Here is a 103545-nt window from a genome sequence, read left to right as displayed (position 1 = left end):
GATAATAAAGAGTTTGGTTTAAACTCAAGTTAATGTCATACTTTAATAGAGAACAGAAAGTAAAAAAGGTTGCGTGAGAAACAGAAAACTTTAAAATTATTTAATAAAAAACCCGCTAGTATTTGAAAACTAACGGATTTTTGTAGAACAAACAACCAAATTTATTCTGAAAAAAGTTCGAATGTTATTATGGCATAATAGCAATCAAAGCTTATGTCTGTTTATTAGATGGACATATCGTAAAATGGTTGCGTCGTTTTTTGATATTTTTTTTAATAAAAAACCCGACAGGTTTAAAAAACGTGTCGGGTCGGTATAAAGTATTATATATTAAATCTTTAAGAATATTAAGCGTTAGCCAATTCTTTGATATGTTCTTTAATTTTTACTTCTAATTCGTCAGCTAATTCTGGATTATCTTTGATTAAAGATTTTACAGCATCACGACCTTGTCCTAATTTTGTATCTCCGTAACTAAACCATGATCCTGCTTTTTTAACGATCTCAAATTCAACCGCTAAGTCAAGAATTTCACCTGTTTTAGAAACTCCTTCTCCGTACATAATGTCGAATTCGGCAGTTTTAAAAGGTGGAGCCACTTTATTTTTTACGATTTTTACCTTAGTTCTGTTTCCGATAACATTTTCACCATCTTTAATTTGAGATGAACGACGAATATCTAAACGTACCGAAGCGTAAAACTTTAATGCGTTACCTCCCGTTGTAGTTTCAGGATTACCAAACATAACACCAATTTTCTCTCTCAACTGGTTGATGAAGAAAACAGTACAGTTTGTTTTACTAATTGTTCCTGTTAATTTTCTCAAAGCCTGAGACATCAAACGTGCATGAAGACCCATTTTAGAATCTCCCATTTCACCTTCAATTTCACTTTTTGGAGTCAGGGCAGCAACAGAGTCAATTACCACAATATCAATTGCTCCTGAACGAATTAAGTTCTCAGCAATTTCTAAAGCTTGTTCACCATTGTCTGGTTGTGAAATGATCAGGTTTTCGATATCTACGCCTAATTTCTCAGCATAATTTCTATCAAAAGCATGTTCAGCATCTATAAAAGCAGCAATTCCGCCCGCTTTTTGAGCTTCTGCAATTGCGTGTAACGTTAAAGTTGTTTTTCCAGAAGATTCCGGACCGTAAATCTCTATAATTCTTCCTCTAGGGTAACCATTAACTCCAAGAGCTAAATCAACTCCAAGTGAACCTGAAGAAATAGTTTCTACTTCTACAATGGCTTTATCGCCCATTTTCATTACGGTTCCTTTTCCGTAAGTTTTATCTAGTTTGTCAAGCGTAAGTTGTAGCGCTTTTAATTTGGCATCTTTCTCTGAACTCATCTCTTTTTTTTCTTTTTCTTTCATCTAAATTTTTATCTTTTTTTCTCTTTCATAAACAAATCAGAAAGAAATAATTTCCTGATTCAGATTTGTATGGACTTACATTTTGTAAAATTAGTTCTTTTTTTGAAGATTGATTTCCCAAAATTGTTCCAAATTGTACCAAATTTATACTACAAAAATAAAGCCTTTAATTCTGTAGCGTCAGAAGGTTTTATTTTTCCTGCTAGCAATAAACTCAATTGTTTACGACGTAAAGCGGCGTCAAAACGCTGTATTTCAAGTTCGGTTTCAGGCACAATTGGCGGAACTTCAACTGGTCTTCCGGTATCATCAACGGCCACAAAAGTATAAATAGCTTCGTTTGCTTTTGTTCTGCTTCCTGATTCACGATCTTCTACCCAAACATCGATAAAAACTTCCATAGAACTTTTAAAAGATCTTGACACTTTTGCTTCAACAGTTACCACACTTCCTAACGAAATGGCTCTGTTGAAAGCAACGTGATTTACAGATGCTGTTACTACAATTCGGCGAGAATGTCTGCGGGCTGCAATACTTGCTGCACGATCCATACGGGCCAATAATTCACCTCCAAAAAGGTTGTTTAAAGGATTTGTTTCGCTCGGTAAAACTAAATCGGTTAAAATGGTTAAGGATTCTGAAGGGTGTTTTGAGTTCATTTTTTTAATGTAAAATTTTATTTTTCATGTCCGTTCTGCGAACTTTTTTGCCACAGATTAAAAGAATTTAAATGATTTTTATAATCTTTTTAATCTGTGGCCTATTTTTAATTCAACCAATAAACAGCCATAACGGCCGGAATAAAATAAATCACGATGGTTCTCGCGCCGTCGTAATCTTTGGCTAATCTTTGCCCAAAAAGCATCATTAGCAAACAAATACAAGAGAAAATAGCTCCGTAGAAACCAAATTCACGACCACTATTTGTAAGTAATTGTATAGCTCCAACGACACATAAAATTCCAGAAATTAATTCAAGAATTAAAAGGTGAAGTAAGGCGAGAGGTACCTGGTTTTTTAGTGGTGTTTTGGCAAAATGCCCTTTAAGCCATTCGACATTATCTTTCCAATAAAATATTTTTTCATATCCTGATTGTAAGAAGGTTAAGGCTAAAAATGCTAATAGTAAAATGGAGGCAACATTGTTATTCATTTGAAACTATTTTTTATGAATTAAACGAGTCAGTTTTATAGATAAATCGGTCAGAATTATTTTTGCATTTCCGTTTCTTTCAATGTGATACATCGCATCTGAAAGTTCTTTGAAAATTTCGTGAATGTTGTTTCCGTTTACAAATGGTGCAAAATTTTCGAGTTTGAATTTTTCGACTTTAGGTTCAATGTAAACCAAAGTTGGAGCTTCATAATTAAGCAAAAGTGCCTGACGAAACATTTCAATACAAAACTGAATAAATTTTTTCTGGCTTTCACGTCCAAGAGCTGCAATTTCCTCGCTCCAGGAAATTAAATCCTGAATAGCGGCAGCATTTCCTTTGGCCCTAAATGCGGCACGAACCCAGTTGACAAACCATTGCTCAAAAGGATATTCTGAGTCATCTTCTTTTAAAAGATGTAAGGCTTTGCTAAAATTTCCCTGAGCCTGATGTGCAATTTTTTTAGCTAAATTAGAATCTATATTTTCTTGAGCAACCAAAGCTTCAGCAATTACTTTTTCCGGAAGTCCGTTAAAGTGAATTACCTGACAACGAGAACGTATGGTTTGAATAATATCTTCTTCATTTTCAGAAATCAGAATAAAAATGGTTTTATCTGATGGCTCTTCTAATAATTTTAAAAGCTTATTTGAGGCTGCGATATTCATTTTATCGGCCATCCAGATGATCATGATTTTATAACCGCCTTCGTAAGATTTTAACGAAAGTGATTTTAAAACTTCTGTTGCATCTTCGACACGAATTTCTCCCTGTTTGTTCTGAACGCCCAGAATTTTATACCAGTCAAATAATCCGCCATAAGGCATTTCCTGAATAAAAGTGCGCCAGTCCTGAATAAAATCTAAGCTTTTTGGTTTTGTTTTAACATCCTCGGTAGTAACCGTTGGATAAATAAAATGCAGATCTGGATGCGAAATGTTTTGAAACTTCAAATTGCAGGAATCATTTCCGTTAGAATTTTCGTTTCCTGTATTGCTGCACAAAATATATTGCGCATAAGCGATGGCCGTTGATAGTGTGCCACTTCCTTCTGGCCCAATGAATAATTGTGCGTGCGGAATTCGTCCGGAAGCTGCACTTTTTATCAAGTGACTTTTAATGTAATCTTGACCTAAAATTTGAGAAAATTGCATGAAGCAAAGATAGAAGAAAATGATGTAGTCAAAAATTTTCGTTCAAAAGTTTCTATCTGGTATTTTATTTATTTTGTTATAAAGCTTTTTTCTCGAATTTTTTGAAGTTTGTTAACCAACTTTTGTTAATAACGAGGATAAATCGAGTAGATATCAGCAGTTTTTTGTTAATAGTTTTTTCGAAAAAATGATAAACGTAAGGTTTTTTTGGTTATAATTTTAAATGATTTTGTTTTTTTTATGTGTAATATCTTACGGTTTTGATTTTAACAAATTTAACAAAAAGCCCGTTAAAACGCACATTTTCCCGACATAAGACTGATTTTTAAGGTTTTTTTAAGGTTTTTTTTTGAAAAAAGAAATCAATAAAGTTGCAATTTAAGTTAATTTACATATTTTTGTTTGCATCAACAACCCATTATAATAAGAATCTATGAAAGGGAAAATTATTTTATTTAGTACACTTTTTTTAATGACAACTGGTGCTATTTCAGCACAGGCTAAAAATGCTCCAAGAAGTATCATTAGTACAACAGCTCTTATTCGCAAATACCATGATCAAAAAGAATTGAGCGGTATGCAAAAAGGAGAACTTTTGGAACTGTACATTGAGCGTATTAAAGTTTTAGTAAAAACTCTCCCTTACATTGCTTTGGTTACAAAACCAGGTGTTACGATGGCAGACTTAGGTATTCCGGACGATAACGAGCACAAAAAAGTTTTAGATGCTCAGGCTGTTGGTACAACTACTTTCTTAGATACTACAGTAGAATTTCAAAGAAAAATGATGCCGTATTCTGACAAAGGAAACCTTATTGCAGCAATTTTATTTTACGAAAGCACATTGAAATCTTTACATGAGTTCAACGAATTGAACGAAATGTAATATTATAAAATATTTTTTAAAACCTTTTTTGAAGTGTTTGCGTAGATGAGTTAAATTTTTTACGCCATGAAAAAAAGAAATAAAAATAACAACTCGTTCTCGTGGGTTCTGACTACTATCAGAAAACTCGGGATGAGTTTTTATCATTTAAGCATACGCATACCCAAATTTATTATTAACCGTAATACCCCCTTATCATGAAAAAAATTACTCAAATGATCTGCGTTCTTTTGACAGTTACTAGTATGAGTGCTCAACAAGAAAAAGGAATTATGGGCTACAACAATTGGTTGAACAACTGGACCGAATTTAAGCCTCACAAAGTAGAGTATGGAGAAGCAAATCAAATCTTAGCAGGAAACATTTCTGTTAATACAAAATTGCTGAAGAGGAATATTTATGTTTTGCAAGGCAATGTTTATGTAACAAATAACGCTGTTTTAACGATTGAACCGGGAACTTTGATTATTGGTGATTTCGAAACAAAAGGAACATTGGTAGTTACAAAAGGTGCTCAACTTGTTGCAGATGGTTTAGAAACAGATCCAATCGTATTTACTTCAAACCGCAGCCAGAAAAAAGCTGGAGACTGGGGTGGAGTTGTAATTCTTGGTGATGCTCCAATTAATAAATTTGGAAACGTAGGGTCTTATAACTTAGATCTTGATCCAACTCTTACTACTTACGGAGGAGATAATGCAGCTTCAAATTCTGGAATTTTAAGATTCGTGAGAATCGAATTTGCAGGAAAAAAAGTAAAAGGTGTTGATACTTTCAACGGTTTAACTTTAGCTGGTGTTGGTAGCAAAACTATACTAGAAAACATTATGGTAAGCTACGCCGGAGGAGATTCTTTTGGTATCCTTGGCGGAGATATAAATGCCACAAAATTTGTTTCTTATAAATCAATCAACGACGATTTTAAATTTTCTCAAGGTGTACAATGTCGTTTCTATAACTCATTGGCAGTTAGATCTTCTTACTTCTCAAGTACTAAAGACGGATCTCGTTGTATGGAAGTAAAATCTTACGAAAAGAAAAGCGAAACAGATTTTACTAAAAAACAAACTTTAGTAGTTGCAACTAATATTACAATGCTTAATGACAGCGACAATATCAAAGCTGATATTCAGGCAGGTTTAGTAAAAGAGGCTGTTTATGTAGCTGAAAATGCTTCTCTTGAAATGAAAAGAAGTGTGATCTCAGGATTTAATCCGGCAGTATTATTAGACAGCAAAACAGAAATCAATGACGCCAACCTTAAAAAAATCAAATTTGAGGAAATGTACTTCAACCTATGTAACGGAAATATCTTTACAGAGTACAATTCTAACAACGAAGATTTAGAGAGCTGGTACGGAAATAGTGTGTTCTTTAACGTTTACTCTCAAAGTGATAACAAAGAAACATTCATTGATATTTCTAACGCTAAAAAACCAGATTTTAGATTACAATTAGGAAAAATTACAGCTTCAAGCGGCAATAGATAATAGACTTAGATTTTTATTTCAAAGCGTAAATTTTATTAATAAAGTCCCCAGACACAATTTATGTATTCGTCTTAAACAGGACCAAATAAAGATCAAAACATAATGGCTCAATCTAGAAAAAAATATTTTTTAAATATAATATTTTTGGTTTCACCTATTACGTTAAGTCTATATGCACAAAGTTCAATAGAAAAGCCTACAACTTCTATTGCTACGGTTTGCCATATGACTACGTCAAATAACCAAAATAACGATACGGCTGATACTAAAATTATCAGCAAATTAGAGAATTCTAATCAGTTTATAGCAGGGCTATCCATCCCCAAGGATAGCCTTCCTATTGCAGTTGATTCGAACGATCAGACTACTTTAAAATGTGAAGATAATTCATCATTAGCAGCTTCTTATTCACTTCTTGCAAAAGATATTATTGAGAACTACCGATATGATTTTTCTGAAACATTTATAGACATCTTGTTTTTTGAGAATATAGATCTGGCCCGAAAACGCACTATATGATTCGAAAAATTACTTTAAGTTTTACTAAAATTCTCATTTTATTTGGCTTTTTATTCTTAGCTAAATCGAATATGTATGCCCAAACAATAGTTCCTCAGCCATTTGATGGTTTAGAGAAACTTTGTGCTGGTCCTGCTTTCAATGAATTTAACGCTACATTTAGTTATGTTGATTTTCCTCCGGGAACAACATTTGCAGTAGAACTTTTAGACAATGCAAATAACCCTATTGCTACTATTATAAAGGGAGCTCCAATAGATGTTTCTCCAACAAAACAAACCATAAAATTTTCGCTGCCAGTTACTTTGGTAGGTTCAGAAACTTATGGTATAAGAATAAAAAGTTCTACCGGAGTTACAAGTGTGCGATATAAAAATGCAATCACAAGTGCTACAGATTTCCCTGCCTACTATAAGTCATATGAGGGATCATTTTCCGTTAATGGAAAATCTGGTAATGCTACTATTTGTTCAGGTGGTAATTTAACTCTTTCAGTTGATAATGATACTCCAGGCGTAATAGGATCTTCTCCTGCTACTTACCCAAATCTTAAATACAGATGGTTTAAGGACGGTGCTCTTATTGCAGGACAAAGTGATAAAACGTTAGTTGTAAATTCAGCCGGAGAATATTATGCTGTTATTGAATATGGTGCATGTACCGATCCAAATACGAGTTCTAATCGTGTAAACGTTGCAAGTTCATCATCCGGATCTGCTGTAGTTATTAGTTCTAGTTTAGGTAATCCGTTTTGTGCAAGTGCAGATGGAACCGTTTTAACTGCAAGTAGTGGTAATAAATATACCTGGAAAAAAGATGGCGCTCCATTTGGAGGTAATACCCGTACCGTAAAAGCAACTGAATCCGGTATCTATACGGTAGAAGTTGACTTTGGAGGATGTAATGCTACAGGATCAATCGACCTGAAAAGTAACGGTTTTAATTCCAGTATTGATGTTGCTGATGAGTTTCAACTTGAAGAAGGAGAAACTTTAAACGTTACGGTTACAACAGATGCTACAAGCCCAACTTATGAATGGTATCTAAACAACAATCTTATTTCGGGAGCTACTTCAAGTAGTTATCTGGTGGCGGCTATTGGTATTTACAAAGTACGTATATCGCAATCTTCAGGATGTATTTCTTCTAAAGAATTTACTTTTAAAGCCAAAGGAAAAGCAGGTCCTTCATCAGTGATTCCAAACATAATAAGTTTAAGTGGTTTAAGCCCTTATTGGAATATCCCCGATGAATACAAAAATGCCAATACCAAGGTTATGATTATAAGTTCTAATGGCGATATGGTTCTTGATGTTACCAATTATCAGGGAGATTGGCCTCAGACTTCAATCGATTTTAAAAATGTAAATCCAGTATATTACTATGTCATTAAAGGCGACGCAGGTGAGAAAAAAGGATCAATAACTGTGATAAGATAATATGAAGAAAATTTTACTATTCATCACTTTATTTTACGGTTTTTCAAATACACTCTATTCCCAGGACAAACCTGAGAATGGAGTTGTTTCGTTTTCATTACCTATCAGAAATTCTTTAAAGTTTAATAGATATTTAATCAACCCAACATTTAGTTTTGTTCGCGAAACAAATGCATACGCAAGTTTTTATAATAAAAGACAATGGGTGCAGTTTGAAGATGCGCCAAATACTTATTTAGCCAATTATTCAGGACGTTTTAGAGAAAATGAAGCTTTTGCTTTTGGCTTATTTCAACAAAATTATGGTCTAATGACCGTCTTTGGCGGAATAGGAAATTTTGCGCACAATATTGTTTTAGAGCAAGATAGTAACTTAACTTTTGGTATGAACGTTGGCGTATATCAAAGTGGTTTAAATAAAGGGAAAATCATATCTGATGATCCAAATCTTTTAAATTTAGATTATCCTTCAAATACATTACTTACCGTTAATCCTGGTATTAACTACGGAACCGCATTTCTTGATTTTGGAGTTTCTGTAAACAATTTAATTCTTTACAATTTTGGTTCAGGTATCGTGAAAGATGATCCGGAAAGAGCAATTGAATTGCATGCTATGTATACAGGATATCTGGATAGCTATGGTTTTTTTGATCGTAGTAAATTCTCAGGAATTGTAAAAACAGAAATCAAACAAGATAAAACGATCATTTCAGGACTTGCCATGATTGCCATTCCACAAGGAGTTTGGGCACAGGCAGGTTATAATACTTTATACGGAATTTCAGCAGGTTTAGGAATTAATATTTCTCCGAGTATTGCCATTGAGTACAACTACGAAAGAGGAATGGGGAATTTTACAAATCTGGGAGGCTCTCATGAATTTGCTATTGCTTATAAATTCAAAAATAGAAACTATTACTATGGTGATGATGAAGAGGGGTCTTTAATAGATCCTTCGAAACCAAAAGCAGTAATGGCTAAACCAAAAGCTGCACCGGTAACTAGAGTAAGTGGGGCCGAAACAGCAAGATTAGCTGCAGAAGCTAAGGCTAAAGCCGATGCTGAAGCACTTAAAATAAGACTGGCTGCTGCAGAAAAAGTGAAGGCTGATGCCGAAGCCGCTGCAAAAGCAAAACTTGAAGCCGATAATAAAGCGAAGGCCGATGCCGAAGCATTAAAAATAAAATTAGCTGCTGATGCGAAGGCTAAAGCCGATGCAACAAGAGCACAAACTGCAACAACAAACAGAGCAGTTGCTACAGAGCAAAAAACACAAGCACAACTGACTGCAGACAAAGCGAGAGCTGATGCTGAAGCGCGCAGAATAAAATTAGCTGCAGACAATAAAGCGAGAGTAGATGCTGCTGCTGCTGCGAGAGCGCAAGCAATTGCAAATAAACCTACTGCTACAGCAACTCAAAAAACTCAAGCACAATTGGCGGCTGATAAGGCCAAAGCAGATGCTGAAGCATTGAGAACTAAGTTAGCTGCAGATAAAGCTAAAGCCGATGCCGCAGCAGCTGCAAAAGCAAAAGCTGCAACGACTGCAACACCACAAAAAACACAAGCTGAATTAGCTGCTGATAAAGCAAAAGCGGATGCAGAAGCGCTAAAAGTTAAACTAGCTGCAGATGCAAAAGCTAAAGCCGATGCTGAAGCTGCTGCCAAAGCAAAACTAGAAGCCGATAATAAAGCTAAGGCCGATGCCGAAGCCCTAAAAATAAAATTAGCTGCAGATGCTAAAGCAAAAGCAGATGCTGCGGAAGCAAAACGTAAAGCTGACGCTAAAGCAAAAGCTGAAGCGGCAGATTTACAATCAATCTTAGCTGCTGATGCTAAAGCAAAAGCAGATTCAGATGCTTATCAGGCAAGATTAGCCGCTGAAGCCAAAGCTGCTGCCGCTGCTGCTGCAAAAACAAAAGTAAGCATTGATGCCGCGAACAAAGCTAAGTTAGCTGCAGATGCTAAAGCAAAAGCTGCTGAAGATGCTGCATTAAAAGAAAAATTAGCTGCCGATGCCAAAGCGAAAGCTGATGCTGAAGCAAGAGCAGCAAGAATAGCTGCTGACGCAAAAGCTAAGGCTGATGCTGAAGCTGCTGCAAAAGCAAAAATAGAAGCAGATGCTAAAGCGAAAGCGGATGCAGAAGCATTACAAGCAAAACTAGTTGCAGATGCTAAAGCTAAGGCTGATGCAGAAGCATTACAAGCAAAACTAGTTGCAGATGCTAAAGCTAAGGCTGATGCAGAAGCACTACAAGCAAAATTAGCTGCTGATGCTAAAGCAAAAGCGGATGCAGAAGCACTACAGGCAAAATTAGCTGCTGATGCTAAAGCTAAGGCTGATGCAGAAGCACTACAAGCAAAACTAGCTGCTGATGCTAAAGCAAAAGCGGATGCAGAAGCACTACAGGCAAAATTAGCTGCTGATGCTAAAGCAAAAGCGGATGCAGAAGCATTACAGGCAAAACTTGCTGCTGACGCCAAAGCAAAAGCTGATATGGAAGCATTACAGGCAAAATTAATTGCCGATGCAAGAGTTAAAGCTGATGCAGAAGCAACTGCTAAAGCGAAAGCTGATGCCGAAGCGAAAAAATTACAAGAAGCAGAAGAAGCACGTCTGGCAAAATTAGCTGCTGATGCCAAAGCAAAAGCAGATGCAGAAGCATTACAGGCAAAACTTGCTGCAGATGCAAAAGCCAAAGCAGATGCTCAAGCACTACAAGCAAAATTAGCTGCTGACGCTAAAGCAAAAGCGGATGCAGAAGCATTACAGGCAAAATTAGCTGCTGACGCTAAAGCGAAAGCCGATGCAGAAGCATTACAGGCAAAACTTGCTGCTGACGCAAAAGCTAAAGCAGATGCAGAAGCATTACAAGCAAAACTAGCTGCTGACGCTAAAGCCAAAGCAGATGCAGAAGCACTTCAGGCAAAACTTGCCGCTGACGCTAAAGCCAAAGCAGATGCTCAAGCACTACAAGCAAAATTAGCTGCTGATGCTAAAGCAAAAGCGGATGCAGAAGCATTACAGGCAAAACTAGCTGCTGATGCAAAAGCGAAAGCGGATGCAGAAGCATTACAAGCAAAACTAGCTGCAGATGCAAAAGCGAAAGCAGATGCCCAAGCATTACAAGCAAAATTAGCTGCAGATGCTAAAGCAAAAGCGGATGCAGAAGCATTACAAGCAAAACTAGCTGCTGATGCAAAAGCAAAAGCAGATGCAGAAGCATAACAAGCAAAATTAGCTGCTGATGCAAAAGCGAAAGCTGATATGCAGGCTGCACAAGCGAAGTTACTGGCAGATCAAAAAGCAAAAGCGGATGCAGAAGCTACTGAAAAATTACAGGCTGAGGAAGAAACAAGACAATTGCGATTAGCAGAAGAGGCACTTGAAGCAAAATTATTGGCCGATGCCAAAGCGAAAGCCGATGCAGAAGCATTGCAAGCTAAATTAGCAGCAGATGCACTTGCAAAAGCAGCTTCAGCTCCAAAAGATGATACAGCAAAAGCAATAGATGATTTAACACAATCTATCGAAAATTCGGTTAAAAATCAAAAAGACTTATTGTCTCAGTTTAATACTACTGTGGCTAATAAACAAAGAGATCTTAATGACTTAAAAGAAGAGAATGATTTAAGTGAAAAAGGAATTTATAAAGAGCCAAAACCTTTTAAAAGTGTAGCGGCTGAAAATAGTCAGTTAGAGGCCTTAAAAGCACAACTTGCGGATGCGAATAGAATTCAAAAAGATGAAATCGCTAAGTTGACTAATTTATATAACGAAAGGCTTAAAAAATTCCCGAATAAAAATGATGCTTTAAACAAGGCGTATCTGGATAAGATCAATCAGTTGAAAGCAGCACAATTAAAAATGGAATCAGACAGTGCTGTTTTACTTTCGAATTTAGAACGTATTAAAGCTGAAACTGAAATTGAGAAAAAACGTAGAATCAAACGTGCAGCTTACGAGAACGATCAGGGAAGATATGCACAGGACGTTGCCGCTCTAAAACGTATAAAAGAAACAACTAAAATAAGCAGTACGCCATTAACCGCAAGTGACTTTGATTTTGGTGAAGACCAGTCGAATATGCAAATTATCAAGAATATTAAAAATTCTGATAGTGGTTATTATTTAATTATTGCCGTTCACAACAGTGTAGAAAAACGTGATCAGTTCCTGACTAAAGCAGTCGCGGCAGGACGTTCAGATGTTAATTTCTTTTACAACGTAACAACAAGTAAGTATTATATCTATTACGAGAAATTCGAAGGTTTATCTGAAGCAACTAAAGCATTAGAAGCAAAAGGAACAAAACCATATAACGGAAAAATGGCTATCGTAAAAGTCGAGAATTAATACAGAATAAGAGTAATGTCGGTCCTCCTTAACCTATGCTAAGGAGGGCATAATAATAAATGTTATAGAATACTAATTGTTTTATTCACTAATGCCCCTTAGAGGATAAAATGTAAGTAAACAAAAAAATGATTATGAGAAAACCTACTATTTTAAGAACGCTGATTTTTGTTTTAGCCATGTTATTCAATTTTGCATCCTACTCGCAAAATGGAATCGCTTATAACTCCAAGTTTCCCAAAAACTTGAATGAGAATATATTCTTAAAAACAAATAATCAGTTTGAAAATCCTTTTAGTTTAGATACTAACACGGATCCAAATAATGCAAAAGTAGCAGTTCCGGCTATTGAAAATCCCGTTATTAAATATGCTCAGGGAGAGTACGCAGGAGTTGTTTCTGAATGTCCTAATGATGGTAAAAAATTACCAAAGTTATTTTTATGCGGAAAAAATGATTCCAGACTTATCAAAACTGGTATTACAGATGCAATTTCAATTCAATGGGAGCGTCGTACAGGAGGTTGTACGCCAAACTTAAATGGTAATTGTGCTAATGATGCAGATAATTGTACGTGGGCAGATGTTGCCAGCGGACCTGACTATAATGCTAGTGCTGCTGGTGAGTTTAGAGTAAAAATTAGATATGCTGATAAAACAGAGTTTATTTTTTACTTTAATGTTTATACAAATGAAGTAGACCCTACAGGAATTATAAAAAGTGATATCGTAAAAGACGGCACAGGTTGTGTAATTCCGGGTAAGATTATTGCAGGTGGTTTTGGTGCTGCATATGAATACAGTTTTACTACAAATCCTGATGCAAATACCTGGCAGGATAGTAATACTTATCAGGTAACAAAAGCAGATAAGTATAATGTCTTTATTCGATTGAGAGGAATAACAGGAAGTTGTATTTTTAATGTTAAAGGTATTGTGGTTAGTGAAATTAATTTTGCTTCTACAGTAGTCGAAACTCAGCCGGCATGTAATGGTGAAAAAGGTAGTGTGATTGTGAGACCTAATACACTAAACAATCAATTTGTATATCAAATTTTTAAAGACACTGATTTAAAAAATGCAATTGCCACTGGGGGACCTAAATCTATTGCGGAGCACGAATTTACAGGTTTAGCTGATGGAAACTATGTAATTGTAACTACTATAGAAGGTACTTGTGCAACAGATACACAAAAAATTACTATTAAATCAAAAACTAAACTGCTAAATAATTCATCTATTACTGCTGTAATGAATAATTGTACTACCGGAATTATTACTGGTGGTGCGGCTGAAGGAACTCCTCCATATAATTATTATGTTAATATAGATAATGCCGGTTTTGTTCTTGTTCCTAACGGTAAAGTTATTGTTAGTAAAGGAGGAACTTATGAAATGCGAGTTAAAGATTTGAACGGCTGTACAGCTGATAAAAAATTTGTAATTGATGATGTTACTAAACCAGAGTATAAAATAACCACAGCAACAAGTGGAAACTGTAATCCAACGGGAACTATTAATATTACTGTAACAAATAAAAATGGCAACAATGTCATTGAGGTCAGTAAAGATTTTGGGGTTTCTTGGCAAACAATATCACTAAATAATTATACTTATCCAAATTTAGTTGCAGGTGAATATAATATAGGTGTTAGATATAAAGCTAGTAGTAGTACGAAAACTTATTGTACAGATGCATTTACTATAGTTAATATTGGTACAACAACAGGCTTAACTGCTTCTGCGGGAGTTGCTGCATTAGCCGGTTGTGCTCCTGATGGAGTAAAAGGAATTGTAAGAATTACAAACCCTCAGGGAGGAACTGCTCCTTATGAATATTGGTTTAATAAGGACGACGGTTGGCAGAAAACAAATGAAGGATATTTGCCTGAAGGAGGTCCATATACAGTAGTTATCAGAGATAAATCACTGTGTACTTACGATATGGGAAATATTTATATGGATGCTAAACCAACTGCTCCTGATATTAAACGTGGTCCTTTGGTTTTTAATTGTGATGGTACAGCTAATCAATCCGTTATTATCAACGGTGGTGCTGGAGATCCAAGATATACTTTTCAATATTACATTGATGGTTATCCTAATCCTAATACGGCGCAGCCTAACGTGTTCTTAAATATTCCACAAGGTCAGCACTTTATTACAGTTGATTATAATGTGAAGTCAGCTACTACATCCAGTAATTTATTAACAGAAACTTTTGGAAGTGGCGAGAATACTACTTCACCTGGTATTAATACCTTTTATTATTGTTTTGAAAGACAAATACAGGATAATAGTCAAAGTGCAACCTGGTGTAATGGTAGTCCGGCGATAAACGATGGTGATTATTCTGTAACGAGTTATATTAATCAAACAGCAACTTCTGGCTGGAATTGGAGATATCCAAGAGATAATACTAGCGCCGGAAAAGATCCTAAGGGTAGATTCCTAGCAGTTAATATTGGAGATAAAATACCAGTAACGACGATATTGTATGAAAAACAAATTAATGATGTGATCCCAAATCAGCCTATTAATTTTGAGTTTTATGCGATGAATTTAATGATGCCGGGAGCTGGTAAAGCAGATGCTAATTTAAGGATAGCACTTGTAGATGATAGCGGTACCGAAATATCATGGTTTGCGACAGGACCTATTACCAGATCAAATAATGATCTTGACTGGCAAAAGTTTCCAAAAACAGCCATCACTCTTGACCCTGGAGCACATACTTCGTTACGATTTATTGTTCGTTCTAATGTTAGAGATGATAATGGAAATGACGTTGCAATAGACGACATTAAAGTGTATCAGGTTCCAAGAGTTTGTGGAGCACAATTTAAATGGGATTTTACTATCAATGCACCACCTAAGTTTATAGGAACGGTTGAAGGAATAACTCCTGTTTCATGTTTTGGAAGCAAAGATGGATCTTTTACAATAAAAGCAGAAAACTTTGATACTACAAATGGATATGAATATTCTATAGATGGAGGAGTTAAATGGTATACATCAAAAGTTGCTGAAGTTAAATTTCCAAATGCTACTTTTCCTGATATCGTTGCTAAAACTTATGACATCAGAATTAGATATAATAAAACAGCAACAGATTGTAGCTATACAATTCCAACTATAATTAAATCACCTGATTTATTTAAATTAAATGTTAGCGCAACTGATGCAACTTGTAGCACAAAAGCTATCGTTACAGCTAAAATAGAAGGAGGTACAGGACCAACTTATGCGATTACATTAACCAATACGGCAGATGGAACAAAACAACCTTTTGTTGTTGATCCGGTAGATGGGGAGTATAAAGTAAGAGATGTTCTTCCGGGTAATTATACAGTTTCAGGAGTAGATGGAAAAAATTGTCCTGCAAGTCAAATCACAAATTTAAAAGTAAATGGCCCGGTTGCAATAAAAGCAGAAATTGATGCAAGTTCAAATTTATGTTTTAATGCTACTACAGGAGCGTCAATTGTGGTTAAAATTATAGGTGGTAAAGGAAAATTTCAATACAAAGTAAGATTCAACGGAGGTAATTACAGTGACTTGAGTGATCTTTTTGATGGTCCAACTTTTACATATCCGGTTTCTAAAGAAGGAATTTATGATTTTATTATTGTAGATGCAAATGGTTGTTCTGCCGATGCGGTAAGTCAGACTATTAGTCCGGTATTTGGTGCAAAACCATCTATCAAAGCAGCATTAAGCTGTAAAGCTGGTGCAGCTGCTGCGGCTACTATTTTAGTTACAATTGAAGGGGGTGCAGCTCCGTTTAATTATATCGTTAAAAATAGTTTAGGAACCAAAGTAGATGAAGGAACTACTACAACATCAACATTTGAGTTTACTACTACAATTTCAGATACTTATACTTTTGAGATTGTTGATTTTAATAAATGCCCGATAAAAATATTACAAAAAATTAGTGATAAAATACAAGTTACTGCAGAAGCTAAGCCTAATAATGCAACTTGTTTTGGAACTAAAAATGGTTATGTTGATTTAAAAGGATTAACAGGAGTAGCTCCTTATACTTTTGAATTTAATGGTACAGGAGGTTTCAGTAATAAAACACATTACGACGGTTTAGAAGGTTCTGTTGCAGGAATTGACTACACTTTTATTGTTAAAGATGCCAATGAGTGTACTAAATCATATTCATTCAAAATTTATCAGCCTGAAGATATTTCAGGAAAAGCAGAGATAAGCACAGCATATACTTGTGATCATGCGGCTACAATTACCGTTTCAGAAGTTAAGGGAGGAACACCTCAATATAAATACACATTATTATTAGATAATGTAGTGGTTGCAGGACCACAAGATGGTTTAACTTTTAGTAATTTAAGTATTGCAGGCGAATACAAAGTTGTTATTTCAGATGCTAATTCTTGTTCAAAAACTATAACAGTAGGTACGATTACTGCCTTGAACAAACCGGCTTCAATGAAAATTGATCATTCGCCAGTTACATGCCCAACAAATCGTTCAACAATAACTATTACAGATGTAAAAAATGCTGCAGGTACTATTTTAACTACTGGTTTAGAGTACAGAATGGTTTCACCAACTGCAGGAACATTTAGTACAAATAATACATTTACAAATCTTGCTGCTGATGTAGAGTATACTTTTGAAGTAAGAGATGCAAATAATTGTAAAGTTCAGGACAAACATTTTATACCATTACCTAAAAGCTTTACAGTAGGTAGTAAGTCTACTCCTGTATCTTGTTTTACAGGAAGTACAGATGGTACAGCAACGTTTACAATTACCGGAATTGATGCTGGTACTGGTTATACTTATCAAGTTGACGCACTACCTTTAGAAACTAAAACATCAACAGGCAGCCCATTTGATATTGTAATTACGGGGTTAGCAGCAGGTGATCATAAAATTGTAGTAACAAACTCTACAACAAATTGCCCGATTACAGAAATTGTAAAAGTTCAGGGGCCAACAGCTGCTCTGGCTTTAAATGCTCCGGATCTTACTCATGTTACTTGTAAAGATCAGGGTACGGCTACTATAAATGCTGTAGATGGTTGGGGTACATATACATACACCATAACTCGTACATTACCATTACCGGCAGGTGCAGCAAAAGTTCAGGTTAATAATAACAAATTTATTAATCTGGCGCCTGGTACTTATAGTGTTTCTGTAAGCGATTTGAGAGGTTGTATAGTTGCAGGTCAAACTTTTGTAATTAATGATTTCGTTAAACCATCAGCTCAAATTAGTGTAAACACTATTTATTGTGCAGGAGGTTTAGGTGCAACTTTAATTGCAGAACCAACTTCGGCACCAAATCCAAACCCTAATTACGAATACAAACTTAACAGCGGTAGTTATCAGCCTTCAGGAACTTTTAAGGGGTTAACACCTGGTGATTATACCATTACAGTTAGAGATATTGTTACTGGTTGTACAGATGTTTTAGCAAAACAAACAATTGCTCAGCCTTTGTCAGCAACTCCAAGAATAGAAGCAGATTTAACTTGTGATCCTACTAGTCCTGAAGCAAAAATTGAAGTTTCAATTTTTAACGGATATCCAGATTATAAATATAGAGTAAATACTACAGGTGTTTTTTCATCAGAGGCATATACTAATGTTTCTTCTGGTCAAACTAAATTTAGTCATTCAGTTTTAGAGGGAACATATTATTTTGAGATTACAGATAGCAAAGGTTGTACTGTAATAGTTTCTCAAAAAGTAGATGCGACAGTAAAACCAGATTTTACAACAGACAAAGTTGATGTAAAATGTAAAGGAGATAATACAGGAACGATAACAGTTAATGCTACACCTGCTCTAGGAACTTACACATATGTTTTAAATACTGTTCCGGCTACCGTAGAAGTAACACAAACAACTAATATATTTAAGAATTTAAAGGCAGGAAAATATAGCATTTATGTTATAGATGCTAAAAAATGTAAATCAGATGCTAAAACAGTTGATATTAACGAACCATCTATTGGTTTAACGGTAGATGCTAAGGTTACTACTGAATTATTGTGCGATGCCTCAAATAATGCAAAACCAGCTAAAATTACAGTTACTGTAACAGGCGGAACACCATTTCCAGGTATTAATCCATACAGATACAGCTATAATGGAGTTATGCCTCCGGTAGTATCAAATGTTTATACTACAACTGACTCAGGTACTGTAACCGTACAAGTATTTGATGCGAATAACTGTTCTTTATCAACTCCTATAGATGTTGAAATTAAAGGTTTAAAATCGCCTACAGCTTTGTCTTTTTCACAAGATCCTATTATTAGCTGTAAGTCATCAGAAAAAACGACAGATTTAAAAGTTACTGTAACAAATGGTGTAGCACCATTTAAATTCGAGATAACAAGTACAGATGCAGCTATTGCTCCTGCAAATCCTGTAGTGACAGGAATTGCAACTCAGGATCATACATTTTTAGGATTATATCCTGGAAATTATCACTTTAAAATAACAGATAACAACGGTTGTACAGTTGTTGATGAGTATTATGTTAAACCTGTTGATCCTATTAACGCAGTTGGTAGTATTGTAACCAATGTAACTTGTAATGGATTAAGCGATGGAGTAATTAAATTTACAATTTCAGGAAATACCGCAGGAGGATATACTTTTGGTTTAGTAAGTAGTGCATCACCAACTAACATTGTTGGAAATGATGTAGCAGGTGTTGTTACTTATACAGGATTAAAAGGTGGTTTAACTTATACATTTACAGTAACAAATACAGCAACAGGTTGTACAGCTACAGATGATGTAATACTGGGCGATCCGGATGCTATTACTATTGTTAAAGCAGATGGAACTAAGGTATTTTGTGACAAACGAAAAACAAATATTACGATAATTGCAAGTGGTGGAACTGGTACATTGAATTATGCTGTAGTAAAACAGGGTGTAACTCCAGTTGCTGGTGATTATAACACAACAGGACTTTTTGAAAAAGATACTCGTCCGGCTCCAGTTGGAGAAGGTTTACTGTATGATGTTTATATAACAGATGGTAAAGGCTGTCCTAAACAAGTTCCTTTAGTTATAAAGGAAAATGTATCCCCAACAATCGATCCACTAACACCACAATGTTTTACAGGTGTAGCATTTGATATTACTATAACAGGAACCGTTTATACAGGATCTACAACTAAGTTGTACGGTATAAATGGTGTTTATGACACAAACCCTGTTAAAAATATTACTAAAGAAGGAACATATAAATTAAGTATAAAAGATGATAACGGATGTATATCTGATATTGTTGATTATATCGTTACGAAACAATTAACTGCTAATCCTATTTTAGATAAAGATCTAACATGTACTGCAGTTGCTCCTTTCACACCTAGTGCTCAGGTTACTATAACACCTAATGGTGGTACAGGTACATATACTTATCAGTATAAAGTAGATACAGGTTCTGGATACGGAAGTTATATAGGTTTTTCAGGTCCGGTATTTACTACTCCAACGGCTGGTAAATATATTTTTGAGGTTACGTCAGGAGGTTGTAAAGTAGAAACTTCTGTGATTGAAATAACTACTCCGGTTCAACCAGTTATTAATGATTTTACAGCATCGGCAATTAATTGTTTTGGAGAAGAAAATGCTTCTATAACAATTGACTACGATAATACAAAAGGAGAAAAGCCATACGTTTTTAATGTATTTAACAATACAACTGGACATGATTATAAGTCACAAACCTCAGGTTTGGCTGCAGGTAATTATACAGTTACAATTACAGATGCAAAAGGATGTTCTGCTTCTGTAACTAAAAATATTGTTGGTCCAACACCAATTCTAATTGAGCACCATGAAGTGCCAATTACTTGTGTAGATGATGGAACAGGTACTGGAGTAAATATGTCTAAAGGATCAATTATCATTGATAAAATTACAGATGGTATAAATACTGTAGGTGGTACTGGAGGAACAAAACCTTACAACTACTATGTTACAGGAGTAAATGGTTATAGTGAAAAAGAAGAAAATAATGACGGAACAACTTCTGTAAAATTCAACGTAGTTGATTTTGGTTTATATCAAATTAGAGTTGTAGACGCAAAAGGTTGTACGCAATTAGTACAAAATGTTTTGGTAGCTTCTGATGTAAAAGATTTAGATATTGTTATTAACAGTACTGTTAATTGCGCATCGGCAACAAAAGGAACTGCAGATATTACAATACCTGATCCAGCTGGATTGATTGGTCCTGGACCATTCTTTTTTGCTCTTTACACAGGACCAGGAATGGTTTATGATCCTCTATCTCCATTATGGGTCCCAGAAGATGGATTAGGTAGTAAACACGCAATAATTTCAGGTTTAATACCAGGAGTTTTATATACGTTTATAGTGTATGATAGTAAAACAGGCTGTTATTACTATGAGACTTCGGAAACTCCGGTACCAACAAATTCTAAGATTGTAATTGATAAAGAAGTTGCACACAATATTACTTGTAAAGGTAATCATGATGGTACTTTTAGCTTTGAATTATCAACACCTTACGGTGTTGCTACACCAGTTACCTATCAATTATTAGATTCTCAGTCATTAGCACCTGTTGGGCCTGCTGTACCAGTTACTATTCCGGCGACAGGAACATTGCCTGTTGGGCCAATAACTGGTTTGTATTTTGGTAATTATTTTGTTTTGGTTAAAGAAGTGGGTGCAGCTACAAATGCAGGTTGTAGTGTGGTTTCTGATCCATTCAATATTACAGAATCTCAAATTGCTTTAGGACTAGATGCTTCAAGCACACATAATGCTAATACATGTGTTGCAAATGCAGGAATTATTACTGCAGTTGCCAATAATGGGACAGCATCTGTATCCAACCCTTATTTATACCAAATTTTCCCGGATGATGGCGTAGTTGGTGTAATAGATGGAAGTGATCCAGTATTAACTGATCCAGTTTTTTCGGCTACATTTAGTAACCCATTACATAAACTAAGTACTTTCTATAAAGAAAAAGGAGATTATATCGTATATGTAAGAGATGCTAATGGTTGTATTAAGGCAGCCTTTGTTACTGTACTTGAAGATGACGCTCCTCAGATAACTCCACCGGCAGCAATATGTTTTGCCGATTTACCAAAAACAGTAACAATTAGCGGAACTGTATTTACTGGTTCTTCGATTTCATATAGTATCGGAAACGGTCTTCCGGCAACTGCAGTTGCGGGAGCTTACAGAACGACTCCATCATTCTTAATAACAGCTCCTGGCAATTATACATTCTTTGTAAAAGATGATAATAATTGCGTTGCAAAAGTAGGATATGTTGTAAGCGATAAAATTACTGTCGACTTAAATGTAAAAACACCACTTAGTTGTAAAGCAGTTAAAGATGCTACGATTCATGGTGAAGTTGCAGGAGGATTAGGAACAGGTTACTCTTATAGAGTAAAATTCGGAACAGGTGGAACATATAGTTCAGCATTTCCTATAACAGGTACTACATTTGATTATACAAGTGCTAGTGCTCCGGGTAATTATATTTTTGAAATTACTGACGGAAATTGTATAATCGAAAATACAGTTACTGTAAATCCTCTTATACCAACGGTTTTTGATGTTGATATTATCGATGTAAAATGTAAATCTGAGTCTACAGGAACTATTATTGTAAATGTAACTTCAGCAGATTTTGATGTAGAATATAAATTAGATAAAACAGATGCTCCAACGGCATCGTATCCATATCAATTAACAAACAGATTTGATAATCTGCCGGCAGGAACATATACTATCACAGTTAGAGATAGTAAATTATGTGAAGCTGTAAAAACAGGCGAAATTGTTGGTGAACCAACAGATCCGTTAATTGCAAAAGCTGATGTAACACAATTTACATGTGGCGCAGGAAATGCAGCTCAACCTGCAAAAGTAGAATTATCAGCTACAGGTGGTACAGGGATATATGAATATAGTTTTGACGGAAGTGATTTCAGCACTACTAAAAAAGTTTATACCGTTAATGAAGCAGATGCCGATAGAAATATTCCTTATGTAGTTAGAGATGCTAATGGTTGTACAGATGCAACAGGTACAGTGTTAATTCCTAAATTGGTTAAGCCATCTGATTTTGATATTAATCTATCAGGACCAATTACATGTAGTACTTTATTTATTACAGCAACTATCACAAATGTAATTGGAAGAACGGGAGCAGCATATACTTATGCAACTATAGCACCATCTCCAATTGTAACTACTAGTGCAACGGGAGTGTTTAATGGTTTAACCCCTGGTAATTATGTATTTTTAGTTACTGATGTAGATACAGGATGTACTAAACAGTTATCTAAAGAAATTAAAGACGTTATTAAAATTAATATTGAAGAACAATCTTTAACAGATATTACTTGTTTCGGTGCAGATAACGGAAAGGCTAGTTTCTTAGTTACTGGTTTTGGTACGGCTACCTATACTTATCAACTTGATACTGATCCTGCCGTAGCAGGGCCTGCAGATGGTAAGATTGATTTAATAAATCTGATTCCTGGTGATCATAGAATTACTGTTCTTGATAACGCAACGAATTGTTCTAAGTTTATTGATTTCAAAATTGAAAGCCCAGCTGAGCTTTTAGTTATTGATAAAACAGTTACACCACTAGGTTGTACAACAGATGGAAAAGTTGTTATTACAGCTGATAAAGGATGGGGAAGTTATTTGTTTACATTGACAGAACCAGATGGTACAGTTTTACCTGTTCAGACTGATGGTGATTTCGGAGGACTTAAAAAAGTAGGTGTATACAATTTCTCAGTACAAGATGCAAAAGGTTGTATATTAACAGACACGTTCGAATTATTTACTCCAATAGAACCAGTAGCAACAATAGATGTTTCATCTGTTTATTGTTATACAGGTACGGGTGTTGGTGAAGGTGCAACTATAGTAGTTAATGCAACTACTCCGGGTACTCCTGCATACACACCAAGCTATCAGTATAGTATTGATAATGGTAAAACATGGCAAGGAAATACTTTTACAGATGTAGCTCCTGGTGATTATAAGGTTACTGTAAGAGATCAATTTGGTTGTAAAGCAGTTACACCAGTGTCAGTTAAAATTAACAGTCAGTTACTTGCTTCGGCAACAAAAGAGAAAGAGCTTTATTGTACAGGTACAACTGATGGTATAATTAAATTAGAAGCAGTAGGAGGTTATCCAGCTTATAGCTATACTGTTACTAAAGATTTAACGACAACAACAGGTCCGTTTACATTTGATAATCCTGGTACAACAAATTACATTGTTACAGCTTCAGGAAGTTATAAATTTACAGTTACAGATACAGAAGGATGTTCGTTTGATATTCCTGCGGTAGAAATGGTTCCTCCAAGTTCAATTAATTTTGATGCAGTACCAACTTCACCAAATTGTATCGAAGTACCGGCTCAAGGTGATGCTTCTAATGGTCAGATATTAGTAACATTAACTGGAGTTACAGAAAATACTCCATATACCTATACATTAACCAGAACCGCGCCTACAACAGGAACTCCTGTAGTGCAGACTGGCTCAGGTTTATTTACGGGATTAATTGCGGGTATGTATGAAGTAACAGTAGAATCAGAGAAAGATTGTCCTCTAACAAAATCTAATATTGAGATAACAGCTCCAATTCCTGTAGAAGCGAAAGCATTAGCAGCTAAATTTGAATGTACACAACCTGCTAATGCAATCAAAAGAACTATTGTTACCGTAACAGGTGATGGTGGAACAGGTTCAGGTACAGGCGCAGTTAGTGATTATACCTATAGCGACGGAACAGGTTGGTATCTTAGCAATGAGTTTACGGTTGATGCTCCAAAAACACCTCAGACATATACTTACTATGTTAAGGATAAAAACGGTTGTGTTGATGATGTACAGATTATAATCAACCCATTCCCGGTATTGGATTCTGCTAAAGCTGAATTATTTATTGCTGCAGATTGTCCAAATTTAGGAGTTGAAACTATTAAAGTTGATATTGCTGGCGGAACTGGTGCTTTTGAATATCAGGTTTCTATCGATGGTGCAGCATATAGCACACCGGCAACGGCAATAACTACCGGATCAACATTTAATTATTTAGCGCCGGCAGGACATAGTTATCAATTTAAAATTACAGATGTAAACACATTGTGTACAATACTTACTAATGTTCATGATGTTCCTTTGTATAATACCATGAAAGTATTTGCTACAGCATCTTCACAGGTGACTTGTAACGGATTAAGTGATGGTGCAATTACAATTAACATCGAAAACTATACTAAGAACTATAATTATGATGTTCTTCTTGGCGGAGTTTCCGTAGCAAACGGAACAGGCATAAATGCAACAACAAACAATCCATTTACGATTACAGGATTAGCTGCAGGAGTAAATTATATTGTAAAAGTTACTCAAACAGATTATCCATCATGTGATGTTGATTCAAATCCGGTTACTATTACACAACCAGATTTATTAGATATTACAGGAATTGATATTAAAGTTGAAAATCAAAATTGTAATGAAGACGGTACTATTACTGTAGATCCAAATTCTATTGTTGGAGGAACGCGTAATTATAAATTTGCAATTTTACCTATAACGCAGGCAGTTACAGATGCTGATTATTCAGAAGTAGCAACTAAATCAGTTAAGACTTTAAAAGTAGGACCAGCAGATTTTGATACTTGGGTAGTGTATGTAAAAGATGCTAACGGCTGTCCACAATCTAAGCAAGTGAACATTTCGTTAGATCCTTTGCCAACCATTACAAATGTAAAAGTGTTGAATCAATGTCCTACTACTGACAAGTATGAAATTGAAGTTACAGCTGATGGATTATTGAAACTACAATATAGTTTAGATGGTGTAATCTATCAAGACAGTAATATTCTTGAGGTTAATGCTCCTGGAGATTATAAAGTATGGGTTTGGGATAAAAACCAATGCCCGGTTACAGCCCCTGTATCTGTTACTGTTTTAAAACCATTAACATTATATGCAGAAGTTAAATTACCAATCTGTAAAAATTCTGATGGTGTAATTACTTTATTCGCAGATGGAGGAACAGTTTCTACTCCTAGCAGTTATGTTTATACTAAGAATGGTGGTGCTCCACAGCCAAGTAATCAGTTTGCTGGTTTAGGTGCAGGAATTTATGTATTTAGGGTAACTGATATCGTTACAGGATGTTATAAAGAAATTAAAGAAGAAATCACATTAGCAGCAGATATTATAGATGCGGTGGCAACACCAAGAAAAACTTCATGTAAAGGAACTGCTGATGGTGGTATTTCTGTAAGTCTTTCAGCGGCCAATATCAATCCGCAATACGTATATAGTATCTCAGGTATGGGTATTACACCTATAGTAGATCAAACTTCTCCGGAATTTAATAATTTGCGTTCTGGTAATTATACTATAACAGTAAAATCAGGAAGAGGTTGTGAATTGCAATTAGTAGATGTTTTTGTTCCAGAACCTGATGCTATTATTGTAACAGCAAGTAATACTGATTTTGAATGTACACCAAATACCAACACTAATAACAATGCTATTATTACAGTAGATAATGTTACAGGTGGTTCTGGTAAGTATGTTACATATCAGTTTATGAGAGATGGTGTTGAAGTTCAGATTGGTGATTCAAAAACATACACTCAAACCGATCACTTAGTTGGGAATTATGTTGTGAATGTATATGATAGTAATGGCTGTTTAGGTTCTTCTACAGCACCTATTAGTGTTGCGCCTTTTGCTACTTTATTAGATATTACTTTTGATGTAACGCCAATTACATGTGTTACACCAGAAACTATTCAGGCAATTGTGGCTACAAAAGGAACTTTAACGGCACCTTTACAATATACATTAACAGGTACAGATGTTAATGGAACGGCTATTGCGCCAGTCGTAAATAATGACGGAAAGTTCACAGTAGGAATTGGTAACTATTTAGTAACAGTTTTAAATACTGCAACTCATTGTACTATTTCACAAAATCATCAGGTACTTGATCCAAATACGTTTGGATTCCAGGTTAATGCAATAAGAGCAGATATTTGTTATGGTGAATCAACAGGAAATGTTGAGTTAACTCTTGTAGATAATCGCCCTTATCCTGCTGATGAAGCTGGTGCGTTTAGATATACAATTACAGGTCCAATGCCTCTTCCTATTACAGGAAAAACAACGAATGCGGGACCACTTCAATTAACAGGCTTAATGGCCGGTAGATACGAAGTTGTAGCTACATTAGAAAATAGCCCTGGATGTGATGTTCGTACAACTTTTGATATTGGTCAGCCATCAACTCCATTAAAGAGTACAGTAACACATACACGTATTACTTGTGCATCTGCAAATAGCGATGACGGTACGATTAATGTATTTGCTGAAGGCGGATGGGAAGGTACTTATCAATACGAATTGGTTGGTCCGGTAAGTTATGATTATTCAGAGTTTGGTTATTTCCAAAAATTAACTCCTGGAGATTATACTGTTAATGCAAGAGATAGTAAAGGTTGTATTGTTTCAGAGGTTGTACACTTAGTTATTCCAGATGCAATAACATTCAATGCCGCTGCAACAAGTACAGTATTAACTTGCTACGGAGATAATAGTGGTGTAATTACAGTTACTAATCCACAAGGAGGTGAAGGTGCTAACTATGTTTATAGTTTATCTTATACAATGGAAAACGGTGAGATTGAGGTATTAGGACCACAAGAACTTAATGTCTTTACAGGATTAAGCGCAGGAACATATACCGTAAGCGTAAGTGATAGTTTTAGTTGTGAAACCATCATGCCTACAACAATTACACTTGTAAATCCTGCAAAAGTTGAAGCAGAATTATCATTAAAAGACAATATTACTTGTCTTACTGATGCTACACTTACATTAACTGCAACAGGTGGTACAGGTCCTTATACATATAGTGAAGATGGAACTACATATAGTGTACCTTTCAATAATTCCACTACTTTCTCTGTAGCTGTAGGAACACACCGTTATTTTGTAAAAGATAATTTAGGTTGTGTGAGCGTTATCTCTAATGATGTGAAAATTGAGCCAGTTGTGCCATTAGCAATAGAATTAGATTTAAGAAATGCAACAGTTAATTGTACAGGAGAATTTATAGCAATGATTGTTGCAAAAGCAACAGGAGGTTTAGGTAACTATCAATATTCATTATTGAATGGTGCCGGTGTAGAAATAAGACCAGCGCAAGCGGATGGTATTTTTGCCGCTCTTAATGCAGCTGATGGCCCATATACAGTACATGTAGTAAGTGGTGATTGTACGCAGAATTCAACTGCTACAACAGTAACAGAGCCGGTTAATCCGCTTACGTCAAGTTATGATGTAGTACCTGTTAAATGTTTTGGTGAAAAGAATGGTGCAATCAAAATTACTGCTTCTGGTGGTACAGGTGTTATCAAATATGCTATTTCACCATACTTAGATCAGTTTGTTGAAAGTGGAGATTTCCAATTTTTAGAGGCAGGATTCTACACTGTAATTGTTCAGGATATATTAGGTTGTAACGTGATATATAAAGACATTGAGATAAAAGAACCAACTGTTTTAATAGCTTCTGAAATTCCTAATTCAATGATCCCTGAGATTTGTAAGGACGATAAAGACGGTGCATTCTTTATTCAAATAAAAGGTGGAACAGCTCCATACTTTGAAAGTCTTGATAATGAAAAAGGACCATACTTACCAGTAACTGGCCTTACTAAAGACTATTTAAATCAAGTTGGTGGTACACATAATGTTTACATTAAAGATAGTAATGGATGTACAAGTAAAGTAGAAATCAGAATGCCGGAACCAGTAATCCTTAACCCAACTTTCGATATCAATTACGATTGTGTAAACAATTCACAATCTAATATGGTAACCGTTACAGTTGATAAGAGTAATACTGATCTTTCTCAGGTAGATTATGCACTTGATAGTGATGTGGGACCTTTCCAACCAAGTAACATCTTTACAAATGTTGCTCCTGGAAAACACTACATTGTAGCAAGACATACTAACGGATGTAAAGTACCAACGGCAAGTTTCGATATCAAAGCATACGATCCGTTAACACTTATAAAAACTCCTGGTAAGGAAGAAATGAATATCCTTTCGGTTACTGCTGCTGGTGGAGCGCCTGGATATGAGTACAGTTTCAACGGAGAGCCATTTACATCTTCAAACAAATACAAAATCTACAAAACTGCAGATTATATTGTAATTGTAAGAGATAGAAACGGATGTACTGCGACAATAACTCTTCCTGGAATTTACACAGACATTTGTCTTGATAATTACTTTACTCCTGGTGGTGCTACAAACACAACATGGGGTCCTGGTTGTACTAATATTTACAACAACCTTGAGTTCTCAATCTTCGACAGATACGGTCGTGTAATTGCTAAGTACCACTACGGTCAAAAATGGGATGGTAGATACAACGGTGCAGATTTACCTTCAGGAGATTACTGGTATGTTCTTAAATTGAATGATGCGAAGGATGACAGAGAGTTTGTAGGACATTTCACTTTATACAGATAACAAAATAAGAGCCCCTAATGATGTTGTCTAAAAAATTAATTACAATGAAAAAGTTTATTTTATCTTTAGTACTCTTGGCTGTAACAACAAGTTACAGCCAAGAGTTAAACCTACCAGTATTTACACAATATTTAGCAGACAACCCTTTTGTTATTTCACCTGCCTTTGCCGGTATTGGGGATAACCTTAGAGTTAGAGCCAACGGTCTTACACAATGGGTGGGTATTAAAGATGCACCACAAAACCAGTCACTTTATGCTGATTTTAGAGTTCTGGATCGTTCCGGAGTTGGTATCTCGCTTTATAATGACAGAAACGGTTATACGCGTCAGACAGGAGCTAAAGTTTCCTTTGCGCACCACATCATTTTAGATTATTATTCAAAGCAGTATTTGTCATTTGGACTTTCGTATAACTTCAATACATTTCGTATCGATACAGACGAATTCAATACTACAATCGAGCATCCTGTGATAGATCCTTCTGTAACAGATAATCGTTATAACGCCAATAACAACTTTGATATTAGTGCCTTATATCGTAATAAAAGTTTCTACTTAAGTTTTAATGCCAATAACGTTTTAAAGAAAAATACCGATAAATACCGTGGAGTAGAACCTAATTTACTTTCCAACTATCAGGTATATACCGGTTATGTTTTTAAAGACGGAGAAAACAGCCGTATCGAATACGAACCATCTGTTTACTATCAATACTTTGCGAGTGACGGACGTTCAACAACCGATTTTAACTTCAAGTACAGACGTTACAATCGTTACGAAGATTACTATTGGATAGGAGTTTCATACCGTTTCTTAAACGACCAATTCCCAAAACCATTATCAGTTGGGCCAATGGTAGGTTTCATGAAATCTAAATTTTACTTCGGATATTCGTATCAGGTAATGTTCAACGATTTAGGGAACTACAATACAGGAACGCACTCGGTAACCATAGGTTTCGATTTCTTACAATCAATCAGTAACTGTCCTTGTACGCAAAGTCCGGTTCACGATTAAGGTACAATTTCATCATTTTAAGCGCTAATTTGTTTTTTTTCTTAACTTATAACGTTTTCGCTGTTATAGATCGGTTATTTTTATATTTATGATACTTTAAAAGTTCTATATTTGTTTTTCTTTCAAAAAAAACTAAAAAAACTATAAAATGAAGACTTTAAACGATTTCGACTTTAAAAATAAGAAAGCAATTATCCGTGTAGATTTTAATGTACCATTGGATGAAAATTTTAATGTAACAGATGCTACACGTATCGAAGCTGCAAAACCAACAATTGATGCTATTTTGGCACAAGGAGGAAGTGTAATTTTGATGTCGCATTTAGGAAGACCAAAAGGAGCAGAAGAAAAATATTCATTAAAACATATTTTAAAAACAGCTTCAGAAATTTTAGGAGTTCAGGTGAAGTTTGCTGAAAACTGTGTTGGAGAAGTAGCTCAAACTGCTGCCAAAGATTTAAAACCAGGCGAAGTTTTATTACTTGAAAATTTACGTTTTCATGCAGAAGAAGAAGCCGGAGATGTTGCTTTTGCAAAAGAATTAGCATCATTAGGAGACATCTATGTAAACGATGCTTTTGGTACAGCTCACAGAGCGCATGCTTCAACAACTATTATTGCTCAGTTTTTCCCAACAGAAAAATGTTTCGGAACATTGTTAGCAAAAGAAATAGAAAGCTTAAACAAAGTACTTAAAAATAGCGAAAAACCGGTAACAGCAGTTCTTGGAGGATCTAAAGTATCATCAAAAATTACCGTTATCGAAAATATCTTAGACAAAGTAGATCACATGATCATTGGAGGCGGAATGACCTTTACGTTCATTAAAGCACAAGGTGGTAAAATTGGAGATTCTATTTGCGAAGATGACAAACAAGAATTAGCACTTGAAATTTTAAGATTAGCTAAAGAAAAAGGAGTTCAGATTCATATTCCGGTTGATGTAATTGCTGCTGATGATTTCTCAAACACTGCAAACACACAAGTTGTAGATGTAACAGCAATTCCTGACGGATGGCAAGGTCTTGATGCAGGTCCTAAATCTTTAGAGAATTTCAAAAAAGTAATTTTAGAATCAAAAACTATATTATGGAATGGTCCTTTAGGAGTTTTCGAAATGGAATCATTCGCAAAAGGAACAATTGCATTAGGTGATTATATCGCCGAAGCTACAGAAAATGGAGCGTTTTCATTAGTAGGTGGTGGAGATTCAGTTGCTGCTGTAAAACAATTCGGATTCGAAGATAAAATGAGTTATGTATCTACCGGTGGTGGGGCTATGCTTGAAATGTTAGAAGGAAAAGTTTTACCTGGAATCGCTGCGATTTTAGACTAAAAAATCACAATTAACATTTTTTTAGATAGTTTACATGCATAAACTGGTTAAGTTTGCAAAAGTAAGGTTTCTGTAATTGTTTGAATTATAGAATTTTAAAAAAATGTTATATGATTGTAAAAAAAATATCAATAGTGGTCACGGCATTTTTCTCTATGTCGATGTTTGCGCAAGATATTGCGAAGACAGAAGTAGAAATTAAGCCAGTTGTAAAGATATCGTATTTAGATTCTGTTAAAAATACTTTCAAAAGAGATGAAATGGCAACACGCGTTGACAGTCTCTGGATGAACGAATTAGTAAGTTTAGATATTTACGATGATCTTACAAAAGACATTCAAACCATCAACACAGATGTTACTGTAGATGAAGAACTGCCAACAGAATTGCTTAAACAGCGTCTTCAGGCAATGAATGAAAAATCACCTTTTGATATTGAATACAATCAAGGATTAGAAAATATAATAAAGTCATTTCTTAAGAATCGTAAAAAATCGTTTTCTCGATTAATGGCTTTATCAGAATATTATTTCCCAATTTTCGAAGACGCTTTTGCCAGACAAAATGTGCCTTTAGAAATTAAATATTTAGCCGTTGTAGAATCTGCTTTAAATCCTAAAGCAGTTTCTAAAATGGGCGCCACAGGACTTTGGCAATTCATGTACGGAACAGGAAAACAATACGCCCTGAAAATAGATTCGTATGTAGACGAACGTAGCGATCCACTTAAAGCTACAGCCGCTGCCTCAGAATACATGAGTAAAATGTTCAACATTTTTGGCGATTGGGAGTTAGTTTTAGCTTCATACAATTCAGGACCTGGAAATGTTACTAAAGCCATTCGTCGCTCTGGCGGAAAAACAAAATACTGGGACATTCGTAACCATCTTCCAAAAGAAACTCAAGGTTATGTTCCCGCTTTCTTAGCTACAATGTATCTTTTTGAATATCATAAAGAACACGGAATTAATCCGCAAAGAGCTGTAGTTAAAAACTTTGAAACAGATACAGTTCAGATTAAAAATCAAATGTCATTCAAGCAAATCGCAGATTTGTTAGACATGCCACAATCTCAAATACAACTTTTAAACCCTTCGTATAAATTAAACGTAGTACCTTTTTATCAAAACGAAGCACATTACCTGCGCTTACCAAAAGATAAAATTGCTACTTTCGTTTCAAACGAAGATAAAATTTACGACTACGTAGCGTACCAGTCACAAAATAAAACAATGCCTGCTCAGTTGGCTTTAAAAGTTACGCCTAAAGCAAAAGCAAAACTGGATAAAATAATAGAGCCAACAGATACTGATGTTAAATGGTATAAAGTTCAAAAAGGAGACAACTTAGGAACCATAGCAGCTAAATATAATGTGACTGTTCCTGAACTGAAAAAATGGAATAATCTTAAATCAAATGCAGTTGCGTTAGGAAGAAATCTAAAACTTAAAACAGATTACGATCCGGTTACTAAAAGCTTTAAAGAGTTAAAATCAACTATTGCTGTTGAGAAAAAATCAGAAGAAGCCATTGCTTCAGCGGATGATAAAGATAAGAACAATGCGCATCCGCAGGAATATGTTGTAGCAGCCGGAGACAATTTAGGAAGTATTGCTAAAAAATTCGGTACGACTATTGCGGAGTTAAAAGAACTAAATAGTCTGACATCAAATAACATTGGATTAGGTAAAACATTAGTAGTAGCAAAAGCAGTTCCTGAAATTATCGAGGAAAATGTAACTACAGCTATAGCTTCAAATTCGTCAATTGATTCATTCAGGAAAAAAGCTACTTCAACCAAAAATCTTGGAGAAGACTATTACGTTAAAAAAGGAGATTCGTTGTATAGTATTTCTAAAAAGTATCCTGGAGTTACCATTTCGGATATTAAAAAGTGGAATAACATTAAAGACGGAGAAATTAAACCAGGAATGAAACTTAAAATAAACGGATAGTTAAAAAATCTTACATAAATTTGGGTTTTATTTCATAAATTAAGAAAATGAATAAAACCCATTTTTTATTGCTGTTAATTCCGTTTCTCTTGATTTCTTGTTTTAAAAGCGAGAAACCTGAGCCTGTATCCGGCAAAACCAATTCGATTTCTATTATTATAGACGATCAGTTGTGGTACGGAGAAGTAGGAGATAGTATCCGAAATAAATTTGCTTCACCCGTTTTGGGCCTCACTCAAGAGGAACCCTTATTTACCATAAATCAATATCCCGCCCGTTTGCTTGAAGGTTTTGTGACCGATAGCCGAAGCATTATTGTAGTGAAAAAAGCAACTACAGAAAAATTCGAAATTACCCATAGCAAATCTTTACCCCACAATACATTTCGTATTTACGGAAAATCTGTCGATGATATTATTTGCAGTATTGAACTCAATTCGGCACAAATTATCAAAATCATTCGCGATACCGAAATTGAAAAAGTACAGGAAGACAATAGCAAATCATTGTTAAATCCTACTGTGATAAAAAACAAGTTCCACATCGATTTGCAAATCCCGACCGGTTACGAATACATGTTGCACAAAAAGAATTTCATTTGGCTTAAAAAAGATATTATAAGCGGGAATACCAGTTTGCTTATCTACCAGATTCCCATTCGTAGCTTTAAGAAAAGTTCAGACCTAGTTGGAAATATTATCAAAATGCGCGATTCAGTTGGTTTCTATATCAAAGGCCGCGAACCCAATACGAGAATGATAACCGGCGAAGCCTATGCACCTTATTTTTCGAATACAACATTAGACGGAAAAAAAGCCTATGAAACCAAAGGAACCTGGGAACTGAAAAACGATTTTATGTCCGGACCATTTATCAATTATGCTATTGTAGACGAAATGTACAATCGTATTTTGGTTATTGAAGGATTTTGTTATTCACCTTCAAATCAGGAAAGAGATTTAATGTTCGATTTAGAAGCCATTATTAAATCTGTTAAAATAGACAAACGCTAAGATTTTGTTTTTAAGTTTAAAAACTTCCATGTTGAGGTTTACTCAAGAAATCAATACAAAAACAACAAACAATATTAAATGGAATTAAAATGGAAAATAAAGCCGTTTGAGACACTAACGGTTCATGAGTTATACGATTTGCTCAAACTAAGAAGTGAGATCTTTGTAGTAGAGCAAAATTGCGTCTATTTAGATCTTGACGGAAAAGATAAGAAAGCATTACACCTAATTGGTGAATATGATGGCAAAACAGTTGCTTATGTACGATTGTTCGATGCCGGAATTAGTTTTGATAATGCATCAATAGGCAGAGTTGTTGTTGATGCCAATTACCGCGACAGAAAATGGGGACATGACTTAATGCGTGAAGCCATTGCCGCAATAAAAATCCACTTTGATAAAGATAAAATTACAATAGGCGCGCAATTGTATTTAAAGAAATTCTACGAAAGCCACGGATTTGTGCAAAGCAGCGAAATGTATCTTGAAGATGATATTCCGCATATCGAGATGATTCGTGGTTAATTTCTAAAAAAGATAAAATCAGGTTTTTAACATTCTAAAACCTTTTCATTTTTCAATTAAGCCTTCATTTGTTTACACAACAAATGAAGGCTTTCTTGTTTTTTACACATTTATGATTACAATAACATTTTCTAAAAGACACTTTCTTTATTTTAGTTTTTATTAATTTTTAAGAAAAAGTCTAATAAATGGGTAAATTAAAATGGGTTTTTGTGTTTTGTATTTGTGGTTTTGTGACTTCTGGTCAGAATCATTCGGTTACTAAAGTAGACGATAAAAAAAGCGAAAATCTGGCGAGTCTGGCAAAAGTCTGGGGATTTCTAAAATATTATCATCCCAATGTAGCAAAAGGAAATTTTAATTGGGATGAACAATTAATTCAAATGATTCCAAAAGTTGAGCAAGCCCAAAACAAAGACGATTTATCCAGAATATATTTAGAATGGATTGCTGCTTTGGGCGTTGTAAAAGAATGTAAATCCTGTAAAGAAACTTCAAAAGAAAAATCTTTCGATAAAAATTTTGATCTCTCCTGGACACAAAATGCTGCTATTTTCACCAATGAACTTTCTCAAAAACTCAAATACATTCAGGAAAACAGATTTCAGATAATTATTATGTTACTGCTACCTCAAAAGACAATATAAAAGTTAGAAATGAAATTACCTATAGTGATTTTGAATACCCTGACGAAAGCCATAGATTATTGAGCTTATTTCGATATTGGAACACGGTTGAATATTTCTTTCCCTACAAATACATAACAGATCAAAATTGGGATGCGGTTTTAATCGAAATGATTCCAAGGTATAAAAGCGCAAAAAATGCATTAGAATATCAGTTACTAATGCAGGAAACCGTTGTTAAACTTGACGATACACATGCAAGCTTTTATTCTGATAAGAATTTTGATTTCTTTGGACGAAAGTATATTCCCGCATTCATCAATCTCGTTGAAGACAAAGTTGTAGTGGTAGGATACTACAATGATTCTTTGGCAAAATTGAATGATATAAAAATAGGAGATATTATCGAAGAAGTAAACGGAAAGAATGCTTTAGCAATAATGTCAGACCGTAAAAAATATGTAAACGGTTCAAACAATAATACCAAAGCTAAAAATTACGATTATCTAATGTTTAATGGCGCAACAGATTCTGTAAAAATTAAAATAAGAAGAGATAATCAGATTTTAGATAAAATAGTTAAACGATATTATGGGATTGATTTTCAGCCAAGAGTATCCCACAATAAAGACAAATTTACTGTAGACGAAAATAACATTGCTTATATTAATTTGGATAATTTAGAAATGAAGGATCAAGATGTAATCATGCAAAAGATAAATAAAACGAAAGGTTTAATTATTGATGTTAGAAATTATCCTGCTTTTATGCCCTATTTAATAGCGAGAAGATTAATTAAACAAGACAAAGCATACAACAAACTTATAAAACCTGATTTGACGTATCCGGGAAAGTATATTTGGAAAAAAACAAATACTATTGATCCGGTGAAAAATGAATACTATAACGGCAAAGTGGTGGTGTTGGTAAATGAGCAAACCCAAAGTATGGCAGAGTATTCGACAATGATTTTGCAAATAGGAGATAATGTAGTAACTATTGGAAGTCAGACGGCAGGAGCGGATGGCGATATATCCAGAATTGAATTTCTAACTTTTAAATCTGCCATTAGCGGTTTGGGAGTTTTTTATCCTGACGAAACCCCGACACAAAGAGTAGGAGTTAAGGTTGATATTAAAGTGTGCCCTACAATAAAAGGAATTCAGGAAGGTAGAGACGAAGTCCTGGAAAAAGCAAAAGAGTATCTTGCACAATAAAATAAAAGCCTTTGTTAGCGATAAACGTTAACAAAGGCTTTTATTTTTATAAGGTCTTTAAAATTACATTTTCAAAATTGATTTATATTCCGTTTGATTATTCAAAACAGTAACCGCTTTCTTAATCTCAGAGTTATTTTTGATATAATATTGATACAAACCTTCCTGATATTGATATCTTTTAATTAGTTCTTCCTGAATAAGGTTTCGAATCTCTTTTTGGTTTTTATCCAGCAAAGTCGTTTCGCTTTTTTCAAGAGCGGCCAATAACTGCTGATATTCCGGCGCTATTGTTTCATCGATTTTTTCATTTTTGGCTGCAGCCAAAGTATTCTTCAATGCAACCTCCGTTTCAGTATCAAAACTAATTTTGTTGGCTTTCAGGTATTGTTTAAAACTTGCATAGTCAGCATCTGAAATTGTGGGGATTTTATCTCCCAAATTTGGATTTTTGTAATAATACGTTGTCGCGTAATCAAAAATTCCGTCATTTTTTAATAAGGCTGTCGTAATTGGGCTCATTTTAGATTCGTCTAATTCAATGTCTGGCAAAACTCCACCACCATCATAAACCGTTCTTCCTTTACGGGTTTTAAAAGCATTAAAGTTTTTAGCATCCGTTTTTTGAGCTACACCATTTTTATCCTTATGCGCATAATCTAATGCCTGAATGCAACGACCAGAAGGCGTGTAATAACGAGAAATAGTTACTTTTAATTGAGTTCCGTAAGTCAAATCAACAGAACGTTGTACCAGACCTTTACCAAAACTACGCGTTCCTAAAATCACGGCACGATCTAAATCCTGCAAAGCACCGGAAACAATTTCAGACGCAGAAGCACTTCTTCCGTTTACTAAAATAGCCAGCGGAATTTGTGTATCTACAGGTTCTTTCGTCGTTTTATACGTATTGTTATGTTTTTCAATTCTTGATTTTGTCGTTACAATTACTTCATTTTTAGGTACAAATAAATTACAAATATCAATGGCCTCATTTAGTAAACCACCTGGATTGCCTCTTAAATCAAGAACAATTTGTGTGGCTCCATCTGCTTTTAGTTTTTCAAGAGCATCTTTTACTTCATTTGATGCCTTACGGCTAAAGTGTGCCAAAACAATATAACCCGTTTTGTCATCAATTTTTCCATAAAACGGAACCGATTTAATGTCCACTTCATCCAAAACCAATTCGGTAGAAAAGGTTTTTCCCTGACGCAGGTATTTAATCTGAATTTTAGTGTTTTTCGTTCCTTTCAATAATTGCGAAGCATCATCTTTAAAATCAGCAATCAAAACATCACCAATCTGAATAATTTCGTCACCTGCTTTTAGTCCGGCTTTATCAGCAGGATAATTTTTATAAGGTTCGCGAACAATCAATCGGTCTTTTTTGCGCGCGATCAAAGCGCCAATTCCGGTATATTCTCCTGTATTGTTGATTTTAAAATTTACAACATCCTGTTCGTTAAAGTAAACCGTGTACGGATCTAAACTTCCCAACATGCTTTTAATGGCTTTATCCATCAAATCACCCGGATTCGTTTCGTCGACATAATTAGTGTTTACAGCTTTAAACAACGTTGTGAAGATTTCGATTTGTTTGGCAATCTCAAAAAAATCGTCTTTGAAACTGGTTCCAATAAATAAAAATCCTGCCGCAACAGTAGGTATGATGAATTTCTTTTTGAGATAAGGATACATGACTATGTTTTTTTTCTTTTAAATCTTTTTCTAATAAAATAGGCGAATACGCAAAATAGTATAATAAATGGCCAAAGGCTAATAATGGATATTAAAAAATCTGAAAGGCTATAAAATCCGGATTGAATTGCCGTCCAGATTTTAGATCCGTACGAAGTTTTAACACCTTCTTTTTGAGCAATGGTTTTGTAAAATTCAATGGTTACAGTACTTTCTGATACGCGATTTTCGAGATATTTCAATTGTCCTTCTTTCGCCTCAATTTCTTCACGAATAGCCGAAATTTGTTTTTCGATTTCTAAAATCTCACTAATTTTTGTCGCTTTTTGCAATATCTCTAAGTAACGAGCTTCGAGTTTACGCTTGGTATTTAGTCTTGTAGTTAGATCAATGTATTCTTCAGTAACATTTTGAGCAGAAATATCTTTTCTTTCAAAATAAGAAACTCCTTTTGAAATGGCACTTATAAAAGAATCAAAATTTTGGCTGGGAACACGAACGGTTAAATTTCTATAAACGTTGTCGTAATCCTTTCCTTCAGAATCATTTTGAATCGAAGCCTTATTTGCAGTAATTGCAACTTGAATTCTATTAAAAGTATCTTCAAGATCATCAGTTTCAAATCGAAGAGAAGCTTCTTTGATAATTTTTTGAGGAATTTGAGGAGATGCAGGATCAGCAAGATCAGATTCTGCATCTGCAGCAGATTCATTTTTTGGAGGAAGTTTAACTGCACTCACCATCATATTAGCAGAAGGTTCTTCGTGTTTACCACAAGCCGAAAACGTCAAAAGGACAAAGAATAAAAAGAAAATATATTTCATATCTATTTCAAATTAAATCTAAAACTACAATTTTTTTATAATTCTTAGTCTAATTTGATCAATAAAGTTGTCATCGAAGGATTACAAATCAGTTTTACTTTCAGAATCGCTGGTTTTGTTTACCTGAAGAAGGAATTTTTCGAAAAGTTGAATCGTTTTGGTATTGATTTCTTCGTAAGATAATTTGTCTTTGGTTTGGTAAAAAAACATCAAAGAATAAGGTTCCTGAATATTATCTAAAAGCAAATGTTTATTCAATCGATACGTTTCTCTTAAAACGCGTTTGAAATAATTACGATCAACCGCTTTTTTAAAATATTTCTTAGAAACCGAAACACCAATTTTAATTTTTTCTGCGGCATCAACTTCCGCTTGACGGTAAACCAAACGCAACGGATATTTAGAAACTGATTTTCCTTCCGAAAATAGTAAACCTATTGTTGTTTTGCTCTTTAAGCGTTCATTTTTAGGGTAAGTGAAGTTCATTTAATTCAGAAAAAAATTGCAATTTAAGACAAAGGTACAATTGTATTGCAAATGCCAGCGATTTTAGGCAATTACTTTGTATTCAAATTTGTGCTGAGGTCTTAAATTTCTGTGATATTGATGTGGTTTTTATAAATTAAACCTGATTTTCTGTAAGCATTCACGATCTTATCTTGGTTATATTTGTAAAATTCAATTTATAAAGCCAATATAATGAGTCTAAATTTGTACGATTTGTAATAGGTTTATTTTGGTAAACACCATATTTGTTGGTAGTTATATAATTTTTATAGAGCTAAAAATTTATTTATTACTTTTGGGCATTAATTTTTTAAGCATGCAAAAAATAATTTCCTATCCAATATCAGTAATATACTATCTAGTTTTTAGTTTGTGTTTGCTTGTATTTCATCCAATACAATGGATTTGCCTAAATGTTTTTGGCTATCAGGCTCATAAAAAAAGTGTAGATTATTTAAATTTTTGCCTGTTAAGATGTACCAATCTTGTGGGAACAACTTATAAGATCGAAAATAGAGAAAACATCCCAACGGGAGTTCCTATTATTTTTGTTTCTAATCATCAAAGTATGTACGATATCATTGCAATGATTTGGTACTTTAGACGTTTTCATTGTAAATTTGTAAGCAAGAAAGAGTTAGGTAGCGGAATCCCGAGTGTGTCTTATAATTTAAAACATGGGGGATCTGTGCTAATTGACCGTAAAGACCCAAAACAGGCAATACCGGCAATAAAAGGTTTGTCTGAATATATTGAAAAATATAAGAGATCTGCAGTAATTTTTCCTGAAGGAACACGTAGTAAAACAGGAAAACCGAAAGAATTTGCTCAAAATGGTGTAAAAATTCTATGCAAATACGCACCTTCTGCGTATATAGTACCAGTGAGTATCAACAATTCATGGAAAATGGTAAAATATGGTTTTTTTCCTGTAGGTTTAGGAAATCGCCTTACCTTTACCGCTCATAAGGCTTTAGCCGTAAAAGACTATAATTTTGCCGAATTAATGGAGATGACAGAGAAGGCAGTTGTAGAAGGAGTAAACGAGTATAAATAGATTTTTGATTTCAGCAATTAAACTGAAACAGAAATCCCAATCTTAAATAAGTAATGTCTATAAAAAACATTAGATTAGAAGTAATGCAGTTTTTGGAAAAAAACGTGGATAGCTTCGTTGAACAGTATTTAATTCCGGTGGAAAAAATTTGGCAGCCGTCAGACTTTTTGCCTAATTCTGAAGGAGAAAATTTCTTTGAGGAGGTAAAAGAGTTACGTGAAATTGCCAAAGAATTACCATATGATTTCTGGGTAACGCTTGTAGGTGACACTATCACTGAGGAAGCTTTACCAACTTACGAATCATGGTTAATGGATGTAGAAGGAATTGATCAAATCGAAAATGGTGGAAACGGCTGGTCTAAATGGATCAGACAATGGACCGGAGAAGAAAACCGTCACGGAGATTTGCTAAATAAATACTTGTATTTGTCTGGTCGTGTAAACATGCGTGAAATCGAAATGACAACACAGCACTTAATCAACGACGGATTTGATATTGGAACCGGAACTGACCCGTACAAAAACTTTGTATACACTAGTTTCCAGGAATTAGCAACTTATGTGTCGCACAACAGAGTAGCACAAATCGCGAAGAAATTTGGCGATAACAAATTGTCTAAAATGTGTAAAATGATTGCTGGTGACGAAATGCGTCATCACCATGCATACAGCGAATTTGTTACGCGTATTTTTGCAGTAGATCCTAGCGAAATGATGTTGGCGTTTCAATACATGATGAAACAAAAAATCGTTATGCCGGCACATTTCTTAAGAGAATCAGGTCAAAAGATCAGTTCTGCTTTCGAACAATTCTCTGATTCTGCACAACGTATTGGAGTATATACAGCCAACGATTATGTAGATATCATGCAAAAATTAATTGATAAATGGGAAATCGATAAGGTTACCAATTTAACTGATGAAGCGGAAAAAGCGCGTGATTACTTAATGAAATTACCAGCTCGTATGGCAAGAATCTCAGAAAGATTAGTAATTCCGCAAGAAGGACATATCTTCAAATGGGTTGAGCCAGCTAGATTATAAAAAATTTTAGATTGCAGATTTCTGATTTTAGATTTAAAATTGATTTCGCAATTAATATTTGATATTGACATTTAAAACATATTGTTGATTGTTAAGGTTGAAAAACTTTAGCAATCAACATTTTTTATTCAATAAGGATTTTCGAAAGAGAAGATTAATAGTAATCTGTGTCAATCCGTTTAATCCGCAAGATCTGTGTGCTATAAATCACCCAGATAAATACATAACAAATTATGAGTACAACTGAATTAATAAACAAAACAATTGCTTTTGTAAAAGAAAAATTAAACGATGCCGAAGGAGGACACGATTGGTTTCATATCGAACGCGTTTATAAAAATGCGCTTTTAATTGCAAAAGATACTGATTGTGATCTCATAGTTGTTCAGTTAGGAGCTTTGCTTCATGACATTGCTGATAGTAAATTTCATAACGGAGATGAAACTATCGGACCAAAAACAGCCCGTTTGTTTCTGGAAAGTGAAGGTGTTTCAGAAGATATTATTCAGCATGTGGTAAACATCATCGAAAACATCTCTTATAAGGGCGGAAATTTCGAAAAGAAGTTCAAGTCTATAGAATTGGATATCGTGCAGGACGCGGATCGTTTAGACGCAATAGGCGCGATTGGAGTAGCAAGAGCGTTTAATTATGGAGGTTTTAAAAACAGAACCCTTCATGATCCCGAAATTGCACCAATAACCAATATGACCAAAGAAGAATATAAAAAGAATAATGCGCCAACGATAAATCATTTTTACGAAAAGCTTTTACTCTTAAAAGATAAAATGAATACCAAAACCGGAAAACAAATCGCTGCCGAAAGACATCGTTTTATGGAATTGTTCCTTGCTCAGTTTTATGCAGAGTGGGAGGGGATTAAGTAGTTTTCAGTCACAGTCATAGTTTTCAGTCTCAGTCTCGGTCTCAGTCTCAGTCTCAGTCTCAGTCTCAGTCTCGGTTTTCAGTAATAAAAAATGGCTTCATAATGAAGCCATTTTTTTATGATTTAGTTTTAGATATAGCTTTGCGGACTTTGACTTCGCTCAGTCTGACTCATCAATATTTGTTTGACCCTTATTTTATACGATAAACCCAGTCTATTTGAGTTATTGTTGTCATCACAAAAAGGAAATAAATTAGAAAATCTTTTTTTACTAAGATATATATGCTTTTATTAAAATGATTGAAAGCGTTTTTTTTAGTCTCCATTTGTTTTAAAAAAAAGGAATTCAGGTAAAACCAAAATATCAGAGCAATACTAAAAAAGCATAATTTTCTAAAAGCAGATGGATTTATTTGATATCCCAAGAGATTCAATTGGTGTATTAAATATACAATTATAAAAAAGGCTATAATGCTTAAATTGATGTATCGATTTAAAAGGACTTTTTTAGAAAGTATTAAAAATAGAGATAGATTTAAGAATATGAAAAATAAACAATAAATGAAATTTGGCATTTTTTAAATTGGATTTTTTAAAATATCATTCAAAGATTTAGTCAAGACAAAGTCGCTCAAAACCTTAGTATCTCAACCTCTCAGTACCTTAGAACCTTTCTCTAAGAACACCCACAATTCCCGTCACCGCAATCTTTTTTCTTCTTAGATTTCCAAAAGAATTTTCTAATCAAAAAACCAATAGCGATAAATAAAATGACAAAGGCAATAATTTCCTGTACCATGATCGTTTATTTTAAAAGTTGATACGCAAAAAGCGCTACAAAATAAGCAAGTCCACTCATTAGGAAAAGCTGCATTGCAGGCCATTTCCATGAATTTGTTTCTTTTTTAGTAATAGCAAGCGTACTTGCGCATTGCATGGCAAAAGCGTAAAATAAAAGTAAAGAAATTCCAGAAGCAAAATTAAAGATTTTCTTACCCGTTTCCGGATTAATCTCTTCCTGCATTTTGCTTTTTATAGTAGATTCGTTATCAGTATCTCCAACACTATAAATGGTGGCAAGCGTTCCTACGAAAACTTCACGTGCAGCAAATGAACTAATTAATGCAATTCCGATTTTCCAGTCGTAACCCAAAGGAGAAATAACAGGCTCAATCGCTCTTCCCATAAGTCCGATATAAGAATTCTCTAATTTTTGAGACGCTACTTCATTTTCAAATTGAACTTCGTCAAGAGGCGTGTCAACAAATCTTTCTTTTACGATAGTTTCTGCTTCGTTAAAATCTTTTCCAGGACCATACGATGCTAAAAACCATAAAATAACAGATATCGCTAAGATAATTTTACCTGCTCCAACTACGAAAGCCTTTGTTTTTTCGACAACATTTATCGCAACATTCTTGAAAAGTGGCAATTTATAACTTGGCATTTCGACAACGAAATACGTTTTGGTACTTATTTTTAATATTTTATTTAAGATATAAGCCGATAGAATTGCCGTTCCAAAACCTATTAAATATAATAACATCAAGGCCAAACCTTGTACGTTTAAGAAACCAAACAAACGTTCGTCAGGAATAACCAATGAAATAATGATCGTATAAACCGGTAATCTCGCAGAACAAGTAGTAAATGGCGTTACCAGAATGGTAATTAAACGTTCTTTCCAGTTTTCGATATTTCTAGTCGCCATAATTGCCGGAATTGCACAAGCAGTTCCTGAAATTAAAGGCACCACACTTTTTCCGGAAAGACCAAACTTGCGCATGATTTTATCCATCAAAAACACAACACGACTCATATAACCACTTTCTTCGAGAATAGAAATAAACAAGAATAAAAAGGCAATTTGCGGAATAAAAATAATAACACCGCCAATTCCCGGCACAATTCCCTGCGAAAGTAAATCAGTTAAAATTCCGCTTGGTAATTCCTGAGCCACCCAGGTACTTAAAGAAGCAAAAGTGCTGTCAATGAAATCCATCGGGATAGTTGACCAGCTGAAAATCGATTGGAAAATCAAAAATAAAATAGCTAAGAAAATCACGTAACCCCAAACTTTGTGGGTTAAAACACGATCAAGTTTAGCTCTAAAGTCTTTTGCCATCGAGGCATCAACTTTTAAACCTTCTTTTAAAACATCATTTATAAATTGATAACGTTTTATCGTTTCTTTTTGCTGTAGACGCTTTAATTCAGAATGCGATTTCGTAAAAGTACTTCTGATTTCATTTCGGTCTAAATTCAAAAAGTTCACATCCTGCGTAATCACCAACCATAATTTGTATAATAATTGGTTAGGAAAAGCATGTTGTAATTTTTGAAAATATTCCTCATCAATAACCGAAGCATTCATGCAAGGTTCATTTGGGATCGTTTTATAAGAAACAATAAGTTCCTTTAATTCCTCAATTCCTAAACCTTTTCGTGAACTTACTAAAGCAATTTTCGTTTTTAGTTTTTCTTCAAGATACGGAATATCTAAAGTTATCCCCTTGCTTTCCATACGATCAGACATATTGATGACTAAAATTGTCGGAATTTCAAGGTCTTTTATTTGCGTGTAAATCAGTAGATTTCGTTTCAGATTTTCAACATCTGTAACCACTACCGCAACATCCGGATATAATTTATCGTTTTTGTTTAATAACAGTTCAATCACCACACTTTCATCCATAGAACTTGCATTAAGGCTATAAGTTCCCGGTAAGTCAAGAATATTGGCTTTGATGTTGTGAGGTAATTTACAGAACCCGATTTTTTTCTCAACCGTAATTCCGGGATAATTCCCCACTTGTTGATTTAGTCCTGTAAGCTGATTAAAAACGGAAGTTTTTCCTGTATTTGGATTCCCAATAAGGGCAACATTGATATTTTGAATGCTCATTACAAATTGGTTTTGATAAGTTCAACTTCAATTTCACGAGCAGTTTCAACACGAATGGCTACGTGTGAACCATTTATATCTAAGTATAATGGATCTCCAAAAGGAGCAATTTGAAGCAATTCGACTAAGTTGCCTGGCAAGCAACCCATTTCTAATAATTTTAGAGGAATAAGATCGATATCAAAATCTTTGATAATGGCTTTCTCGCCTTTTTTTAGAGTGTGGATAGTATTTTGCAAAGCTTATTTAGATTGAATTTAGATTGCAAAAGTAGGCAATTATTCTTTATTTCAAGGCATTTAACACTTTTGTAAATGCTAAATGTTTCTAAAAATAAGGGATTTTACTCCTGACACAAGAAATTGATGTCCTCTAAAAGGCGTTTAATTTCCTCTTTATTCGTTCCGTCGTAAAAACCACGAACGCGTCTTTTTTGATCCACCAAAACAAAATTCTCTGTATGTACCATATCGTACAATTGATCTGGTCTTCCTAATTTTACAGCCAGATACGATTTTCTGGCCATTGTGTAGATTTCTTTTTTATCTCCCGTAACCAGATTCCATTTACTATCCACAACATTATGTTTTATAGCGTAAGCTTTTAAAACCGGAATACTGTCAACTTCAGGAAAAACGGTGTGAGAAAGCAACATTACTTTAGGATTATTTAAAATTGCTTTTTGAACATCTTCTAAATTCGTTGTCATTTTTGGGCAAATAGACCCGCAAGTCGTGAAGAAAAAGTCAGCAACATAAATTTTTCCTTCGTAATTTTTTTGAGTAATCGTATCACCGTTCTGGTTTACAAATTTAAAATCAGCAATCGTATGGTATTTACTTTTGTATTGTACCGTACTATCAACCAATTCAGGATTTACATCAGCAGGATTAAATATCGGTAATGTTTTTTGTGGCTTTAAAGCCGAATAAAATAAGGATATAGTGACAGCCGAAAAAACGAATAAAACAATAAAGAATTTGCGGTATTTATAAAGAAACGATTTCATAAAAATAATTTGCCGCAAAAATACAAAAAGCACTTTTTAAAAAGCTAATTGCGTGTTGTTTTTAACAGAAGACCCACAGTTTAAAAGAGCTTTCTTACGACAGGATTGCGGAATAGTACACGGATGACACGGATTCGCTAGCGCAAAAGGAATGATTAGGGCGGATTTTTTTGCTATTAATCTCGCAAATTTGCACAGTCGCAATTTTTTATACCCAAGCTTGTCATCCTGAGCGAAGTCGAAGGACCACAAAGCAGATTGCCGATTTATTAAAGTTTTATAATAAAAAAATCCGTGTAAATCTGCGTTTTCGCGCTAGCAAATCCGCGTCATCCGTGTGCCATCTCGTACCGTTTTAAATTTTGTTTTTCTAATCGATTTATTCACCAGAAACAATCCCATTAAAGTCACAAAAACACCAACAGCGATTGCCGGAGTCAGTATTTCACCAAAAAGAATAACTCCTAAAATAATAGCCACGATTGGATTCATATAAGCATAAATACCCGTAATTTCTGTGGGAAGATGTTGCAACATATAAATAAAAGCAACAAAAGTTAGAATAGAACCAATGACAATCAAATAAGATATCGCCCACCATGATACTAACGGAATTTCTTTTAATGAAATATTCATTCCAAAAGCCTCCGTAATTCCAAAAAGTAAAAAGCTGGAAATCAACATTTGCAATCCTAAACTAAAATACGGATTAAAACTCGCTGCTTTTTTCTTGGTATGTAAAATCCCAAAAGCCCACGTAATCGTTGATGCAACAGATAAGAAAATTCCAAATTGAAAATCAGGTTTTAGAAAATCTCCTAAATGATCCATGAAAATAATGCAAATTCCGCCAAAACAAATTAGTAAACCCGTAATCGCCAATTTAGCAATTCGCTGTCCCTGAAAAAAACAAATTACAACAATCCAGATTGGGAAAATAGCAGCAATAATAGCGGCCAAACCACTGCTAATATATTGAACGCCCCAAGTACTTAAACCATTACTACAGGCAAAATTTAAAATGGCCAAAATAAAAATCGTAGTCCATTGTTTGCCTTTTGGCCAGGGTTCCTTTTTTAGTATAAAATAACCAACATATAGAATCCCGCCAACAAACTGGCGTATAGTAGCCAATTGCAAAGCAGGCATATATTTTACACCCTCTTTTGAGGCCAGCCAAGTGGTGCCCCAAAAGAAACTCACCCAAAACAACGCCAATATAGGTAAACCAATAGCATCTATTTTTCCGGAAACTGCATTCTGTATTTTTGCTCTCACTTTTATTGAAATTATTTGTAACAAATATTCCAAAAAGTATTCTAATATTCAGTTAGAAACCCGTGATTTATACATGAAAATATTTGATGATATCTATTAAAATTTGAGGATAATGCATTTTTTTGCGATTATTTCAATAATTTTAACATAGCGTTTCAGATATTAGGAATACGTTTGTATAAAGACCAAAAACTTAGATATAAATGAAAAAACAACTTAGCAGACCTTTGTTCTGCGCCTTTTTTGCGGCAGTTTCATTTACAGCTGTTCAAGCTCAAAATGCAACTTCGAAAGAACCAGGTATCAATGTTTCGTACATGAATACCAAAATTAGTCCAAGTCAGGACTTTTTTCAATACGTAAACGGAACCTGGCTTAATCAAACTGAAATTCCAAGTGATCGTACGACATGGGGAAGTTTTAATGAATTGATTAAGAAAACAGACAAAGATGCAATGTCTATCCTGAAAGAAGCATCAAAAAATCCAAAATACAAATCCGACACTGATCAGGGAAAAGCCGTTAATTTATTCTCTACTATTTTAGATACAGTAGGAAGAAATAAAGCCGGAATTGCACCTCTGCAACCTTACTTTAAAAAGATTGATGCTATTAAAAATGTAGCTGATTTACAAAAGTATTTGGTTGAGGTTGAACCGGAAGGTACAGCTGCTTTTTTCGGAATCTATATTGGTGCCGATGAAAAAAACAGTTCTAAAAACTCTGTAACTCTTGGTGTAAGTCAGTTAGGTTTACCAGACAAAGATTACTACACATCTGAAGATAAAGATTCTAAAGAAAAAAGAGCAAAATATGAGCTTCATGTAGCGAAGATGATGCAGTTTATTGGAGAATCTCCAGAAAAAGCAAAACAAAGTGCAGCTGCAATTTTAGCTTTAGAAACAGAATTATCTAAACCTAGATTAGATCGTGTAGAAAGCAGAGACAGCCGTTTGCAATACAACCCAATGACAATTGCAGAACTTCAAAAAATAACACCGGCTATTAAGTGGGATGCTTATTTTACAGGTCTTGGTTTGGCAAAATTAGATACAGTGGTGGTAATGGAGCCAAAGTATATGAAAGCTTTGCAAACTGTTTTTACTCAAAATAAAGTAGCGCAGTGGAAAGAATACTTAAAATGGGATTTATTAAATACCGTTGCTACAAAATTATCAACAGATATCGAAACTGCTAATTTTAATTTTTACAGCAAAACGTTAAGAGGGGCTATCAAACAATTACCACGCGAAGAAAAAGCATTACAAGTTGTAAATACAACTGTTGGTGAGGCGCTTGGTAAATTATACGTAGAAAAAGTATTTCCTGCAGAAGCAAAAGCAAAAGCAGTAGATATGATTCATAATATTATTTTGGCATACCAAAACCGTATTAATAATTTAACCTGGATGTCTGCTGCAACTAAAGTTAAAGCGATCGAAAAGTTAAATAAGATTACGATAAAAGTAGGTTATCCGGACAAATGGAAAGACTACTCAGCACTTCAAATTAAAAGCGTTGCCGAAGGCGGAAGTTATTTTGATAATGCCCGCAGCCTAAGCAAATGGAATTTCAAAAAAGGAATCGAAAAACTACACAAGCCGGTTGATAAAACAGAGTGGGGAATGTCACCTCAAACTGTAAATGCTTATTACAACCCATCTTATAACGAAATTGTATTCCCTGCAGCAATTTTACAACCACCTTTCTACAATTATCAAGCTGATGAAGCAGTAAATTATGGTGGAATTGGAGCTGTTATTGGTCATGAAATTTCTCATGGTTTTGATGATTCAGGAGCACGTTACAATGCCGAAGGAAATTTAGTAGACTGGTGGACACCAGAAGATCTAAAACAATTTACAGCATTAGGTAAAGCCTTAGCAGATCAATATAGTGCTTTAGAGCCATTACCTGGAATTCACGTAGATGGTAATTTTACTTTAGGAGAAAATATTGGAGATTTAGGTGGTATCAATGCAGCTTATGATGGTTTGCAATTGTACTTAAAATCACATCCAAATCCTGGATTAATTGACGGATTTACTCCACAACAACGTTTCTTTATTTCTTGGGCAACCGTATGGAGAACTAAAACGAGAGACGAAGCAATTAAAAATCAGGTAAAAACAGATCCGCATTCACCTGGTATGTACAGAGCTTACGTTCCGCTTCAGAATGTTGATGCTTTTTATGATGCTTTCGGTATCAAAAAAGGAGACAAAATGTATGTTAATCCAGATAAAAGAGTTAAAATCTGGTAATCTGTAAAATTTAAAAAAACGACGCTTTATTAGCGTCGTTTTTTGTTTAAGTTATTCTTTGAAAAAGTGAACTTTTAAAAATTTTAGAAGACAATTTGGGTTAAAATAAGCGTTTTAATTGTATCGTAATTTCCCGAATCAATTATTGATAAAATTTAACATAGAATTCAAAATAATAACAATATGTTTGTATATATACTAATACTATAAATAAAAATGATAAAACAGCTTAACAAATCTGTGTTTTGTGCATTTTCAGCAATGCTATGCTGCGTAACTATGGAGGCGCAAAATGCAAAACCAAAAGAACCGGGTATCAACCTTTCTAATATGGATACAAAAGTAAGTCCTGGTCAGGATTTCTTTCGTTACGTAAACGGAGCCTGGTTAGATAAAACTGAAATTCCAAGTGACAGAAACTCATGGGGAAGTTTTAATGAATTACGTCAAAAGACAGATAACGATGCACTTGCAATTTTAAAAGAAGCATCAAAAGATCCTAAGTACAAATCGAATACAGATCAGGGTAAAGCAATTGCTTTGTTCAATACGATTATGGATACGGTTGGCCGTAACAAAAACGGTATCAAACCACTTCAGCCTTATTTAAAGAAAATCGATGCGATTAAAAACGTAACTGATTTGCAAAATTTCTTTATCGAAATGCAACCTCAGGGCGGAATTGGTTTCTTCGCAGTTTATGTTGGTGCTGATGCAAAAAACAGTAACAAAAACTCAGTGAACTTAAGCCCTGGAGGTTTAGGATTATCTGACAAAGATTACTACAATGCAGATGATAAAGATTCGAAAGAAAAACGTGAAAAATACGAAGTACACGTAGCAAGAATGTTGCAATATCTTGGAGAATCTCCTGCAAAAGCAAAAGAAAGTGCAAAACAAATCCTGGCTTTAGAAGTTGAATTGTCTGCTCCGAGATTAGACCGTGTTGAGCGTAGAGATCGTAGAAAACAATACAATCCAACTGCTGTTGCTGATTTAAAAAAGAATACACCTTCAATTCAATGGGATAAATATTTCGCAGGAATTGGTATGACAAAACTGGATACAGTAAATGTAGCTCAGCCACGTTATATGATTGCTCTAGAAAAAACGTTAACAGAGAAAAAAGTAGAGGCCTGGAAAGAATACCTTAAATGGACTTTATTAAACAGAACAGCTTCAACTTTAACAACTGATATTGAAAATGCTAATTTCGATTTCTACGGAAAAACATTAACAGGAGCATTAAAACAACGTCCGCGTGAAGAAGTAGCTTTACAAGTAATCAACGGTGCAACGGGAGAAGCTTTAGGGAAACTTTACGTTGAGAAATTATTTCCTGCTGAAGCAAAAGACAAAGCAAAGAATATGATTGCGAATGTAATGTTAGCATACGAAAACAGAATCAATGCATTGCCTTGGATGTCTGCAGAAACTAAGACAAAAGCAATCGAAAAATTAAAGAAACTGACCATTAAAATTGGATATCCTGATAAATGGAAAGATTACTCTAAATTAGAACTTAAGAATGTTAATGAAGGCGGAACTTATTTTGATAATTCAAGAAATATATCAAAATGGGCTTACGCAGAAAACTTAGCAAAATTAGGTAAACCAGTTGATAAAACAGAATGGGGAATGTCTCCACAAACTGTAAATGCTTATTTCAACCCATCTTATAACGAGATTGTTTTCCCAGCGGCGATTTTACAACCTCCTTTCTACAATTACCAGGCTGATGAAGCCGTTAATTATGGTGGAATTGGAGCTGTAATTGGTCACGAGATTTCTCACGGATTTGATGATTCTGGTGCGCGTTACAACGCAGACGGAAACCTTGTTGACTGGTGGACAGCTGATGATTTGAAACAATTTACTGCATTAGGTACAAAATTAGCAGATCAATACAGCGCTTTAGAGCCGTTGCCAGGAATTCACGTAGATGGTAAATTTACTTTAGGTGAAAATATTGGTGATTTAGGTGGAATTAACGCTGCTTACGACGGATTACAATTGTATTTGAAAGCAAATGGAAACCCAGGCTTAATCGACGGATTTACACCAGAACAACGTTTCTTTATTTCATGGGCGACAGTTTGGAGAACTAAATCTAGAGATGAGGCTATCAAAAGCCAGGTTAAAACTGATCCGCATTCTCCAGGAATGTACAGAGCAGTTGTGCCTATCCAAAACGTAGATGCTTTTTACCAAGCTTTCGGAATCAAAAAAGGAGATGCAATGTATGTTGAACCTGAGAAGAGAGTTAAAATCTGGTAATTTTTTACTGATGATATAAAAGAGGGGCTGTTTCAATTTTTGAGACAGCCCTTTTTTTTATGATTATATCATGAAAACAAAGTGTTTCACCACCAGTTTATCATTCCGTAGGAATGTTTCGTCGGTAGAAAAATATTAACGAATAGCGTTTACGTTCCGTAGGAACGTTTGATATGTTAGATTGTTTTTTAAAAAATGATAATGCCAAAAACAAACGTTCCTACGGAACGTAAAATAACGATGACAATATGATTTTTCTACCGATGAAATGTTCCTATGGAACAAAAGAATGCAAAGACAAAAACTGAGCGTTTCATTTTTTACACCAATTTATCATTCCGTAGGAATGTTTCGTCGGTAGAAAAATGTTAACGAATGGCGTTTACGTTCCGTAGGAACGTTTGATATTTTAGATTGTTTAAAAAAAAAGATGATGTCAAAAACAAACTTTCCTACGAAACGTAAAATAACGATTACAATTTGATTTTCTATCGATGAAATGCTCCTTTGGAATACCGGAATGTATAAAATACAAAAACGGCGCTGTAATTAGCGCCGTTTTTTGTTTCTATATTATTGAAGTGCGATATAAATGTCTACTTCTGCATTTTCCGGGTTTTGGGTTTTGCTTCCGTAAATCTCAAAGTCTGCTGTAAAACTTCGGTTTAAATCTGAATTCCAGATTTCAAGCCATTTATTATAAACAATCCCTTCTGATAAGTTTCCTTTGGCAATCAATTCCTCATAATCTGCGGATTCAATTGTTTTACCCACCATATCTTCAGGTATGTTATCTAAACTTTCTACTTTACAGCCTAAAATAGTCGTGTATGGTTTTGTATGATCTTTTTCGTAATCGGTATAAATACAAAAAATATCCCCCGAAACTTTATTTGGAATTTTACCCTGAATTTCTTCCGTCATAAATTTGTTCCAAAGTGCAGGAATATCTTTTCCTGACTGGCCATCTTCGTTTGTAGTTCTTATCGAAATACCAATTACATTGAATTTTTGAATTATCATTTTGCTTTATTTTCGTTAAGCTGTAAATGTAAAATGATGCAATGACAACAGTATGTCAGCAGAAACTATAAATATTACTTTAAATGGCTGTAAATATAAGTCTCAATCGCTTTTAACTCGTCGTCAGACATTGCCTGAGTTACAGGTAAATTGGTTTTCATAACCGCAAACTGACTTGGATCTACAATTGGTTCAGCATTTCCTTTCAGGAAAGTGACCATATCGCCTTTTTTGTCTTTATAGATTTTAGCAATTTCCTTGATGCTTGGCCCAATCACTTTTTGATCTACCTGATGGCAGGAAGTACAATTTCCTTGTCCTTCAAAAATTTGTTTTCCTAATGCTTCCGGAGTTTTGGCTTCCGCCGAATGACCTTCTGAATAATTTTCTGTCGGATCCTGAACCGGATCTTCTGTTGCTTCTTTTTTGCAAGATGCAAATGCTAAAACGGCAGATAAGAATAATAGTTTTTTCATCATTATTTATTTAATAGTAAAGCAGCTTCTTTTGCGAAATAAGTAGAGATGATACTAGCACCCGCACGCTTAATGCAATAAAGTTGCTCTATCATAATTTTGTCGTGATCTAACCATCCTCTTTCGGCTGCGGCCTTTACCATAGCGTACTCACCAGATACTTGGTACACTGCAACAGGCACATGAACCGTATCTTTTATCTCGCGAACAATGTCTAAATAGGCAATTCCTGGTTTTACCATAACGATGTCTGCACCTTCTTCAACATCTAATAATGCTTCGCGAATTCCTTCAATTCGGTTCGCATAATCCATTTGGTATGTCTTTTTATCTTTAGGAATATTTTGAGAATCTACCGGAGCAGAATCTAATGCATCGCGAAACGGTCCGTAAAATGCCGAAGCATATTTGGCACTATAACTCATGATACCCACATTGTGATGTCCGTTTTCTTCTAATGCTTTTCTGATCGCTAAAACACGTCCGTCCATCATGTCGCTTGGCGCTACAAAATCAGCTCCCGCTTCTGCATGGCTTAAACTCATTCTTGTTAAAGCGTCAACTGTCGCATCATTAATCAATTGACCATTTTCGATAATTCCGTCATGACCGTAAATAGAATAAGGATCTAAAGCTACATCTGGCATAACAATCATTTCCGGAACGGCATCTTTAATCGCGCGAATCGTTTGTTGCATCAAACCATCTTTATTCCAGGCTTCAACACCTTTGTTATCTTTAAGATTGTCACTAACTTTTACATAAATATTCACCGCCTTGATTCCTAAATCCCAGGCTTCTTTTACTTCTTTAATCGTATTGTCTAACGAATGACGGTAAATTCCCGGCATTGACGGAATAGCAACTTTTACGTCTTTTCCTTCGGCAACAAACATAGGAAGCATAAAATCCTGTGGACTCAAACTGGTTTCACGAACTAAAGAACGAATAGACTCATTGGTTCTTAAACGGCGGTTTCTTTGTAATGGGAACATACAATTTTAGATTTTTAGATTTTAGATTTCAGATTTTCTAACCTGATTTTTTTTGAAAACAGATCGATTCACCCTTGTTCTAAAAACTACAGTTGTTTTTTTATTTTTTTTGAAGATTGTTTTACTTTTTTGAAGCAGTGCAAAGTTAAAGAAAAAGGAACAGAATAAGGACGTTAGCCAACCTTGAATCCGTTAATATTATCTAAAAATTTAGAGTTTTCGGGTATTTAATTTTAAGAAATTTACTAAGATTTGGTTTTTAAAATATTTTCGGTCTAAATTTGTCTAATGAAGAAATTTCTCGCTTTCTGCTGCTGTTTGCTCTTAACAAGTTGTTTTGAAATAACAGAAAGAATCAAACATCACGACGATCAAAGTGGTGAATATACTTTGATGGTCGACTTTTCGAAATCATGGTTTAAAACAAAATCCGCAATTTTTCTCGAAGAAGTCGATGGCGTAAAAATCCCAAACGAACAGGAAATCTCCCAGAAGCTGGAAGACTTTAAAACTAAGGCATTAAAAATTGACGGAATTTCGAATGTAACCACAAAAGCTGATTTTGATAGCTATGTTTTTATCATCAAACTGAATTATGCCAATCTAAAAGCGCTCAACGCCGTGGTGAATACGATCAACAATCAGCGCGATCAGATTCACTTTAGCGGAAGCGTAAAAAATTTCGAAAGAATTGCCTCTTATCCCGTTCCCGAAAAAGTGGTTAAAGATCCTAAGAAAAAGAAAGATCTTGAAGAGGCGAATATTATTGCCATTTATACTTTCGATAAAGATGTTCAGTCTGTAGAGAATGCCAACAGCAAGATTTCAAAAAATAAGAAAACGGTTTTTTTAAAACAAAGTATGTACAGCGTTTTAAAAAAATCGACTTTAATGAATAATACAATCCAATTAACGCCTTGATTATGAAGCAATTTTATACTTTACTTTTATTACTTGCCACGTATTTGACTTTTGGTCAGATCAATAAAAACGAATACGATTATTTTGTTCAGTTTAACGGAAATCAGCTTTCTAAAAAAGTGAGCGTTGCAGAGATTTTGAATCATCCAATTATAACCAAATACAGCGCTAAAAAACCAGATTTAGATTTTACTAAATATACTTCGCTTATTCAGTTAGATCAAAAAATTACCATTCACGGAAAATTCTCAGACAGTATTCCGTATTATCAGGTTACAATTCCTGTAAAAAGTAAAGAAGCCGTTAAACAGTTTATCATAAAAGAATTTGGAAACGATTTAGAAGGGAATGTGCAGATTCAGGATCTGGGTAAATATGCTGTTTTTAATGCAAAAGCCAAAAAGAAAATCTTCGCCTGGAACGACAATTACCTGGTTATTTTGGAACTAACCCAAAGGCTTCCTTCGCGTTTTTATACCACCGAAAGTGAAACCGTTTGGCAGGATTCTATTGCTGTTGATGAGGTTTATGACGAAAATAAATCTGACGAAAATACAATTACGATTGATACTCCTGCAAATGATGCTCCAATTGCAATTGAAGAAGCTCCCGTTCCGTACAATGGGGAACAAGACTATACTGCAAGCGCACCGTACACGATTCAGCAAGCCACTTTTGATTTGGAACAAACAGAAAAATTGAATCAGATTATAAAATCGTTATTCGAAAACGGATTTACTGCACCAACTTCAGAAAAGATAAATGCAAATGCTGATATTTCGTCCTGGATAAATTACAGCGCTGCAATGACAAGTTTATATTCTGTATACAATTATCCAATGTCGATTTTTGGAGGTTATGATAAGTTTTTGCCAATGCAGAAAAACTTTGGTAATTTTATAAAAGGCATTAACCTTGACTTTTATTTTGACAACAATAATGCGCGAGTAGAGGAGGTTGTCGAATATTCGCCGGAACTTGCTGAGGTGGTTAGCAAAATCACCAATAAAAAGATCAACAAGAATGTGTTTAATTATTTCCCGGCTCAAAAACCATTGGGTTATATGTCTTATCATTTAAATACAAGAGCGGCGTTGGAAAATTTCCCGTCTTTGACAGCAGATATATTTCAAAGTCCAAAATTGATAAAAGAAGATATTGCTATTATTACCGATTTAATTTCGACAATTGTTGATGAAGAAGCCACGGCAACACTTTTTGATGGTGATTTAAGCGCATTTTTATACGGTTTCAAGGAAATTGAGGTTGTAACCAAATCATACGAATACGATGAAAATTATGAAGAGAAAATAACCGATAAAAAAACTAAAAAATCGGTTCCGTTATTTTCTGTGATCTTTACTTCGACACATCCTACTTTTGCTGATAAATTGATGCAATTAGGCGTTCGTAAAAAAGTGTTAGTTCCAAATGGGAATTCATACATTATTGCGGGTACACAAGATTACGGAGACATCTTCATAAAAAAAGACAAAGATGTGATTGTAATCGCCAATACACCGGATTATTTTAATGCCGGAAACGGTACATTTTCCGGTGAAGCCAAAAAGGATTTGAAGAAAAATTATATGTTCGGAAAACTGAATATGGCGGAACTAATAAATGCATTCGGAAAATCAGGTGAAATTAAATCTTCGGATTTCGGGAAATTCAGTAAGTTTTCGGAACAATTCTCAGATGTAACAATTGAATCTCCTAAAAAGCTAATCAATAATAAATTGGTTTTCGCGTTTAAGTTGAATGCTGTGAAATCAGATAAAAATATCATTCTGCAAACTTTAGATTTCGCGCAGGAATTATCTTCTAAGTAGTTTTAAATCTATAAAATGCAAAATCCCCGAAAATAAATACTTTCGGGGATTTTTTTATGTAAAGATGAATCGATTATGTGATCGAAGCAGCATAAATTTCCTTAATTGTTTTGCCGAGTTTAGTGTTGAAGTCGTCATCAGACTGGCCAGCTGTAAGTCCTTCAGACAATGCTCTTGAAAAACTGGCAATTAATCCGTGGTTTTGAGACAGTTTTTCATTGGCTTCATCCTGTCCATATCCACCAGACAATGCTACAACACGAACCACATGTGGATCTGACATTAATTCTTTATAAAAATCATTCACAGTTGGAATCGATAATTTCAACATTACTTTTACCTCTTTACCCAATAAATCAAGTTGTTTTTTAATTTCTTCTTTTAAAATCTCTTCTGACTTTGCTTTATCAGCACTATAAATATCAACTTCAGGCTCGATAATAGGAATAAGTCCTTTGTCGAAGATTTGTAAACCTACTGCAAATTGCTGTTCGACTACTTCACGAATTCCCGTTGCATTTGCTTCTTTAATCACAGAACGCATTTTGGTTCCAAAAACATTTCGTTCTACGGCACGTGTCAGCAATTCATCTAAATTAGAAATAGGCTTCATCAGTTGCACGCCATTTGCAAGATCAGCAAGTCCTTTGTCGACTTTTAAAAAAGGCACGATGCTTTTTTTTTCCCACAAATAATCTGCTGTCCATTGATCGTCGATTTTGCGATCCATCGTGTTTTCAAATAAAATAGCACCCAGTATATATTCGCGATCAAAAGCAGGACTTTTGATAATGCGGGTTCTCATTTCATGTACAAGTGTATACATTTCTTCGTCGTTAGAGAAACTGCTTTCCTGAACGCCATATTGAGCTAAAGCTTTTGGAGTGCTTCCGCCACTTTGATCCAGTGCGGCGATAAATCCTTTTCCGGAATGCATACGATTTAACTGTGCTATGTATCTTTCTCTATTTTTCATATCGTTATATTTTAGATTTTTAGAATGAAGATTTAAAGATAATGAATATCACAGACCTATTTTCTGATTTACCTTGTCATAAACCTCTTTTACTTTTTTGGGAGGATCAAATCGGTAACCTGCAGAAAGTTTTAAAGTAGCGATATTATCATTCAGCCGCGGATTGACCTTATCGTCCTGAGCAAAACTTGTAGAATTAATACTTGCAAAAGCAAAGAAACGATCATTATTGTATGCCAGTTTTAAATTGAAATCGGCTTGATATAAGGCTGATGAATCTCCGTTAATATCGTTAAGTCCAACGCCTAAAGCAACTCCGGCACCAATTAAAACCCTGTTACTAATTACAAAATTATAGAAATAGGATGGGGCTAAAGTAAAAACGTAAATATCTCCGGGAGATGCATCGGGAGTATTTAAGTCGATATTGGTGTAATAAAACGAGAAAGTAGGAATAAAACTTCCGGAACTTTTGGTCTGCCATTCGTTTTGACTTACCAAAGTTTTAAAAGAAAATTTATCATTGAAAACATAAGCCGTCGTTCCGCCAATTTTTGTGGTACGCATATCGGGCAATTGTGCCGTTATATTATCATCGCTGATATAAAATCCTTTTTGATTGATAAAAGTAAACGACTGCATCCATTTTTTATAGTAAAAACGGGTATTGAAATTAAAATGCTTGGAGTGAGAATCGCCTTTGTTCTGACTTAGAAATTTTGGTGCAAAACCAACAGAGATATCAATGATTTTATAATTCAGATTAAAACCAATCTGTTCCCTTCTATTCGGTATAAGGTTAACAAATGTTTCCGAATCCTGAGTGCCTGAAGCAATCTGAAAACTGTTTGAAGTATCTAAATAATAAATGCTTCCAGTAATTTTATCATTATACGATTTAAAATAGGGATTTTGCAGTGAATCGTTTTGGGCAAAACACCCAAAAATGCTGGCAAAAAACGCTATGTAAATCAGTTTGGAGTTCATCTATGATTATTTAACATATAGAAACATAGGATTTTAAAATCTGTCTCTAAATTACAATTAAAATCTATGTTTCTATGCGTTAACAAAATATATTAAACCCAATCAATCGGATTTTCTAACACATTTACCAATTTTTCTTCCTCACTTCCGGCTTCGGCATGATGATCATAAACCCACTGCACATGCGGCGGTAAACTCATTAAAATGCTTTCGATTCTTCCGTTGGTTTTTAAACCGAATAACGTTCCTTTGTCGTGAACCAGATTAAACTCAACATAACGGCCACGGCGGATTTCCTGCCATGTTCTGTTTTCCGGAGTATATTCCAGGTTTTTTCTTGTTTCTACAATCGGTACATAAGCTTCAAGGAAACTATTACCAACTTCGGTTACGAAATTGTACCAATCGTCCATCGACATTTGTTCATTTGCTTTGCAATAATCAAAGAATAAACCACCAATTCCGCGTGCTTCGTTTCTATGGGCATTCCAGAAATAAGCGTCGCATTGTTTTTTATATTTTGGATAAAATTCCGGATTGTGTTTATCGCAAGCCGTTTTACAAGTTTGATGAAAGTGTTTTGCATCTTCCTCAAACAAATAATAAGGGGTTAAATCCTGTCCGCCACCAAACCATTGTTCGATTACTTTTCCGGATTCATCATACATTTCAAAATAACGCCAATTGGCATGAACTGTTGGAGTCATTGGATTTTTTGGATGTAAAACCAAACTTAATCCGCAGGCAAAAAAGTCAGCTTCGCCAACACCAAACATCTTTTGCATGGCTTCGGGTAATTTTCCGTGAACGGCTGAAATGTTTACACCGCCTTTTTCGAAAACATTTCCGTTTTCAATAACACGGGTTCTTCCGCCGCCGCCTTCAGGACGTTTCCAAAGGTCTTCGCGGAATTTTGTAGTTCCGTCAACGGCTTCTAGTCCGGCACAAATTTGATCTTGTAGCTTTTGTATGTATGCGTAAAATTTATCTTTCATCGTTATTATTCTTTATTTTCTGGGAAAGTATCATGGTATTTGAATTCAACATTCATATCAAATATTATCACAGTATCTTTTTTTAAAATCTTTACAAATCTTGAATTTCCTTTTTTTACTAATGAATCTCCTATTTCTGCCTTTTTCCAAAGAGCAGAATAACCATATATTTTACTGGAATCTTTTAGTTTAAATGTCCGAGACATTCTGTTATTTTTATCTAAATATTTTTTTACAATTAATCCTGAATATTTTTCATTAAACATATAACTATAAGCCTCTTTACTAATTTTAGCTTCATTGGAAAAATAGGAACAAGTGCTAACAAATATTGCAAAACAGCACATCGAAAAAAAACCTTGATATAATGGATTCAATTTTTTTAAATCAAAATCTAAGATTGCGGTTAAAATTTTCTCAAAAGATGCCATCTTTAACTTTCTAAAATTTAACTTTCATCGTTATTATATTCTGATTTAAGCAATCCAAAGTAAACGACATCTTCTAATATTCCGTCACCGTTTTTGAATTCTTCGCGTAATATTCCTTCTTGTTTAAAATGGTGTTTCAAAGCAATTTGTTGACTTGCAGTATTGATTTTTGAAGTACAAATAAAAACCTTATTCATTTTTAAAGTATTAAAACAAAAATCTAATGTTTCTGAAACTACTTTCGAGGTGATTCCTTTTCCCTGATAATCTTTGTCAACAAAATAACCTAATTCACATTTTGCTTTATCGTTATCAATGCTTTTTATACACAAATAACCAATTAAGGCATTGGTTTTTATATCTCTGGCATAAAAATAATAGTTTTCTTTATTAATTTCCTTGTCTCGACAGAAGGTGATAAATTGTTTTGTTTTTTCTAAATCTAAACAATTAGTAAGCGTAAACGGAAAAGTATTTCCTATGTAAGCTCTATTCTTTTCGATAAGGTTATAAAACTCTTCCGGAAGAATATCGTTAATTGTTTCTATTTTGAAATCTGTAAAACTCATCTTTATTTGTTTTTGAGTGAAGCAATTTTAGTATTTATTCCAAAAGAAAAAACCTTGCTTTCCTGCTGAATGTATTGGTAAATGGCAAGTGCTTTTGCTAGAAAATCAAATTGTTTTTCATGAGATAAGCCTATTAAAATATCTGCAAATTCCTCCTGTTGATTCCAGTCGAGGTGACATCTTTGCAATAAAAGAATCAACTCTTCTTCAGGGATTTCAATAGTTCTTTCTAAGCTTAAACCAAAATTTTTAAGTTGCTCATCGATAAGGTTAGTATCCTCGGCATTCCAAAACTTTGGAACAAAAATTAACGCATGCAAAGTTCGTAGCGTGTTTTCTATTCTAATACTTTCCTCGTCTCTTAAACCTTTGTTGAGCATGATTTCTTATCTTTTATCCGATTTAAACTTCTGACTGTATGTTGTTTTACTAAAGATTAATCTCTCTTCCTGAAAAGAATTGTTATTATTTCTGCCAAAGCTTTTAATCGTTCGGTAAATAAAATACAAAACCGGAACTGAGTAATAGATAAATCCCATAGATATTGGTACGTATGGCTTTTCTATAAATAATCCGCTTGATTTTACAGTGTCAAAATAGTGAGATTTTTCTAAAAATTCATCTGTTAATCCAAATTTCGGAATTATTCCATTTCCAAAAGATACCGCAAAAATTAAAAAGAAATAAAACATTGCTTTAGCAACAGATTTTCCTATTTGTAAAGCGCGAACTTCAGGACTTACATCCGAAAAAGCAAACCGCATTCGGTTAAGTACCGTTAACAAATAAATGTATAAAATATTTGTATTGATTACAGAATGATGAAATGCTAATGCAAATAGTCCGTACATGGGGAAAAACACGAAAAGCGATAGCTTTTTAGGCATAACTGCCATAAAAACTCCTGAATGTACCATGATAAACTCAAAAGCCATTAAAATAGCTAAATCATTTATAAAACTTACGTTATGTTCTTCGGGATGTAACCAAACCATCAAAAATACCGTCGCATAATATGCCTGAAAAGCATATTCTATAAAAGAAAATGGAGAATTTCTGGTGAAGCTTATGTTTGCAAACATTTAGGATATGGTTTTTTTAGTTTTCAGTCTCAGTTGCAGTTTTCAGTTTTAAAATGAGACTGAAAACTGCGACTGATTACTAAAAAACTAGTTAGTTCCCGTATTCCTTAACCGCGTCAATAAACGCTTTTGCGTGATCTACAGGGATATTTGGTAAAATTCCGTGACCTAAATTTACAACATATTTATCTTTTCCGAACTCGTCGATCATTTCGTGAACCATTTTTTTGATGGTTGGAATTGGAGAAAGCAATCTTGACGGATCGAAATTTCCTTGTAAAGTAATATTTCCACCAGACAAATAACGAGCATTTCTAGCCGAACATGTCCAGTCAACTCCTAATGCCGAAGCTCTACTTTTACCCATTTCGCCAAGAGCGAACCAACATCCTTTTCCGAAAACAATAACCGGAGCATGATCAGCCAAAGCTTCAACGATTTGGTTGATGTATTTCCATGAAAATTCCTGATAATCAACCGGAGAAAGCATTCCTCCCCAAGAATCAAAAATCTGAACAGCATCAACTCCCGCTTTTACTTTTTCTTTTAAGTATAAAATAGTAGTGTCTGTAATTTTTTGTAATAATGTATGTGCTGCAGCAGGGTTCGAAAAGGCGAAGCCTTTAGCAGTATCAAAACTTTTAGAACCTTTTCCTTCAACAGCATAACAGAAAATTGTCCAAGGCGAACCAGCGAAACCAATTAATGGTACTTCGTCGTTCAGCATTTCTTTAGTCAATTTAATGGCATCCATTACATAACCTAAACTTTCCTGAATATCCGGAACGTAAACTCTATGAACATCTGCCAATGAACGAATTGGGTTTGGTAAAAACGGACCAAAATTTTCTTTCATTAAAACTTCGATTCCCATTGCTTGCGGAACAACCAGGATATCCGAGAACAAAATTGCAGCATCCGGAGCAATTCTGCGAATAGGCTGAACAGTAATTTCAGCAGCCAATTCTGGAGTTTGACAACGAGTGAAGAAATCATATTTATCACGCAAAGCGATAAATTCCGGTAAATATCTTCCGGCTTGACGCATCATCCATACTGGCGGACGTTGAACAGTTTCTCCTTTTAATGCTTTTAAAAATAGGTCGTTTTTTAACATGTTTTTTATTTTAGGTGCAAAGCCACAAAGGGACAAAGTCACAAAGGTTTTTACTTATATTCGTTAATTACATCTTCGATTACGTCTTCAACTGTAGGCTGATCTGCAATGATGATGTTTTTGGTAATTTTATCTAAAGCTTCTGCGGTTGTGTCTCCTATGCAAAAGCATTTTTCTTTCTTAATGGTATTGTCTTTCAAATAACTTTCAACGCCAGAAGGACTAAAAAATAAAATTCCGTCTACTGTATTTTTTATTTTCTGAGGAACTAGTGACGTATCATAAACCTGAATTTCATTCATTTTCACATCAGCATCTTTTAATGCTTTTGGTAATGTTTCTCTTCGAAGGTTTCCGCTAAAAAAAGTATAGCTTTCGCTACGGTAAATCAAAGTGATAATTTCTGCTAGATCAGCGGCATAACCTGTATAAGCCACAACATTAAAACCATTTTCAGATAATAGAATTTTGGTTTTTAAACCCACACAAAACACATTTTTGCTTTTCAGTTTTTCTGAATCAGGATTCGATAAAACGCTATGAACCGCATTCTGACTCGTAAAAATCAGATTTTCGTTGAGGTCTTTTAGTTCAAAAGGTTTGTTTTGAGTTTGAATAAAATCAGCTTCGATAACTTCAATATTGGCTTTTACCAATGCTTGTTTTTGTTCGCCCGATAGCTTTTTTGTAGATAATATTTGAATTGATTTACTCATTATTTTTTTAAAGATTCTTTAATAGATGCCATCAATTCGGCTCCGCCATTGTTCAGGATTTCCTGAGCAGCGAAGAAACCTAGTTTTTTCCATTCAGAAATGTCAACCGTTTTGTCGATTTCCAATTTTTGTTTTCCATCAACAGAAAGTAAAACACCTTGAAAATGCAAAGTATCTTCGTCTTCATTGTAATTTACTAAAGCTCCAATTGGCGCTGTACAACCACCTTCAAGCGTTCTTAAAAACTGACGTTCGATATACGTACAAATTTCAGTTTCGATATGATTCAATTGAGAAAGCGCATCCAGCGTATAATTGTCATTTTCCATCGCCACAACAAGCATTGCGCCTTGTGCCGGTGCAGGAATCATCCAGTCAAGATTGATATAATTTCCTGGTTTAAGGTTAATGCGCTCCAAACCTGCAGCAGCAAAAACAGCTCCGTCCCAATTATTGTCTTTAAGTTTTTGCATACGAGTGTTTACATTTCCACGTAAATCAACCACTGTATGATTAGGATATTTGTTGAACCATTGCGCCTGACGACGTAAACTTCCGGTTGCAATCGTACTTGGATTGGCAAAATCAGGATTGCCTTTATGAACTAAAATGTCTAAAACATTGGCTCTTTCTAAAACTGCCGCCTGAACAATACCTTTTGGTAAAGCCGTTGGAACATCTTTCATAGAATGTACCGCAATATCGATACTACCATTGATCATGGCAATGTCTAAGGTTTTAGTAAAGATTCCGGTAATACCAAGTTCGTAAAGAGGTTTGTCAAGAATAATATCGCCTGTAGATTTTACCGCAACAATTTCGGTTTTATAACCTAAGTCGTTTAGTTTTTTTTCGACAGTATGTGCTTGCCAAAGTGCTAATTCGCTATCGCGAGTTCCAATTCTGATTGTTTTTTCAGCCATTTTTTGTTTCTTGAACCATATAAGTTATATAAGTAAATTTAAGCAGTTTGTGCAAAAACATCAGTTTTATTAAATGAACTTATATAACTTATATGGTTTAAAATTTGATTTTATTAAGATGCTTTTATCTTAAAGACTTTCTCAATCCATTCGATGCTTTCATCGACCATGGTGCTGTCGTCTTTTAAATGATTTGCGAAATGTGTAGTGATTTTCTGGATAATTCTGTTACTGATGATTTCAGCTTGAGCTTCATTAAAATCTGCAATTTTTCTGCTTTGAAAATCTAATTCCGAAACTTTAATCTCGTTTAGTTTTTCTTTTAAAGCATTAATAGTTGGAGCAAATTTTCTTCCTTTTGTCCAGGTAATGAATTCTTCTTTTACTTCTTCTATAATAGCCTCGGCAGCAGGAATATGTAACTTTCTGTTTTCAAGAGTTTCATCTGTCAATTGCGACAAATAATCCATATGAATCAAAGTTACGCCTTCTAATTCCTCTACATTTTCATTAACGTTTTTCGGAATTGATAAATCTAAAATCAATAAAGGTTTCTTTAGATTTAAAATTGCTTTGTCAACCGTTGGGTTTTGAGCACCTGTAGCGACAACCACAACATCGGCTTTTTGAAGTTCCAGATGTAACTCTGAATAGTCTTTAACAATTAAATTTAGTTTTCCGGCTAATTTCTCCGCCTTATCTTTTGTTCTGTTTATTAAAGTAATATGTTCGTTTTTGGTATGTTTTACAAGATTTTCGCAAGTATTTCTTCCAATTTTTCCTGTTCCAAAAAGTAAAATATTTTTATTTCCAATATCTTCTACATTTTTAAGAATGTATTGTACCGATGCAAAAGAAACTGATGTTGCGCCTGAGCTAATCTCCGTTTCGTTTTTTATTTTTTTACTCGCCTGAATTACAGCATTTACTAATCTTTCTAAGAAAGCATTCGCTAAACCTAAAGATTTTGAATGTGCAAAACTGGTCTTAATTTGAGATATAATCTCAAAATCGCCTAAAATCTGACTGTCTAAACCAGTTCCTACGCGAAACATATGACCAATAGCTTCTTGATTTTTATAGACAAAACCAACTTTCTGAAAAGCATCGACAGAACCGTTGCTGTTATCACAAATTAGTTTTATTAATTGAAATGGGTGTTCAGCAAAACCATAGATCTCGGTTCTGTTGCAAGTCGAAGTGACAATTAAACTTTCTATTCCTTCACTTTTAGCCTGTTCCAGCAAGCGCGTTTTTGCAATTGCATCCAAACTAAATTGACCTCTTACCTCAGCATCAGCTTTTTTATAGCTTAAACCAACTGAATAAAAATAGAGATGTTTCGGTACGTTATTGTTTTCCATAAATTCACTTTCATAAAAGTGCAACAAAATTATTACTATAGTGGTTATAAAAGTAACGCTCAAAGTACTTTTTGTATCGCTACATGTTTTTTTGTTTCTAAACATCTGTTTTTATGCAAAAAGAAGTACTTTTGTAGCAAAATCAGCTCGTTAGAAATGTTTTGTTTAGAGTGATTCTAAATAAGATATTGCAATTGTCCTGATTTTTGTACTAAAAAAATATCGCTATGAGTTCTCAGGAAATTATTAAAATTGAAGACGACTTTACGCTTATTCGTTTTCAGAATGACAGTTCAGAATCCTTTTTCGGACAACACGAAGTGGGTAGTGGCCTGATACAGTTTCATTTCGGGATAAAAGGCAATGCCAAATTTTTGTTCAATCAGGGTAGTTATGCTTTAGATTTGAAAGAAGAAAAATCGTTGCTTTTATACAATCCGCAGAAAGAATTACCATTGAATTTAGAGTTGGCTCCAAATTCTTGGGTAATCTCTGTAATTGTTTCGATTAAGAAATTTCACGCGTTGTTTTCTGCAGAAGCAGACTATATTACTTTTTTAAGTCCGGACAATAAAGACAAAAAGTATTATAACGAAGGAAATATTAGTCCGTCGATGGCGATTGTTTTAAGTCAACTGTTTCATTATAACTTACATCCGTCGATAAAAAATCTTTATTATAAAGGAAAAGGATACGAATTGCTGAGTTTATATTTTAATAGAACCGAAGACCCAAACGCAGAACAATGTCCGTTTTTGATTGATGAAGATAACGTTCTAAAAATTAGAAAAGCCAAAGAAATCATTATCGCGAATATGGCCGAACCTCCAGGTTTACAGGAATTGGCAGATGAAATTGGTTTGAATTTGAAAAAACTTAAAATGGGTTTCAAACAAATTTACGGCGATACAGTTTATGGTTTTCTATTTGATTATAAAATGGATTTCGCACGTAAATTATTAGATAGCGGATCATATAATGTAAACGAAGTAGGGTTGAAGATTGGCTACAGTACGGGAAGTCACTTTATAGCGGCTTTCAAGAAAAAGTTTGCTACGACTCCAAAGAAATATCTAATGTCGATTAATACGAATGTCTAAGTTAATGAAAAAAGTCACTTTTCTTATACTGATTGCTTTATTGGGATTTCAAGATATGAACGTTCAAAAAACATCAAAAGCTGATTATAGTCAGATGATAAAGCTAGAAGGAATGGAATATTCGGGAGGAATAACATTTTATATAGAAAAGAATAGTGAAATTTTAATAGCAGTTCAGAATGATAGTATCAAATGGAAAGCAGATGTCATTAAGAATTGCAGAAAAAGAAAAGCTAAGATTACCTCTGTTTCTATAAGATCAGAGAGGTTAAAAGTTTTATTCGGAAAAAATAAAATTGCTTTTGTAACTATAGAAAATGGAGAAACTGAATGTGTGACAGACGAAAAGGTAAGACAAACATTCTAAACTGATCCAGAATCAATTTTACAAATCAAGGTATAAATAAAAAATAATAATTATCATATTTCTAAAAAGTTACATACAATACTTTTGACGAAAATTTAAACAAATGCTTAAAGCCCAAAGCTTAAAGCCTAAAGCAATAAAATTATAATGAAAGGCGTATTATTAGTAAACTTAGGATCTCCGGAAAGTCCAACACCAAAAGATGTAAAACCATACTTAGACGAATTTTTAATGGATAAATACGTGATCGATGTTCCGTATTTATTGAGAGCTTTGTTGGTTCGTGGTATTATTTTAAGAAAAAGACCAGAAGAATCAGCTCACGCTTACGCAAAAATTTGGTGGGACGAAGGTTCTCCGTTAGTAGTACTTTCTGAAAGAATGCAGGAAAAAGTGCAGCCTTTAGTAAATGTTCCGGTTGCTTTAGCAATGCGCTACGGAAGCATGACAATCGAAAAAGGACTTCAGGAATTGCATGATAAAGGAGTTACAGAGGTATTACTTTTCCCGTTATATCCGCAATACGCAATGGCTTCGACTTTGACTATTTTAGTAAAAGCAGAAGAAATTCGTAAAAAGAAATTCCCTCAAATGACTTTTACAGATGTTCCGGCATTTTATAACAAACCGGACTATATCAAGAATTTGGCGGATTCTATTCAGAAACATTTAGTTGGTTTTGATTATGATCATTTATTATTCTCATACCACGGAATCCCGGAGCGTCATATTCGCAAAACCGATGTAACAAAATCACATTGCAAAATTGATGGTTCTTGTTGTAATACACCATCACCTGCACATGATTTCTGTTACCGTCACCAATGTTACGAAACAACCAGACAAGTGGTGAAACTATTAGGACTTCCTGAAGATAAATACAGTCTGACTTTTCAGTCGCGTTTAGCAGGAGACAAATGGTTAGAGCCTTATACAGATGTTGAAATCGACAAAATGCCAGGAAAAGGAATCAAAAATCTTGCGGTTGTTACGCCTGCTTTTGTTTCTGATTGTTTAGAAACGCTGGAGGAAATTGCAATGCGCGCGAAAGAAGACTTCGAGAAAAACGGAGGCGGGAATTTCTTAGCAATTCCGTGTTTGAATGACGACGATGAATGGTGCCAGACCGTTGGAAATTGGATTAACGATTGGGCTAAATAGAAAATAGAACAAAGAGTAAAGAAAATAGAGCGTAAAGAAAAAAGACTTTATAATGGAATACTATAACTACTTAAAATCATTACATCTTATTTTTGTAATAACCTGGTTTGCGGGATTATTTTATATTGTGCGTTTATTTGTGTATCAAATAGAAGCCAACGAAAAACCTTCGCCTGAAAAGGAAATTTTACAAGCACAATACAAAATAATGTCATACCGTTTGTGGTACATTATTACCTGGCCATCAGCAATTTTGGCAAGTATTTTTGCTTTTTGGATGTTGTTTTTTACAGACTTAGGAATGGCCTGGCTTAAAATGCCATGGATGCACGTAAAATTGGCTTTCGTTTTCTTGTTGTATTTGTACCACTTAAAATGTCATCAAATTTTCAAGCAATTGCAAAATGATGAAGTAAAATATTCCAACAATTTTATGCGTTTATGGAATGAAGGCGCAACGATTATACTTTTTGCTGTGGTTTTTTTAGTAATTTTAAAAAGTGCCATCAACTGGATTTTCGGCGTAATCGGAATTATTGTATTCTCGGTTTTAATAATGCTTGGTTTCCGTTTTTATAAAAGAATAAGAGAAAGAAAATAGTTTTCAGTCGCAGTCTCAGTTTTCAGTTTATGCGGGGACTGAGACTGAAAACTGAGACTGAATACTAAAAATATATGCTTAACAACTTCAAAATGTCGATGCTTTCATTGCGTGTTAGGATTTTCCTTTCGATGATTGTATTGATAGTTGTAGCATCCTTTTTATTAGCCTCTATTTCGATAATTCAGTTCAAGAATGAGGCAAAAGAATACCATCAGGAACGTCTCGAACGTAAAGAAAATGCAGTAAAAGAACACATCAATTATGTGCTTTCGACTACAACTTATCCTTTAAAAACAGGAAATCTCGATCTTATCTTTAAAGATAAAATCCACGAATTAGCCCAGATTCACAAAATCGAAATCAATATTTATAGCCTTGACGGGAAACTACTAAAATCCTCAAAAGAATCCTTTGCCGTAGATAAAGTAGCGCCGCCAATTCCGGAATATATCCTGAAACTGGTTCGTTCTTCTATCGAAAAGCGATTTGTAGACATTAAAACCATCGACGGAGTTAAAAATAGATCTTCATACAGTTTAATCAAAGACGAAAAATTCAAGCCACTTGGAATCCTAAATCTTCCATATTTAGAAGACGATGGTTATTATGACAACGAATTAAATACTTTCCTGATTCGTTTGAGCCAAGTATATTCGTTTATGCTGGTTGTCGCTTTTGCTTTGGCGTATTTCCTTTCAACTTATATTACAAAATCACTAAAAACCATTTCAGATCGTTTAGAAGAAACCAATCTGGATCAGAAAAACGAGAAAATCGTATTAGAAGCCAATAGCAAAGAGGTCAACTTCCTGATAAAGGCTTACAACGGAATGGTTGACAAGCTCGAAACCAGCGCCATAAAACTAGCCCAAAGCGAACGTGAAGAAGCCTGGCGTGAAATGGCAAAACAAGTCGCGCACGAAATTAAAAATCCGCTTACGCCGATGAGGTTAACCGTGCAGAGTTTTCAACGTAAGTTCGATCCAACTGCACCGGATGTAAAACAAAAATTAAACGATTATTCCGAAACTTTAATTCAGCAAATCGATACCATGACAGCGGTGGCATCGGCATTTTCGAATTTTGCCTCTATGCCCGCGCAACAAAACGAAACCTTAAATGTGGTTGAAGTGGTGGAATTAGCATTAGATATTTTTAACGAAGATTATATTGTTTTCGAAAGCGAAGAAGAAGAAATCATCTCAAAAATGGATCGTACACAATTGATCCGTGTGATTACCAATCTCGTTAAAAATGCCACGCAGGCCATTCCGGAAAGTCAGTTTCATAAATCTATCGTCGTAACTGTAAAACGCAGAAACAATAATGTAGAAATTGCGGTAAAAGACAACGGAATCGGAATTCAGAAACAAGATATCGGCAGAATTTTCGAACCAAAATTCACCACCAAAACCAGCGGAATGGGACTTGGACTCGGAATTATAAAAAACATCATCGAAAATTACAAAGGAACAATTACCTTTGAATCAACATACGGAAAAGGAACCACATTTAGAGTTTCTTTACCCATAACAAACTCATAAACTAACCGTCATGAACTACGAAAATCTTTTAATCTCAATTGAAGAAAAAATTGCGACCGTAACCATTAATCGACCAACAAAGTTAAATGCTTTAAACAAAGCGACTATCAGCGACTTGAGTAAAGCCATTAAATTATTAGGTAAAAACGACGATGTTCGTGTAATTATATTAACCGGATTTGGCGAAAAAGCATTTGTAGCCGGAGCCGATATTTCAGAATTTGCCAATTATACCATTATCGAAGGAGCGCAATTGGCGGCCGAAGGACAAGAAAAACTATTCGATCATATAGAGAATCTAAAGAAACCCGTAATTGCAGCCGTTAACGGTTTTGCTCTTGGCGGCGGACTGGAATTAGCCATGGCGTGTCATTTTAGAGTAGCATCAGACAATGCCAAAATGGGATTGCCGGAAGTAACCTTAGGATTAATTCCAGGTTACGGAGGAACACAACGTTTGCCACAATTAGTAGGTAAGGGCCGCGCGATGGAAATGATCATGACAGCAGCCATGATTTCTGCTGAAGAAGCCAAACAATACGGTTTAGTAAATCACGTAGTGCCACAATCAGAACTTTTAGCATTTACGACCACAATTGCTCAAAAAATCATTAAAAATGCTCCGTTTGCCATAAATAAAGCTATAAAAGCCATCAACGCTAATTATAAAGACGGAAAAGACGGTTTCGAAACCGAGATAAAATCATTCGGGAAATGTTTCGGAACTCAGGATTTTAAAGAAGGAACAACGGCATTCTTAGAGAAAAGAAAAGCTGAATTTACAGGAAAGTAATTTTTCCTTAACCAATCCCGATAGCTATCGGGAGTAAGATTTACGCAAAGCACATAAGAAACTTATAAAACTTAGTGATCCTTGCGTAAATCTTTGCGAACTTTGCGGTTAAATATCATAGACAAGGTTTTAAAAACTTAGAACCTTAGTATCTCAGAACCTTAGAACCTTAAAAAAAAATGTCATACGAACCAATATTCGCCCTTTTTTGCGAACGCGTTAAAGAAAGCATCAAAGCCGGAACTTTTGCCAAACTTACTTTAGCAAAAACCATCGGTGATACCGAGATCAAAAACATCTATTTCCGTTTGGCGATAAACGAAGACAATACCTATTCCATCGCCTTAACAACCCGTTATAAAACCGAAGAAATCGAAAGCACACATACTTTAGACGAAGCTTTATTGGTTTTAGGAACCTATATCAAAAATCCGTTTTTGACCGCTTTATTGTTTACCACAGATAACGATGTGACTTTTAAAGTAAACAAAAAAAACGCAGGAAGTATTATCGAGCAAGAACCAACATTCAAGAACGCTTCGCCCGTAATGTTAGAAATGATCGAGAAAGGAATTGTTTAAATAACTTTTATTGGATTTAGGAGCTAATCCCGCTATCCGCTATATCTTTACTTGCCTAAAGAAGGCAAGCAAAGGATGTCGCTACTATCGGGGCTAAAAACCGACGTTGATGAAACTTTTAACACATAAAGTATAATGCCTCGTTTGTCAGGCTGAGCGAAGTCGAAGCCCTGTTTTGTTATAATTCATCTTTATGAGCATAACCGCATTTTTGTCATCCCGAGGAACGAGGGATCTTCAGGAGTAGCTCGACAAAGTAAAATTCGTTGCGTTAGTTTCTTGTGGAGATCCCTCGTTCCTCGGGATGACAAAAATAAGCAGACTTCTCCGTGAAATAGTCCTTAAACCAGCTTCACAAACAAATTCGAAGCAATCTTATTCGAAATTGACAATTCACGACCATCAATTTTAATCTTCACAGATAAATCAAAAGATTCTTTAGATAAAAGCTCGATTTGAGAACCCAGAGCAATTCCTTGTTTGTCCAGATATTGTAAAAATTCAGACGAAGTATCTTTTACACCCACGCAAATTCCGGTTTGGTTTTCAGTTAATTCAGAAAGTAGATGTTTCTCGATCTTAACAATTCTTCCATTGGCATCCGGAATCGGGTCACCATGCGGATCTTCCGTAGGATTTCCTAAAAAATCATCCAAACGATTAATCAATTGTTCCGATTTGATGTGTTCCAGCTGTTCTGCAATATCATGAACTTCATCCCAGGAAAAATTCAGTTTTTCAACCAAAAATACTTCCCAAAGGCGATGTTTTCTCACAATCATTTTAGCCGCTAATTTTCCGTTTTCCGTTAAAGAAACACCCTGATACTTTTTATAATTTACCAAATCCTTTTCCGCAAGCTTTTTAAGCATATCCGTAACCGATGAAGCTTTAGTCTCCATCATTTCCGCAATAGCGTTCGTGCTCACTTCTGAATCATTAGAAGTAGTAAGATGATATATCGATTTTAGATAGTTTTCTTCTGAAAAAGTCATTTTTTGAAAGGTTCTAAGGTTCTAAGATTCTGAGTTGCTAAGTTTTTTTTAAGTATCTAAAGAAAAACCTTAGAACCTTAGCAACTCAGAACCTTAGTCCCTTTATTTAACAATCAACAAAGGTATTGAAATTTTGTGTCTCAATTTGTCTACCGTTGTACCAAATAAAATATCTTTTAATCCAGTGTGGCCGTGGGTTCCCATCACCAGAATATCAAAATTCCCTGCATTAATAATATTCGGAATCACGGTGTTAGGTTTTCCAAAACCAAGTTCCGTTTCGATCCTGAAGCCCTTCTGCGAAAGCATTTCTTTATATTCTAATAATAATTTTTCGTCGATAGTCGTTTCGTGATCGTCAACATGACCGCCGTACATTAATGCGCCAACCGTTTCTACAATATGAATTAAGGTGTATTGCGCGTCGATTCCGCCCAATTCGAACGCATTGTTAAGTGCAGCTTCATCGGCTTTCGAAAAATCGACTGAAATGGCTATATTTTTCTTGCCGTAAGTTTCTTTTGGAGTATAAACCAATTTTAAATGATGAGGCGAATGATTTTCAATATTCGATTTGGCTCTGGCAATAAACGGTTTTGCAATGATGTATAACAATAACGCCAGAAACGCAAAAGCAAGCGGAACAACGGTAAACCAAAGAATCATAGGATGATCTGAGTTTTCTAACCACGAAGTAATCTCGTCATAAACCAATTTTGCATTTAGAGAAACAATAATCAAAGCAATAATCCAGGCCACGATTTGTGTCGTTTTCGAAATATGAAACCCCTTCATTTTGCTTTTGTCACTCACAAAGTGAATCAACGGAATAATCGCAAAGCCCAATTGTAAGCTCAAAATAACCTGACTTAAAATCAGTAATTTCCCGGTTACGCTATCGCCATAAATTAAAATCACGACAACAGCAGGAACAATAGCAATTAAACGCGTTATGATTCGGCGTACCCAAGGCTGAATCCTTAAATTCAAATACCCCTCCATTACGATTTGTCCGGCCAAAGTTCCCGTTACAGTCGAACTTTGTCCCGCGGCGATCAAAGCAACGGCAAATAAAATAGGCGCCCATTTGGTTCCTAATAGAGGTTCCAGAAATTGATGTGCGTCCTGAATTTCCGCAACCTCAAACATTCCGTTCTTGTAAAATGTGGCTGCAGCCAAAATTAAAATGGCAGCATTTACAAAGAAAGCAAGATTCAGAGCGATTGTCGAATCGATAAGATTGTATTTTAAAGCCTGTTTAATTCCGGCTGGCGTACGATCGAATTTTCGGGTTTGTACCAAAGAAGAATGCAGATACAAGTTGTGCGGCATTACAGTTGCTCCAATAATTCCGATAGCAATATACAAAGCAGCAGAATTAGGCATTGACGGAATAAGTCCGTAAAAAACTTTGTCCAGTTCTGGTTCTGCAAAGATCATTTCAAAAATGAAAGAAAATCCAATAATCGCTACCAATACAATAATAAAAGCCTCCATTTTTCGAATTCCTTTATTGATCAGGAAAAGCAACAAGAAAGTATCTAATACGGTGATCAAAACACCTTCGATAAGCGGAATATCAAAAAGAAGATTAATACCAATCGCCATTCCTAGCACTTCGGCTAAATCACAGGCCGCAATGGCAATTTCGGCCAGAAAGTATAAGATATAATTGATAAACTTAGAATACGTTTCTCGAGAAGCCTGCGCCAGATCGCGCTGCGTTACAATTCCAAGACGTGCACTTAAGCTTTGAAGCAACAAAGCCATTAAGTTACTCATTAACAAAACCCAAAGTAGCGAGTACCCAAATTGACTACCGCCGGCTATATCTGTGGCCCAGTTTCCCGGATCCATATATCCTACACTTACCAGGTAGGCTGGGCCTAAAAAGGCTAATATTTTTCTAAAACCTGTTTTTTTATGCTGTGTTGCAACCGATTGATGAACTTCTTCTAAAGATTTACCCATTGTAAAAATGTTGTTTGAACAAATATAGGGATAAATTATATTCGCACAACAAAATTTTTAGGCCAGTCTAAATCTTAAATGTTAGAATTCAAACAATTTGGACATAAACCTGACAATGTAAAGTTTATGTCGTTTACTTTATAATTATGCGGAATAATGTAACTCGGCTTTACATTTTCAAGACAAGTAATCTCTAAACATTTTTCACAACTAAAATGAGCATGATTATGAATGTGTACTCTTTGGGCATGATGATGGCATTTTGCATACTTTACCGTTCCGTCAAGATTTACAATTTTGTGTATGATATCGTCATTGACCAAGCGATCTAATATTCTGTAAATCGTAACGCGATCACACAAATCTCCTGTTTGTTTTTGAATTTCGGTATGAGACAGCGCTGTTTTAGATTTCTCAAATATCTCTAAAACGGCCGTCTTTGCTGCTGTATTTCTTGTTGTTTTCATTTTATTGTATTAAAAAATATTATCGCAACAATGTTGCAATTAAAATAATCTTGTATATTTGCAACAAAATTGCATTAAGCAAAAGTACTGAAAATGAAGAAATCTACCACACCTCTTTACGATATTTTAGGAATCTCAAGCGCGGGCATTTGTTTGGTTCATTGTTTGGTTTTTCCGCTCCTAACGATTTTACCGTTGGGTATAAGTCACAATCCATATATCGATTTGCTATTTGCTACGATTGGTCTTTTTGCAATTATCAAAATTACGAAAGATTCAAATTTATTAGTGATAAGTATTCTGATTATTTCAATGGCTTTGATCTGGATCAGTGTTTTGTGCGAATTGCTGTTAGATCTTCATACGAATCTAATTTTTATTGGAGGAATCGGAATGATCATCGGACATATTTTAAATTATAGAAATCATAAATCTCTACAACGATGAAAAAATTACCAGTAACTGTACTAAGCGGATTTCTTGGAGCTGGGAAAACTACGCTGCTCAATCATGTTTTGCACAATAAAGAAGGACTAAAAGTGGCTGTAATCGTTAACGATATGAGCGAAGTCAATATCGACGCGCAACTCGTAAAAAACGAATCTACTTTGTCCAGAACCGAAGAAAAACTAGTAGAAATGACCAATGGCTGTATTTGCTGCACTTTGCGCGAAGACTTAATGCTTGAGGTCGAAAAACTGGCAAAAGAAAACAGGTTCGATTATTTGCTGATCGAAAGTACCGGAATTAGTGAGCCCATTCCGGTGGCGCAAACTTTCTCGTTTGTAAATGAAGATGAAAACATTGATTTGTCGCGATTTAGTTATATCGATACGATGGTTACGGTTGTGGATAGTTTTAATTTTTTTAAAGATTTTGGCTCAGCTAAAACATTGCAGGAACAAAAGCTGTCGGATATTGAAAATGACAACCGGACAATAGTCAATCTTTTGGTCGATCAGGTCGAATTTGCCAATGTTATTATCTTGAATAAAACAGATTTAATCAGCTCAGAATCATTAGAAATATTGAAAGCTTCGATTCAAAAACTAAATCCGGTTGCAAAAATAATCGAGTCGGTTTTAGGCAAAGTGAATCCGAACGAAATTATAAATACAGGTTTATTCAATTACGAAGAAGCCGAAAATTCTGCAGGCTGGATCAGAGAATTAGAAGGAATTCACAAGCCTGAAACAGAAGAATACGGAATTAATTCTTTTGTATTTCGTGATCCAAGACCTTTTCATCCCAATAGATTATGGAATTACATTTCTTCTGATTTTCCGGCCAACGTCCTTCGAAGCAAAGGATTATTGTGGATGGCGTCAAGACCCGAACAAGCCATTAATTGGAGTCAGGCCGGAGGATCGATGAAAGCAGAAGGAGCAGGAGTTTGGTGGGCCAGTATGCCATTAAGCGAAAGAATGGCATTTAATAATTTCGTAGAGTTTCAGGATGTAATTGAAGAACGATGGACATCTAATTTTGGTGACAGATTGAATGAAATCGTGTTTATTGGTCAGAAAATAAATGAAACTAAAATTTTGGAAGCACTTAATAAATGCCTTTGTACAGAGGACGAAATTGTAGATTATCATGACGGTTTCTTTTCTACAAAAGATCCTTTTCCTATTCCGAGAAATTAATAAACACATAAAACTATGATATACAATAATACATACGACGTTATAATTATCGGCGGTAGTTATAGCGGACTTTCGGCAGCAATGAGTTTAGGGCGTTCTTTACGAAACGTTTTGGTCATTGATAATGGTTTGCCTTGCAACAGACAAACGCCACATTCGCATAACTTTATCACGCACGACGGCGAGAAACCGGCTGTAATTTCGGCGAAAGCCAAAACCCAGGTTGAATTTTATGATTCGGTTAAATTCTATAACGGACTTGCTATTAACGCCATTAAAACAGAATCAGGCTTTGAAATTGAAACTAGTTCGGGAAAAATTTTTACAGCAAGAAAATTACTTTTTGCTACTGGTGTAAAAGATTTATTGCCACAAATTCCGGGTTTTGCTGAATGTTGGGGGATTTCGGTTCTACATTGTCCGTATTGTCACGGTTATGAAGTAAAAAAAGAAAAAACCGCGATCGTAGCCAATGGCGATATGGGTTTTGAATTTTCTAAAATGATATCAAACTGGACAAAAGATTTGAGATTATTAACGAATGGAAAATCAACGCTAACAATTGAACAAACTCAATTATTACAACAACACAATGTTCAAATTATTGAGGATGAAATAGAAAGCTTAGAACATCTAAACGGAAAGATTAAGCAGATTATTTTTAAAAATAAATCTAAAATCGAGCTTAAAGCCATTTACTTCAAAGCTCCTTTTGAGCAGCATTGTCCCTTACCGGAATCTTTAGGCTGCGAATTGACCGAAAATGGTTTGTTGAAAGTAGATGCTTTTCAGAAAACCACTATTCTCGGAGTTTTTGCCAGCGGTGATTGCCATATTCAGGCAAGATCAGTTGCATTGGCCGTTTCTTCAGGTTCTTTTGCCGGAGCGATGGTCAATAAAGAATTGATCGACGAAGATTTTGTTTAAAATCTTTAAATACATATAGATATTATCGAGGGTTGAATGTACCGTTAGGTACTACATATTGGTAGTTATTAGTTCGGAATTCGTTTGGCGTGCCGTAGTTACGTGACAGCTATCGTTTTGTTGTGTACCTACGGCACGCTTCAGTACATTTAATTCATATTTTCTATCAACATTTAGTGCCTAGAGGCACAATAAAATATATTTCGAGATTCGATGAATTTAATAAAGAATTATTTGATGAAGATTTTGTTTAAAATCTTTTAAAAACATAGAAGCATAGTTGCCGCAAACGTTTAAAAAATGCGATCTATTTTCACATTTGCGGGGCTATGTTTTAGAAAGCTTGCTTTCTTTTTATTTTCCAAAAAACTAAGATTTAAATCTATGTTTCTATGTGTTTAAAATATCCATAAAGTATTGAATTAAAATCAATTTAAAAGTTTTTAGCTCTAGAAACATTATTTATCAAATTTAATTTTTAGTTTTGTCTAAATTTAATTTTATAACAATGAAAAAACTTTTTTTGATATTGCTTTTATTTGGTTTGCAAATTTCTTTCGCACAAGAAACAAGTTCTGTTTCGGGTTTTATTTCCGGCGAAGGCCATAAATTACAGTTGGTGAATGTTCATTTAGTGGGCACCAAACACAAAACGATTACGGATAGTTTAGGATATTATAAATTAGAAAATGTTGTGGTTGGTAATTATACGCTACAAATCTCTCAAATAGGTTTTCAAACGATAAAAAAGAAAATAGAAGTTCTTAAAGATTCTATCCAGTCGTATGATTTTGAATTGACAGATAATGAGAACCAACTGAATGAAGTCGTGGTTTCAGGAACTTTAAAAGCCGTAAAACGATTAGAAAGTGCTGTTCCTGTTGAGGTGTATTCTCCGGTTTTCTTCAAGAAAAATCCAACTCCAAGTATTTACGAAGCATTGCAGAACATCAACGGCGTTCGGCCACAGCTTAATTGTGGTGTTTGTAATACGGGCGACATTCACATTAACGGACTGGAAGGCCCGTATACTTTGGTTTTAATTGACGGAATGCCAATCGTAAGTAGTCTTTCAACCGTTTACGGATTATCCGGAATTCCCAATTCACTTGTAGAACGTATCGAGATCGTAAAAGGTCCGGCATCTTCTCTTTACGGAAGTGAAGCGGTTGGAGGTCTGATCAATATTATCACGAAGAACCCAACCAACGCGCCTTTGTTTTCGGCTGATGTTTTTACGACTTCGTATTTAGAAACCAATTTTGATTTGGGAATGAAATTTAACCCAACTAAAAAATCATCAACGCTTTTGGGAATTAATTACTTCGATTACAATCAGGTTGTAGATAAAGATAAAGATGGTTTTACAGATGTGACACTTTCGCAAAGAATTTCAGTTTTTAATAAGTGGAATTTTCAAAGAGAAAATAATCGTTTGTTTTCGATCGCTGCCCGCGGAATGTACGAAGATCGTTGGGGCGGAGATGTGCGTTGGGAGAAAAAATACCGAGGCGGCGATGAAATTTATGGCGAAAGTATTTATACCAAAAGAGGAGAATTGATAGGAAGTTATCAATTGCCTTTTGAAGAAAAATTGATGCTGTCCTTTTCCGGAAATGTGCATTATCAGGACAGCCGCTATGGAACAACATCGTATATCGCGAATCAGAAAATAGGATTTCTGCAACTGACCTGGGATAAAAAGATAGGCCGCAATGATTTTCTTGCCGGAATCGCGACTCGATATTCGTATTACGATGATAATACACCGGCGACAAAAGAAGCAGAAAGTACTTGGTTACCGGGAATTTTTATTCAGGATGAGATTACGCTTTCGCCAAAAAGCCAGGTTTTGGTAGGAATGCGTTATGATTATAATTCGATTCACGGTTCGATTTATACACCCAGAGTGGCGTATAGATGGAAAACAAATGATAATACGATCTTCCGTTTTAATGCCGGAACCGGATTTCGTGTTGTTAATTTATTTACCGAAGATCACGCAGCGCTTACAGGCTCGAGAGATGTAGTGATAAAAAGTGATTTGAAACCGGAACGATCAGTAAATGCAAATCTGAATTATATTCAGAAGATCAATTTTGCAAACGGAACCTTTATGGGGATCGAAACAACAGCTTTTTATACCCGTTTTAGCAATAAGATCATATCCGATTACGAAACTGATCCTAACAAAATTATCTATGACAACATTAATGGTTATGCGATAAGTCAGGGAATCAGCACAAATGTTGATTTGAATTTCACCAACGGATTAAAATTTATTCTGGGAGCGACGATTTTAGATAATAAAAATGTTCAGGACGGAATTTCAGAAAGACCTTTTTTAACCGAGAATTTTACGGGAACCTGGAGCGTTTCATACAAAATAGAACCTTGGAATTTGTTGCTGGATTATACCGGAAATGTCTATAGTTCAATGAAACTGCCTTTGCTTAGCGAATATGATCCAAGAAGTCCTAATTCTCCGTGGTTCAGCATTCAGAATATTCAGTTTACCTATTTTGGATGGAAAAATTTCGAACTTTATGGGGGAGTAAAAAACCTACTGAACTTTACGCCAAAGCGAAATAATCCGTTTTTGATTTCAAGAACCAATGATCCTTTCGATAAAAATGTGCAAACTTCTGACGGAACCAATGTTGGTATTCATGGAAAAGTTGTTCCAAAGGGGCAAATAGTCGATACTCCGGATAATCCGTACGGTTTAACTTTTGATACGACTTATGTGTATGGACAAAATCAAACCATCCGTGGATTTTTAGGGTTGAGATATACTTTGAGATAAATAAGTTAATGCCATTCCCGATAGCTATCGGGATTCACAGATTAAAAAGATTATTGTTTAGAATAGAGTTTGCCACGAATTGCACAAATTACCACAAATTTAATTAGTGTAAATTCGAGAAATTCGTGGCAAAAAAATCTTTTAATCCATTTAATCTGTGGCAAAAAAACTAACAAATGAAAAAGCTAATATTATTTATCATCTTCTTCGGATTTACTTCAACAGGATTCTGTCAATTAAAAACCAGAACTTTTGAGGAAGTTGATAGTTTGCAACATTTTCAAAAACGAAAAATAATCGTTTTCATTCATACCAATTGGTGTCAATTTTGCCAGCGAATGAAACAAACAACATTTAAAAATCAGGAAATCATCCAGAAATTAAATTCAGATTTCTATTTTATTGATTTTAATGCCGAAGAAAAACGAGATATAACATTCAATAAACAAACCTTTAAATACCAACCTTCGGGAAATAATGTAGGCGTTCATGAACTGGCCTTGCAATTAGGAACGATCAACAAGCAGATCGTATATCCGGTTTTGTGTGTTCTGAATGAGAAGAAAGAAATCATTTTGCAGTACAATAGTTATCTCAGTCCAAAAGATTTTAAACTGTTTTTAGAAAAACTAAAAGAATAAAATTGCCTATTTAATGATGTGTAAGATTATTTGCATGAAAAAGTTTTTTTGTTTCTTTACAGTCAAAATAAACTAATTAAAATAAAGATGAAAAAAATAATATTCGCATTATTTATAGTTGTAGGGACCTATTCTTTTGCACAAACAAATGTTTTTCCTATTCAAGGAAATGTTGGAATAGGTACTTCAACACCAGGAGGTAGGTTAAACGTTGTTAATGTTCCGCAAGATTCAGGTGGTGATACTTTTATTTTGGGGAATGAGAATACGGGAGCAAATTTAAGAATGGGTTATAACACAAATTAAACATGGATACAAGCACATGGAGGGCAAGCTCTACGAATTAATGAATTGGGAAATGATTTAATTTTAAATTTGAATGATGGTTACGTCGGAATAGGTACTGCTAATCCTAAAGAGAAATTGTCAGTAAACGGGAATATTCGATCAAAAGAAGTAAAAGTAGAAATTACGAATTGGCCGGATTATGTTTTTGAGGAAGATTATAAAATTAAATCATTGGACAATTTAGAGAAATACATAAAGGAAAATAAACACCTTCCTGAAGTTCCAAGAGCAAAAGAAATTACAGACAACGGGCTAGATTTAGGGGAGATGAATAAGATCTTGTTGAAAAAAATAGAAGAACTTACTTTGTATTTGATTGATCAAAATAAAACTCTAATTGAACAACAAAGTTTACTTCTTAAACAGAGAGAAGATATTGATACGCTAAAAAGTAGTAAATAATGGGGTATTTATTAAAGGATATATTTCTATTATATTCTATTTAATTTTTTTTTAAACTAAATAATGATGAGAAGATTTTTACTTGTATTCTTGCTTGCAGCAAATACATTGTTTTCGCAAACAAACATTTTCGAAGCGAATGGAAATGTTGGGATAGGAATTATTCCAAAATATAAATTAGATGTAAATGGAACGATAAGATGGGGAGGGGTAACAAATTTTGTATACTCAGGACAGGATGATTTAGGAACTTATTTTGAACAATATAGTAAAATAAATAAGCAGGATAAATTACGCTTTCAAACCTCTATGAATGGAGATGAAACAAATTATGCTCAAATTTATATAGATCCAAAAAATGGTTTTTCTTTCAATACAATAGGAAGTGCCAATGGGAATGTTGGTATTGGAATTCTTAATCCTAGAGAAAAACTTTCAGTAAACGGGAATATTCGATCAAAAGAAGTAAAAGTAGAAATTACGAATTGGCCGGATTATGTTTTTGAGGAAGATTATAAAATTACTTCATTAGAATATTTAGAAAAATTTGTAAAAATAAACAAACATCTTCCAGAGGTTCCCACAGCAAAAGAAGTTGCTGAGAACGGGTTAGAGCTGGGGGAGATGAATAAGACTTTGTTGAAAAAAGTAGAAGAACTTACTTTGTATTTAATTGATCAAAATAAAACTTTGATTGAACAGAAGAACCAATTAGTTAGTCAACAAAAATTACTTGAAAAACAGCAGGAAGATATTGATAAGCTAAAAGCAGGGGAATAATTTCAAAAGAAATATAGATTTATTTTAAGAATGATTGTAAGCTTTTTTTAGAATATTTTAGAAAAACTAAAAGAATAAAATTGTTTATTTTTGAAAATGAATTCTTCGCAAATCCAGCATTTCAATTACATCTTTACCGGAGCGGGTTTATCTGCTTTGATGACCGTTTATAAAATGGTCTTGTCTGGAAAATTCAACGATAAATCGATTTTGTTATTAGATCAAGATTCGAAAAAAACGAATGACAGAACCTGGTGTTTTTGGGCAAAAGAAGAAACATTATGGAATTCAGTTATCTCCAAAAAATGGGTTTCGGCTTTGTTTGCCAATGAAAATTTCAAACGTGATTTAGATCTGAAGCCTTATCAATACAATCAAATTCGGGGATTAGATTTTTATAGTTTTATTTTTGAAGAACTTTCAAAACACTCGAATATTACTTTTCTAAATGAAAAAGTAACCGATATTAACGAACTCGAAACCCATGTTTTTGTTGGGACGGAAGAAAGTAGATTTACCTGCGATTACTTATTCAATAGTATTTATACAAAGGCTTTCGCCGAAAGTCAAACCAAATATCCCGTTTTACAACAACATTTTATAGGTTGGTCGGTGAAAACAGAAGCTGAGGTTTTCAATCCGGAACAAGCCACTTTCATGGATTTTTCGTTAGAACAAAAAGGGAATACGCGTTTTATGTATGTTCTGCCAACTTCTAAAACCGAAGCTTTAGTCGAATATACCTTATTTTCTGAAAATCTTCTCCAAAAGGAAGAATACGAAAATGAAATTCAAATCTACTTAAAGAATTTAGATGCTGATCAATATAAGATTATAGAGAAGGAGCAGGGAAGTATTCCAATGACCTGTTTTCCGTTTTGGAAGAAAAACACCAAAAGAGTTTTAAATATAGGAACCGCCGGCGGATGGACCAAAGCAAGTACGGGTTATACCTTTAGAAATTCGGATAAAAAATCATCTGAATTGGTTGAGTTTCTTAGTAATGCTTCTTCCGAAACTTCGCAATCGATGAAAATGTTTTCCTTTCATAAAAAAAGTAGATTCTGGTTTTATGATTTATTGCTTTTAGACATACTTTATCGCCATAACGAATTAGGAAGTGCTATTTTTTCTTCAATGTTCAAAAAAGGAAAGCCGGCTTTGATCTTTAAATTTCTGGATGAAGAAACTAGTTTGATTGAGGATCTTAAAGTAATTTTAAAATGCCCTAAAATGCCATTTATCAAAGCTTTGTTTCGGGTAATATTTAAGTGAAAAAGTTTGGTTCACGCAGATACTGCAAATTATAGTAAACTGACTTTTCGCTTTTATTAGTAGAAAATTCAAATAAAAATAGGTGTTCATCAGCCTAAATCCGCCAAATCTGTGGGCAATTTCTAAAACAGTAAAATATCAATCGAACTATAACAAAACTTTATACCTGAAATTAACTAGTTGCGAGTAAACTTTGTAACTTTGCAGATCAAAAGTAAAATTTAAAAATAAAGAGATATGTATCCAGAAGAAATGGTAAAACCAATGCAAGCTGAATTGACTGCTGCAGGTTTTCAAGATTTACATAGTGCTGATGCTGTAGATAATGCTATCAAAGCTGAAGGTACCACTTTAGTTGTTGTAAACTCTGTTTGTGGTTGTGCTGCAAGAAACGCACGTCCGGGAGCAAAAATGAGTTTAGAAGGCGCTAAAAAACCAGATCACTTAATTACTGTTTTTGCAGGTGTTGACAAAGAAGCTGTAGATGCTGCAAGACAACATATGTTTCCTTTTCCTCCATCATCGCCATCTATGGCTTTGTTCAAAAACGGAGAATTGGTTCACATGTTAGAGCGTCACCACATCGAAGGTCGTCCAGCTGAATTAATCGCTGAGAACTTGCAAGATGCGTTTAACGAGTTTTGCTAATTCAGGTTCAAAGTAACAAAGGTACAGAGGTACAAAGATTTTAAAAGCATCAGCCGCGGCTGATGCTTTTTTGTTTTTATAAAGTATCTCAAAACCTTTCAACCTGACAAAACCTTTGTCTTTTTGAACCTTTTTCTCTACCTTTGCCGCTCAAAAAAATAATTTCTAAACTTAAAAACTGTTTATAGCATGCAACTGTATAACACTTTAAGCGCAGAAGAAAGAGCCATCATGATCGATGATGCCGGTAAACAACGACTCACGTTGTCTTTCTATGCGTATGCCAAAATTCAAGATCCCAAAAAATTTCGCGATGATTTATTTGTAGCCTGGAATAAGCTCGATGCTTTAGGCCGAATTTACGTTGCAACTGAAGGAATAAATGCTCAAATGAGTATTCCTGAAGAAAATTTGGAAACTTTTAGAGCAACTCTGGAAGTATATGATTTCATGAAAGGCATTCGTTTGAATGAAGCGGTTGAACATGATGATCATTCATTTTTAAAATTAACCATTAAAGTTCGTGATAAAATCGTTGCCGACGGTTTGAATGATGAGACTTTTGATGTAACTAATATTGGCGTTCACTTGAAAGCCAAAGAATTCAACGAAATTTTAGACGATCCAAATACGATTGTAGTAGATTTTAGAAATCACTACGAAAGTGAAGTAGGACATTTTAAAGGCGCAATTACTCCAGATGTTGAAACTTTTAGAGAGAGTTTGCCAATAATCAACGATCAACTTCAAAACCATAAAGAAGATAAAAATCTGGTAATGTATTGTACCGGAGGAATTCGTTGCGAAAAAGCGAGTGCGTACTTTAAACACCAGGGCTTTAAAAATGTTTATCAATTAGAAGGCGGAATCATTAATTACGCCAAACAAATTGAAGCAGAAGGTCTGGAAAGCAAATTTATTGGTAAAAACTTTGTATTTGATAATCGTCTTGGTGAAAGAATTACCGAAGATATTATCTCTCAATGCCACCAATGCGGAAAACCTTGCGATAATCACACCAATTGCGAAAACGACGGATGTCATTTATTGTTTATTCAATGTGATGAATGTAAAGCTGCAATGGAAAATTGTTGTTCTACAGAATGTCTGGACATTATCCACATGCCTCTCGTTGATCAGGTTCGTTTAAGGACCGGAAAACAAGTTGGAAACAAGGTTTTTAGAAAAGGAAAATCAGATAGTTTAAAATTCAAACATTCTGGTGAATTGCCTAATACTTCTTTGGCTACAGCCGAAAAGCCCTTAGATATTCGTCAAAAAATAAAAGTAAAAAAAGTACTTCTTGGTAAAGCAGAACATTATTATGTAAAAGCGCAAGTTGGTCTCTTTACTATTGAAAACCACGAATTAAACAGCGGTGATAAAATCTTAATTTCAGGACCTACTACAGGAAATCAGGAATTAATTCTGGAAAAAATGATCGTTAACGAAGCAGAAGCCACTACTGCTAAAATTGGAGATAGAGTTACTTTTGAAGTTCCTTTCCGTATTCGTTTGTCAGATAAATTGTATAAAATTGTAAATTAGCATAAAATTTTATGCTAATTTATTTATGTCACAATCTTTTACCAAATTATGGACTCATGTAATTTGGGCAACCAAAAACCGTCAGGAATTAATTGATTATTCAATTGAGAAAAAACTCTATGATTTCATTTGTCAAGATTTAACTGACCTTGGATGCCCTGTTAGAATCATTAATGGAATGCCGGATCATGTACATGTTCTGTTTTTACAAAATCCACAAAAAACTATCTCAGATATTGTAAAGCAAATAAAAGGAAGTTCTTCTCATTTTATGAATGAAGGAGAATTTATCCTTGAAAAATTTGCCTGGCAAAGAGGCTTTGCCGCGTTTTCTGTTAGTGAATCTCAGCTTGATATTGTTTTCAATTATATCAAAAATCAAAAACACCATCATCTTAAAAAGAATGGTCAAGATGAATTTGATGATTTTGTGAAATTACATGGATTGGGAAATAAATGATTGCTAAACTCAACGGTGTGTTCCCTGTGGTTGAAACCACAGGTTATATTGGAAAAACATGAACAATGCATAAACATAGCCTGCGGTTTCAACCGCAGGAACGCAATGAAAATCGACAACGAGAATGCAAGCTATAAGATATGTTTATTGATACGTTCCCTGTGGTTGAAACCACAGGCTATATTGATAAAACATGCGCAAAGAAAAAACATAGCCTGTGGTTTCAACCACAGGAACGCAACGAAAATCGACAACGAGAATACAAGCTGTAAAAATGTTCAACGATACTTCCCCTGTGGTTGAAACCACAGGCTATATTGATAAAACATACGCAAATAAAAAACATAGTCTGTGGTTTCAACCACAGGAAAAAAAGAAAATCCACAACAACAACAACAATAACACTACTAATGATTTCAATCGTTAGGAAACAATACAAATAAAAATGACATTTAATAACAAAATTGAACTTATGGCTCCTGCCGGGAGCTTTGAGTCACTTCAGGCAGCGCTCGATAATGGCGCAGATTCGATTTATTTTGGCGTAGAACAACTTAATATGCGCGCGCGTTCAACGGTGAATTTTACTATTGATGATTTAAAGGAAATTGCCAATCGTTGTGAAGCTAAAAACGTACGAAGCTATTTGACTTTAAACACGATTATTTACGATCATGACTTGTCCGTTGTAAGAACATTATTAAACAAAGCCAAAGAAGTCAATATAACAGCTGTAATTGCATCTGATCAGGCCGTAATTGCAATGGCAAGAACAATTGGTATGGAAGTTCATATTTCAACACAATTGAATGTAACGAATATCGAAACCATAAAATTCTATAGTTTGTTTGCAGATACTATGGTTTTAAGCCGTGAATTAAGCTTGCGACAGGTAAAAAGTATTACAGATCAAATAGAAAAAGAGCAGATAAAAGGTCCGAATGGCAATTTAGTAGAAATTGAGATTTTTGGTCACGGTGCTTTGTGTATGGCAGTTTCAGGAAAATGTTATTTGAGTTTGCATTCGCATAATTCATCTGCAAATCGTGGTGCTTGCAAGCAAAATTGCCGAAAAAAATATACCGTTATCGATCAGGAAACTGGTTTTGAAATCGAAGTTGATAATGAATATTTAATGTCACCTAAAGATTTATGCACGCTAGATTTTCTAGATCAGATAATTGATTCTGGAATTCAGGTTCTAAAAATAGAAGGTCGTGGTCGTGCGCCAGAATATGTGGCAACGGTTATTAAAACGTATCGTGAAGCAATTGATGCCTATTATGACAAAACATTTTCTAAAGAAAAAGTTGCTGTTTGGATGGAAGCCTTAAACACAGTTTACAATCGTGGTTTTTGGTCAGGATATTATTTAGGGCAGGAATTAGGAGAATGGAGCGATATACCGGGATCGGCAGCAACGCAAAAGAAGGTTTACGTAGGGAAGGGAACACATTATTTCCCGAAAGTAGAAGTAGGGCAATTTAAAATTGAAGCTTACGACATTAAAATTGGCGATAGAATTTTAGTTACAGGGCCGAGTACAGGAGCGCAAGAAATGATTATCAACGAAATGCTGGTAAATGATTTGGTTTCTGAAAAGGCTACAAAAGGCGATGATTGTACTTTCAAACTTCCGTTTAGAATTAGAATGTCGGACAAATTATATAAAATCGTGGAGGCATAATGGTTATTGTAACGCTACAAAGAGATAAATGCATTGGCTGTAATTACTGCGTCGAAATGGATCCGGTACATTTTCAAATGTCTAAAAAAGACGGGAAATCGGTATTGATTCATTCGAAAGATGCAAAAGGATTTTTTACCTTAAAATCTAATAATCATGCCATTGTTGAAAGTTTTGAGCTGGCAGCAAAAGCTTGTCCGGTGAAGATTATTACGGTTAAGGAAACGTAGATTATTGTTTAATATAAATTTAAAGAGCCACATATTTGTGGCTCTTTTGTTTTATTTGCAAGTTTTGTGATATTTTAAAAGCAGATCTTTATTAAAAGTAATGGGCATTAAAGAATCTTCTGCAGTGTTATATTCATAAAGCTCATTTTTAGACGGATCAAATGTATATCTTGCTATTGTAGGCATTCGGTCAGGATAAGTTTCATGAAGACTTAATACATAGTTTTTGGAGTAATCAAGGGCTTTATCTCTTTCTGGATTAGGACTTCCTTCTATTGTAATTCCAATAGAAGTTCCTCCATTTTTTACAACTGCTTCATATAGACCTTTTGTGTCTTCTACATAAGAAGGAGCAGTTGTCAAAATTTCTATAACAACATCAATACAATTTACAGTATCATCAACTTTATCTTTTTGAGCTTGATCAATTGTGTCTTTTGTAGTAGTTTTTTTATTGTTGGTTTTGATGGCAATTTTTATGACTTCCGTTTTGTGACAAGAAAATATAATCATAATTAGAGATAATAGCAATAAATTCTTTTTCATTTAATAATGTTTTTATTTTAACTGGAATTAAATCCTTATTCTTTAACAAGATTTACAAACTTAGCATTTGATAATGAAGCTAAAGTTCCTTTTTTACCTACACCTTGCCAGTCAGATATTTTTCCGTTTACATTTATTTTAATACCAACAGAATTTGATGTTTCGTATAAGGTATATTTTATGTTTCCACTATTAAATTCCAATTCATTACCTGTATTTTGTTTTCTGAATTTGAATATGGCCTTACTTGCTTTTTCAGGAGTAGAAGGATGTGCAAAAGACACAAATTTATATTCGTCGTTTTGTCGAAAAGCATAATACAAAACGTTATTTGCTTTAAATAATAATATGCGGCCTTTGCCATTTTTGGTATCAAAAACAAGTAATGTATCCAGATTAGGTTCATAAACAGATAAAGAAGTAAAAGGAACATATTTGTTGTTTTCCCATTTCTTTCCCGTTATTTTATAAAAAGGCGTTTGTGTAAAACCATCTTCTTCAAAGTCTGAAAGGAGTTTTACTTCGGTGCCAGAAACGCTGTAGTATGCTCCGGCATGAAGTGCAGCTCCGCCACTGCTCCAGGTAATAAGTCTTTTGTTTTTAGTGTCAATATCAAATGAGCCACCACGTACACAAAAAGCATTATAATAAATATCGCTTATGCTTGCACTAGGAATATAACCTTTTGGTGTATTAATAAAAATATATACGTTTGGTTGCGGTGTGTAGCAGCCTTCGTCATCATTAATTGCTGTTCCAAAAATAATGATGTCGGATCTGCCGTCAAAATTCACATCACCGAGTACACGGATGTTTATATCTTTAAGGCTTTTGAATGCTATTGTCTTTGCTGTTTTACTTATTTGAGATTTCGAAAGTTCTTTCGAGCCGTATTCCAGTACTACTTTTTTACTTTCATTTTCTGTCAGCCTGTAATATTCTTTTATTTCTGATTTTACTGTTTGTTGGGCAAAATACAACGTATAACCTTTTGTGAAATCATTAATTGTGAAAGCTTTTTGTGCTTGTAGGGTATATATTTCGGCAAAAAGAAAGAGTATAAAGCAAATTTTTGATTTCATGTTCAGATGTTTGTGGGATTATTTGGCGTATGTTTATTTATTCTTTTGATTTGGTTTTGGACTTTAATTTCCATTTGTTGTTTTTCCCCACATATTCATAATCAAATGTTTTTTTTCCGGTTCGATCCTGGTAATGTTTTTTTAATGGTATAATGCTCAGATCTTCTTGTAATTTATAACTACCTTCTTCAGAAACTCCAAAAGCACTTCCATAAAGTTCTGTATTTATAACATTGTTTTCTTTGTCAAATTCAGGTTTGCTCCAAATATCTGTATCGTCAGCGGTATTGTAAAGTCTAACGAGTTTTTGCTGCCTTTGGTCATTAATAAAAATGATTGTCCATTGATTTCCATTTACATTTGAAGCAACCCAACACAAGAGGTCTTCATCGCCATCATTATCAAAATCAACAATTCTAAAATTTGAAAAAAGAAGATCATTATCAAAAAGCCAAAAAAATGGCTGATAACTCATATTCTCCTGAAATGTAAATTCTTTATTTTTTAATTGATAAAGCGATACAAGAGAATCATTTTGTAAACGAAAAGAATATTTTAGCGGAATTTTTCCTTTTAATTCAAATTCGCATTCAGGCTTTTCTTTAGTAAAATCAATATCCTCGACGCTTAATGAAGCAGGAGGAAAATGGACTTTAAAAACGAGATGCTGGACAGAATCATTTTCTGTTTGTGCAAAAGAACAATTAAAAATTAAGAAAAAAAGTATAGAAAAAAACTTCATCTAATCGTGTATTTACTAAGTGTAAATATAGTATTCTGTAGGTAATTTTTTAGTTTTGTAAAGAAAATAACTAAAATGTGCTATTAGAGGAAAGTCTCAAAAGAATAGTAAGTAAAAGATTTTTTGCGTTTGAGAAATTCAGTCTAATACTGTTATAAAAAAATCTTATTTTGCCTTAAAGATTGCACGCTTTTGTATTTAACGAAGCATTAGTATTAATGCATAAAAAGCAAACTAAAAAAAATACTATCTTTACCGATCAAACGTTTATGAACTTAAGTTGCTTTTATGCAACACTACATATATAATTATGGCATGTACAAGTTGTTCAACCTCAGATGGTGGCGCACCAAAGGGTTGTAAAAATAATGGGACTTGCGGCACCGATAGCTGCAATAAATTGACGGTTTTTGACTGGCTCGCGAACATGAGTCCGTCTAATGGAGAGGCTATTTTTGATTGTGTTGAGGTTCGTTTTAAAAACGGACGTAAAGAATTCTTTAGAAATTCAGAAAAATTAACATTAAGCATAGGTGATATTGTAGCAACTGTTGCATCACCAGGACATGATATTGGTATTGTTACTTTGACAGGAGAATTGGTTAAAATTCAAATGAAGAAAAAAGGGGTAAATCCTGAAAGTAACGAAGTACCTAAAATTTACCGAAAAGCTTCTCAAAAAGATATTGATATCTGGTCTGTAGCACGTGATCGTGAGGAACCTATGAAAGTTCGTGCGCGTGAATTGGCAATTCAGCATAAATTAGAGATGAAAATTTCTGATATCGAATTTCAGGGAGACGGATCTAAAGCAACTTTTTATTACACGGCAAATGACAGAGTCGATTTTAGACTTTTAATTAAGGATTTTGCTAAAGAATTCAGTACCAGAGTAGAAATGAAACAAGTTGGTTTCCGTCAGGAAGCAGCTCGTTTAGGCGGAATTGGATCTTGCGGAAGAGAACTTTGCTGCTCTACCTGGTTAACAGATTTTAGAAGTGTAAATACATCAGCGGCACGTTACCAACAGCTTTCGCTGAATCCTCAAAAATTGGCAGGACAATGCGGAAAATTAAAGTGTTGCCTGAACTACGAGCTTGATACTTACATGGATGCATTAAAAGATTTTCCGGATTATGACACTAAATTAGTGACTGAAAAAGGAGATGCAATCTGTCAGAAACAAGATATTTTTAAAGGATTAATGTGGTTTGCTTACACGAATAATTTTGCTAACTGGCATGTTTTAAAAATTGATCAGGTAAAAGAAATTATTGCGGAGAACAAACAGAAAAACAAAGTTTCATCTCTTGAAGATTTTGCGATCGAAGTAGTTTCAGAACCTGAAAAAGACTTTAATAATGCAATGGGTCAGGAAAGTTTAACACGTTTTGATCAGCCAAAAAGGAAGAAAAAACCAAATCGCAAACGCAAACCAAATGCCGAAGCAGCGATTGTGGCAACTCCAAACAAACCTCAGGCAGCTTCAAATCAAAACAAACCTGCTGGAGGAAATCAGAATAAAGGGAATAATCCAAACAAAGGAAACAAACCGAATAATAATAACAAGCCGAATAAACCGAACAATTCGAATAAACCGAACAATTCGAATAACACGAATGAGAATAAACCGGCTGAACCTAGAAAACCTATAATTATTACTAAAAATGAGAATAAAAAATAGTGCGATTCTTCTTTTGGTAGGGATACTTTTCTTTTCGTGTGATAAAAAAAGAGTATTCGATGAGTACAAATCTGTTGGAAGTGCCTGGAACAAAGACAGTATTGTAACCTTTGATCTGCCAGTTTTAGATTCAACCAAAAAGTACAATTTATTTATAAATTTAAGGGACAACAATAATTATCCTTTCAAAAATTTGTTTTTAATTGTGGCTATAGAAACACCTAGCGGTTTCACTAAAGTAGATACTTTAGAATATGAAATGGCAAAGCCGGACGGAACCTTGTTAGGAAACGGTTTTACTGATATAAAAGAAAGTAAACTTTATTATAAAGAAGATGTAAAGTTTAAAGGAAAATATAAAGTACACATCAAACAAGCTGTTAGAGAATCAGGAAAAATCCCTGGAGTTCAGGCTTTAGAAGGTATTACAGATGTAGGTTTTAGAATAGAACAAAAAGATTAGAAAAATAGTTATATGGCCATCAAGAAAAACAATCAACCTAATAGTAATAAGGATATTAACTACTATAAAAAGAAATTCTGGCGAGTTTTTGCTTATACCTTATTGGGTATTTTAGCCTTCTTTTTATTTGCCTCATGGGGATTATTCGGATCAATGCCTTCATTTGAAGATTTAGAAAATCCGGATTCTAATCTGGCAACAGAAATCATTTCATCTGATGGAGTAGTGATTGGTAAATATTTTAAAACCAACAGATCACAACTTAAATATTCAGATTTACCAAAAAGTTTAGTCGAAGCTTTGGTAGCGACTGAAGATGCGCGTTTTTACGAACATTCAGGTATTGACGGACGCGGAACTTTAAGAGCTGTTTTTAGTTTAGGTACCAATGGTGGAGCGAGTACATTAACACAACAATTAGCCAAACAGTTGTTTCACGGAGAAGGATCTAAATTTCTTCCGTTCAGGATTGTACAAAAAATAAAAGAGTGGATTATTGCCATTCGTCTGGAACGTCAATATACCAAAAATGAAATTTTGGCCATGTATTGCAACGTTTATGATTTTGGAAATTATTCTGTTGGAGTAAGTTCTGCAGCACAAACTTATTTCTCAAAAGATCCTAAAGATTTAACGATGGACGAGTCGGCTATTTTAGTCGGAATGTTCAAAAACTCTGGTTTATACAATCCGGTTCGTAATCCTGAAGGAGTAAAAAATCGTCGTAACGTAGTGCTTTCTCAAATGGAAAAAGCAAAAATGATTACGACTGCAGAAAAATTAAGATTACAAGCTTTACCGATCGCTTTAAAATTCAAATTAGAAAGTCACCGCGAAGGAACTGCTACTTATTTCAGAGAATATCTTCGTGATTACATGAAAAAATGGGTTGCAGAAAATAAAAAACCAGACGGATCTGATTATGATATCTATAAAGACGGTCTGAAAATTTATACTACTATCGATTCAAGAATGCAGTTACATGCCGAAGAAGCAGTTTCTGAACACATGAAAAACCTTCAGCAGCAATTTTTTATTGAAATGAAAACCAATAAAAATGCGCCTTTCGTAAACATTACGCAAGCTGAAACAGATAGAATCATGATGCAGGCGATGAAAAATTCTACGCGTTGGGCGATCATGAAAGATATGGATAAAAGCGAAGATGATATCATTGCTTCATTCAAAGTAAAAACAAAAATGCGTGTGTTTACCTGGAAAGGAGAACGTGATACGGTAATGACACCACTTGATTCTATCCGTTATTTCAAACACTTTTTACAATCTGGTTTAATGGCGATGGAGCCTCAAACAGGAAATATCAAAGCGTGGGTTGGTGGAATCAATTACAAATATTTTCAGTACGATCACGTAGGGCAGGGAGCAAGACAAGTAGGTTCTACATTTAAACCGTTTGTTTACGCAACTGCTATTGAACAATTGAATATGTCTCCTTGCGATTCTATTCTTGACGGACCGTTTATGATTCACAAAGGGCGTCATAATGTTACTGCTGACTGGGAGCCAAGAAACTCCGACAACAGATACCGCGGAATGGTAACTTTAAAACAAGGTTTGGCGAACTCTATTAATACTATTTCGGCTAAATTGATAGACCGTGTAGGACCTGAAGCTGTTGTTGAATTAACACACAAATTAGGGGTTAAAACTGAGATTCCTGCACAGCCTTCGATTGCTTTGGGAGCAGTAGATATTACGGTTGAAGATATGGTTGCTGCTTATGGTACATTTGCCAATCAGGGAGTATATGTAAAACCACAATTTTTAAGCCGTATTGAGAATAAAAGCGGAGAGGTTATTTACGAGCCAATTCCGGAGTCTCACGACGTTTTAAATAAAGATATTGCCTTTGCAGTAATAAAATTACTTCAGGGAGTTACTGAAACCGGTTCTGGTGCACGTTTACGTACGCAAGGCGGAGGAAGTGGAGATAATCGCTGGACAGGATATCCGTACATGTTTAAAAACGCCATTGCGGGTAAAACCGGAACAACACAAAATCAGTCTGATGGTTGGTTTATGGGAATGGTGCCAAACTTAGTAACAGGAGTTTGGGTGGGTTGCGAAGATCGTTCGGCTCGTTTTAAAAGTTTAACTTACGGACAAGGTGCTACCGCTGCTTTACCAATTTGGGGTTATTTCATGAAACTTTGTTATGCAGATCCTGGACTTCAGGTTTCAAAATCAGAGTTTGAGCGACCAGCAAATCTTTCGATAAAAGTAGATTGCTATAGCGCTCCAAAAGTAAAAGATACAACAGCAACAGAACAAAATACAGACGAATTCGAACTGTAGTTTAAGTTCTTTATAATATAAAAATCCTTTTGTGATCTTCTATTAATTTAGAAGAAAGCAAAAGGATTTTTTTTGGATTAAATTCTGATAATTTTAAAAATAGAAATTACGAGTATAGATCTAATCGCAAAGAATGCAAAGGTTTACGCAAGGTTCGCTCAGTTTGCATTTTATAAAATAACTTTGCGAACCTTGCGGTTTTGTCTTTGTGAACTTTGCGGTTAAAAACTGGATTTATTTTTTACGAAATCGTTATAATTTAATCTAAAAATCTTATTTTTATCAAAAATATACAGTAATAAAGACCCTTTTGTTATGATTACAAAAAAAGTAAATAACGTTCAGGATGCTACACAAGGAATCGAAAGCGGAATGACCATTATGTTTGGTGGTTTTGGCTTATGCGGAATTCCCGAAAATACAATTGCAGCCTTAGTAAACACATCTATTTCAGATTTAACTTGTATTTCGAACAATGCCGGAGTAGATGATTTTGGTTTGGGATTGCTTTTGCAGAAAAAACAGATCAAAAAAATGATTTCGTCTTATGTTGGAGAAAACGCTGAATTCGAACGTCAGATGCTTTCAGGTGAACTTGAAGTTGAATTGACTCCACAAGGAACCTTAGCAGAACGTTGTCGTGCCGCTCAAGCCGGAATTCCAGCTTTCTTTACGCCGGCAGGTTACGGAACCGAAGTTGCCGAAGGAAAAGAAGTTCGCGAGTTCAACGGAAAAATGCATATTATGGAACAAGCTTTTAAGGCTGATTTCGCAATTGTAAAAGCATGGAAAGGAGATGAAGCCGGAAATCTTATTTTTAAAGGAACAGCCAGAAACTTTAATGCATGTATGGCGGGCGCCGCAAAAATCACCATTGCCGAAGTAGAGGAATTAGTTCCGGTTGGAACTTTAAATCCTAATCAAATTCATATTCCGGGAATAATGGTGCAGCGTATCTTTCAGGGAGAAAAATTTGAAAAGCGTATTGAACAAAGAACTGTGAGACAGAAAGCTTAATTAGATAATGAGATAATTTGTCAACTAGATAATTAAAAACATTATTGCAATAAAGTTGCTTTAATTTGTTTAATGTTTGAAAATTAGGCTTTTATTATTAATTACTTTAAGTAAAAAATTATCTAATTATCAAATTGACTAATTGGCACATTAAAAATAGACTATGACAAAGCTTTTTAATATAATCCTGTTTTCAGTACTGTCGTTTTCGGCTTTTGGGCAATCAAAAAATGAATTGAGACAAGAATTAAATAAGATCATTTCGTCTAAAAATGCAACAGTCGGAATTTCGATAAAAGGTATTGAAGATAAAGATACTTTAAGTATCAACGGAAACCTGAAAGCCCCAATGATGAGTGTTTTTAAATTTCATATTGCTTTGGCAGTTTTAAACAAAGTAGATGAAGGAAAACTTTCATTAACACAGGAAGTTTTTATTAGAAAGAAAGATTTACACGAAAATACCTGGAGCCCAATGAGGGAAGATTATCCGGATGGAAATGTGAATTTAACTTTAGATAAGTTATTAAGATATACCGTTTCGCATAGTGATAACAATGGATGTGATATACTTATTGATTTGGTTGGAGGAACAAAAGTTGTGCAAAAGTTTATCAATCAACAAGGAATTAAGGACTTTGTGATTAAAGTAAACGAAAACCAAATGAGAAGCTGGAAAAATCTTTATGTAAATACAACCACTCCCTTAGCAACAACAGCCTTGCTTGAAAAGTTTTTTAAAGGAGAAATTCTAAAAGAAAGCACCACAAAATATTTGTATCAAATAATGGTTGAAACATCAAGAGGTTTAACCTGGATGAAAGCCGGACTTCCTGAAAATACGGAACTAGCACACAGAACAGGAATTTCAGGAACCAATGATGATAATTTGAGAGTAGCAATGAACGATATTGGAATTGTAAAACTTCAAAATGGGAAACATTTTATTCTGTCCGTTTATTTAAAAAACATCACAGAAAAACAAGAAGATACAGAAAAAATAATTGCAGATATTACAAAAGCAACCTGGGATTATTTCGTAAAGAAAACAGAACAAATTAGATAATTAGAAAATGTGATAATTAGATAATTGATATTGATTGCGCAAAGTAATGCATTATCTAATTATCTAATTTCCAAATTGACACATTGAAGATATGTTAACAAAAGAAGATATTGCAAAGCGAATTGCAAAAGAAGTAAAAGACAGGTATTTTGTGAACTTAGGAATCGGAATTCCGACTTTGGTTGCGAATTATGTGCGCGAAGATATTGCGGTTGAGTTTCAGAGTGAAAACGGTGTTTTGGGCATGGGACCTTTTCCTTTTGCAGGAGAAGAAGATGCTGATATTATCAACGCAGGAAAACAAACCATTACCACACTTCCGGGAGCGAGTTTCTTTGATTCCGCTTTTAGTTTTGGAATGATTCGCAGTCAAAAAGTAGATTTAACGATTTTGGGCGCGATGGAAGTTTCTGAAAACGGAGATATTGCCAACTGGAAAATTCCGGGCAAAATGGTAAAAGGAATGGGAGGCGCGATGGATTTGGTGGCTTCCGCCGAAAATATCATCGTGGCCATGATGCACGTGAATAAAGCAGGAGAATCTAAAATATTAAAAAAATGTACTTTGCCATTAACCGGTGTAGGATGCGTTAAAAAGGTCGTAACTGAGTTAGCAGTTCTCGAAGTAACAGAAAAAGGTTTTAAGCTCTTAGAACGCGCGCCAGGTGTTTCTGTCGAGCACATCATCGCTTCGACTGAAGCTGATTTAATTATTGAAGGAGAAATTCCTGAAATGGCAATTTAGATTTTAACCGCAAAGGCGTAGAGTCGCAAAGATAATTTGCAGAATCAGTAAGTATAAAAATAAAGCCGCTTAATTGAGCGGCTTTATTTTTATAAAAACTTTGCGACTTCGCGCCTTTGCGAGATTAAATCGTGCAGTATATAAAACTCTGCGAACTTTGCGGTTAAATAATTTACAATGTAAAACTCATACGACCAAAGTAATAAGCTCCGGTAGTTCCCATTTGAACAGGAGCATATTTAAATACGCCATAATAACTGTTCTCGTAAATTTGTCTGTCCGGGAAAATATCAAATAAGTTGTTCGCTCCCAAAGCAATCTGAATTTTTGGAGTCAGTTTATAAGCAACCGTAATATCTGTAACTACTTTTCCGTTATGTTTCTGGATGCCTCCAAAAGGGAAACCATCACGAATCACTTGTCCAAAATAAGTATTTCTCAATAAGAAATTCCATTTTGTTAAACTGTAATTAATGGCAAAAGTACCTTTGTGTTTTGGCGTATTCGTCTCGATTAGACTTCTTTCCTGAGGTCCGTAGTATACATCTTCCTGACCTGCAAATAAAGGCGGAATGTTATTCAACTGATCATCAACTTTATTGTCGTTGTAGTTGTACAATAACGAAAGATTCATTTTTCCCGGACCAATATTCATATCATAATCAATCACAACATCAACTCCGTTTGTAGTGGTATTGATGGCATTGGTAAAGAAACGACCCGTTTGTGCGCCGTATTGCGCAAACAAATCGCGAAGTGCCGGAACAGGATTTCCTTCAGCGTCATTTCCTAAGTTTCCTGTAAGAATGATTCTATTGTCAATTCTAATGTGGTAATAATCAGCCGTAATATGTAATTTTTTCGTTGGAGAATAAACAACACCAAAGCTGTAGTTTCTGGAAGTTTCCTCTTTTAATTTCGGAATTCCTAATTCTTTCGCTACCTGACTATCATTTCTAAAAATACCTGAGTTCAGGATTTGTCCGTCAACAGCATCAGTTGCAATATTGTTGAAATATTGTTGGTGCAATGACGGTGCTCTGAAACCAGAACTAATCGCTCCACGAACAAATAAATTATCTAAGATTTTGTATCTCGCAGATAATTTTCCGTTAATCGTATTTCCAAAATCAGTATAATCTTCGTAACGACCCGCAACTCCAATCAATAATTTTTCAGTAACATCAGCCTCAACATCAGCATAAACGCCAACGCTGTTTCTGTTTTCGTTCACTTCATTCAAAGGAGAAAATCCAGGAAACGATTGTGCTCCGCCATTGATGTAAGAGTTCTCTTCACCCGGAACGATTTTGTATTTTTCAAAACGATATTCACCTCCAAAAGCAACATTCAAACCATGAAAAATATCTTTGTACAATCTCGAGATATCAGCATTTACAGTATTTTGCAAGAAAGAGTGGTTTCCGGCTTTAAAGTCAGTTTGTCCGTTATCTCCCAGCGAAACGTTGTTGGTATTCGATACATCATAAACAAATTTGTTTTCACCAATCGTGTTACTTACGTCTAATTTCCATTCTCCAAATTTAAATTTAAAACCAACTGAAGAAGAAAGATCTGTTACTACAGAGTTCAACTCAGGTTGAAATCCGAAAGGAAAAATCGACGCTACAACATTTTCAGTCTCACTTGGCAAACGTCTGAAACCATAACCAGTACCTTCTCTATGACTCACACCACCGTTTGCATAAAACTCAATTTGATCGTTTAACGGAATCGATGCATTAAAGAATCCCTGAATATTCTGGATTTTTGCATCTCCAATCTGAAAATTAAAATCGTCACGTGTTAAACCATTTTGAGCTAATAAATTATCATCAATCTGACGTGATTGTGCAGGATCATTAGCAAAATCATAAGCAAAGAAATTATCTTCAGCCGATTGATCGAAAATGATCAGGTTATTATTTTGGGAACGATTTGTTTTCTGGCGGTCATTAAATTCAGCCGAAAGGTTGATAAAACCACCTTTATTGCCAATTTTTGTACCGTAGTTTAAGTTCACATTTGTAGTTTGACCATCATTTCTTGATGTCGAACCATAAGTGGCATTAACTTCTAAACCTGCATTATCCTTTAAAACCAGATTAATAACACCCGCAATCGCATCAGAACCGTATTGAGCCGCAGCACCATCTCGTAAAACCTCAATTCTTTTAATGGCCGAAGCAGGAATTGCACTTAAATCTGTACCAACAGAACCGTTTCCAACTGTATTTTGATAATTTACTAATTGAGGTAGTATGTCTTCTTTTTCCGTTAATCAAAACCAAAACCTGATCAGGACCTAAACCTCTTAAAGAAGCCGGATCAATATGTTCAGTACCATCGGCAGAAGATTGGCGGTTTGAATTGAATGACGGAATTAAATACGTAAGGATATCGTTTGTAGTAGTTTGTGGAGTTGTATTTCTGATTTTGGCCAGATTTACAACATCAACCGGAACTGCTGTTTCCAATTTACTTTTGTTCGGATTTCTACTTCCTACGACTACAATTTCGTCAAGACTATTGTTTTCTAAAGCCAATTGTACTTCGATAACGTGATCTTTTGCAACAATTTCTTTGGTTTGATAGCCAAATAACGAAACAATAAGCGTTGGATTATTTGTAGAAGCGTTAATGGTAAACTTTCCTAAAGCATCACTTGTAGCATTAATGTGAGTTCCTTTGATTAAGATTGTAGCAAATTCTAAAGGATTTCCGTTTTCATTCGTAACCGTTCCCTTTATCTCGTGACTTTGCGCAAAAAATAAAGTACTGGATAAAGTAAGAATTGCTGTTATGACAATTTTTAATTTTTTTCTCATTGATAATTTAGTTTTGTATTTGATTTAGTAATTATTCAAAAAGATCCAATAGAAAAGTTATTTGTCTACTATTTACATAGGATAATGAATAAAATGCAAATGTAATTGTAAATAATCAAAATCGATTTATAAAATGATATTATTTCTAATATATTAGGGTCAATTTTTAAGTTTAATGAAATATCTTTGCTGAAAATTTAAAAAGAGAAAAAATGAAATTACGTTTATTACTTTTTTTGTGTGCTATTACTCTTAATGGTTTCGCACAAAATAATGTATTAGTTTTTCAATCAGATTTTGGTTTGAAAGATGGAGCAGTATCTGCTATGAAAGGGGTTGCAATGGGAGTTTCGACCGATATTAAAATATTTGATGTAACTCATGAAATCCCGGCATTTAATATTTGGGAAGCAGCATATCGTTTGTCGCAAACAGCTCAATACTATCCTGCGGGAACTGTATTTGTATCTGTTTGTGATCCGGGAGTAGGTACAGCAAGACATTCTGTAGTTTTGTTAACTAAATCTGGTCATTATTTTGTAACTCCGGATAACGGAACTTTAACTTTAATTGCAGAACAATTAGGGATTCAGGAAATTCGTGAGATTGATGAAGTAAAAAACCGTCGTCAGAATTCAAACGAATCGTATACTTTTCATGGTCGTGATGTTTACGCTTTTACAGGAGCTCGTTTAGCATCTAAAACTATTACTTTTGAAGAAGTTGGACCAAAATTACCAAACGAAGTAGTAAAAATTGATTACCAAAAACCGGTTTTCGAAAAAGGAATCATCAAAGGCGGAATTCCGATTTTAGATATCCAATACGGAAACGTTTGGACGAATATCGACAAGAAAACTTTCGCTAATCTGGATTTAAAAGCGGGTGATTTCGTTAAAATCCAAATCTTTAACGGAACTAAAAAAGCATACGAAGGAAAATTGAAACTGGTACATACTTTTGGAGAGGTTCAGGTGGGTACTGATGTTTGTTACTTTAATAGTCTTTTAAATTTTTCATTAGCTGTTAATCAGGGAAGTTTCTCAGCAAAACATAAAATTTACAGCGGAGCTGACTGGAGTATTTTGTTAAGCAAATAATTCATTGGATATTTCATATAAAATAAAAACCGCTCATTTGAGTAGTCATGGTCGGAAGATTATTCTTCCGGCCTTTTTTGTTTTATACTTTAAAAAAAAATGTTTTTATTTATTTTATTTAACACGAATTTTCTTGTTTAA

The 103545-nt window shown here is 34.6% G+C and carries 84 protein-coding genes; 50 read left to right on the top strand and 34 right to left on the bottom strand.

Annotation, left to right across the window (positions count from 1 at the left end; translation table 11 throughout):
* Window positions 1-347: 347 nt before the first annotated feature.
* The 4 genes from recA to FLACOL7796_RS01175 form a co-directional block, all read right to left on the bottom strand.
* Window positions 348-1355 carry a recombinase RecA gene (gene recA / locus FLACOL7796_RS01190; protein ID WP_173968979.1) on the bottom strand — a complete coding sequence of 336 codons (1008 nt, stop codon included), beginning with the start codon at window positions 1353-1355 and terminating at the stop codon, window positions 348-350.
* A gap of 173 nt (window positions 1356-1528) precedes the next feature.
* Window positions 1529-2038, bottom strand: coding sequence for an acyl-CoA thioesterase (locus tag FLACOL7796_RS01185; protein WP_173968976.1), 510 nt, complete (start codon window positions 2036-2038; stop codon window positions 1529-1531).
* Between the two features lie 107 nt (window positions 2039-2145).
* Window positions 2146-2532, bottom strand: a complete 387-nt coding sequence (locus FLACOL7796_RS01180; protein WP_072957544.1) for a DoxX family membrane protein — start codon at window positions 2530-2532, stop codon at window positions 2146-2148.
* 6 nt (window positions 2533-2538) lie between these two features.
* Window positions 2539-3687 carry a DNA polymerase III subunit gene (locus FLACOL7796_RS01175; protein WP_173968974.1) on the bottom strand — a complete coding sequence of 383 codons (1149 nt, stop codon included), beginning with the start codon at window positions 3685-3687 and terminating at the stop codon, window positions 2539-2541.
* A 433-nt stretch (window positions 3688-4120) separates the two neighbouring features.
* Here FLACOL7796_RS01175 and FLACOL7796_RS01170 point away from each other — a divergent pair, with 433 nt between their 5' ends.
* The 14 genes from FLACOL7796_RS01170 (at window position 4121) to FLACOL7796_RS01110 (ending at window position 36673) form a co-directional block, all read left to right on the top strand.
* The gene (locus FLACOL7796_RS01170; RefSeq protein WP_173968972.1) at window positions 4121-4573 is read left to right on the top strand and encodes a hypothetical protein; all 453 of its coding nucleotides are present in this window, start codon (window positions 4121-4123) and stop codon (window positions 4571-4573) included.
* Window positions 4574-4770: 197 nt separating this feature from the next.
* The gene (locus tag FLACOL7796_RS01165) at window positions 4771-6063 is read left to right on the top strand and encodes a hypothetical protein (protein ID WP_173968970.1); all 1293 of its coding nucleotides are present in this window, start codon (window positions 4771-4773) and stop codon (window positions 6061-6063) included.
* Between the two features lie 144 nt (window positions 6064-6207).
* Window positions 6208-6582: a hypothetical protein gene (locus FLACOL7796_RS01160; protein WP_232067262.1), complete on the top strand. Its 375-nt coding sequence runs from the start codon at window positions 6208-6210 to the stop codon at window positions 6580-6582.
* The gene (gene sprC, locus FLACOL7796_RS01155; RefSeq protein ID WP_173968966.1) at window positions 6579-8021 is read left to right on the top strand and encodes a gliding motility protein SprC; all 1443 of its coding nucleotides are present in this window, start codon (window positions 6579-6581) and stop codon (window positions 8019-8021) included. Before FLACOL7796_RS01160 ends, sprC begins: the two co-directional genes overlap by 4 nt.
* 1 nt (window position 8022) lies before the next feature.
* Window positions 8023-11253, top strand: coding sequence for a PorP/SprF family type IX secretion system membrane protein (locus tag FLACOL7796_RS01150; RefSeq protein WP_232067261.1), 3231 nt, complete (start codon window positions 8023-8025; stop codon window positions 11251-11253).
* Window positions 11254-11292: 39 nt separating this feature from the next.
* Window positions 11293-12381, top strand: a complete 1089-nt coding sequence (locus FLACOL7796_RS24615) for a sprD domain protein (protein ID WP_232067260.1) — start codon at window positions 11293-11295, stop codon at window positions 12379-12381.
* 134 nt (window positions 12382-12515) lie between these two features.
* Entirely contained in the window at window positions 12516-28982 is a 16467-nt protein-coding gene (locus FLACOL7796_RS01145; protein WP_173968964.1) for a T9SS type B sorting domain-containing protein, read from the top strand.
* 44 nt (window positions 28983-29026) lie between these two features.
* Window positions 29027-30001, top strand: coding sequence for a PorP/SprF family type IX secretion system membrane protein (locus FLACOL7796_RS01140; RefSeq protein ID WP_173968962.1), 975 nt, complete (start codon window positions 29027-29029; stop codon window positions 29999-30001).
* A 148-nt stretch (window positions 30002-30149) separates the two neighbouring features.
* The gene (locus tag FLACOL7796_RS01135; protein WP_173968960.1) at window positions 30150-31337 is read left to right on the top strand and encodes a phosphoglycerate kinase; all 1188 of its coding nucleotides are present in this window, start codon (window positions 30150-30152) and stop codon (window positions 31335-31337) included.
* A 110-nt stretch (window positions 31338-31447) separates the two neighbouring features.
* Window positions 31448-33292 carry a LysM peptidoglycan-binding domain-containing protein gene (locus FLACOL7796_RS01130; RefSeq protein WP_173968959.1) on the top strand — a complete coding sequence of 615 codons (1845 nt, stop codon included), beginning with the start codon at window positions 31448-31450 and terminating at the stop codon, window positions 33290-33292.
* Window positions 33293-33339: 47 nt separating this feature from the next.
* Entirely contained in the window at window positions 33340-34305 is a 966-nt protein-coding gene (locus FLACOL7796_RS01125) for a DUF4837 family protein (protein WP_173968957.1), read from the top strand.
* 78 nt (window positions 34306-34383) lie between these two features.
* Window positions 34384-34830, top strand: a complete 447-nt coding sequence (locus tag FLACOL7796_RS01120) for a GNAT family N-acetyltransferase (protein ID WP_173968955.1) — start codon at window positions 34384-34386, stop codon at window positions 34828-34830.
* 188 nt (window positions 34831-35018) lie between these two features.
* Entirely contained in the window at window positions 35019-35477 is a 459-nt protein-coding gene (locus tag FLACOL7796_RS01115) for a S41 family peptidase (protein WP_173968953.1), read from the top strand.
* A 59-nt stretch (window positions 35478-35536) separates the two neighbouring features.
* Window positions 35537-36673, top strand: a complete 1137-nt coding sequence (locus FLACOL7796_RS01110) for a S41 family peptidase (RefSeq protein WP_173968951.1) — start codon at window positions 35537-35539, stop codon at window positions 36671-36673.
* A 63-nt stretch (window positions 36674-36736) separates the two neighbouring features.
* Here FLACOL7796_RS01110 and FLACOL7796_RS01105 read toward each other — a convergent pair whose 3' ends face one another.
* The 3 genes from FLACOL7796_RS01105 to rnpA all read right to left on the bottom strand — a co-directional run bounded on the left by FLACOL7796_RS01105 (window position 36737) and on the right by rnpA (window position 39684).
* Window positions 36737-38374: a S41 family peptidase gene (locus tag FLACOL7796_RS01105; protein WP_173968949.1), complete on the bottom strand. Its 1638-nt coding sequence runs from the start codon at window positions 38372-38374 to the stop codon at window positions 36737-36739.
* 2 nt (window positions 38375-38376) lie between these two features.
* The gene (locus tag FLACOL7796_RS01100; RefSeq protein WP_173968947.1) at window positions 38377-39198 is read right to left on the bottom strand and encodes a DUF4349 domain-containing protein; all 822 of its coding nucleotides are present in this window, start codon (window positions 39196-39198) and stop codon (window positions 38377-38379) included.
* Window positions 39199-39279: 81 nt separating this feature from the next.
* Window positions 39280-39684, bottom strand: coding sequence for a ribonuclease P protein component (rnpA, locus tag FLACOL7796_RS01095; RefSeq protein ID WP_173968945.1), 405 nt, complete (start codon window positions 39682-39684; stop codon window positions 39280-39282).
* A gap of 337 nt (window positions 39685-40021) precedes the next feature.
* Between rnpA and FLACOL7796_RS01090 the strand changes: the two genes are divergently transcribed.
* The 3 genes from FLACOL7796_RS01090 (at window position 40022) to FLACOL7796_RS01080 (ending at window position 42695) form a co-directional block, all read left to right on the top strand.
* Window positions 40022-40762 (top strand): lysophospholipid acyltransferase family protein, encoded by a 741-nt coding sequence (locus tag FLACOL7796_RS01090; RefSeq protein ID WP_173968944.1) that lies wholly within the window; start codon window positions 40022-40024, stop codon window positions 40760-40762.
* A 53-nt stretch (window positions 40763-40815) separates the two neighbouring features.
* Window positions 40816-41808 carry an acyl-ACP desaturase gene (locus FLACOL7796_RS01085; protein ID WP_173968942.1) on the top strand — a complete coding sequence of 331 codons (993 nt, stop codon included), beginning with the start codon at window positions 40816-40818 and terminating at the stop codon, window positions 41806-41808.
* Window positions 41809-42041: 233 nt separating this feature from the next.
* Entirely contained in the window at window positions 42042-42695 is a 654-nt protein-coding gene (locus tag FLACOL7796_RS01080; protein WP_173968940.1) for an HD domain-containing protein, read from the top strand.
* 675 nt (window positions 42696-43370) lie between these two features.
* On the opposite strand, the gene FLACOL7796_RS01075 is transcribed toward FLACOL7796_RS01080, so the two are convergent.
* The 5 genes from FLACOL7796_RS01075 to FLACOL7796_RS01055 all read right to left on the bottom strand — a co-directional run bounded on the left by FLACOL7796_RS01075 (window position 43371) and on the right by FLACOL7796_RS01055 (window position 47886).
* Window positions 43371-43493 carry a FeoB-associated Cys-rich membrane protein gene (locus tag FLACOL7796_RS01075; RefSeq protein WP_173968938.1) on the bottom strand — a complete coding sequence of 41 codons (123 nt, stop codon included), beginning with the start codon at window positions 43491-43493 and terminating at the stop codon, window positions 43371-43373.
* 6 nt (window positions 43494-43499) lie between these two features.
* Window positions 43500-45599 (bottom strand): ferrous iron transport protein B, encoded by a 2100-nt coding sequence (feoB, locus tag FLACOL7796_RS01070; protein ID WP_173968936.1) that lies wholly within the window; start codon window positions 45597-45599, stop codon window positions 43500-43502.
* Window positions 45599-45838 carry a FeoA family protein gene (locus FLACOL7796_RS01065; protein ID WP_017495803.1) on the bottom strand — a complete coding sequence of 80 codons (240 nt, stop codon included), beginning with the start codon at window positions 45836-45838 and terminating at the stop codon, window positions 45599-45601. Before FLACOL7796_RS01065 ends, feoB begins: the two co-directional genes overlap by 1 nt.
* A gap of 104 nt (window positions 45839-45942) precedes the next feature.
* A complete protein-coding gene (locus tag FLACOL7796_RS01060; RefSeq protein ID WP_173968934.1) occupies window positions 45943-46608 on the bottom strand; it encodes an SCO family protein in 666 nt (221 codons plus the stop codon).
* 315 nt (window positions 46609-46923) lie between these two features.
* Window positions 46924-47886: a DMT family transporter gene (locus FLACOL7796_RS01055; RefSeq protein WP_173968932.1), complete on the bottom strand. Its 963-nt coding sequence runs from the start codon at window positions 47884-47886 to the stop codon at window positions 46924-46926.
* A 203-nt stretch (window positions 47887-48089) separates the two neighbouring features.
* Here FLACOL7796_RS01055 and FLACOL7796_RS01050 point away from each other — a divergent pair, with 203 nt between their 5' ends.
* Both FLACOL7796_RS01050 and FLACOL7796_RS01045 read left to right on the top strand, forming a co-directional pair.
* Entirely contained in the window at window positions 48090-50150 is a 2061-nt protein-coding gene (locus FLACOL7796_RS01050; RefSeq protein WP_173968930.1) for a M13 family metallopeptidase, read from the top strand.
* 216 nt (window positions 50151-50366) lie between these two features.
* Window positions 50367-52427 (top strand): M13 family metallopeptidase, encoded by a 2061-nt coding sequence (locus FLACOL7796_RS01045; RefSeq protein WP_173968928.1) that lies wholly within the window; start codon window positions 50367-50369, stop codon window positions 52425-52427.
* 573 nt (window positions 52428-53000) lie between these two features.
* On the opposite strand, the gene FLACOL7796_RS01040 is transcribed toward FLACOL7796_RS01045, so the two are convergent.
* The 3 genes from FLACOL7796_RS01040 to hemB form a co-directional block, all read right to left on the bottom strand.
* Window positions 53001-53450, bottom strand: coding sequence for a GyrI-like domain-containing protein (locus FLACOL7796_RS01040; protein ID WP_173968926.1), 450 nt, complete (start codon window positions 53448-53450; stop codon window positions 53001-53003).
* A 74-nt stretch (window positions 53451-53524) separates the two neighbouring features.
* Window positions 53525-53926, bottom strand: coding sequence for a c-type cytochrome (locus tag FLACOL7796_RS01035; protein WP_173968924.1), 402 nt, complete (start codon window positions 53924-53926; stop codon window positions 53525-53527).
* A 2-nt stretch (window positions 53927-53928) separates the two neighbouring features.
* Window positions 53929-54921 (bottom strand): porphobilinogen synthase, encoded by a 993-nt coding sequence (gene hemB, locus FLACOL7796_RS01030; protein ID WP_173968922.1) that lies wholly within the window; start codon window positions 54919-54921, stop codon window positions 53929-53931.
* 288 nt (window positions 54922-55209) lie between these two features.
* On the opposite strand from hemB, the gene FLACOL7796_RS01025 reads away from it, so the two are divergent.
* Both FLACOL7796_RS01025 and FLACOL7796_RS01020 read left to right on the top strand, forming a co-directional pair.
* Complete coding sequence (locus tag FLACOL7796_RS01025; RefSeq protein ID WP_173968920.1) at window positions 55210-55842, top strand: hypothetical protein; 633 nt, start codon at window positions 55210-55212, stop codon at window positions 55840-55842.
* A gap of 2 nt (window positions 55843-55844) precedes the next feature.
* The gene (locus FLACOL7796_RS01020; RefSeq protein WP_173968919.1) at window positions 55845-57674 is read left to right on the top strand and encodes a hypothetical protein; all 1830 of its coding nucleotides are present in this window, start codon (window positions 55845-55847) and stop codon (window positions 57672-57674) included.
* Window positions 57675-57747: 73 nt separating this feature from the next.
* Here FLACOL7796_RS01020 and FLACOL7796_RS01015 read toward each other — a convergent pair whose 3' ends face one another.
* The 11 genes from FLACOL7796_RS01015 to hemA all read right to left on the bottom strand — a co-directional run bounded on the left by FLACOL7796_RS01015 (window position 57748) and on the right by hemA (window position 66834).
* A complete protein-coding gene (locus tag FLACOL7796_RS01015) occupies window positions 57748-58650 on the bottom strand; it encodes a fructose bisphosphate aldolase (RefSeq protein WP_173968917.1) in 903 nt (300 codons plus the stop codon).
* A 48-nt stretch (window positions 58651-58698) separates the two neighbouring features.
* A complete protein-coding gene (locus tag FLACOL7796_RS01010) occupies window positions 58699-59637 on the bottom strand; it encodes a DUF4421 family protein (RefSeq protein ID WP_173968915.1) in 939 nt (312 codons plus the stop codon).
* Window positions 59638-59729: 92 nt separating this feature from the next.
* Window positions 59730-60632 carry an oxygen-dependent coproporphyrinogen oxidase gene (gene hemF / locus FLACOL7796_RS01005; protein WP_173968913.1) on the bottom strand — a complete coding sequence of 301 codons (903 nt, stop codon included), beginning with the start codon at window positions 60630-60632 and terminating at the stop codon, window positions 59730-59732.
* A gap of 5 nt (window positions 60633-60637) precedes the next feature.
* Window positions 60638-61063 (bottom strand): hypothetical protein, encoded by a 426-nt coding sequence (locus FLACOL7796_RS01000; protein ID WP_173968911.1) that lies wholly within the window; start codon window positions 61061-61063, stop codon window positions 60638-60640.
* 17 nt (window positions 61064-61080) lie between these two features.
* Window positions 61081-61632, bottom strand: a complete 552-nt coding sequence (locus FLACOL7796_RS00995; protein ID WP_173968909.1) for a GNAT family N-acetyltransferase — start codon at window positions 61630-61632, stop codon at window positions 61081-61083.
* 2 nt (window positions 61633-61634) lie between these two features.
* Window positions 61635-62012, bottom strand: coding sequence for a hypothetical protein (locus tag FLACOL7796_RS00990; RefSeq protein WP_173968907.1), 378 nt, complete (start codon window positions 62010-62012; stop codon window positions 61635-61637).
* A 6-nt stretch (window positions 62013-62018) separates the two neighbouring features.
* Entirely contained in the window at window positions 62019-62714 is a 696-nt protein-coding gene (locus tag FLACOL7796_RS00985; protein ID WP_173968905.1) for a hypothetical protein, read from the bottom strand.
* A 91-nt stretch (window positions 62715-62805) separates the two neighbouring features.
* The gene (gene hemE, locus FLACOL7796_RS00980) at window positions 62806-63831 is read right to left on the bottom strand and encodes a uroporphyrinogen decarboxylase (RefSeq protein WP_173968904.1); all 1026 of its coding nucleotides are present in this window, start codon (window positions 63829-63831) and stop codon (window positions 62806-62808) included.
* A gap of 50 nt (window positions 63832-63881) precedes the next feature.
* Window positions 63882-64547, bottom strand: a complete 666-nt coding sequence (locus FLACOL7796_RS00975) for a uroporphyrinogen-III synthase (RefSeq protein WP_173968902.1) — start codon at window positions 64545-64547, stop codon at window positions 63882-63884.
* Entirely contained in the window at window positions 64547-65470 is a 924-nt protein-coding gene (hemC, locus tag FLACOL7796_RS00970; protein WP_173968900.1) for a hydroxymethylbilane synthase, read from the bottom strand. Before hemC ends, FLACOL7796_RS00975 begins: the two co-directional genes overlap by 1 nt.
* Before the next feature lie 113 nt (window positions 65471-65583).
* Complete coding sequence (gene hemA / locus FLACOL7796_RS00965) at window positions 65584-66834, bottom strand: glutamyl-tRNA reductase (protein ID WP_173968898.1); 1251 nt, start codon at window positions 66832-66834, stop codon at window positions 65584-65586.
* Window positions 66835-67061: 227 nt separating this feature from the next.
* On the opposite strand from hemA, the gene FLACOL7796_RS00960 reads away from it, so the two are divergent.
* The 7 genes from FLACOL7796_RS00960 (at window position 67062) to FLACOL7796_RS00930 (ending at window position 72984) form a co-directional block, all read left to right on the top strand.
* The gene (locus FLACOL7796_RS00960; RefSeq protein ID WP_173968896.1) at window positions 67062-67934 is read left to right on the top strand and encodes a helix-turn-helix domain-containing protein; all 873 of its coding nucleotides are present in this window, start codon (window positions 67062-67064) and stop codon (window positions 67932-67934) included.
* A 4-nt stretch (window positions 67935-67938) separates the two neighbouring features.
* Window positions 67939-68301, top strand: coding sequence for a hypothetical protein (locus FLACOL7796_RS00955; RefSeq protein WP_173968894.1), 363 nt, complete (start codon window positions 67939-67941; stop codon window positions 68299-68301).
* A 147-nt stretch (window positions 68302-68448) separates the two neighbouring features.
* A complete protein-coding gene (gene hemH, locus FLACOL7796_RS00950) occupies window positions 68449-69462 on the top strand; it encodes a ferrochelatase (protein ID WP_173968892.1) in 1014 nt (337 codons plus the stop codon).
* Window positions 69463-69514: 52 nt separating this feature from the next.
* The gene (locus FLACOL7796_RS00945) at window positions 69515-70063 is read left to right on the top strand and encodes a CopD family protein (RefSeq protein ID WP_173968890.1); all 549 of its coding nucleotides are present in this window, start codon (window positions 69515-69517) and stop codon (window positions 70061-70063) included.
* 131 nt (window positions 70064-70194) lie between these two features.
* Window positions 70195-71610: an ATP-binding protein gene (locus tag FLACOL7796_RS00940; protein ID WP_173968977.1), complete on the top strand. Its 1416-nt coding sequence runs from the start codon at window positions 70195-70197 to the stop codon at window positions 71608-71610.
* A 10-nt stretch (window positions 71611-71620) separates the two neighbouring features.
* The gene (locus tag FLACOL7796_RS00935) at window positions 71621-72403 is read left to right on the top strand and encodes an enoyl-CoA hydratase/isomerase family protein (protein WP_173968888.1); all 783 of its coding nucleotides are present in this window, start codon (window positions 71621-71623) and stop codon (window positions 72401-72403) included.
* 179 nt (window positions 72404-72582) lie between these two features.
* Window positions 72583-72984, top strand: a complete 402-nt coding sequence (locus tag FLACOL7796_RS00930; protein WP_083692194.1) for a hypothetical protein — start codon at window positions 72583-72585, stop codon at window positions 72982-72984.
* A 341-nt stretch (window positions 72985-73325) separates the two neighbouring features.
* Here the strand turns inward: FLACOL7796_RS00930 and FLACOL7796_RS00925 are convergent, their stop codons facing one another.
* The 3 genes from FLACOL7796_RS00925 to FLACOL7796_RS00915 form a co-directional block, all read right to left on the bottom strand.
* Window positions 73326-73979, bottom strand: coding sequence for a metal-dependent transcriptional regulator (locus tag FLACOL7796_RS00925; protein WP_173968886.1), 654 nt, complete (start codon window positions 73977-73979; stop codon window positions 73326-73328).
* A 102-nt stretch (window positions 73980-74081) separates the two neighbouring features.
* Complete coding sequence (locus FLACOL7796_RS00920) at window positions 74082-75950, bottom strand: Nramp family divalent metal transporter (RefSeq protein WP_173968884.1); 1869 nt, start codon at window positions 75948-75950, stop codon at window positions 74082-74084.
* Window positions 75951-76024: 74 nt separating this feature from the next.
* Window positions 76025-76417 carry a Fur family transcriptional regulator gene (locus FLACOL7796_RS00915; protein WP_056247919.1) on the bottom strand — a complete coding sequence of 131 codons (393 nt, stop codon included), beginning with the start codon at window positions 76415-76417 and terminating at the stop codon, window positions 76025-76027.
* Window positions 76418-76510: 93 nt separating this feature from the next.
* Between FLACOL7796_RS00915 and FLACOL7796_RS00910 the strand changes: the two genes are divergently transcribed.
* From FLACOL7796_RS00910 to FLACOL7796_RS00840, 15 genes are all read left to right on the top strand, one after another.
* Complete coding sequence (locus FLACOL7796_RS00910) at window positions 76511-76864, top strand: MerC domain-containing protein (protein ID WP_173968882.1); 354 nt, start codon at window positions 76511-76513, stop codon at window positions 76862-76864.
* Entirely contained in the window at window positions 76861-78063 is a 1203-nt protein-coding gene (locus tag FLACOL7796_RS00905; protein WP_173968880.1) for a GTP-binding protein, read from the top strand. The genes FLACOL7796_RS00910 and FLACOL7796_RS00905 overlap by 4 nt, the downstream gene beginning before the upstream one ends.
* 15 nt (window positions 78064-78078) lie before the next feature.
* Window positions 78079-78990: an NAD(P)/FAD-dependent oxidoreductase gene (locus FLACOL7796_RS00900; protein WP_173968879.1), complete on the top strand. Its 912-nt coding sequence runs from the start codon at window positions 78079-78081 to the stop codon at window positions 78988-78990.
* A 508-nt stretch (window positions 78991-79498) separates the two neighbouring features.
* Complete coding sequence (locus FLACOL7796_RS00895; protein ID WP_173968877.1) at window positions 79499-81796, top strand: TonB-dependent receptor; 2298 nt, start codon at window positions 79499-79501, stop codon at window positions 81794-81796.
* A 176-nt stretch (window positions 81797-81972) separates the two neighbouring features.
* A complete protein-coding gene (locus FLACOL7796_RS00890; RefSeq protein ID WP_173968875.1) occupies window positions 81973-82437 on the top strand; it encodes a thioredoxin family protein in 465 nt (154 codons plus the stop codon).
* An 87-nt stretch (window positions 82438-82524) separates the two neighbouring features.
* Window positions 82525-82743, top strand: coding sequence for a hypothetical protein (locus FLACOL7796_RS00885; RefSeq protein WP_173968873.1), 219 nt, complete (start codon window positions 82525-82527; stop codon window positions 82741-82743).
* Window positions 82744-82788: 45 nt separating this feature from the next.
* Window positions 82789-83187 carry a hypothetical protein gene (locus FLACOL7796_RS00880; protein ID WP_173968871.1) on the top strand — a complete coding sequence of 133 codons (399 nt, stop codon included), beginning with the start codon at window positions 82789-82791 and terminating at the stop codon, window positions 83185-83187.
* A 66-nt stretch (window positions 83188-83253) separates the two neighbouring features.
* Window positions 83254-83967, top strand: coding sequence for a hypothetical protein (locus FLACOL7796_RS00875; protein WP_173968869.1), 714 nt, complete (start codon window positions 83254-83256; stop codon window positions 83965-83967).
* Between the two features lie 96 nt (window positions 83968-84063).
* Window positions 84064-85242, top strand: a complete 1179-nt coding sequence (locus tag FLACOL7796_RS00870) for a lycopene cyclase family protein (RefSeq protein WP_173968867.1) — start codon at window positions 84064-84066, stop codon at window positions 85240-85242.
* 237 nt (window positions 85243-85479) lie between these two features.
* Window positions 85480-85890, top strand: coding sequence for a BrxA/BrxB family bacilliredoxin (locus tag FLACOL7796_RS00865; protein ID WP_026982321.1), 411 nt, complete (start codon window positions 85480-85482; stop codon window positions 85888-85890).
* 189 nt (window positions 85891-86079) lie between these two features.
* A complete protein-coding gene (gene trhO / locus FLACOL7796_RS00860) occupies window positions 86080-87438 on the top strand; it encodes an oxygen-dependent tRNA uridine(34) hydroxylase TrhO (protein ID WP_173968865.1) in 1359 nt (452 codons plus the stop codon).
* 25 nt (window positions 87439-87463) lie between these two features.
* The gene (gene tnpA / locus FLACOL7796_RS00855; protein WP_173968864.1) at window positions 87464-87898 is read left to right on the top strand and encodes an IS200/IS605 family transposase; all 435 of its coding nucleotides are present in this window, start codon (window positions 87464-87466) and stop codon (window positions 87896-87898) included.
* Window positions 87899-88115: 217 nt separating this feature from the next.
* A complete protein-coding gene (locus FLACOL7796_RS00850) occupies window positions 88116-88325 on the top strand; it encodes a hypothetical protein (RefSeq protein ID WP_173968862.1) in 210 nt (69 codons plus the stop codon).
* 18 nt (window positions 88326-88343) lie between these two features.
* Entirely contained in the window at window positions 88344-89585 is a 1242-nt protein-coding gene (locus FLACOL7796_RS00845) for a peptidase U32 family protein (RefSeq protein ID WP_173968854.1), read from the top strand.
* On the top strand, window positions 89585-89815 hold the full coding sequence (locus FLACOL7796_RS00840) for a ferredoxin (RefSeq protein WP_173968852.1): 231 nt from the start codon (window positions 89585-89587) through the stop codon (window positions 89813-89815). The genes FLACOL7796_RS00845 and FLACOL7796_RS00840 overlap by 1 nt, the downstream gene beginning before the upstream one ends.
* A 51-nt stretch (window positions 89816-89866) precedes the next feature.
* On the opposite strand, the gene FLACOL7796_RS00835 is transcribed toward FLACOL7796_RS00840, so the two are convergent.
* From FLACOL7796_RS00835 to FLACOL7796_RS00825, 3 genes are read right to left on the bottom strand one after another with little or no spacing between them, the layout of a single operon-like run.
* Window positions 89867-90361: a hypothetical protein gene (locus FLACOL7796_RS00835; protein WP_173968851.1), complete on the bottom strand. Its 495-nt coding sequence runs from the start codon at window positions 90359-90361 to the stop codon at window positions 89867-89869.
* A 35-nt stretch (window positions 90362-90396) separates the two neighbouring features.
* Entirely contained in the window at window positions 90397-91443 is a 1047-nt protein-coding gene (locus tag FLACOL7796_RS00830) for an XAC2610-related protein (RefSeq protein ID WP_173968849.1), read from the bottom strand.
* A gap of 37 nt (window positions 91444-91480) precedes the next feature.
* Window positions 91481-92185, bottom strand: coding sequence for a hypothetical protein (locus FLACOL7796_RS00825; protein WP_173968847.1), 705 nt, complete (start codon window positions 92183-92185; stop codon window positions 91481-91483).
* Between the two features lie 310 nt (window positions 92186-92495).
* Between FLACOL7796_RS00825 and FLACOL7796_RS00820 the strand changes: the two genes are divergently transcribed.
* The 6 genes from FLACOL7796_RS00820 to FLACOL7796_RS00795 all read left to right on the top strand — a co-directional run bounded on the left by FLACOL7796_RS00820 (window position 92496) and on the right by FLACOL7796_RS00795 (window position 99476).
* Window positions 92496-93869: a PSP1 domain-containing protein gene (locus tag FLACOL7796_RS00820; RefSeq protein ID WP_173968846.1), complete on the top strand. Its 1374-nt coding sequence runs from the start codon at window positions 92496-92498 to the stop codon at window positions 93867-93869.
* A complete protein-coding gene (locus tag FLACOL7796_RS00815; protein ID WP_173968844.1) occupies window positions 93853-94332 on the top strand; it encodes a gliding motility lipoprotein GldH in 480 nt (159 codons plus the stop codon). The genes FLACOL7796_RS00820 and FLACOL7796_RS00815 overlap by 17 nt, the downstream gene beginning before the upstream one ends.
* 12 nt (window positions 94333-94344) lie before the next feature.
* Window positions 94345-96648 (top strand): penicillin-binding protein 1A, encoded by a 2304-nt coding sequence (locus FLACOL7796_RS00810; protein ID WP_173968842.1) that lies wholly within the window; start codon window positions 94345-94347, stop codon window positions 96646-96648.
* A 315-nt stretch (window positions 96649-96963) separates the two neighbouring features.
* Window positions 96964-97665, top strand: a complete 702-nt coding sequence (locus tag FLACOL7796_RS00805; RefSeq protein ID WP_173968840.1) for a CoA transferase subunit A — start codon at window positions 96964-96966, stop codon at window positions 97663-97665.
* Between the two features lie 163 nt (window positions 97666-97828).
* A complete protein-coding gene (bla, locus tag FLACOL7796_RS00800) occupies window positions 97829-98731 on the top strand; it encodes a class A beta-lactamase, subclass A2 (protein ID WP_173968838.1) in 903 nt (300 codons plus the stop codon).
* 91 nt (window positions 98732-98822) lie between these two features.
* Window positions 98823-99476: a CoA transferase subunit B gene (locus tag FLACOL7796_RS00795; RefSeq protein WP_078006684.1), complete on the top strand. Its 654-nt coding sequence runs from the start codon at window positions 98823-98825 to the stop codon at window positions 99474-99476.
* A gap of 172 nt (window positions 99477-99648) precedes the next feature.
* On the opposite strand, the gene FLACOL7796_RS00790 is transcribed toward FLACOL7796_RS00795, so the two are convergent.
* Window positions 99649-101499, bottom strand: coding sequence for a TonB-dependent receptor plug domain-containing protein (locus FLACOL7796_RS00790; protein ID WP_197913307.1), 1851 nt, complete (start codon window positions 101497-101499; stop codon window positions 99649-99651).
* Window positions 101500-101650: 151 nt separating this feature from the next.
* The gene (locus FLACOL7796_RS24565) at window positions 101651-102304 is read right to left on the bottom strand and encodes a carboxypeptidase-like regulatory domain-containing protein (RefSeq protein ID WP_197913306.1); all 654 of its coding nucleotides are present in this window, start codon (window positions 102302-102304) and stop codon (window positions 101651-101653) included.
* A 212-nt stretch (window positions 102305-102516) separates the two neighbouring features.
* Between FLACOL7796_RS24565 and FLACOL7796_RS00785 the strand changes: the two genes are divergently transcribed.
* A complete protein-coding gene (locus tag FLACOL7796_RS00785; protein WP_173968836.1) occupies window positions 102517-103404 on the top strand; it encodes an SAM hydrolase/SAM-dependent halogenase family protein in 888 nt (295 codons plus the stop codon).
* Window positions 103405-103545: the final 141 nt, after the last annotated feature.

Origin of the sequence: Flavobacterium bizetiae, assembly GCF_902804475.1 — a bacterium.
GTDB lineage: Bacteria > Bacteroidota > Bacteroidia > Flavobacteriales > Flavobacteriaceae > Flavobacterium > Flavobacterium bizetiae.
Note: the sequence above shows the minus strand (reverse complement) of the source record. Positions and strands in the feature narration are given on the sequence as shown.

Bases quoted from the DNA above. Each gene is read 5' to 3' on its own strand.
- recA (WP_173968979.1), bottom strand. From the start codon at position 1,355: ATGAGTTCAGAGAAAGATGCCAAATTAAAAGCGCTACAACTTACGCTT.
- FLACOL7796_RS01185 (WP_173968976.1), bottom strand. From the start codon at position 2,038: ATGAACTCAAAACACCCTTCAGAATCCTTAACCATTTTAACCGATTTA.
- FLACOL7796_RS01180 (WP_072957544.1), bottom strand. From the start codon at position 2,532: ATGAATAACAATGTTGCCTCCATTTTACTATTAGCATTTTTAGCCTTA.
- FLACOL7796_RS01175 (WP_173968974.1), bottom strand. From the start codon at position 3,687: ATGCAATTTTCTCAAATTTTAGGTCAAGATTACATTAAAAGTCACTTG.
- FLACOL7796_RS01170 (WP_173968972.1), top strand. From the start codon at position 4,121: ATGAAAGGGAAAATTATTTTATTTAGTACACTTTTTTTAATGACAACT.
- FLACOL7796_RS01165 (WP_173968970.1), top strand. From the start codon at position 4,771: ATGAAAAAAATTACTCAAATGATCTGCGTTCTTTTGACAGTTACTAGT.
- sprC (WP_173968966.1), top strand. From the start codon at position 6,579: ATGATTCGAAAAATTACTTTAAGTTTTACTAAAATTCTCATTTTATTT.
- FLACOL7796_RS01150 (WP_232067261.1), top strand. From the start codon at position 8,023: ATGAAGAAAATTTTACTATTCATCACTTTATTTTACGGTTTTTCAAAT.
- FLACOL7796_RS24615 (WP_232067260.1), top strand. From the start codon at position 11,293: ATGCAGGCTGCACAAGCGAAGTTACTGGCAGATCAAAAAGCAAAAGCG.
- FLACOL7796_RS01145 (WP_173968964.1), top strand. From the start codon at position 12,516: ATGAGAAAACCTACTATTTTAAGAACGCTGATTTTTGTTTTAGCCATG.
- FLACOL7796_RS01140 (WP_173968962.1), top strand. From the start codon at position 29,027: ATGAAAAAGTTTATTTTATCTTTAGTACTCTTGGCTGTAACAACAAGT.
- FLACOL7796_RS01135 (WP_173968960.1), top strand. From the start codon at position 30,150: ATGAAGACTTTAAACGATTTCGACTTTAAAAATAAGAAAGCAATTATC.
- FLACOL7796_RS01130 (WP_173968959.1), top strand. From the start codon at position 31,448: ATGATTGTAAAAAAAATATCAATAGTGGTCACGGCATTTTTCTCTATG.
- FLACOL7796_RS01125 (WP_173968957.1), top strand. From the start codon at position 33,340: ATGAATAAAACCCATTTTTTATTGCTGTTAATTCCGTTTCTCTTGATT.
- FLACOL7796_RS01120 (WP_173968955.1), top strand. From the start codon at position 34,384: ATGGAATTAAAATGGAAAATAAAGCCGTTTGAGACACTAACGGTTCAT.
- FLACOL7796_RS01115 (WP_173968953.1), top strand. From the start codon at position 35,019: ATGGGTAAATTAAAATGGGTTTTTGTGTTTTGTATTTGTGGTTTTGTG.
- FLACOL7796_RS01105 (WP_173968949.1), bottom strand. From the start codon at position 38,374: ATGTATCCTTATCTCAAAAAGAAATTCATCATACCTACTGTTGCGGCA.
- FLACOL7796_RS01100 (WP_173968947.1), bottom strand. From the start codon at position 39,198: ATGAAATATATTTTCTTTTTATTCTTTGTCCTTTTGACGTTTTCGGCT.
- rnpA (WP_173968945.1), bottom strand. From the start codon at position 39,684: ATGAACTTCACTTACCCTAAAAATGAACGCTTAAAGAGCAAAACAACA.
- FLACOL7796_RS01090 (WP_173968944.1), top strand. From the start codon at position 40,022: ATGCAAAAAATAATTTCCTATCCAATATCAGTAATATACTATCTAGTT.
- FLACOL7796_RS01085 (WP_173968942.1), top strand. From the start codon at position 40,816: ATGTCTATAAAAAACATTAGATTAGAAGTAATGCAGTTTTTGGAAAAA.
- FLACOL7796_RS01080 (WP_173968940.1), top strand. From the start codon at position 42,042: ATGAGTACAACTGAATTAATAAACAAAACAATTGCTTTTGTAAAAGAA.
- FLACOL7796_RS01075 (WP_173968938.1), bottom strand. From the start codon at position 43,493: ATGGTACAGGAAATTATTGCCTTTGTCATTTTATTTATCGCTATTGGT.
- feoB (WP_173968936.1), bottom strand. From the start codon at position 45,599: ATGAGCATTCAAAATATCAATGTTGCCCTTATTGGGAATCCAAATACA.
- FLACOL7796_RS01060 (WP_173968934.1), bottom strand. From the start codon at position 46,608: ATGAAATCGTTTCTTTATAAATACCGCAAATTCTTTATTGTTTTATTC.
- FLACOL7796_RS01050 (WP_173968930.1), top strand. From the start codon at position 48,090: ATGAAAAAACAACTTAGCAGACCTTTGTTCTGCGCCTTTTTTGCGGCA.
- FLACOL7796_RS01045 (WP_173968928.1), top strand. From the start codon at position 50,367: ATGATAAAACAGCTTAACAAATCTGTGTTTTGTGCATTTTCAGCAATG.
- FLACOL7796_RS01040 (WP_173968926.1), bottom strand. From the start codon at position 53,450: ATGATAATTCAAAAATTCAATGTAATTGGTATTTCGATAAGAACTACA.
- FLACOL7796_RS01035 (WP_173968924.1), bottom strand. From the start codon at position 53,926: ATGAAAAAACTATTATTCTTATCTGCCGTTTTAGCATTTGCATCTTGC.
- hemB (WP_173968922.1), bottom strand. From the start codon at position 54,921: ATGTTCCCATTACAAAGAAACCGCCGTTTAAGAACCAATGAGTCTATT.
- FLACOL7796_RS01025 (WP_173968920.1), top strand. From the start codon at position 55,210: ATGAAGAAATTTCTCGCTTTCTGCTGCTGTTTGCTCTTAACAAGTTGT.
- FLACOL7796_RS01020 (WP_173968919.1), top strand. From the start codon at position 55,845: ATGAAGCAATTTTATACTTTACTTTTATTACTTGCCACGTATTTGACT.
- FLACOL7796_RS01015 (WP_173968917.1), bottom strand. From the start codon at position 58,650: ATGAAAAATAGAGAAAGATACATAGCACAGTTAAATCGTATGCATTCC.
- FLACOL7796_RS01010 (WP_173968915.1), bottom strand. From the start codon at position 59,637: ATGAACTCCAAACTGATTTACATAGCGTTTTTTGCCAGCATTTTTGGG.
- hemF (WP_173968913.1), bottom strand. From the start codon at position 60,632: ATGAAAGATAAATTTTACGCATACATACAAAAGCTACAAGATCAAATT.
- FLACOL7796_RS01000 (WP_173968911.1), bottom strand. From the start codon at position 61,063: ATGGCATCTTTTGAGAAAATTTTAACCGCAATCTTAGATTTTGATTTA.
- FLACOL7796_RS00995 (WP_173968909.1), bottom strand. From the start codon at position 61,632: ATGAGTTTTACAGATTTCAAAATAGAAACAATTAACGATATTCTTCCG.
- FLACOL7796_RS00990 (WP_173968907.1), bottom strand. From the start codon at position 62,012: ATGCTCAACAAAGGTTTAAGAGACGAGGAAAGTATTAGAATAGAAAAC.
- FLACOL7796_RS00985 (WP_173968905.1), bottom strand. From the start codon at position 62,714: ATGTTTGCAAACATAAGCTTCACCAGAAATTCTCCATTTTCTTTTATA.
- hemE (WP_173968904.1), bottom strand. From the start codon at position 63,831: ATGTTAAAAAACGACCTATTTTTAAAAGCATTAAAAGGAGAAACTGTT.
- FLACOL7796_RS00975 (WP_173968902.1), bottom strand. From the start codon at position 64,547: ATGAGTAAATCAATTCAAATATTATCTACAAAAAAGCTATCGGGCGAA.
- hemC (WP_173968900.1), bottom strand. From the start codon at position 65,470: ATGGCTGAAAAAACAATCAGAATTGGAACTCGCGATAGCGAATTAGCA.
- hemA (WP_173968898.1), bottom strand. From the start codon at position 66,834: ATGGAAAACAATAACGTACCGAAACATCTCTATTTTTATTCAGTTGGT.
- FLACOL7796_RS00960 (WP_173968896.1), top strand. From the start codon at position 67,062: ATGAGTTCTCAGGAAATTATTAAAATTGAAGACGACTTTACGCTTATT.
- FLACOL7796_RS00955 (WP_173968894.1), top strand. From the start codon at position 67,939: ATGAAAAAAGTCACTTTTCTTATACTGATTGCTTTATTGGGATTTCAA.
- hemH (WP_173968892.1), top strand. From the start codon at position 68,449: ATGAAAGGCGTATTATTAGTAAACTTAGGATCTCCGGAAAGTCCAACA.
- FLACOL7796_RS00945 (WP_173968890.1), top strand. From the start codon at position 69,515: ATGGAATACTATAACTACTTAAAATCATTACATCTTATTTTTGTAATA.
- FLACOL7796_RS00940 (WP_173968977.1), top strand. From the start codon at position 70,195: ATGATTGTATTGATAGTTGTAGCATCCTTTTTATTAGCCTCTATTTCG.
- FLACOL7796_RS00935 (WP_173968888.1), top strand. From the start codon at position 71,621: ATGAACTACGAAAATCTTTTAATCTCAATTGAAGAAAAAATTGCGACC.
- FLACOL7796_RS00930 (WP_083692194.1), top strand. From the start codon at position 72,583: ATGTCATACGAACCAATATTCGCCCTTTTTTGCGAACGCGTTAAAGAA.
- FLACOL7796_RS00925 (WP_173968886.1), bottom strand. From the start codon at position 73,979: ATGACTTTTTCAGAAGAAAACTATCTAAAATCGATATATCATCTTACT.
- FLACOL7796_RS00920 (WP_173968884.1), bottom strand. From the start codon at position 75,950: ATGGGTAAATCTTTAGAAGAAGTTCATCAATCGGTTGCAACACAGCAT.
- FLACOL7796_RS00915 (WP_056247919.1), bottom strand. From the start codon at position 76,417: ATGAAAACAACAAGAAATACAGCAGCAAAGACGGCCGTTTTAGAGATA.
- FLACOL7796_RS00910 (WP_173968882.1), top strand. From the start codon at position 76,511: ATGAAGAAATCTACCACACCTCTTTACGATATTTTAGGAATCTCAAGC.
- FLACOL7796_RS00905 (WP_173968880.1), top strand. From the start codon at position 76,861: ATGAAAAAATTACCAGTAACTGTACTAAGCGGATTTCTTGGAGCTGGG.
- FLACOL7796_RS00900 (WP_173968879.1), top strand. From the start codon at position 78,079: ATGATATACAATAATACATACGACGTTATAATTATCGGCGGTAGTTAT.
- FLACOL7796_RS00895 (WP_173968877.1), top strand. From the start codon at position 79,499: ATGAAAAAACTTTTTTTGATATTGCTTTTATTTGGTTTGCAAATTTCT.
- FLACOL7796_RS00890 (WP_173968875.1), top strand. From the start codon at position 81,973: ATGAAAAAGCTAATATTATTTATCATCTTCTTCGGATTTACTTCAACA.
- FLACOL7796_RS00885 (WP_173968873.1), top strand. From the start codon at position 82,525: ATGAAAAAAATAATATTCGCATTATTTATAGTTGTAGGGACCTATTCT.
- FLACOL7796_RS00875 (WP_173968869.1), top strand. From the start codon at position 83,254: ATGAGAAGATTTTTACTTGTATTCTTGCTTGCAGCAAATACATTGTTT.
- FLACOL7796_RS00870 (WP_173968867.1), top strand. From the start codon at position 84,064: ATGAATTCTTCGCAAATCCAGCATTTCAATTACATCTTTACCGGAGCG.
- FLACOL7796_RS00865 (WP_026982321.1), top strand. From the start codon at position 85,480: ATGTATCCAGAAGAAATGGTAAAACCAATGCAAGCTGAATTGACTGCT.
- trhO (WP_173968865.1), top strand. From the start codon at position 86,080: ATGCAACTGTATAACACTTTAAGCGCAGAAGAAAGAGCCATCATGATC.
- tnpA (WP_173968864.1), top strand. From the start codon at position 87,464: ATGTCACAATCTTTTACCAAATTATGGACTCATGTAATTTGGGCAACC.
- FLACOL7796_RS00845 (WP_173968854.1), top strand. From the start codon at position 88,344: ATGACATTTAATAACAAAATTGAACTTATGGCTCCTGCCGGGAGCTTT.
- FLACOL7796_RS00840 (WP_173968852.1), top strand. From the start codon at position 89,585: ATGGTTATTGTAACGCTACAAAGAGATAAATGCATTGGCTGTAATTAC.
- FLACOL7796_RS00835 (WP_173968851.1), bottom strand. From the start codon at position 90,361: ATGAAAAAGAATTTATTGCTATTATCTCTAATTATGATTATATTTTCT.
- FLACOL7796_RS00830 (WP_173968849.1), bottom strand. From the start codon at position 91,443: ATGAAATCAAAAATTTGCTTTATACTCTTTCTTTTTGCCGAAATATAT.
- FLACOL7796_RS00825 (WP_173968847.1), bottom strand. From the start codon at position 92,185: ATGAAGTTTTTTTCTATACTTTTTTTCTTAATTTTTAATTGTTCTTTT.
- FLACOL7796_RS00820 (WP_173968846.1), top strand. From the start codon at position 92,496: ATGGCATGTACAAGTTGTTCAACCTCAGATGGTGGCGCACCAAAGGGT.
- FLACOL7796_RS00815 (WP_173968844.1), top strand. From the start codon at position 93,853: ATGAGAATAAAAAATAGTGCGATTCTTCTTTTGGTAGGGATACTTTTC.
- FLACOL7796_RS00810 (WP_173968842.1), top strand. From the start codon at position 94,345: ATGGCCATCAAGAAAAACAATCAACCTAATAGTAATAAGGATATTAAC.
- FLACOL7796_RS00805 (WP_173968840.1), top strand. From the start codon at position 96,964: ATGATTACAAAAAAAGTAAATAACGTTCAGGATGCTACACAAGGAATC.
- bla (WP_173968838.1), top strand. From the start codon at position 97,829: ATGACAAAGCTTTTTAATATAATCCTGTTTTCAGTACTGTCGTTTTCG.
- FLACOL7796_RS00795 (WP_078006684.1), top strand. From the start codon at position 98,823: ATGTTAACAAAAGAAGATATTGCAAAGCGAATTGCAAAAGAAGTAAAA.
- FLACOL7796_RS24565 (WP_197913306.1), bottom strand. From the start codon at position 102,304: ATGAGAAAAAAATTAAAAATTGTCATAACAGCAATTCTTACTTTATCC.
- FLACOL7796_RS00785 (WP_173968836.1), top strand. From the start codon at position 102,517: ATGAAATTACGTTTATTACTTTTTTTGTGTGCTATTACTCTTAATGGT.